At 38.8% G+C, this 115,343-nt stretch carries 111 protein-coding genes, 3 tRNA genes, 1 other RNA gene and 1 pseudogene (2 of these 116 only partly in view); 62 read left to right on the forward strand and 54 right to left on the reverse strand.

Annotation, left to right across the window (positions count from 1 at the left end):
* Both JXQ92_RS07535 and JXQ92_RS07540 read left to right on the forward strand, forming a co-directional pair.
* On the forward strand, positions 1-90 hold the 3' portion of the coding sequence (locus JXQ92_RS07535) for a VOC family protein (protein WP_421985992.1). It extends 348 nt beyond the left edge of the window; 90 of the gene's 438 nt are visible here — the last part of the coding sequence; the start codon falls outside the window, past its left edge; it ends in the stop codon at positions 88-90.
* On the forward strand, positions 87-560 hold the full coding sequence (locus JXQ92_RS07540; RefSeq protein ID WP_421985993.1) for a GNAT family N-acetyltransferase: 474 nt from the start codon (positions 87-89) through the stop codon (positions 558-560). The genes JXQ92_RS07535 and JXQ92_RS07540 overlap by 4 nt, the downstream gene beginning before the upstream one ends.
* Here JXQ92_RS07540 and JXQ92_RS07545 read toward each other — a convergent pair.
* On the reverse strand, positions 548-1,303 hold the full coding sequence (locus JXQ92_RS07545; RefSeq protein ID WP_421985994.1) for a hypothetical protein: 756 nt from the start codon (positions 1,301-1,303) through the stop codon (positions 548-550). The genes JXQ92_RS07540 and JXQ92_RS07545 overlap by 13 nt on opposite strands.
* A 15-nt stretch (positions 1,304-1,318) precedes the next feature.
* A complete protein-coding gene (locus JXQ92_RS07550) occupies positions 1,319-1,849 on the reverse strand; it encodes a hypothetical protein (RefSeq protein WP_421985995.1) in 531 nt (176 codons plus the stop codon).
* 174 nt (positions 1,850-2,023) lie between these two features.
* On the opposite strand from JXQ92_RS07550, the gene JXQ92_RS07555 reads away from it, so the two are divergent.
* On the forward strand, positions 2,024-2,368 hold the full coding sequence (locus JXQ92_RS07555; RefSeq protein WP_421985996.1) for a hypothetical protein: 345 nt from the start codon (positions 2,024-2,026) through the stop codon (positions 2,366-2,368).
* Here JXQ92_RS07555 and JXQ92_RS07560 read toward each other — a convergent pair.
* The 4 genes from JXQ92_RS07560 to JXQ92_RS07575 form a co-directional block, all read right to left on the reverse strand.
* Complete coding sequence (locus tag JXQ92_RS07560; RefSeq protein WP_421985997.1) at positions 2,365-3,684, reverse strand: ABC1 kinase family protein; 1,320 nt, start codon at positions 3,682-3,684, stop codon at positions 2,365-2,367. The genes JXQ92_RS07555 and JXQ92_RS07560 overlap by 4 nt on opposite strands.
* 41 nt (positions 3,685-3,725) lie before the next feature.
* A complete protein-coding gene (locus tag JXQ92_RS07565) occupies positions 3,726-4,394 on the reverse strand; it encodes a TetR/AcrR family transcriptional regulator (protein ID WP_421985998.1) in 669 nt (222 codons plus the stop codon).
* 183 nt (positions 4,395-4,577) lie between these two features.
* Positions 4,578-5,273 (reverse strand): LytR/AlgR family response regulator transcription factor, encoded by a 696-nt coding sequence (locus JXQ92_RS07570; RefSeq protein ID WP_421985999.1) that lies wholly within the window; start codon positions 5,271-5,273, stop codon positions 4,578-4,580.
* Positions 5,266-6,336: a sensor histidine kinase gene (locus JXQ92_RS07575; protein ID WP_421986000.1), complete on the reverse strand. Its 1,071-nt coding sequence runs from the start codon at positions 6,334-6,336 to the stop codon at positions 5,266-5,268. The genes JXQ92_RS07570 and JXQ92_RS07575 overlap by 8 nt, the downstream gene beginning before the upstream one ends.
* 184 nt (positions 6,337-6,520) lie before the next feature.
* On the opposite strand from JXQ92_RS07575, the gene JXQ92_RS07580 reads away from it, so the two are divergent.
* From JXQ92_RS07580 to JXQ92_RS07610, 7 genes are all read left to right on the forward strand, one after another.
* On the forward strand, positions 6,521-7,438 hold the full coding sequence (locus tag JXQ92_RS07580) for an ABC transporter ATP-binding protein (protein WP_421986001.1): 918 nt from the start codon (positions 6,521-6,523) through the stop codon (positions 7,436-7,438).
* On the forward strand, positions 7,435-8,214 hold the full coding sequence (locus tag JXQ92_RS07585) for an ABC transporter permease (RefSeq protein ID WP_421986002.1): 780 nt from the start codon (positions 7,435-7,437) through the stop codon (positions 8,212-8,214). Before JXQ92_RS07580 ends, JXQ92_RS07585 begins: the two co-directional genes overlap by 4 nt.
* A gap of 245 nt (positions 8,215-8,459) precedes the next feature.
* Complete coding sequence (locus JXQ92_RS07590) at positions 8,460-9,155, forward strand: nitroreductase family protein (protein WP_421986003.1); 696 nt, start codon at positions 8,460-8,462, stop codon at positions 9,153-9,155.
* A 159-nt stretch (positions 9,156-9,314) separates the two neighbouring features.
* Positions 9,315-10,694: an NADP-specific glutamate dehydrogenase gene (gene gdhA / locus JXQ92_RS07595; protein WP_421986004.1), complete on the forward strand. Its 1,380-nt coding sequence runs from the start codon at positions 9,315-9,317 to the stop codon at positions 10,692-10,694.
* Positions 10,695-10,737: 43 nt separating this feature from the next.
* On the forward strand, positions 10,738-12,057 hold the full coding sequence (locus JXQ92_RS07600) for a D-alanyl-D-alanine carboxypeptidase (protein ID WP_421986005.1): 1,320 nt from the start codon (positions 10,738-10,740) through the stop codon (positions 12,055-12,057).
* 126 nt (positions 12,058-12,183) lie between these two features.
* Positions 12,184-15,291: a WD40/YVTN/BNR-like repeat-containing protein gene (locus tag JXQ92_RS07605; protein ID WP_421986006.1), complete on the forward strand. Its 3,108-nt coding sequence runs from the start codon at positions 12,184-12,186 to the stop codon at positions 15,289-15,291.
* An 18-nt stretch (positions 15,292-15,309) separates the two neighbouring features.
* Positions 15,310-16,791 (forward strand): S10 family peptidase, encoded by a 1,482-nt coding sequence (locus JXQ92_RS07610; protein ID WP_421986007.1) that lies wholly within the window; start codon positions 15,310-15,312, stop codon positions 16,789-16,791.
* A 58-nt stretch (positions 16,792-16,849) separates the two neighbouring features.
* Here the strand turns inward: JXQ92_RS07610 and JXQ92_RS07615 are convergent, their stop codons facing one another.
* The 11 genes and pseudogenes from JXQ92_RS07615 to JXQ92_RS07665 all read right to left on the reverse strand — a co-directional run bounded on the left by JXQ92_RS07615 (position 16,850) and on the right by JXQ92_RS07665 (position 28,091).
* Positions 16,850-17,218, reverse strand: a complete 369-nt coding sequence (locus tag JXQ92_RS07615) for a hypothetical protein (RefSeq protein WP_421986008.1) — start codon at positions 17,216-17,218, stop codon at positions 16,850-16,852.
* A 248-nt stretch (positions 17,219-17,466) separates the two neighbouring features.
* Positions 17,467-18,351 (reverse strand): citrulline utilization hydrolase CtlX, encoded by an 885-nt coding sequence (gene ctlX, locus JXQ92_RS07620; RefSeq protein ID WP_421986009.1) that lies wholly within the window; start codon positions 18,349-18,351, stop codon positions 17,467-17,469.
* A gap of 41 nt (positions 18,352-18,392) precedes the next feature.
* The gene (locus JXQ92_RS07625) at positions 18,393-19,223 is read right to left on the reverse strand and encodes a transporter (protein ID WP_421986010.1); all 831 of its coding nucleotides are present in this window, start codon (positions 19,221-19,223) and stop codon (positions 18,393-18,395) included.
* A 137-nt stretch (positions 19,224-19,360) separates the two neighbouring features.
* On the reverse strand, positions 19,361-19,975 hold the full coding sequence (gene hisIE / locus JXQ92_RS07630) for a bifunctional phosphoribosyl-AMP cyclohydrolase/phosphoribosyl-ATP diphosphatase HisIE (protein WP_421986011.1): 615 nt from the start codon (positions 19,973-19,975) through the stop codon (positions 19,361-19,363).
* Complete coding sequence (gene hisF / locus JXQ92_RS07635; RefSeq protein WP_421986012.1) at positions 19,972-20,733, reverse strand: imidazole glycerol phosphate synthase subunit HisF; 762 nt, start codon at positions 20,731-20,733, stop codon at positions 19,972-19,974. Before hisF ends, hisIE begins: the two co-directional genes overlap by 4 nt.
* Positions 20,734-20,753: 20 nt before the next feature.
* Positions 20,754-21,467: a 1-(5-phosphoribosyl)-5-[(5-phosphoribosylamino)methylideneamino]imidazole-4-carboxamide isomerase gene (gene hisA / locus JXQ92_RS07640; RefSeq protein ID WP_421986013.1), complete on the reverse strand. Its 714-nt coding sequence runs from the start codon at positions 21,465-21,467 to the stop codon at positions 20,754-20,756.
* 7 nt (positions 21,468-21,474) lie between these two features.
* A complete protein-coding gene (gene hisH / locus JXQ92_RS07645) occupies positions 21,475-22,056 on the reverse strand; it encodes an imidazole glycerol phosphate synthase subunit HisH (RefSeq protein ID WP_421986014.1) in 582 nt (193 codons plus the stop codon).
* Between the two features lie 11 nt (positions 22,057-22,067).
* Positions 22,068-22,811, reverse strand: a pseudogene (locus JXQ92_RS07650) (phenylalanine 4-monooxygenase); the annotation flags it as partial.
* 255 nt (positions 22,812-23,066) lie between these two features.
* Complete coding sequence (locus JXQ92_RS07655; protein ID WP_421986015.1) at positions 23,067-25,676, reverse strand: ABC transporter permease; 2,610 nt, start codon at positions 25,674-25,676, stop codon at positions 23,067-23,069.
* Complete coding sequence (locus tag JXQ92_RS07660) at positions 25,673-26,014, reverse strand: PadR family transcriptional regulator (RefSeq protein WP_421986016.1); 342 nt, start codon at positions 26,012-26,014, stop codon at positions 25,673-25,675. Before JXQ92_RS07660 ends, JXQ92_RS07655 begins: the two co-directional genes overlap by 4 nt.
* Before the next feature lie 193 nt (positions 26,015-26,207).
* A complete protein-coding gene (locus tag JXQ92_RS07665) occupies positions 26,208-28,091 on the reverse strand; it encodes a YfbK domain-containing protein (RefSeq protein WP_421986017.1) in 1,884 nt (627 codons plus the stop codon).
* Positions 28,092-28,171: 80 nt separating this feature from the next.
* On the opposite strand from JXQ92_RS07665, the gene JXQ92_RS07670 reads away from it, so the two are divergent.
* Together JXQ92_RS07670 and JXQ92_RS07675 are read left to right on the forward strand one after the other, a co-directional pair.
* The gene (locus JXQ92_RS07670; RefSeq protein ID WP_421986018.1) at positions 28,172-28,765 is read left to right on the forward strand and encodes an RNA polymerase sigma factor; all 594 of its coding nucleotides are present in this window, start codon (positions 28,172-28,174) and stop codon (positions 28,763-28,765) included.
* On the forward strand, positions 28,740-30,134 hold the full coding sequence (locus tag JXQ92_RS07675; RefSeq protein ID WP_421986019.1) for a TonB family protein: 1,395 nt from the start codon (positions 28,740-28,742) through the stop codon (positions 30,132-30,134). Before JXQ92_RS07670 ends, JXQ92_RS07675 begins: the two co-directional genes overlap by 26 nt.
* Before the next feature lie 67 nt (positions 30,135-30,201).
* Here the strand turns inward: JXQ92_RS07675 and aroF are convergent, their stop codons facing one another.
* The 10 genes from aroF to JXQ92_RS07725 form a co-directional block, all read right to left on the reverse strand.
* Positions 30,202-31,215: a 3-deoxy-7-phosphoheptulonate synthase gene (aroF, locus tag JXQ92_RS07680; RefSeq protein ID WP_421986020.1), complete on the reverse strand. Its 1,014-nt coding sequence runs from the start codon at positions 31,213-31,215 to the stop codon at positions 30,202-30,204.
* 44 nt (positions 31,216-31,259) lie between these two features.
* Positions 31,260-32,033 carry a tryptophan synthase subunit alpha gene (gene trpA / locus JXQ92_RS07685; protein ID WP_421986021.1) on the reverse strand — a complete coding sequence of 258 codons (774 nt, stop codon included), beginning with the start codon at positions 32,031-32,033 and terminating at the stop codon, positions 31,260-31,262.
* A 15-nt stretch (positions 32,034-32,048) separates the two neighbouring features.
* A complete protein-coding gene (trpB, locus tag JXQ92_RS07690) occupies positions 32,049-33,230 on the reverse strand; it encodes a tryptophan synthase subunit beta (protein WP_421986022.1) in 1,182 nt (393 codons plus the stop codon).
* A 741-nt stretch (positions 33,231-33,971) separates the two neighbouring features.
* The gene (locus JXQ92_RS07695; RefSeq protein WP_421986023.1) at positions 33,972-34,589 is read right to left on the reverse strand and encodes a phosphoribosylanthranilate isomerase; all 618 of its coding nucleotides are present in this window, start codon (positions 34,587-34,589) and stop codon (positions 33,972-33,974) included.
* 59 nt (positions 34,590-34,648) lie between these two features.
* The gene (gene trpC, locus JXQ92_RS07700) at positions 34,649-35,431 is read right to left on the reverse strand and encodes an indole-3-glycerol phosphate synthase TrpC (protein WP_421986024.1); all 783 of its coding nucleotides are present in this window, start codon (positions 35,429-35,431) and stop codon (positions 34,649-34,651) included.
* A 38-nt stretch (positions 35,432-35,469) separates the two neighbouring features.
* A complete protein-coding gene (gene trpD / locus JXQ92_RS07705; protein ID WP_421986025.1) occupies positions 35,470-36,459 on the reverse strand; it encodes an anthranilate phosphoribosyltransferase in 990 nt (329 codons plus the stop codon).
* Between the two features lie 41 nt (positions 36,460-36,500).
* A complete protein-coding gene (locus JXQ92_RS07710) occupies positions 36,501-37,073 on the reverse strand; it encodes an anthranilate synthase component II (RefSeq protein ID WP_421986026.1) in 573 nt (190 codons plus the stop codon).
* A 23-nt stretch (positions 37,074-37,096) separates the two neighbouring features.
* Positions 37,097-38,503, reverse strand: coding sequence for an anthranilate synthase component I family protein (locus tag JXQ92_RS07715; protein WP_421986027.1), 1,407 nt, complete (start codon positions 38,501-38,503; stop codon positions 37,097-37,099).
* Between the two features lie 261 nt (positions 38,504-38,764).
* Positions 38,765-39,487: a hypothetical protein gene (locus JXQ92_RS07720; RefSeq protein ID WP_421986028.1), complete on the reverse strand. Its 723-nt coding sequence runs from the start codon at positions 39,485-39,487 to the stop codon at positions 38,765-38,767.
* Between the two features lie 181 nt (positions 39,488-39,668).
* A complete protein-coding gene (locus JXQ92_RS07725) occupies positions 39,669-40,940 on the reverse strand; it encodes an NRAMP family divalent metal transporter (protein WP_421986029.1) in 1,272 nt (423 codons plus the stop codon).
* Between the two features lie 142 nt (positions 40,941-41,082).
* Here JXQ92_RS07725 and JXQ92_RS07730 point away from each other — a divergent pair, with 142 nt between their 5' ends.
* The 7 genes from JXQ92_RS07730 (at position 41,083) to JXQ92_RS07760 (ending at position 46,553) form a co-directional block, all read left to right on the forward strand.
* A complete protein-coding gene (locus tag JXQ92_RS07730) occupies positions 41,083-42,144 on the forward strand; it encodes a D-alanine--D-alanine ligase family protein (protein ID WP_421986030.1) in 1,062 nt (353 codons plus the stop codon).
* Positions 42,145-42,224: 80 nt separating this feature from the next.
* Positions 42,225-43,217, forward strand: a complete 993-nt coding sequence (locus JXQ92_RS07735) for an NAD-dependent epimerase/dehydratase family protein (RefSeq protein WP_421986031.1) — start codon at positions 42,225-42,227, stop codon at positions 43,215-43,217.
* Positions 43,218-43,282: 65 nt separating this feature from the next.
* Positions 43,283-43,699 (forward strand): hypothetical protein, encoded by a 417-nt coding sequence (locus JXQ92_RS07740; protein WP_421986032.1) that lies wholly within the window; start codon positions 43,283-43,285, stop codon positions 43,697-43,699.
* Positions 43,700-43,795: 96 nt separating this feature from the next.
* Positions 43,796-44,206: a nuclear transport factor 2 family protein gene (locus tag JXQ92_RS07745; protein WP_421986033.1), complete on the forward strand. Its 411-nt coding sequence runs from the start codon at positions 43,796-43,798 to the stop codon at positions 44,204-44,206.
* Between the two features lie 4 nt (positions 44,207-44,210).
* Complete coding sequence (locus tag JXQ92_RS07750; protein WP_421986034.1) at positions 44,211-44,966, forward strand: 5-oxoprolinase subunit PxpA; 756 nt, start codon at positions 44,211-44,213, stop codon at positions 44,964-44,966.
* The gene (pxpB, locus tag JXQ92_RS07755) at positions 44,966-45,679 is read left to right on the forward strand and encodes a 5-oxoprolinase subunit PxpB (RefSeq protein WP_421986035.1); all 714 of its coding nucleotides are present in this window, start codon (positions 44,966-44,968) and stop codon (positions 45,677-45,679) included. The genes JXQ92_RS07750 and pxpB overlap by 1 nt, the downstream gene beginning before the upstream one ends.
* Positions 45,672-46,553 (forward strand): biotin-dependent carboxyltransferase family protein, encoded by an 882-nt coding sequence (locus JXQ92_RS07760; RefSeq protein ID WP_421986036.1) that lies wholly within the window; start codon positions 45,672-45,674, stop codon positions 46,551-46,553. The genes pxpB and JXQ92_RS07760 overlap by 8 nt, the downstream gene beginning before the upstream one ends.
* Positions 46,554-46,625: 72 nt before the next feature.
* Here the strand turns inward: JXQ92_RS07760 and JXQ92_RS07765 are convergent, their stop codons facing one another.
* The gene (locus tag JXQ92_RS07765; RefSeq protein ID WP_421986037.1) at positions 46,626-46,973 is read right to left on the reverse strand and encodes a hypothetical protein; all 348 of its coding nucleotides are present in this window, start codon (positions 46,971-46,973) and stop codon (positions 46,626-46,628) included.
* Between the two features lie 358 nt (positions 46,974-47,331).
* On the opposite strand from JXQ92_RS07765, the gene JXQ92_RS07770 reads away from it, so the two are divergent.
* The 4 genes from JXQ92_RS07770 to JXQ92_RS07785 all read left to right on the forward strand — a co-directional run bounded on the left by JXQ92_RS07770 (position 47,332) and on the right by JXQ92_RS07785 (position 52,597).
* Positions 47,332-48,549 (forward strand): S-adenosylmethionine:tRNA ribosyltransferase-isomerase, encoded by a 1,218-nt coding sequence (locus JXQ92_RS07770; protein WP_421986038.1) that lies wholly within the window; start codon positions 47,332-47,334, stop codon positions 48,547-48,549.
* A 12-nt stretch (positions 48,550-48,561) separates the two neighbouring features.
* Positions 48,562-49,713 (forward strand): mechanosensitive ion channel family protein, encoded by a 1,152-nt coding sequence (locus JXQ92_RS07775; RefSeq protein WP_421986039.1) that lies wholly within the window; start codon positions 48,562-48,564, stop codon positions 49,711-49,713.
* Between the two features lie 82 nt (positions 49,714-49,795).
* A complete protein-coding gene (trkA, locus tag JXQ92_RS07780; protein WP_421986040.1) occupies positions 49,796-51,136 on the forward strand; it encodes a Trk system potassium transporter TrkA in 1,341 nt (446 codons plus the stop codon).
* Positions 51,137-51,142: 6 nt separating this feature from the next.
* Positions 51,143-52,597 carry a TrkH family potassium uptake protein gene (locus JXQ92_RS07785; protein WP_421986041.1) on the forward strand — a complete coding sequence of 485 codons (1,455 nt, stop codon included), beginning with the start codon at positions 51,143-51,145 and terminating at the stop codon, positions 52,595-52,597.
* Here the strand turns inward: JXQ92_RS07785 and JXQ92_RS07790 are convergent, their stop codons facing one another.
* Positions 52,598-52,825 carry a heavy-metal-associated domain-containing protein gene (locus JXQ92_RS07790; RefSeq protein ID WP_421986042.1) on the reverse strand — a complete coding sequence of 76 codons (228 nt, stop codon included), beginning with the start codon at positions 52,823-52,825 and terminating at the stop codon, positions 52,598-52,600. It lies immediately after the preceding gene.
* 97 nt (positions 52,826-52,922) lie between these two features.
* Here JXQ92_RS07790 and JXQ92_RS07795 point away from each other — a divergent pair, with 97 nt between their 5' ends.
* Positions 52,923-54,140 (forward strand): DEAD/DEAH box helicase, encoded by a 1,218-nt coding sequence (locus JXQ92_RS07795; RefSeq protein ID WP_421986043.1) that lies wholly within the window; start codon positions 52,923-52,925, stop codon positions 54,138-54,140.
* A 68-nt stretch (positions 54,141-54,208) separates the two neighbouring features.
* On the opposite strand, the gene JXQ92_RS07800 is transcribed toward JXQ92_RS07795, so the two are convergent.
* Both JXQ92_RS07800 and JXQ92_RS07805 read right to left on the reverse strand, forming a co-directional pair.
* Entirely contained in the window at positions 54,209-56,941 is a 2,733-nt protein-coding gene (locus JXQ92_RS07800; RefSeq protein WP_421986044.1) for an ABC transporter permease, read from the reverse strand.
* Positions 56,925-57,254: a PadR family transcriptional regulator gene (locus tag JXQ92_RS07805; protein WP_421986045.1), complete on the reverse strand. Its 330-nt coding sequence runs from the start codon at positions 57,252-57,254 to the stop codon at positions 56,925-56,927. Before JXQ92_RS07805 ends, JXQ92_RS07800 begins: the two co-directional genes overlap by 17 nt.
* A gap of 290 nt (positions 57,255-57,544) precedes the next feature.
* Between JXQ92_RS07805 and JXQ92_RS07810 the strand changes: the two genes are divergently transcribed.
* Entirely contained in the window at positions 57,545-60,013 is a 2,469-nt protein-coding gene (locus JXQ92_RS07810) for an ABC transporter permease (protein ID WP_421986046.1), read from the forward strand.
* Between the two features lie 225 nt (positions 60,014-60,238).
* Positions 60,239-62,710, forward strand: coding sequence for an ABC transporter permease (locus JXQ92_RS07815; RefSeq protein WP_421986047.1), 2,472 nt, complete (start codon positions 60,239-60,241; stop codon positions 62,708-62,710).
* A gap of 130 nt (positions 62,711-62,840) precedes the next feature.
* Here the strand turns inward: JXQ92_RS07815 and JXQ92_RS07820 are convergent.
* From JXQ92_RS07820 to JXQ92_RS07850, 7 genes are all read right to left on the reverse strand, one after another.
* Positions 62,841-62,927 (reverse strand) — tRNA-Ser (locus tag JXQ92_RS07820).
* 114 nt (positions 62,928-63,041) lie between these two features.
* A tRNA-Pro gene (locus JXQ92_RS07825) sits at positions 63,042-63,116 on the reverse strand.
* A 151-nt stretch (positions 63,117-63,267) separates the two neighbouring features.
* Positions 63,268-63,921 carry a DUF2461 domain-containing protein gene (locus tag JXQ92_RS07830; RefSeq protein ID WP_421986048.1) on the reverse strand — a complete coding sequence of 218 codons (654 nt, stop codon included), beginning with the start codon at positions 63,919-63,921 and terminating at the stop codon, positions 63,268-63,270.
* A gap of 39 nt (positions 63,922-63,960) precedes the next feature.
* Positions 63,961-64,647, reverse strand: coding sequence for a DUF2461 domain-containing protein (locus JXQ92_RS07835; RefSeq protein ID WP_421986049.1), 687 nt, complete (start codon positions 64,645-64,647; stop codon positions 63,961-63,963).
* Between the two features lie 16 nt (positions 64,648-64,663).
* Entirely contained in the window at positions 64,664-65,332 is a 669-nt protein-coding gene (locus JXQ92_RS07840) for a DUF547 domain-containing protein (protein WP_421986050.1), read from the reverse strand.
* Entirely contained in the window at positions 65,329-66,225 is an 897-nt protein-coding gene (locus tag JXQ92_RS07845; RefSeq protein ID WP_421986051.1) for an aldo/keto reductase, read from the reverse strand. Before JXQ92_RS07845 ends, JXQ92_RS07840 begins: the two co-directional genes overlap by 4 nt.
* 3 nt (positions 66,226-66,228) lie before the next feature.
* Positions 66,229-67,311: an AI-2E family transporter gene (locus tag JXQ92_RS07850; RefSeq protein WP_421986052.1), complete on the reverse strand. Its 1,083-nt coding sequence runs from the start codon at positions 67,309-67,311 to the stop codon at positions 66,229-66,231.
* Between the two features lie 246 nt (positions 67,312-67,557).
* On the opposite strand from JXQ92_RS07850, the gene JXQ92_RS07855 reads away from it, so the two are divergent.
* The 9 genes from JXQ92_RS07855 (at position 67,558) to JXQ92_RS07895 (ending at position 75,583) form a co-directional block, all read left to right on the forward strand.
* A tRNA-Arg gene (locus JXQ92_RS07855) sits at positions 67,558-67,636 on the forward strand.
* A gap of 193 nt (positions 67,637-67,829) precedes the next feature.
* Positions 67,830-68,798: a vWA domain-containing protein gene (locus JXQ92_RS07860; protein WP_421986053.1), complete on the forward strand. Its 969-nt coding sequence runs from the start codon at positions 67,830-67,832 to the stop codon at positions 68,796-68,798.
* A complete protein-coding gene (locus JXQ92_RS07865; protein WP_421986054.1) occupies positions 68,795-69,751 on the forward strand; it encodes a hypothetical protein in 957 nt (318 codons plus the stop codon). Before JXQ92_RS07860 ends, JXQ92_RS07865 begins: the two co-directional genes overlap by 4 nt.
* Positions 69,752-69,960: 209 nt before the next feature.
* Complete coding sequence (locus tag JXQ92_RS07870; protein ID WP_421986055.1) at positions 69,961-71,139, forward strand: acetyl-CoA C-acyltransferase; 1,179 nt, start codon at positions 69,961-69,963, stop codon at positions 71,137-71,139.
* 53 nt (positions 71,140-71,192) lie between these two features.
* A complete protein-coding gene (locus JXQ92_RS07875) occupies positions 71,193-72,506 on the forward strand; it encodes a toxin-antitoxin system YwqK family antitoxin (RefSeq protein WP_421986056.1) in 1,314 nt (437 codons plus the stop codon).
* Positions 72,507-72,551: 45 nt separating this feature from the next.
* Positions 72,552-73,493 (forward strand): phosphoribosylaminoimidazolesuccinocarboxamide synthase, encoded by a 942-nt coding sequence (locus JXQ92_RS07880; RefSeq protein WP_421986416.1) that lies wholly within the window; start codon positions 72,552-72,554, stop codon positions 73,491-73,493.
* A gap of 8 nt (positions 73,494-73,501) precedes the next feature.
* Entirely contained in the window at positions 73,502-73,867 is a 366-nt protein-coding gene (locus tag JXQ92_RS07885; protein ID WP_421986057.1) for an STAS domain-containing protein, read from the forward strand.
* A gap of 8 nt (positions 73,868-73,875) precedes the next feature.
* Complete coding sequence (locus JXQ92_RS07890) at positions 73,876-74,793, forward strand: ribonuclease Z (protein ID WP_421986058.1); 918 nt, start codon at positions 73,876-73,878, stop codon at positions 74,791-74,793.
* Positions 74,794-74,797: 4 nt separating this feature from the next.
* Positions 74,798-75,583 carry a queuosine precursor transporter gene (locus JXQ92_RS07895; RefSeq protein WP_421986059.1) on the forward strand — a complete coding sequence of 262 codons (786 nt, stop codon included), beginning with the start codon at positions 74,798-74,800 and terminating at the stop codon, positions 75,581-75,583.
* A 3-nt stretch (positions 75,584-75,586) separates the two neighbouring features.
* On the opposite strand, the gene JXQ92_RS07900 is transcribed toward JXQ92_RS07895, so the two are convergent.
* Positions 75,587-76,327 (reverse strand): TrmH family RNA methyltransferase, encoded by a 741-nt coding sequence (locus tag JXQ92_RS07900; protein ID WP_421986060.1) that lies wholly within the window; start codon positions 76,325-76,327, stop codon positions 75,587-75,589.
* 14 nt (positions 76,328-76,341) lie between these two features.
* Between JXQ92_RS07900 and JXQ92_RS07905 the strand changes: the two genes are divergently transcribed.
* A complete protein-coding gene (locus JXQ92_RS07905) occupies positions 76,342-78,801 on the forward strand; it encodes a BamA/TamA family outer membrane protein (RefSeq protein ID WP_421986417.1) in 2,460 nt (819 codons plus the stop codon).
* Here JXQ92_RS07905 and JXQ92_RS07910 read toward each other — a convergent pair.
* A complete protein-coding gene (locus JXQ92_RS07910) occupies positions 78,798-80,903 on the reverse strand; it encodes an alpha-ketoacid dehydrogenase subunit alpha/beta (protein ID WP_421986061.1) in 2,106 nt (701 codons plus the stop codon). The genes JXQ92_RS07905 and JXQ92_RS07910 overlap by 4 nt on opposite strands.
* Positions 80,904-81,083: 180 nt before the next feature.
* Between JXQ92_RS07910 and hemF the strand changes: the two genes are divergently transcribed.
* From hemF to JXQ92_RS07925, 3 genes are read left to right on the forward strand one after another with little or no spacing between them, the layout of a single operon-like run.
* Complete coding sequence (gene hemF / locus JXQ92_RS07915; RefSeq protein ID WP_421986062.1) at positions 81,084-81,986, forward strand: oxygen-dependent coproporphyrinogen oxidase; 903 nt, start codon at positions 81,084-81,086, stop codon at positions 81,984-81,986.
* On the forward strand, positions 81,983-82,543 hold the full coding sequence (locus JXQ92_RS07920; protein WP_421986063.1) for a phosphatase PAP2 family protein: 561 nt from the start codon (positions 81,983-81,985) through the stop codon (positions 82,541-82,543). Before hemF ends, JXQ92_RS07920 begins: the two co-directional genes overlap by 4 nt.
* A gap of 5 nt (positions 82,544-82,548) precedes the next feature.
* Positions 82,549-82,803, forward strand: coding sequence for a hypothetical protein (locus tag JXQ92_RS07925; RefSeq protein WP_421986064.1), 255 nt, complete (start codon positions 82,549-82,551; stop codon positions 82,801-82,803).
* Here JXQ92_RS07925 and JXQ92_RS07930 read toward each other — a convergent pair.
* Genes JXQ92_RS07930 through JXQ92_RS07940 form a run of 3 tightly spaced genes read right to left on the reverse strand, consistent with a single transcriptional unit; the run spans position 82,800 to position 85,331 of the window.
* The gene (locus tag JXQ92_RS07930) at positions 82,800-83,429 is read right to left on the reverse strand and encodes a response regulator (RefSeq protein ID WP_421986418.1); all 630 of its coding nucleotides are present in this window, start codon (positions 83,427-83,429) and stop codon (positions 82,800-82,802) included. The genes JXQ92_RS07925 and JXQ92_RS07930 overlap by 4 nt on opposite strands.
* Positions 83,422-85,137: a sensor histidine kinase gene (locus JXQ92_RS07935; protein WP_421986065.1), complete on the reverse strand. Its 1,716-nt coding sequence runs from the start codon at positions 85,135-85,137 to the stop codon at positions 83,422-83,424. The genes JXQ92_RS07930 and JXQ92_RS07935 overlap by 8 nt, the downstream gene beginning before the upstream one ends.
* Positions 85,131-85,331 carry a hypothetical protein gene (locus JXQ92_RS07940; protein ID WP_421986066.1) on the reverse strand — a complete coding sequence of 67 codons (201 nt, stop codon included), beginning with the start codon at positions 85,329-85,331 and terminating at the stop codon, positions 85,131-85,133. The genes JXQ92_RS07935 and JXQ92_RS07940 overlap by 7 nt, the downstream gene beginning before the upstream one ends.
* Before the next feature lie 193 nt (positions 85,332-85,524).
* On the opposite strand from JXQ92_RS07940, the gene ffs reads away from it, so the two are divergent.
* Positions 85,525-85,621, forward strand: an RNA gene (ffs, locus tag JXQ92_RS07945) — signal recognition particle sRNA small type.
* A gap of 47 nt (positions 85,622-85,668) precedes the next feature.
* Entirely contained in the window at positions 85,669-86,460 is a 792-nt protein-coding gene (locus JXQ92_RS07950; RefSeq protein WP_421986067.1) for an MIP/aquaporin family protein, read from the forward strand.
* A gap of 303 nt (positions 86,461-86,763) precedes the next feature.
* Here the strand turns inward: JXQ92_RS07950 and JXQ92_RS07955 are convergent, their stop codons facing one another.
* Entirely contained in the window at positions 86,764-87,105 is a 342-nt protein-coding gene (locus JXQ92_RS07955) for a single-stranded DNA-binding protein (RefSeq protein WP_421986068.1), read from the reverse strand.
* 195 nt (positions 87,106-87,300) lie between these two features.
* On the opposite strand from JXQ92_RS07955, the gene JXQ92_RS07960 reads away from it, so the two are divergent.
* From JXQ92_RS07960 to JXQ92_RS07980, 5 genes are all read left to right on the forward strand, one after another.
* Entirely contained in the window at positions 87,301-87,663 is a 363-nt protein-coding gene (locus tag JXQ92_RS07960; protein ID WP_421986069.1) for a hypothetical protein, read from the forward strand.
* Between the two features lie 70 nt (positions 87,664-87,733).
* Positions 87,734-88,540: a hypothetical protein gene (locus tag JXQ92_RS07965; protein WP_421986070.1), complete on the forward strand. Its 807-nt coding sequence runs from the start codon at positions 87,734-87,736 to the stop codon at positions 88,538-88,540.
* Between the two features lie 97 nt (positions 88,541-88,637).
* Positions 88,638-89,294: a fructose-6-phosphate aldolase gene (gene fsa / locus JXQ92_RS07970; protein ID WP_421986071.1), complete on the forward strand. Its 657-nt coding sequence runs from the start codon at positions 88,638-88,640 to the stop codon at positions 89,292-89,294.
* Between the two features lie 52 nt (positions 89,295-89,346).
* Positions 89,347-89,550 (forward strand): fructose-6-phosphate aldolase, encoded by a 204-nt coding sequence (locus JXQ92_RS07975; RefSeq protein ID WP_069837145.1) that lies wholly within the window; start codon positions 89,347-89,349, stop codon positions 89,548-89,550.
* A 1-nt stretch (position 89,551) separates the two neighbouring features.
* Entirely contained in the window at positions 89,552-90,244 is a 693-nt protein-coding gene (locus JXQ92_RS07980) for a cell division ATP-binding protein FtsE (protein WP_421986072.1), read from the forward strand.
* Positions 90,245-90,246: 2 nt separating this feature from the next.
* On the opposite strand, the gene JXQ92_RS07985 is transcribed toward JXQ92_RS07980, so the two are convergent.
* The 4 genes from JXQ92_RS07985 to JXQ92_RS08000 all read right to left on the reverse strand — a co-directional run bounded on the left by JXQ92_RS07985 (position 90,247) and on the right by JXQ92_RS08000 (position 93,612).
* A complete protein-coding gene (locus JXQ92_RS07985; RefSeq protein ID WP_421986073.1) occupies positions 90,247-90,807 on the reverse strand; it encodes a hypothetical protein in 561 nt (186 codons plus the stop codon).
* Positions 90,797-91,357 carry an RNA polymerase sigma factor gene (locus tag JXQ92_RS07990; RefSeq protein ID WP_421986074.1) on the reverse strand — a complete coding sequence of 187 codons (561 nt, stop codon included), beginning with the start codon at positions 91,355-91,357 and terminating at the stop codon, positions 90,797-90,799. Before JXQ92_RS07990 ends, JXQ92_RS07985 begins: the two co-directional genes overlap by 11 nt.
* A 117-nt stretch (positions 91,358-91,474) precedes the next feature.
* Positions 91,475-92,167 (reverse strand): tetratricopeptide repeat protein, encoded by a 693-nt coding sequence (locus JXQ92_RS07995; protein ID WP_421986075.1) that lies wholly within the window; start codon positions 92,165-92,167, stop codon positions 91,475-91,477.
* A gap of 20 nt (positions 92,168-92,187) precedes the next feature.
* Positions 92,188-93,612: a CCA tRNA nucleotidyltransferase gene (locus JXQ92_RS08000; protein WP_421986076.1), complete on the reverse strand. Its 1,425-nt coding sequence runs from the start codon at positions 93,610-93,612 to the stop codon at positions 92,188-92,190.
* 157 nt (positions 93,613-93,769) lie between these two features.
* Between JXQ92_RS08000 and JXQ92_RS08005 the strand changes: the two genes are divergently transcribed.
* The 7 genes from JXQ92_RS08005 (at position 93,770) to dapB (ending at position 101,030) form a co-directional block, all read left to right on the forward strand.
* Complete coding sequence (locus JXQ92_RS08005) at positions 93,770-95,383, forward strand: CTP synthase (protein WP_421986077.1); 1,614 nt, start codon at positions 93,770-93,772, stop codon at positions 95,381-95,383.
* A 12-nt stretch (positions 95,384-95,395) separates the two neighbouring features.
* Positions 95,396-97,234, forward strand: a complete 1,839-nt coding sequence (gene yidC, locus JXQ92_RS08010) for a membrane protein insertase YidC (protein ID WP_421986078.1) — start codon at positions 95,396-95,398, stop codon at positions 97,232-97,234.
* Between the two features lie 133 nt (positions 97,235-97,367).
* On the forward strand, positions 97,368-98,048 hold the full coding sequence (locus JXQ92_RS08015) for a metal-dependent hydrolase (protein ID WP_421986079.1): 681 nt from the start codon (positions 97,368-97,370) through the stop codon (positions 98,046-98,048).
* 7 nt (positions 98,049-98,055) lie between these two features.
* Positions 98,056-98,823: a ParA family protein gene (locus tag JXQ92_RS08020; RefSeq protein WP_421986080.1), complete on the forward strand. Its 768-nt coding sequence runs from the start codon at positions 98,056-98,058 to the stop codon at positions 98,821-98,823.
* Positions 98,824-98,834: 11 nt separating this feature from the next.
* Entirely contained in the window at positions 98,835-99,743 is a 909-nt protein-coding gene (locus JXQ92_RS08025) for a ParB/RepB/Spo0J family partition protein (RefSeq protein ID WP_421986081.1), read from the forward strand.
* Between the two features lie 4 nt (positions 99,744-99,747).
* Positions 99,748-100,314: a DUF5683 domain-containing protein gene (locus JXQ92_RS08030; protein WP_421986082.1), complete on the forward strand. Its 567-nt coding sequence runs from the start codon at positions 99,748-99,750 to the stop codon at positions 100,312-100,314.
* A complete protein-coding gene (dapB, locus tag JXQ92_RS08035; protein WP_421986083.1) occupies positions 100,311-101,030 on the forward strand; it encodes a 4-hydroxy-tetrahydrodipicolinate reductase in 720 nt (239 codons plus the stop codon). The genes JXQ92_RS08030 and dapB overlap by 4 nt, the downstream gene beginning before the upstream one ends.
* Before the next feature lie 6 nt (positions 101,031-101,036).
* Here the strand turns inward: dapB and ung are convergent, their stop codons facing one another.
* Complete coding sequence (gene ung / locus JXQ92_RS08040) at positions 101,037-101,699, reverse strand: uracil-DNA glycosylase (protein ID WP_421986084.1); 663 nt, start codon at positions 101,697-101,699, stop codon at positions 101,037-101,039.
* Between the two features lie 141 nt (positions 101,700-101,840).
* A complete protein-coding gene (locus JXQ92_RS08045; RefSeq protein WP_421986085.1) occupies positions 101,841-102,443 on the reverse strand; it encodes a hypothetical protein in 603 nt (200 codons plus the stop codon).
* Between the two features lie 1,008 nt (positions 102,444-103,451).
* Between JXQ92_RS08045 and JXQ92_RS08050 the strand changes: the two genes are divergently transcribed.
* The 3 genes from JXQ92_RS08050 to JXQ92_RS08060 all read left to right on the forward strand — a co-directional run bounded on the left by JXQ92_RS08050 (position 103,452) and on the right by JXQ92_RS08060 (position 106,363).
* Positions 103,452-105,050 (forward strand): phage integrase SAM-like domain-containing protein, encoded by a 1,599-nt coding sequence (locus JXQ92_RS08050; protein WP_421986086.1) that lies wholly within the window; start codon positions 103,452-103,454, stop codon positions 105,048-105,050.
* Between the two features lie 152 nt (positions 105,051-105,202).
* On the forward strand, positions 105,203-105,592 hold the full coding sequence (gene apaG, locus JXQ92_RS08055; protein ID WP_421986087.1) for a Co2+/Mg2+ efflux protein ApaG: 390 nt from the start codon (positions 105,203-105,205) through the stop codon (positions 105,590-105,592).
* A 138-nt stretch (positions 105,593-105,730) separates the two neighbouring features.
* Complete coding sequence (locus tag JXQ92_RS08060) at positions 105,731-106,363, forward strand: O-methyltransferase (RefSeq protein ID WP_421986088.1); 633 nt, start codon at positions 105,731-105,733, stop codon at positions 106,361-106,363.
* Between the two features lies 1 nt (position 106,364).
* Here the strand turns inward: JXQ92_RS08060 and JXQ92_RS08065 are convergent, their stop codons facing one another.
* On the reverse strand, positions 106,365-106,967 hold the full coding sequence (locus JXQ92_RS08065) for a methyltransferase domain-containing protein (RefSeq protein WP_421986089.1): 603 nt from the start codon (positions 106,965-106,967) through the stop codon (positions 106,365-106,367).
* 90 nt (positions 106,968-107,057) lie between these two features.
* Between JXQ92_RS08065 and JXQ92_RS08070 the strand changes: the two genes are divergently transcribed.
* The 3 genes from JXQ92_RS08070 to pulA all read left to right on the forward strand — a co-directional run bounded on the left by JXQ92_RS08070 (position 107,058) and on the right by pulA (position 111,374).
* A complete protein-coding gene (locus tag JXQ92_RS08070) occupies positions 107,058-107,969 on the forward strand; it encodes a chromosome segregation protein SMC (RefSeq protein ID WP_421986090.1) in 912 nt (303 codons plus the stop codon).
* A gap of 107 nt (positions 107,970-108,076) precedes the next feature.
* A complete protein-coding gene (locus JXQ92_RS08075; RefSeq protein WP_421986091.1) occupies positions 108,077-109,369 on the forward strand; it encodes an MFS transporter in 1,293 nt (430 codons plus the stop codon).
* A 10-nt stretch (positions 109,370-109,379) separates the two neighbouring features.
* Positions 109,380-111,374 (forward strand): type I pullulanase, encoded by a 1,995-nt coding sequence (gene pulA, locus JXQ92_RS08080; protein WP_421986092.1) that lies wholly within the window; start codon positions 109,380-109,382, stop codon positions 111,372-111,374.
* Here pulA and JXQ92_RS08085 read toward each other — a convergent pair.
* Both JXQ92_RS08085 and JXQ92_RS08090 read right to left on the reverse strand, forming a co-directional pair.
* Positions 111,371-112,162, reverse strand: coding sequence for a PhzF family phenazine biosynthesis protein (locus JXQ92_RS08085; protein ID WP_421986093.1), 792 nt, complete (start codon positions 112,160-112,162; stop codon positions 111,371-111,373). The genes pulA and JXQ92_RS08085 overlap by 4 nt on opposite strands.
* On the reverse strand, positions 112,143-112,997 hold the full coding sequence (locus JXQ92_RS08090) for a DMT family transporter (protein ID WP_421986094.1): 855 nt from the start codon (positions 112,995-112,997) through the stop codon (positions 112,143-112,145). The genes JXQ92_RS08085 and JXQ92_RS08090 overlap by 20 nt, the downstream gene beginning before the upstream one ends.
* Positions 112,998-113,051: 54 nt before the next feature.
* Here JXQ92_RS08090 and JXQ92_RS08095 point away from each other — a divergent pair, with 54 nt between their 5' ends.
* Positions 113,052-113,495 carry a peroxiredoxin gene (locus tag JXQ92_RS08095; protein ID WP_421986095.1) on the forward strand — a complete coding sequence of 148 codons (444 nt, stop codon included), beginning with the start codon at positions 113,052-113,054 and terminating at the stop codon, positions 113,493-113,495.
* Positions 113,496-113,536: 41 nt separating this feature from the next.
* Positions 113,537-114,424, forward strand: a complete 888-nt coding sequence (locus JXQ92_RS08100) for a hypothetical protein (RefSeq protein WP_421986096.1) — start codon at positions 113,537-113,539, stop codon at positions 114,422-114,424.
* Here JXQ92_RS08100 and JXQ92_RS08105 read toward each other — a convergent pair.
* On the reverse strand, positions 114,405-115,076 hold the full coding sequence (locus tag JXQ92_RS08105) for an ABC transporter ATP-binding protein (protein WP_421986097.1): 672 nt from the start codon (positions 115,074-115,076) through the stop codon (positions 114,405-114,407). The genes JXQ92_RS08100 and JXQ92_RS08105 overlap by 20 nt on opposite strands.
* Before the next feature lie 121 nt (positions 115,077-115,197).
* Between JXQ92_RS08105 and sucC the strand changes: the two genes are divergently transcribed.
* Positions 115,198-115,343: the 5' end (the start) of an ADP-forming succinate--CoA ligase subunit beta gene (gene sucC / locus JXQ92_RS08110; protein WP_421986098.1), read on the forward strand. The gene runs 1,066 nt beyond the window's last position; the window shows 146 of its 1,212 coding nt (coding positions 1-146); the start codon lies at positions 115,198-115,200; the stop codon falls past the right edge of the window.

Consider the following 115,343-nt stretch of genomic DNA (forward strand, 5'->3'; position numbering starts at 1 on the left):
GGCGTTACGATTAGACAAGATGGGGTTCGTCAGATTTATCTTCAAGACCCTAATGGATATTGGATTGAGATAAACGATCGGCAAAAATGACTGAAATAAAGGTTAGTCGTAATACTTCGCTAAACGAAACTGAGCTAACCGTGATCATGGGCTTATGGAATCAAGAATATCCAAAACAACTCTCCTTTAAGGAAATCGATCATTTCAAGCAATACCTCAAAGACCTTTCTAATCCAATTCATTATCTCGTTAGGAATAAAGCCAAAACCATCTGCGCTTGGGCATTCACCTTTGATCGAGATAGAGAGCGCTGGTTTGCCATCATCGTCAACCATCAGGTTCAAGGTCATGGTATTGGAAGTCATTTATTAACAACCATCAAAAAGGACGCTGAAAGATTAGTAGGTTGGGTGATAGATGGCGATAACTATATTAAAAATGGCGGCATGACTTATAAGTCACCTCTGGCTTTTTATTTAAAGAATGGTTTTGAGGTTTTACCGAATGAAAGATTGACCAACGAAAAAATATCTGCGGTAAAGATTTCTTACTCTTCCTGAAGTTCAATTTTTAGTGCCAGTTCAGCTTCAATACTTTCCAATGAAATATCAGTATCCATCAACTGATCATAACCCCACTTCTTTTCTTCCAAGCAGTATTTCACTGCAATGGCATATTGCAGATGTCTTTTAATTGTTGACTTTCCTTGGTTCAAGCCTACCCAATCAAATTCGCCTCCAGCGTTATTATACTTTTTTAAAAGTGTCTGATAAGTCTTGTTCTTACTGATAAGTTCATATTCTACGTATCCCTCCCATTTCCAGTTCGGATGGCCTCCTAAAGGATTTGCTCCGAATAACCCATGATGATCGAATTGATAATTATGTAAAAGTCCGTGGCTTAAAAACTGAGTATAGGACAGTGTTTGCCCCCAGTGCGAAAGTTTACCCTCCCCAATATCGGTTGCAATGAGTACCACATTGTTAGCAAAAGCTGTAAAAACATCATCTCCTAGGATCGTTTTCACTATTGAAGGGTACTTGGAACCATCATTTAAACAAACATTTATACGTAAGTCAGACTGATAAAGTGGAGACACTTTTACGGTTGAAATAGCTTCCTCAATGGACGTAGCAAAATGAGACGGAATCTCTTTTTGATGATAAACAGTTATACTACCAAAGGATGTATGATTGGCATATAAAATTGAAGGTACGGTGAGTAAAATTATAAGTGTTAAAACCAGAAATAGTAAACTCCCAATAAACCAAGCCAAAAGCCTTTTAATCTTTAATTTACGCATAACCACTTTGCTTGTTTACTTATCGTATAACGGTGCAACTTGTTCTTGCGTTTCACTAACCTGATAAACAAACCAGCTGGCACCTCTCCAATTATCCTTTGATGGGCTTACAATGCTATCATTTAAATAATCTGTCATTAAACCAGTTGAATAACCGTTAGTGCCAGCAATTTTCACCCATTGATTAGCATCCCTAAATCTTAATATTATACCATCCTTAAACCGTATCGGCTGTTGGCCTATTATCGGATCAATTTGAGCGAATACTTCTTTACCATCTAGGATTGTTAGAAACTTTGCCTCGGTGATATGTTCAACAGACCTTGTAGAATCTGCACTGCTCCTACCTCCAAAACCAACTCTTATGGGCAGTCCTTTTCTTACGGCATCAATTAGCCTTTCTTTATCTCCAAAAATCGCTTTCTCTTCACTATCATGCCGATAAACTAACACCCAATCCTCCTTTGAAGAATTATTCAATGAGTCACATCCAGCGATAATCAATATTAGTAAGACAATAAAAATTTTAGGAATCGTATACTTCATATCCTCAATATTGTTATATTTATATCATAATTAAGTTTAGCACATACCTCTCCGTGCTCCAAACTTATTCGACCAACGGCATTATTCGCACTACCGATAGCATATAAGTTGTTCCTCTTTTTCTTTTCGGAAAAAAGTAGGGTATTCAAAGTTTATCACGTATCAATTAAAATGATGAAAAGAGTTTTCACATATTTATTTGCTCTACTCTTGTTTGCTGCTTGCGCTATGAATGCAGAAATAGCTCCAAACAACATGTCTGAGAATATTTTCGGTTTTGTAAAGCGAAATATTCAAAAGAATAGAGTAGAATTATTCAATGACATGAAAGAGGTCACTAAGCAAGGTCTTATTCAGTTTGAAGTGTATGACGAGGCCGGAAGTTTAATCAAAGTATTAAAGAATCCTACTGATTTTGACGGTTCGATAGAAACAATCTTCAACAATTCAAAAATGGTCATTAAGTCTGTAAGCGTAGCTCAAATGACGCTTCCCTACGAATTATCCATGAGTTATTAAACAGCTACTTTCGCTGCCCACTCAGGTTTAGTGGTTACCACTTTAGCCTTCAACTCATTAAGAATACTATACAAACCAAAGTACGTGCGGTTGATGTATAACCCATCTCTAGCGCCGCGCGCTTTTTCTGATTCTCTAAATTTCTTCGATTCAGAAATTACTTCCCCCATTTGAAATATTTTTTGGAAGTAAGCATCTTCTCCAAAATCAAATTCGTGTTGGTGGAAAGGCTGACCAAGTAGCCCCATCATATCTTTAATTACAGAAGAAAAATAAGCTTTATCCTCTCTAGTATCTGTTTCATAAATAAACTGAAGTTGCATGAATACTTCTTCTAGATCAGAATCCGCTTCAAGCATATCTCGTCTAATTAATCTAAAATATGGTTCGTAAAAAGTATCGGGAATCACCTTTACACATCCAAAGTCAATAACACCCAAAACACCATCAGGACTAACGATAAAATTACCTGGGTGAGGATCAGCGTGTACTTGTCTTAAGGAATGAATCTGATAATCGTAAAAATCCCAAAGTGCCTGCCCAACCCTATTTCTAGTTTCTTGATCTGGATTAGACTGAATAAATTCTTTCATCACCTTCCCATCCATCCAGTCCATCGTAATGATACGATCGGCTGATAATTCTGGATAGTATTCTGGGAATGCTAAATTTTCTATATGACTGCAGGCCTTTGAAATCTCAATCGACCTTTCCACTTCCAGGTGGTAATCAGTTTCTTCAATAAGTTTTGTCTCTACTTCTTCCATGTAATGATCTAAATCCTTTTCATTCAGATTCATTAACCTTACTGCAAATGGCCTTACCAATTTCAGATCGGATTTAACGCTATCAGCAACCCCAGGATACTGTATTTTAACAGCATAAGACTTTCCATCTTTTGTCGCCTTATGTACTTGGCCTATTGAAGCGGCATTTACAGCGTTTTTAGTAAACGTTTCGAAAATAGCACTCGGTGACTTCTTCAAGTATTGTTGAAAAGTTTTAATCACCAGCGGAAACGAAAGCGGTGGTGCGCTGTACTGCGCCATTGAAAACTTATCCTGATACGCCGTAGGTAGCATGTTCTTATCCATGCTCATCATTTGCGCTACTTTTAAAGCACTACCTTTCAACTCACTTAGCGAGTTATAGATATCTCGAGCATTATCCTCATGTAATCCCTCTTTTGTCAAAGAAGGATTTACCATTTTTTTGGCATAATGCTTCACATAATTCCCTCCTACTTTTGCACCAGTCGATACGAACTTTGCTGCTCTCTGAACTTTGGAAGTTGGTATTTTGCTCTGCTCCTTCATTTCCTCACGCTTTGAATTATTGACAAGATTTGTTGGTACTATTATCTATTCTGAAAAAGGAATTTTCCGAAATCAACCATGGCATCTAATGGGCCTCTACCCATAAGGTCGAATGCCAGGTTTACAGACTTTTCGATAGCTGCATCGGTTTTTTCAAACCCCTTACTATCGTCTTTCACCCAAAAACCAAGAATAAAAAGAAACTGCAACCATATAGCATCATCATATCGATCGCTAATTATTGGCCTGACCGTTACTTCTTCGGTTTCCTTAGCCTCCAATAAAACTTCTGCTATCCACGACTTAAAACCATCTTTCACTCCTGATAAAAAATAAGGGGTGAATTCAGGTTTCATTTTTTGCGGAACTGATTGTAAAATGAAACTCCTATTTGTTTTTAAAACCTCAATCCATGTGTAGAAGAATGCTAAAAGCTTTTCTCTTGAAGAATATTCATCGTAGACACTTTCGGCTTTAATGGTAGCCGCAGTTTCGTTAAAAAGATCTTCCCAAATTGCTCTTTCAATATTTTCGAAGGAATTAAATTCATCGTAAAAAGATGACTCCTTGATCTTTAACTCCTTTACAAACTTGAAAATAGAAGCCGGTTTTGAGCCATGTTCTAATACATAGTTAATGTATCCTGCCTTAATTTTTTTAGCTGGATCTACCTTCGATTTTGACTTTTTTGTAGCCGTTGCTTGTTCCATGCCACCTTAACATCTATGTACGGTAAAAAGTTATCCTTTTCTGATATAATTCGTCATTATCCAGAATTTCTAGTCTCCCTCAATAAACGTTCCTCAGCAACTATAGTTGAAGAATAGAATGAAAAAAAATGATTATCGTTTTACACTTTCTTGTGTGGCCTCAAACCTAGACAAACTGGCTTTTTAAACCGTTTTCTTCTTTAAAATTGCACTGAAATCGTCTTTATAAGTATCGCTAATGGGTATTAACTGATCTTTAATCCTGATCTTACCCTTCTCTACACTTTCAATAGCCTCTAAAGAAATTAGAAAAGATTTATGAACTCGTATAAACCGATCTTTTGGTAAGACTGGTATTAATTTAGAGAAGCTTTGAAGTGTCATTACTTTTTCGTCGTTCATTACAATTCTTAAGTAGTCTTTCATACCCTCGATGTATAGAATATCCGACAAACGAATCTTTTTTACACGGTACTCTACTTTTACAAAAATATAGTCTTGCTGAACATTTGGTTTTTCTTCCACACTAACCTGTAATCGTTGTACTGATTTGAGGAATCGTTCAAAGGAAATAGGTTTAAGTAAATAGTCCTTCGCCGCAAGTTCAAATCCCTCTACAGCATATTCGTTATAGGCAGTCGTGAAAATGATATCACATTTATCCTTAGTCAATTCTGCTACCTGAATTCCCGAAAGATCCGGCATTTGAATATCTAAGAACATTAGGTCTACAGGCTCTCTATTCAAATAATCAATAGCCTCAAGCCCTGAATCAAAAGAAGCCTTAAGCTCTAACCAAGACACTTTTTTAACGTATTCTTCTAGTATTTCTATGGCCAACGGCTCATCGTCAACGATTATACAAGAGATTTTATTCATGAGTTTTAAGCGTTAGTCGGACAGTAAAACTATTAGACGATTCATTTACCAAAAAGGTGTGACTTTTGGGATAGATCAACTCCAGTCTTCTCCTGACATTCTCCAAACCAATACCGCCTACCACGTCTTTCTGAAGCAAAGTATCGGTACTTGGAATTAGATTTTCCACTTCATATGCTATCTCATCTCCAATATGAAGTGTAGCCTTAATGGCACCTTCCTTATTCAGATCATACCCATGTTTAAAGGCGTTTTCAATAAATGGCAACAAGAGTAATGGCGCTATTTCACGCTGCTTTACATCTCCTGTCACTTCCAAATTGACAATTCCTTTTTGTTTAAAACGTAATTCTTGAAGGTCGATAAAGCTTTTCAGGTGCTGTATTTCTTTAGATAATGGGACAAAAGACATATCAGATTCATAAATCATATACCGCATAAGTTCTGATAGTTTCATAATAGCCTCTGGAGCACCCTCGGCTTTTTTATAAGCTAGCGTATGAATATTATTCAGTGTGTTGAACAAGAAATGCGGATTGATTTGAGACTTGAGGAATGCTAGTTCAGATAATAGGTTCTGATTTTCAAGTTCTCTCCTAATACGTGCATTTTCAAACCAATCAAACGTAAATTTTCCAATGCCAGCCATGGCGATTACAAATAAAGCCGCGAGCGCCCTGACACCAAAAACAGTAGTAAACTGTGAAGTAGAAATAATTGTGAGAGGGGCTAATTCTCCATCATAATATTTTATAAAAAGTAAATCTATACCATACCGTGACAGCGGATAAAGTATCAGAATAGCAAGCGTAATCAATAGAAATTTCCACACTTTTTGACCTACTAACAGCTTAGGGATAGTGCTTAAATAAGAATAGTAGAAAACTGGAACATCCGTAAGAATAACAGATAAAACAAAGATGATTCTATAATCTAGATTATCACCTCTTTGAATGAATGCCGTTGCATAAAAACCTAAATAAAGCACCCAAGCCAGCACGTGTATAAAGCTGATCACTACTATTCGGTAGTTCTTTTCCAACCAATTTTTAGCGGTTTGCATTAAATAAAAGTAGTGGTTTAGAAATGTAAATTCCAACAAGGCAATTTTCAGCGCTTTTAGATCATCAAAGTGGTAGACTTAGATCACTGACTTGTCTATAAAAAGTATGATTTGGTATAGTCAAAAAAACATTCGGTTATCAAAGTCTGATATTCAATCGTCATCCAACCAAATACCAGAAAATATGTCAGAATCAATTATTCAAACCAAAGGCCTTGACTTCTATTTTAAGGAGTTCAAAGCCTTGGATCAAATCAACCTAGATGTTCCTAAAGGAAGTATTTATGGGTTTTTAGGCCCAAATGGAGCAGGTAAAACCACCACCATTAGAATATTATTAGACTTATTTCATTCAAAGCCCGGTCAGGTTAAAGTATTTGGACAGGATTTGTTAGAGAATAAGGTTGAAATTTTGGGTAAAGTTGGTGCCCTCATCGAAAATCCATCCATTTATAAACATTTATCAGGAAGGCAAAACTTGGAAGTCATCCGCAAGATGGTTGACGTTCCTAAAAGCCGAATCGATGAAGTACTGAAAATTGTTAGACTAGTAGATAATGCCGATAAAAAGGCCAAAAACTATTCACTCGGAATGTGCCAAAGGCTTGGTTTAGCATCAGCCTTATTAACCGATCCAGATTTACTTATTCTTGATGAACCCACGAACGGACTTGATCCGAGTGGAATCATTGAAATGAGAGAACTGATTATAGAGCTCAATAGAGAACACGGGAAAACTATTTTTCTCTCCAGTCATATCCTTTCAGAAATTGAAAAATTGGCCACAGATGTAGCCATAATCGATGAAGGTAAGATCTTATACCAAGGAAAACTTGAAGGCCTTCAACAACAAGGAACTGGAATAGAATTGGTTATTGAAGTGGATAAGGTAAAAGAAGGTGCCAAAATCTTGAAAGACATGAATTTCACGATATCTGAAGAAAACGGACGCACTATTCATATACCGATTGAATCTAAAAAGGAAGTCGCCAAAATCAACAAATCACTAGTTGACGCTGATATAGCGGTATTCCAACTCAAAACTTCAGAACAAAACCTTGAATCAATTTTCTTGAACATCACTAAAAAACTAGACCAATGAATTCAGCAATAGCACTAAAAAGAGGCATATCTGCCGAGTTGTATAAGTTCCGAAGAACTTTTATTCTATGGTTCTTGGTTTTGGCACCCGCATTTATCCCTGTAATTAACCTTATTATATTCCTTTCGCGAGGAGATGTAATCATGAAAGACGGTGGTAACCCGTGGGAAAACTTATTGAAATTCTCAATAGACCCTGCGACTTTCCTTTTCCCATTCTTTGTAATGATTGTAGCACTATTTGTAAACAGTATCGAGTATAACTCTAACACTTGGAAACTTATTTATACCCAGCCGTTGTCGCGTACAGTCGTGTACTTATCTAAAGTGAAAGTATTTGCGTTCATGATTTTTTCTAGCCTTATGCTTTTTGGAGTCTTTTCGCTTTTAGTTGGATATATATTACAGTTTGCAACGCCTGATTTAGGTTTTGATCAAGCTTTTGATGTTAGTATCTTCTTTAAGTTGAGTTTCAAAATATTCCTAACCACCATGGGTTACGCATCTATCCAATTCTGGCTCAGTCAGCATTTTAAGAATCTAATCGTTTCCCTTGGTATTGGTATTGCCGGACTCATATCATTTATGATAGTAGTAAATGGCTGGGAATATGCAGGTTACCATCCGTATGGCTATCATATACTCGGCTTAGGTCAAGTTGCCGATCCTAATTTTAGCCTCTGGAATAATATGGAGTATGTATACCGTAGTTTAGGTCTTGCAGCAGTGATATACATCCTAGGCGGTATCGAAAACCTAAAGAAAAGAATTATCTAAAATGATTTTTCGAAATTATCGGGCCACTTGAGAAACATTGTTCATTTCAAGTCGTCTTAAAAATATCCCACTTGTGGGATTATATACATCCAAATCGTGCCCTGGCTGTTACGCGGCCGGGGTTCTTTTTGTCCAGACTTGAAAACGATCAATCTTGTCATCTGAACTACCTCATGACAGCATAGCCCAAACCACCTTGGCCCTTCTTAAACAAGATTTCCTAAATTCACCAGTGAATAACACCTATGAAGAATAAGGAAGATATAAAAGTAATTAAGGGCTTTGAACATGTGAAATACAGTCATGTACACTATTCACATGAAGAAATGATAGCACGTAGCAAGAATTTTTACCACTGGTTGGAAACTAGAAGATCAGTGAGAGAATTCTCTGACAAACCTGTTCCTAAAGAAGTAATAGATAATGTGCTACTTTCTGGTTCTACAGCCCCTTCAGGAGCACATAAACAGCCTTGGACATTTTGTGTAGTCAGTAATCCTGAAATTAAAAGTAAAATCAGAGAAGCCGCAGAAAAGGAGGAGTACGAAAGCTATAACAAGCGTATGAGTGAAGAGTGGCTCGACGACTTAAAGCCAATGGCTACCGATTGGAAAAAACCTTTCCTAGAAATAGCCCCTTACCTAATAATTGTATTTAAAAGACCTTTCGAATACGATGCAGAAGGCAAAAAGCATCAGAACTATTATGTCAATGAATCAGTGGGGCTAGCGGCAGGAATGCTAATCACTGCCATTCACGATGCAGGCTTAGTTACACTTACCCATACACCAAGCCCAATGAACTTTCTACAAAAAATACTGGACAGACCGGATAACGAAAGGGCCTTTTTACTACTGCCAATAGGATATGAAGCGGAAGAAGTTTATGTACCAAATAACAGAAGAAAGTCTTTAGAAGAAATGGCCGTTTTCTACGACTAAAAGATGATTTTGGATGGTACTAAAACTACTGAAAAAATAAAATTTACCTGAGCAGATTGTTCAGGTTTTTATATGCAAAAAATTCATACATTCATCTTAGTTATGGAGTGAAGAAAGACGTTTTCACTTCAATTCTAATCATAACAAACTTTAATGGAAATGGATAATGGACTGGTTCAAGGAGTAGTGGAGGACTCTTTTATGAACCAACTAAAACAGAACAATCAGGGAGAAACTGAGTTTCACCAGGCTGTTTATGAAGTATACGAAAGTGTGCTTCCTGTCATTGAAAGACATGAAGAATATCGAGTAAATCGCGTATTCGATAGAATGGTAGAACCGGAAAGAGTCATCAGCTTTAGAGTGACTTGGGTCGATGACAATGGTGTACCACAAGTAAATCGAGGTTATCGTGTGCAAATGAATAGTGCCATTGGGCCATTCAAAGGTGGGCTTCGTTTCCACCCGTCTGTAAACCAAAGTATTCTTAAATTTTTAGGCTTCGAACAAATATTCAAAAATGCACTTACTAGTCTCCCTTTAGGTGGCGGTAAAGGAGGTTCAAACTTCGATCCCAAAGGCAAGTCTGATGGTGAAGTGATGCGTTTCTGTCAAAACTTTATGCTAGAACTGTCTAAGCATATCGGACACAGAATTGACATTCCTGCCGGCGATATAGGTGTTGGAGGAAGAGAAATTGGATACATGTATGGAATGTACCGTAAAATTGAGAATCAATTCTCAGGCGTGCTTACTGGTAAAGGCGTAAAATGGGGCGGTAGTTTAATAAGACCGGAAGCAACAGGCTATGGCTTAATCTACTTCTCACAATACATGCTACAAAACATTAATGATTCACTAGAAGGCAAAACTTGTGTTGTTTCGGGATCTGGAAACGTGGCCCAATATGCCATAGAGAAAATCACCGAACTGGGTGGCAAAGTTGTTACCGCTTCTGATTCATCGGGATATATCTATGATGAAGAAGGTATAAGTGCCGAAAAGCTTGAGTTCATTAAAGAATTAAAGAACGAAAGACGCGGAAGAATTGCAGAATATGTAGATGAGTACCCTTCTGCTACGTATTTTAAATCTGACAGATCATTAAACCACAATCCAATTTGGATGCACGCGGCTGATTGCGCATTTCCATGTGCCACTCAAAATGAGTTAAACGAGAAAGACGCAGATAACCTAGTAAAAGGAAATGTTAAGCTTGTGGCAGAAGGTGCGAATATGCCTTGTACGCCAGAAGCCATTAATCTACTAAGAGGTAATGGGGTAATGTATGCACCAGGAAAAGCTTCTAATGCAGGTGGAGTAGCAACATCAGGTTTAGAAATGGTTCAGAATTACTCTGGATCGCACTGGACAAGCGACGAAGTAGACCGTAGGCTTCAGGTAATCATGAAAAATATTCATGATAGCTGTTTGCATGCGGCTCAAACATACAAAGCGAACAACGACTACATGAGTGGAGCCAATATTGCCGGTTTCATCAAAGTAGCCGATTCAATGATAGCCCAGGGATTGCTTTAGCAATCCCTTTTTTAGCTTTCAGTTCTCTGATTAACTTTACTGAATGAAGCGAAGCATCTGCTGTTTACTGGTTCTATTCTTAATAATCTCTGTTCCTTCTTTTGGTCAGAAATATCCTAAAAGAAAGATTTTTAAGGACCTTAAATCGCTTCCCGGATTTGAAAACGCATTCATCGGATTCAAACTGGTCGATCCTGTCAAAGACAAAGTCATTGCTGAGCAATATGCACATAAGCATATGACCCCAGCTTCTACTACTAAACTATTTACCTACCAAGCTGGTGTACAGTTTTTACCAGAAAAACTACCTGCATTAGAATATTACATTACAGGAGACTCACTCATATTCTGGAGTACAGGCTACCCACTCACGCTGCACCCCGATCACCCAGATTCTACGGTAATTAAATTCCTATCTCAATCTGATAAGGATCTCTACTATTGGTCAAGACCAATTGAAGATGATCGCTTTGGACCTGGATGGGGTTGGGACGATTATTCGGCCTACTATGGCGCAGAAAAATCATCATTTCCAATCTATGGAAATAGTGTTCAATTCATTCTAAACAGTGAAAAAAAGGAGTTTTATACTGAGCCTAGTAGTCAAGAGTGGGAGTATCATTTTGATACAGTGAACTCTGATAGATCAAGAGTAAAAAGAGACGAAATTAAGAACGATTTTAAAATCAATTACCGAAAAATAAGTCAACAAGACACCTTAAAAATTGATACGCTCGTTCGTCCATTCATTTACTCCGACAAACTGTTCATTGATCTACTGAGCAACGCTACCAAAAAATCAATCAAAACGGTTCAGAAAACTAGTCGGCCTTTAGCATTTGAGACTTTGCAAGGAGTAAAAGCTGATAGCCTTTATAAATGGATGCTACAACCAAGTGATAATTTGTTCGCAGAACAGATTCTATTAATGATTAGTGGAGTCACTAATGATACGCTAAGTTCGGAAAATGCACTTAAACAACTAAAGGCACGGGGAAGCATATTGGTGAATGATCAGCTAGAGCGGGACCAACTCACATGGCGAGATGGCTCAGGACTATCTAGATATAATATGTTTTCACCAAACGAACTGACCCAACTCCTCTCCTCTTTAGATATCGAAACTATTCTACCGCTCCTACCTCAAGGCAGTGTTTCTGGCTCTCTCGAAGATTGGTATACGCCAAATGTATATGCCAAAACGGGTACGCTCAGCAATAACCATAGTTTGGCAGGATACATTAAAACAGACAAGGGTAAAACGCTAATTTTTACCATTATGGCCAACCACTATACAGCTCCCACAGCCGTTATAAGACACTCTATCGGTATAATACTCAATAAGATAAAAAGAGCATATTAAAATGCCTTAGCCATATTCTTGGCAACGAATAATCAATTAAACCTATTCAACTACCACTCCTAAAAAAGTACCTCATCCTCTCGGTGTTGATTATTAAATTGACATCTATAAAGAATTCAACCAACAATGTTTAGAAAAACCCTATCACTTCTCATTGTAATAGCCATTTTTAGTCCAATTGCTATTGCCCAAAATTTTACTTCAAAAACACTGGAAGGCCTTAGATTAAGAAACATAGGCCCTGCCGCCATGAGCGGACGTGTTGTTGACCTAGCAGTGGTCAACAAAGACCCTTATACCTTTTATGTAGCAACAGCCACAGGAGGTATTTGGAAGACGACTAATAACGGTGTAACCATGACGCCAGTTTTTGAAAATGAGAGCACGCATTCCATGGGTGCTATTGCGGTTCATCAAGTACATACCGACATTGTTTGGGCAGGTTCCGGATCGAGAGCTAACCGACAAAGTTCTTCTTGGGGTGATGGCATCTATAAATCATCAAACGGAGGAAAAACATGGAAAAATATGGGATTGAAAGACTCCCACCATATTGGAAGAGTCGCATTACACCCAACAGATTCTAGTATAGTATATGTAGCTGCTATGGGTCATTTATGGGGGCCTAACAATGAAAGAGGGCTTTATAAATCAACTGATGGTGGTGAAACTTGGGAAAGACAAATTTTCGTGAACGACGATACAGGCGTTGTTGACGTAGCCATTGATCCTGAAAATCCAGAAATAGTTTACGCAGCTACTTACCAAAGAAGACGAAAACCATTTGGCTTCCACGGTGGCGGACCAGGCAGCGGGCTTCACAAATCTACCGACGGTGGTAAATCTTGGAAAGAGCTTAGAACAGGGCTACCTGAGGGCGAATATGGAAGAATTGGAATCTCTATATTTCAAAGCGACCCAAATATTGTTTACATATCAGTGGAGCAAGGATTTCAATACAACGCATCTACTGCGTATAACGAAAGAAGAGCAGGACTTTATCGCTCTAAAGACAAAGGAGAGACTTGGGAATTCATGAGTAACTGGAACCCTAGGCCAATGTATGCCAGTCAGCCTTTAGTTGATCCCAGCGACGCATCTCGCATTTACATGATGAATCAGTACAGCTACTCTAGTGATAGTGGTAGAACATTCAGGCCTGCAAGACAATCACTTCATGGAGATGATAGAATATTTTGGGTTAACCCTAAAGACTCACGTCATGTAATGAAAGGTGACGATGGCGGCATTGGTATTTCTTACGACAGAGGTCAGAAATGGCTTTTTTACACCAATTTACCCGTTAGTCAGTTTTACCGCGTAGCAGTAGATATGGAGAAGCCTTACAACGTTTACGGTGGTTTGCAAGACAACGGAAGTTGGTACGGACCTAGCCAAACATATCGTGGTGCTGGCATTTTAAATGAAGATTGGAAAAAGATTGGTGGTGGTGACGGTTTCCTAAACTTAGTTCATCATACAAATCCAGATATTGTATATACTGAATCTCAATACTTAGGCCTTGCAAGGCTCAACAAGAAAACTGGTCAGCGACAATCGATCAGACCTGGTGATCCGCAAGGTAGAATTGGTGCTAGAAGAAACTGGACAGCCTGGGGGCCTGGAAATCCAGAACCTGAATTAGGAAATGCAATGGCACCGGGCAACTGGGATGGTCCATTTTTCTTATCCTACCATGATGCCAACACGATTTACGCAGGTACCGAACAATTATGGAAAAGCACTGATGGCGGTGCTACTTGGAAAAGCCTTGGAGATTTAACTACAAGAGTAAATCGTAGAGAGTTGACCATAATGGGGCAAAGAGCCGATACAAGTACTCACTCTCTAGACGATGGCATTCCTTACTACCCTACTTTAACGGCAGTAGCAGAATCGAAGAAAAAGCAGGGCATGCTATACGTAGGTACTGATGATGGCCTTATACAAATTTCATGGAATGATGGTAAAGATTGGACCAACGTAAGCGATCGTTTACCCGGGTTGCCAAAAGAAACTTGGGTCAATACAATCGAAACATCCTCTCACAATGCAGGTACGGCTTATATTGCCATCAATAATTACCGAAATAACGATTTCACAAATTATGTTTATAAGACCACTGATTTCGGTGAAAGTTGGACATCCGTAGTTGGTGATTTACCTGCCAATAGAGTGGCCAGAACTTTAAGAGAAGACCCTAAGAACCCTGAAGTTCTTTATTTAGGTACTGAAATAGGTTTATTCGTTTCTGTAAATGGCGGTAGAAATTGGGTGGAGTTGAAGAACAATATGCCTACCCTTCCTTTCAATGATCTTGTGATTCATCCGCGTGATAATGACTTAGTTCTGGGTACACACGGTCGAGGAGTTTGGATTCTCGATAACCTAAATGCCATTCAGGAATTAAGTAGTGTGGTTAATCAACCTGCTGCCTTGTTTAGCATTCCTGACGCTGAAATCATCAATTATAACATTGGCGGCGCACATACAGGCGACATGTATTACAGAGGAGAAAATCCTAGAAGAGGCGCCATGATAGATCTTTATTTGAAAGATACAGTTGCCAAATCTGACATAAGTCTTACTATTCATGATACAGATGGTAACTTGATCCAAAAGGTAAATACTGGTCGTAAAGCAGGAATTCAACGTGTTTATTGGGGTTTCACGCATGAGAGTTTCAAATCTGGTAATGTAGACCCTAATAGCGGTCGTAGAGGTCGTAGAGGTTTTGGTCTAAACGGACCTCAAGTTGTTCCTGGCGTTTATGTTGCCAAATTAGTGGTGAATGGACAGACTTATGAGCAGCAGTTCAAAGTGATAGATGATAGTCGTATGAATGTGGATTTTAATGTTCGCAAGGCTTGGACCGCTTCCTTATTTAAGATTGGAAGACTCTACGAAGAAGTTATCGATGGCATGCTGGGTGCTCAAAAAATGCAATGGCACTTAAATAAACTGAATCGAGACAAGGTTGAATACAATGAGGATGCCGGTGCACCGATTGTTGAGCTTAACAGAAAATACAATGAGCTTTTAAGCCGCACCAGATCAGTCTATTTTGGCGTAAGCGGCTGGATTGGCCCTTGGAGTGGCGATCAGCAGGCACAATTCGATTATTATAAAATCATGATTGAAAAGCTCGAAAAAGAGACGCAATCAGTCCTAAAATCAGCAATACCTAAACTCAATAAGGGTATGAAAAAAGCCAATCGATACAGCAACAAATAGGATTAAACAATTGATACTATGAAAATCAGAAAAACCTTATTTACCCTTACTTTATGCACCTATTCTTTGGTAGCATTCAGCCAAATCAGAGAAATACCCATAGAAACGGCTGTCGTTACTAATCACGAAGTGAGTATTAAAGGAAAAAAAGTACCATATGCTGCTACTGTTGGGACACAACCAGTATGGGCTGAAGACGGACACCCAATTGCAACGCTCTTTTACACCTATTATGAAAGAACAGATGTGAAAGACAAAGACACCCGCCCTTTGGTTATTTCATTTAATGGTGGACCCGGTTCAGCCTCTGTGTGGATGCATTTAGCATACACTGGGCCGAAAATTCTAAAAATTGACGATGAGGGCTACCCTATTCAGCCTTATGGTGTAAAGGACAACCCTCATTCTATACTCGATGTAGCCGATATCGTATTTGTAAATCCTGTGAATACTGGTTACTCTAGAATAGTAGATCCGAAGGCTAGGCGTTCTCAATTCTTTGGGGTAAACCAAGATATAGCTTACCTATCAGAGTGGATAAATACCTTCGTAACACGTCAAAATAGATGGAATTCACCAAAATTCTTAATCGGTGAAAGCTATGGTACAACTCGTGTTTCTGGACTGGCTTACAGACTACAAAACAGTAATTGGATGTATTTGAATGGTGTAATCCTTGTATCGCCCACAGATCTGGGTATCGACAGAGATGGCCCAGTGAATATGGCTAATCGACTGCCTTACTATACTGCTGCTGCATGGTATCACAAAGCCTTGCCGTCAGATTTGCAGAGCAAAGACCTACTTGATGTTTTGGAAGAAGCGGAAGCCTATACTATGGATAAATTATTACCAGTAATGGCAAAAGGAGCTTGGGCAACAGATGCGGAAAAAAACGAGGCGATTAGGAATTTCTCAAGATATTCTGGACTCAATGAGAAAGTCATAAGACAACATAATTTGGATGTTCCTACAGGGTTTTTCTGGAAGGAACTTCTTAGAGAAGAGGGCCATACTATAGGTCGTTTAGATTCCCGATATAAAGGATTAGATCGAATGGATGCAGGAATGAGTCCCGATTTCAACTCAGAATTAACCTCTTGGCTGCATTCATTTACGCCAGCCATCAATGGCTATTTCCAAAACTTCTTGAACTTTAAAACCGACGTGAAATACAACATGTTCGGACCTGTAAACCCATGGGATAGAAGCGGTGATAATACGGGGGAGAACTTAAGACAAGCTATGGCTATGAACCCATACCTACATGTAATGACACAAAGTGGATATTACGATGGTGCCACCACTTATTTTAATGCCAAATACAATATGTGGCACATGGATCCTAGCGGAAAACTTAAGGACAGAATGAGCTTTAAAGGCTACCGCAGTGGACATATGATGTACTTAAGGGCCGAAGATTTGAAAAACGCGAATGATGACATTCGTGAGTTTATAAAAAACTCAATTCCGCCTCCAGGTACTCCAGCTAAGTATTAAGATTAATGCTCTTAAAACTGGAAAGCCCCATTTCGATGACTCGAAATGGGGCTTTTTTTTAATGTTCAGATAACCACTCTTTAGCTACTTCACAGTCTACAAAAAGTCGCAGGTTCTTATGCCCTGCAGAAAAACAGTGGTTCCCCCACTCTTTATAGACGCTTACATCATCTTTCAACACAATGGCTCTCCTATAAGAAGAACTCAACCCTATCTGAACAAGCTCTTTCGAGAGAACACGCATATCATGATCAGTCACATTAATATCCGCATCTCTTACATCTGTTAAGACTCTTTCGCAGCCATTTTCGGCCGCTATTTCACCAACTTCTGTGAAATAATGCTTTGCAATCTCCTTCGTCAACTCTCCGGAAATCCTTCCCGAAACAATATTTGACCTTTCTAAAAAATCTACTTCAATATTCATCAACACCTTCTTCTAAAGCGGGCGCAAAGGTAAGAACAAAACAGTTAAAACAAAAGCTTAGTGCTTATATATCAGGTAGTTATACAATATTCGGCCTACCACGTTTGCAATCAGAATTATAAAAGGCAGTCCCCGAACAGTGGCAATATAAAATTCTGAGAAGGCAGGGTTTGCTCAGAATAAACAACTTTAACAGATGCTATGTCAAGCAGTTACAAAAATGCTTTTCACATATTTAATATCCGAAATCAGAGTAGCCTGCACATCATACATCGCACACTACCTCCTCCATACTTTTCTATTGTGGGAATATCTACTGACAATAATTTAGCGTGCTGAGATAGTTTCTTCTTTTGTGACGAACTCAGACAAGAAAATGCGCTGGAAGACATAACCAATATGCGCTCGCCTTGGTCATTTACAACTTCAAGCATATTGCCGGCAAAGGAATACATCTGATCCATCGTCAATGAAATAACTTCGTGGTTAGACACTTCTAATTTTTGTTTAACCAATTCACGCTCACTTGACGGAATTGCTTCTAGGCAAATTACAGCGTAAGTAGTACCGATACACATTAATACATTTGTATGGTACACGGGAACTTGGCCCTTATCGAAAGCATTGAAAACAACCAGTTCAAAACCTGTGTGCTTTATAAACTCATCTAATACCTCCTGATTTGTTCTTGTAGATAAGCACGCGTAGGAGACTTTGTGTTCATAGTCAAGCACCATGCTTCCGGTACTTTCTAGAAATTTATTTTCTAGTTCGAAATGTGAGATATCAACTACCTGCGAAACGTTTAATCCCTGTGCACCCAATTGCTCTAGAATATCCGTTCTTCTCTCCCACCTCCTATTTTCAGCCTGCATGGGGTAGAGCATAACTTTATCGTCGTGAAACGAGACCCAGTTATTAGGAAACACGGCGTTAGGCTTTTTAGGAGTCTCTGTATCCTCTATTACTGTAACACTTACGCCATGCTTCTTTAAAGCTGCTACGGCACCATCAAATTCTTGAATAGCTCGTTGGACAATCTCATCTATCGCATTTGCACCAGACTCAACTTGAAAGGAATTAGATGAAGCAGTAGAATAGTCGAAACCAAAGTTTTTTGGCCTAACCATCATAATCTTGCGTGAAGCTTGTATTGGCATAGCCAAATATAAAATCAGTTTTTCGGAATTCTAGCGCTAAAGCCAAAACCAAAAATAGTTTCTGGAGAAATTTCAGAGAACCCCGTGCCACCGAAGATATCCAATTGAAAATTTGCGTCAATCAGATAGCTCAAGCCGAAATCTATTTGATGATCATTTTGTGTAGATCCGGATGGTAAGAAACCATAGAATTCAGCAAAGGCACCTAACTTTGACGTGATGCTATACCCTACAACTGCGGTATAAAGGCCTACAAAATTATTGTCGTTTCCATTAGTATTTACCGTACCACCAAGGTTATATCCTAGGCTTAATTCCTCTGTTAATTGATGCTGAAAGTTGAAGCGAAATTCGACATCAGTTCCTAGTTCAAATTCGGAAAAAAGTGGCCCTGAAATTTGGCCTAAAAATGAGATTGCAGGACGTGCTCCAACTGGGTCGACTAAGCTTATTTTTGCACCGAAAGATGTCGGCACGAAATGTATGTCAGAGCTACTCAAAACTTCACCGTTTGCTACTATTTTTCCACGGCCTAAATTCTGACCTAAACGAAGTTCAATTCTATCTGAAATTCCATACCGAAATAGACTTGTATTGTAGGTAATTGATCGAAGGTTTGCCTCGATAATCATAGAACTCAATGGGTCAAAACTAGGTATAAAAAGAGTGTTTTCTTGAAACATAAAACCCGTCTCCAATTGAAAAACTCCTTTGCCAACTGTAAAAGCAGAGACAGATTGCGTAGGCCTATCGGTAACAATATTACCTTGTTCTTGAGCTTCTTCCTGACTTAAAAGGGGCAAAGACACCAATAAAAAAATGAGTAATGAGAGCGATTTTTTCATAAGTTCAAATTTACGTCTATTAAGTAACCTAGCAATTTCAGAACTAGAGCAAAAGTTGAATAAATTGATAATTACAATATTTAGACTCGTCTAAATATTTTTCATAAAATTTTTAAAATCAATGATTTAGTCAATTTTTATTTATGTCTTTCTTTAAGTATTTCGATAATGTCGTTTAAAGAGAAATCTTTTATCTCTAAAAGCATTAAGTAATGAAATAACAGATCGGCAGCTTCATTTTTAAACAAGTCAGCGTCATTATCTTTGGCTTCGATGACAAGTTCAACAGCCTCCTCACCTACTTTTTGTGCCACCTTATTTATACCCTTAGCAAAAAGGCTCGCCGTGTAAGATTCATCTGGAGAATCGGACTTCCTCTTCTTAATCACGGCGCTCAAATAATCGAGAAAGGCAGTGTCACTTGTATTCGTTTCTGCCCAGCAGGTGTCGTCACCTTTATGGCAAGTTGGCCCTTCAGGATTAACCTTTACTAGTAAGGTGTCGTCGTCACAATCCAAATGCAAACTCACTAAGTTCAAGTAGTTTTTAGAACTCTCTCCCTTCATCCATAACCGCTGTTTTGAGCGACTAAAAAAGGTAACCTTTTTAGTGTCTAAAGTTTGCTGTAAAGCCGCCTCATTCATGTACCCAAGCATTAGTACATTTCTTGTTTGTACGTCCTGAATTACTGCTGGCACGAGACCATCATTTTTGTCAAAATTTACCTGACTAATTGAGTCCAAATTTCTCATTGTGTTTTCCTTATCGGAATGTCTTTTGATGATAGATATGATTTGAGTTCTGGCACCCCAATTTCTTTGAAGTGAAAGATGCTTGCCGCTAATGCGGCATCTGCTTTTCCTTTTGTAAAGGTTTCTACAAAGTGCTCCATTTTACCAGCTCCGCCAGAAGCAATTATTGGAACGGGCAGTGCTTCTGAAATTTCGGCGATCAGCTCATCTGCAAAACCCGCTTTAGTGCCGTCGTGATCCATTGAAGTAAGTAGTATTTCTCCTGCTCCCCTCTCAACGACCTCCTTAGCCCATTCAAGGGTTCTTAATTCAGTTGCCGTTCTCCCTCCTCTTACATGAACAATGTGTTCATTTTCCACAAAACGTGTGTCAATAGCTACAACCACACACTGACTACCAAATTCTTGGGCTAACTCATTGATCAATTCTGGTCTTTTTACCGCTGAGGAGTTTATCGAGATTTTATCGGCACCCGCATTCAAAAGAGCAGAAACGTCATCTTTAGAACTAATTCCACCCCCAACGGTAAAAGGAATATTAATTTGAGAGGCAACTCTTCTAACAAGGTCTACTAATGTCTTTCTCTTTTCTACGGTAGCGGTTATATCAAGAAAAACAAGCTCGTCAGCCCCTTCCTCTGCATAAGTAGCCGCAAGCTCTACAGGGTCACCTGCATCTCTTAAGCCTACAAAATTGACACCCTTAACGGTTCTTCCGTCCTTAATATCTAAGCAGGGAATAATTCTCTTGGTTAACACGCTCTTCGTTTGTTATTGATTTAAATGCTTGCCAGTTCATGCAGCGAAATTCTTCCTTCGTAATATGCTTTACCCACAATTGTTCCGTAAATATCCATTTGCTTCAATGCTTCGAGATCGGCTAAAGAAGAAACTCCTCCACTGGCGATAAGTTTAAGGTTTGGAAATGCATTCTGAATCTTCTGGTACATTTCAAAAGATGGTCCCTGCAATAAACCATCTTTGCTTACATCGGTACAGATGGTATAGGTTATTCCTAGGGAAACATATTCTTCCAAAAACTCAAATAAATTTACGCCAGAATCCTCTTGCCAGCCATTAATAGCTATTTTTTCATTTTGAACATCAGCGCCAAGTATTATTTTTTCAGCACCATAATGTTCAATCCATGATTTGACCAATTGTTTATTTTTCACAGCAATACTACCTGCCGTTACTTGATGAGCACCCGCTGCAAACACTTTTTGAATAGATTCATCAGACTTCACGCCACCGCCAAAATCCACGTGCATGCTTGTTTGGCTAGTAATACCCTCAAGTGTGTCCAGGTTCGTTGGCTGACTAGCTTTTGCACCTTCTAAGTCTACGACATGAAGATTTGTAATGCCTGCAGCTTCAAATTTCTTGGCCACCTCAACGGGATTATCGGCATACTCAGTTTTCCGATCATAGTCGCCTTGTGTTAGCCGAACGGCCTTACCTTCTATAATATCTATTGCTGGAATAATGATCATTATTAATTTATAATTCAATGAAATTCTCAAGAATCCTTTCACCTACTTTTCCACTCTTCTCAGGGTGTGCTTGCAAGGCATAAAAGTTATCCTTTTGCAAGGCAGCACTAAATGGCTTGATATAGTCTGTTTGTGCCACGGTATAATCACTTAATTCAGCAAAATAACTATGCACGTAATAAACATATGGATCAGTGGGTAAACCTTTAAACAAATCAGAATTCATATCAAATAATGAATTCCAACCCATTTGAGGCACTTTCAACTTCGGCTCAAACTTCTTCACCTCCACGTCAAATATCCCTAAACAGTCCGTGTCATTCTCTTCAGAATGTTTACACATGAGCTGCAAACCCAAACAAACGCCAAATACCGGTTGCTTTAACTCTTTAATCACACCGTCGAGACCACGCGCCTTTAAAAAACTCATAGCTGTGCTGGCCTCCCCAACGCCTGGGAAAATCACTTTATCAGCACCCATGATGGTATCCAGATCTGACGATAAAACTGGTGTTACCCCGAGTCGGTTTAGGGCATAAGTAACAGACTGTACATTGCCTGCATTATAATCTATAATGACTACACTCATAGGTCTTGGGACTAAATTGTTGCTGCTTTAGTCTTTAAGCGCTCTTCTATTTTAGATTTGATCTCAGGTAGAGACTCGTATAATTGCTCGTAAGAATCGATAATAAAGTAGTTTTCCTGCATATTATCCTTTCTGTAAGGCGTATCCAGAATTTTATCTACGTCATATTCAAAATGATTAGGCTCATCTGATAGCGAGTATTTGGTTTCTCCAGAAGAAGATAGAATACCTGCTCCATAAATTTTTACTTCACCTCCCTCTCTGATCAGACCAAACTCAATGGTAAACCAGTATATTCTTGATAATAAATGAATCGCCCACTCATCGTCAATCCATTCTTGACCAAATTTACTGATGGCTTGTAAAAAGTCTACGAAGGCCTGATTTGCAAGAAGTGGAATGTGCGCAAAAACGTCGTGAAACATATCTGGTTCCTCTAAGTAATCCAGTTCACTCATTTTCCTTACCCAAGTAGTAGCCGGAAACTTCTTATTAGCCATTAAATCAAAGAAAAGTCCATCTTCAACTATTCCCGGCACTGCGTATATTTCCCAACCTGTAAGGCCGCGCAATACCTTGTTTGTCTTTTCAAAATTTGGAATAGCGTTTCCGTTGAAGCTTACGCGATCCAATCCTAGCAAGAACTCTTTTGTTGCTGATTTTGGTAGCGAAGGAAACTGTCTATCAAAGAGTATTTTCCATACTTTCTGATCTTCTGCGGTGTAATTATCGTAATTCTGTTTCATTGTCTCGGGATGTAATGTTTTGTTTCTCGATTTGGTTCAAATCAATTGCCCGGCCATAAAAAAACCCGGCTCATTTTCGGAACCGGGTTTTATATTTTCAGTTAAATTTCTTGCTGATCACATAGTACTACCGTTCCGAACTGTCGGATAATAATAGTGGTAGTGATATGCTTTATTCTTGATCATTGGGTCAAAGGTAAGAGGCATTTCAAATTATTCAAATGAGAAAGGCTAATTTTTAAACCAATGGTCATTTTCCTATCCTTATTCACTTCTGAGTACTTTAGACGGATTTACTCTGGCTGCTCTTAGTGCTTGGTACGCAATTGTTAATCCCGTAATTGTCAATGCAAATACAATGGCAATCAAGGCCACATCTACACCAATGCTTACTTGATATGCATATTTATTGAGCCATGCTCCCATAAAGTAATAGGCCAATGGCAAGGAAATAAGCAATGCAACACCGACAAGTTTCATAAAATCTGAAGATAGCAATATGATAATCCGACTTACGGAAGCACCAAGCACTTTTCTGACACCCATTTCTTTTGCACGGTTAATCGCCATAAACGAGATTAGACCGAACATCCCTAAACATGCTATGGCAATGGCAATGGTTGAAAAAACTAGGAAAACAGATCCAAGTCTACTTTCAAACCTGTACATGCGTTCAAACTGATCGTCTAAAAAGGTGTATTCAAACGGAAGTTTTGGCGCCATTTCTTCCATTGTAGATTCAATAAAAGCCATAGTTTCAGCTGTATCGTTTGTGGAAATCTTTACAAAACCTAAGTTATTTCTTCTTGAATCTACAAGTATAACGAAGGGTTCTATGTTCTGTGACACCGATTTGAAATGAAAGTCTTTAACCACACCTTGAATTGGCGCCTCCAACCCACTAATGGTTATCGACTTCCCTATAGCTTCCTCAGCGCCCCAATTAAACAGCTTAGCCGTGGTCTCGTTCACAATAAATGATGGCTTTCTATCGGTTGAATCCAGTTCTTGAAATGGCACTGACCGCTCTCTTAAACTCAATCCTGCTAAGAGATCTAATCCCACGAGGTCCATATATTCCTCATCCACCGTCATAAAATAGATCAATTCCCAATCGTTTGGTTCTTCACCAGTTACTATACCGTGGGCTGAACCCACATTAGACGGCACATTGGAAGCCTTGCTTACCATTTCTATATTTGGGTTTGTCAGTAGCTTGTTCTTGATTGCTTCAAAACCCAACTTGGCATCTTTATCTAAACCGAAATAAACAACTTGCTCTCTGTCAAAGCCAATATCTTTTGACTGAATGTAATTGAGCTGCTTTTTCACAACAAGCGTAGCTACAACAAGGAAAATTGAAATGCCAAATTGTATCACAACCAAAATTCTACGCAGCCTACCGCCTTTTCCAGAATTTGAAAAACGACCTTTTAAAACAACAACTGGCTTAAAAGTGGATAGCATAATAGCCGGATAAAACCCTGCCAACAATGCGATTACAACGGAAAGCCCAAGAAGACCGAAAACAAAGGTTCCTGTAAACATTTCAAACTTTGAAATTGACTCACCTGAAAGAAGATTAAATGATGGAATGAGCAAATTCGCTAACCAATAGGAAACTGTACTGGCTAAAAGCACGAATAAAAAAGACTCGCTTAAAAACTGAATGATCAGCTGTTTTTTTCTGGCACCAATTACTTTCCTTATACCTACTTCTTTTGCTCTTTCAAGCGATCGGGAAGTGGCTAAGTTCACATAGTTGATACAGGCAATTAGCAGTATAAGTAGTGCTACACCAGAGAATATGTAAACGTATTTGATATCCCCAACTTTTTCTAATTCATAGTCTAATCGAAATCGTTTTTGTAAGTATATATCGTTTAAGGCCTGAAGGGTGTAAGGGTCTGAATCTCTATCGTTTCCTGATTCAGAAATACTTTCATCCAGCACATCTGACATCTTCTTTTCAAAAGTCATGGGATCAGTATTTTCAGCTAGTGCTATAAATGTCTGATAGTTCCAATTACCCCATTTTTCGCTAACAGCCCATTTAAGATCCGTAAACGGCACTATATAATCGAACTGTAAATATGAATTGGCAGGGACATCCATCAATACACCAGATATTTGATAAGGCTTTCCTTCTCTTTCTAGTGATTCACCCACCACATCTGTTCTTCCGAAGAGTTTACGCGCCGCACTTTGGCTAATTACCATGGAGTTGGGCTGGCTTAACACATCGGCAGGATTGCCTAGAATTAACGGAAAAGTGAAAAGCTTAAAGAAGTCTTTGTCAGCGAAATAAATAGACTCGGAGTAGGATTGATTGTTCACCCTAAGAATTTCACCCCCCATAGAGAACACACGTACACTATGCTCTATTTCATCTTCGAAAGTTCTTTTCAGTAACGGCGCTATTATATTAGGCGTAATCGCATCTACGCCTTCGGTAACCCTGTATATTCTATCTTTCTTTTCATGAAAATCATCAAAGCTCAATTGATGCTTTACATATAAGGAAATCAGAATAAAACTCGTCAGCCCTATAACTAATCCTGTAAGGTTGACAAAGGTATAAATGCTGTGTTTTTTTGCGCTTCTATACGCGGCTTTAAAGTTGTTATTGACCATAGCTAAATTGTTTTGAGTATATCTTTTTGACTTTGTTGATTTTAGGGTGTGCCAGCGAATAAACTTGAAGGTGTTGAGCCAGAACTTTATTCTAGCCTTCCTGAGTCCATGCAGATCATAATGATCCCAAAAACGCTCTTCTATATCGCCGGCAATCTCTTCTTGCAATTCATCCTTACAATACCAATCAAGAAGTTGCTGGGCAATTTTTGGAGGACCGCTGGGCTTTTTCAAACTCATAATTCACCTCCTTTGACAGCAAAACCAGGAATCTTTGACCATAAGTATTCCCTATGCTGTTTGGCTTCGAGTAAGGCGGACTTGCCGAGATCGGAAATACTAAAGATTCGTTTTCTACGACCTCCCCTTCTTTCTGAAGCGCCTCCTAGATCGGAATTCACGTAGCCTTTCTCTTCCAGCCGATAAAGTGCCGTATGAACGGAACTCATATTTACGGATCGACCTAATTCTTCTTCTATCACTTTTGTGATAGACAAACCATACGCTTTTCCATCTTGCGAGGCGGTAACCAAAAGCACCGTTTCTTCAAATTCTCCTAAATAAAATCTTCTTTCCATTGCTTGGTTAATTACTTACCCATTAGTAAAACTAATAAAAATGAATTTAATATCCGCTGGAAATACATTGAATCAGTCTAGCATTGTATTGAACCGGTAGTATTTGGCGATGAGCTCGACAAATACAAAAAATTAAAGGAGGCCTTAGGCCTCCTTTAATTTTAAATACAACAATCATTTAGCGACTAATATTCTACTGACTATCTCTGAGTAATTCAGCCATTTCTACAAGCCTGATAAACTCAGCTCTATATCCGTTTAAGTCTTTCCCTTTCGAAGATTTAGCCATGTCAATGATTGTCTGAAAATCGATGTCATTTTTATAGTCAGAATCTCTTAAAATCATCCCAAAACTGGCTACTGCTGCCGACCACTTGAAGTTTTCAGAAGTCCTATTCAGCTCAACCGATTCATTTTTAATTATAGTCTCTAAATAGATCGACTTAGCCTTATTAGGTTTTTTATAACGAAGCTTAACCGTCATAAGGTCAGTAGAATTACTACTCAATTCCTTTTTCTTTTCTTTTCTATATTTTAAATCATCGATCGGCTTGAAACTACTTTCAACACCTACCGGAATCACTTCGTATAAGGCTGTAACGGTATGCCCTGCTCCTAGTTCACCGGCATCTTTCTTATCATTATTAAAGTCCTCGTCGTTTAATAACCTGTTTTCATATCCTATTAAACGATAAGCCTGAACTGTCGCGGGATTGAACTCCACTTGAATCTTTACGTCTTTTGCAATCGTAAAAAGTGTACCTCCAAATTCGTTTACTAACACTTTTTTCGCTTCCAAAATATTATCGATATAAGCGTGATTCCCATTTCCTTTATCGGCTAGAATTTCCATTTTAGAATCCTGATAGTTCCCCATCCCAAAACCAAGCACAGTCAAAAAGACACCTGACTTTCGTTTATCTTCGATTAGATCTTCCATTTGCTGATCGCTCGACGCACCTACATTAAAATCACCATCTGTGGCCAATACGATACGGTTATTACCTCCTGCAATGAAGTTCTCTTGTGCGATTTTATAGGCCAGTTTAATTCCGGCACCACCAGCGGTTGAACCACCCGCATTTAGTTTGTCTAGAGCTTTGAGTATTTTACCTTTTTCGCTACCCGACGTAGAAGACAACACCTCTCCCGCTGCACCGGCATATACCACAATCGCTACGCGATCTTCAGCTCTTAATTCGTTGACTAAAAGCTTCAAAGACTTTTTTAATAAAGGTAGCTTATTAGCATTCGACATAGAACCTGACACGTCTAACAAAAACACGATATTCGAAGCTGGAAGATCTTCCATGTCGATTTTCTCGCCTTGGATTCCCACATGAACCAATTGATGATCTTTATTCCATGGAGCAACAGAAACCTCATGTTCTACCCCAAATGGATGTTTTCCTGAAGGTGATTGATAATCATAATCAAAGTAGTTAATCATCTCCTCGATTTTGACGGCATCAGCAGGCGGTAATTGACCATTGTTTATAAATCGACGGACGTTGCTATAGGATGCAGCGTCTACATCGATGGAAAATGTACTATAAGGATCCTTCCATGGAGATTTGAATCCATTCTCATCAATATTAGCGTAAGACTCTCCTGAGTTGCGTTTATCGTCATGGTAAAACCCTTTGCCTCCAATTTGATCATACATGAATTGACTAGTAGGTGCACTACGCTTCTGCTCTTCGGTAAAGGATAGTCTCTTTCTAGGTGTTGCAGTCGCCACACCAGTCACGATTACTTCAGCTAGTTCTGTTATATAGTCAGGAGAGAGCTTCACTTCAAAAACTTTCTTACTCCCTATCTTCACTTCTTGCGCTATAAATCCTAAGTAGCTAAAAACCAGAATCCCGCCTTTACGAGGTACTGTCAACATGAATTCACCTTTGGAATTCGTAGTTGTGATAATTGTCGTCCCTTTTAGCCTTACAGTCACGTTTACCAATGGAAGGCCATCTTCTGCGTCTAAAACCTTGCCCTCTATTTCTCTTTGAAAATTTTCTTCAATCGGATTATGGAATCCGATCAAAAGTGTCATCATTACGAATAATACCTGCTTCATACATTTATGATTTAGCGTTAGAAATCTTTAAGAGTAGGATGCGGCATGGAACTTGATTCCATAAATACTTTGAAAAATATTTGAAAAACGAGCACAACCATATCATACAAGTCACTGATATAGAACTAATTGAACTCTATAAAAAAAATGAGGACAAAAAGTTAGTGGGTGTGCTTTTTAAGCGCTATATGACGCTTGTCTATGGTATTAGTCTTAAATATCTAAAAGAACGATCGACAGCTCAGGATTTGACCATGCAGGTCTTCGAAAAGTTATTGTCGAGTTTAAAAACTCAGGAAATAGGCAATTTTAAGAGCTGGCTATATGTATTGACCAAGAATGAATGCTTAATGCATTTAAGAAAACAGAAAAGACTCAACGGGCAGGTTGAAAGTTTAAATGATGTTGATTTTATGGAATTAACCATTGCTACGCATCATGAAGAAGAGGGACTAGAAGAAGAGGTTGGGAAACTCGATCGTTGTATAGAAAAACTAAAAAATGAGCAGCAGCGCTGCATAAAATTATTCTATATAAAGAAGAAGTGTTACCAAGAGGTCTGTGATATAACAGGCTACGAATTGAAGAAAGTGAAAAGCTACCTTCAAAATGGAAGAAGGAATTTGAAATTATGTATTGAAAAACTTCGTGAGCAAGAAGAACAAACATATTGAACACCTGACCCCTGAAATTATTCAGGCCTATAAAGCAGGAGAACTAACATCAAGCCAGATGTATCAGGTAGAATTGCTGATGCTTGAAAACCCACTTTATGGTGAGGCTATGGAAGGTATTGAACAAATTTCTGCCGAAAATCTAACTGCTGACTTAGAAGATCTCAGCTCACGAATTGACGATTCCATTGAAGAGAAAAAGGTTGTTTTTTGGATAACTTGGAAAAAAGCTGCCGCCGTAATCCTGATAATCATTTCGGCCTCTGGCCTTTTCTACCTGAACCGACCTGATGTGTTACCTACTCGGGAGTTATCGGCGTTGAAAAAATCAACTGATAAAACTCCTGCAGATAGCACTTCCACCAAAGTAGATGACGAAAGCTTAAAGGACACTTTGACAAACACGAAAAGCAATCTTTTACCAGAATCTGCCGAGATTGTAAAACAACCGACCGATGGTACGCGGGTAGATTCTGACGAACCTCCAAAAGCCGTTAAGCCTATCCCAAAACCTAATTTATCTTCCAGTTCGATTGCAAAAACAGAAACTGTAGCGCCCGATGACTTAATAGAAGAGAAAATTGAAGGTGTAAAAACGTTAAATGCTGAAAGAAAACAGGAAGCCCTGGATGTTGAAGCATTGAACTTAAATGCCACACAAAGAAGCAGGGCATTCAGCAGAACAAACGACAATGCCTTAGTACAATTCACAGTTCAAGGAAAAGTACTAGAATCTGAGGACGGCATGCCATTGATTAACGTTCCTATTAGCATAAAAGGCACAATTAATGGCACCTCTACAAATGCAGAGGGTAAGTTTACGCTTGATAGCGTGAAAGTCAATAGTACACTCGTGATTGATTACTTAGGGTATGTTAGCCAAGAGTATAAAGTCAATTCCGCCGAGGAAATCTTGATCAGACTTGATCCAGATAATGTGAGTTTGGGCGAAGTCGTTGTAACTGGCGTGGCCGCGGCAACGCCGAAGCAGAAGCTCCCATTTTCAACCACAACCATTGAAGGGCAAACTATTGATGGCACTCGCCAAAATCCTGACAAAACACTTTCTCAAAGTTCCACAAAGGCCAAACCGACCATCGGCTTTTCGAAATTTAGAAAGTACTTGCGAAAAAACGTCCAATACCCTGAATCAGGTGGCAAGATTAGAGGTACGGTGACTGTGGAGTTTACTATCGATTCAACTGGGGAATTGAGAGATTTCAACGTTTTAAAAAGTCTCGGCGCTGCTTTTGATCAAGAAGCAATACGCCTAGTAAAAGAAGGCCCTAAATGGAACCCAAAAACGGTTGGTACAGAAAAATCACCTAGGCAATCAGTAGCAAAGGTGAAAGTAAAATTTAAACCTTGATTACAAACAAAAAACCATTCCTGCTTCGAGCGCAGGAATGGTTTTTATTGATCAATTTTTTAAGCGATTAAAAGCTCTTTCTCAACTCGAAGGTTTTTCTCATCCTATCGATCAAGCGATTCGATTCAGAGAAATTCAGGGTCTGTTGACCGTCTGAATATGCCTCTTCCGGAATTTCGTGAGATTCGAAAATGACGCCGTCTGCTCCTGCCATAATACTGGCTAAGGCGATCGGCTCGACATGGTTTCTTAGACCTATTCCGTGAGATGGATCGGCAATCACTGGCAGGTGCGTTTTTTCCTTCAAAACAGCCACTGCATTTAAATCCATGGTGTTACGCGTCGCTTTTTCATAGGTTCTGATTCCTCTTTCGCATAGCAAAAGGCGCTCATTTCCACCGCTAAAAACATATTCTGCAGATGACAAGAGCTCGTCAATTGTGCCTGAAATACCTCGCTTAATCATCACCGGCTTATCGGTGCCTTTACCTAGTTCGTCTAACAGGTTGAAGTTTTGTGTATTTCTTGCCCCTACCTGATAAATATCCACATAAGGGTCCATTTCCGCGATTTGAGAAACTTGCATTACCTCAGTAATGATTTTCATACCTGCTTCTTTGGCCAATTCATACCAAAGTTTCAGTCCATCAATCCCTAAACCTCTAAACGCATAAGGAGAACTTCTTGGCTTGTAAACGCCCCCCCTCATGATTGTTATTCCTTGAGATTTAAGGTGATTGATGGTCTTTCTAATCTGATCTTCGCCCTCTATAGAACATGGGCCAGCCATAATTTGGAAACCGTCTTCTTCTATCACAACACCATCTCCCAAATCAATAACTGTAGGATTGACTTTCCACTTTTTCGAAACGAGTTTATAATCGTCAGAAACGATGTGGATGTCTTTTATGCCATCCATATAGCCGATAGATCGGATGTCGAAGTCTTTCTTTCCGGTGCCCACCAAGTAATCTCCCTTTTGCGTCTTTACCTCTGTTGGTTTGTATTTAAGGCCTTTCACTCTATTTATAATAGCGTCTTTCTGTACCTCTTCTATGCCTTGCTCGAATTGTATAATCATGTTCTTGTATTTGTAGATTTATCTCTTTGTATAAATCCAGCTTTTTAACCCTTTATGGATTGAATAAATTCCTTTATGTTTTCACTAAGTTCTCCTTCTCGAGAAATTGCTTTGATAAACGCACTACCGATAATGGCGCCGTTGGCATTTTTACATGCTTTATCAAATGTTTCTTTATTTGAAATCCCAAAACCGATCAGCGTAGGGTTTTTAAGGCCCATAGCTTTAACTCGTTTAAAATAGGCCTCTTGCTCGTTGCTGATCCCTGTTTTTGCACCTGTAGTACTCGCCGATGACACCATATAAATGAAGCCCTTAGAGTTATTATCTATCTCCCTGATTCTGTTTTCTGAAGTTTGCGGTGTAATTAAAAATACGTTTAGCAAACCATACTTTTCAAAGACTGGTTTGTGTACTTCTTGATACTCAAACATTGGTAAATCTGGTAAAATCAGGCCATCTACTCCCACTTCTTGGCATTTTTGACAAAAAGCCTCCACTCCGTATTGTACGATTGGGTTGATATAACCCATTAGAATAATAGGGATATTCACCTTGCTGCGTACATCTGCCAATTGATCAAATAATAGCTTCAAAGTCATGCCATTGTCTAATGCAACCCCATTACTTTCTTGAATCGTGGGTCCATCTGCGATAGGATCAGAAAAAGGGATTCCAATTTCGATCAGATCAGCACCAGACTGTTCCAAAGACTGCATAATGGCAGTGGTATCATCCAATTTCGGATAGCCAGCCGTGAAATAAACGTTTAGAACGCGTTCTGATTTTCTACTAAAAAGTTCTTCAATTCTATTCATTATACCTTACCCCTATTAGTATTTACCCCACTTGATATACGTCTCCAAATCTTTATCACCACGACCTGATAAGTTGATGACGACAACGTCTTCCGATTTAAAAGTCATTTGATTCAATGCTGCAAATGCATGGGCAGTTTCAATGGCCGGGATTATGCCTTCTAACCGACTTAATGCAATGCCTGATTTCATAGCTTCTTCGTCCGTTACGCTGTAGAAGGTAGCTCTTCCTGTTTCAAACAAATGGGCATGAACTGGACCAATGCCAGGATAATCTAAGCCTGCGGATATTGAATAAGGTTCCACAACTTGGCCATCTTCAGTTTGCATCAATAAGGTCTTGCTCCCATGAAGCACACCTGGCTTACCAAGTACTGTCGTAGCGGCCGACTCTCCCGTATGATTTCCCAAACCTGCTGCTTCTACGGCTACCAAGTTTACATCTGTCTCATCATAATAGTGATAAAATGCACCCGCAGCATTACTTCCTCCGCCTACACATGCGATAACATAGTCTGGGTTTTCTCTACCTTCATGCGTTTGCAATTGTTTCTTGATTTCCTCGCTGATCACTGATTGAAAACGTGCCACCATTTCTGGGTAGGGATGTGGACCAACAACCGACCCGATGATATAGTGGGTGTCTTTTGGATTATTGATCCAATGACGCATGGCCTCATTTGTGGCGTCTTTTAGCGTTTTACTACCACTTTCTGCGGCACGTACTTCAGCCCCAAGAATTCTCATGCGTTCCACATTCGGCTTTTGTCGTTCCATATCGATCGCCCCCATGTAAACGATACATTCAACACCCATTAGCGCACAAACTGTGGCGGTTGCTACACCGTGTTGCCCTGCACCTGTTTCGGCAATAATCTTCTTTTTACCTAAACGTTGTGCCATTAGAATTTGGCCGATGGTATTATTGACTTTATGCGCCCCAGTATGGCATAGGTCTTCCCTTTTCAAGTAGATTTTAGCACCGTATTTCTCGGAAAGTCTTTCTGCATAATAAAGCGGTGTAGGTCGTCCGACAAAATCCTTGAGTAAGGATTGAAACTGCTCTTGGAAATCAGGAGCCTGCATAATTTGCTCGTAATTCTCTTTCAACTCTTCAATATTCGGATAAAGCATTTCAGGGATATAGGCTCCCCCAAAATTTCCGTAATACCCTCTCTCGTCAACTTTTACTTTCATCTCAAATTGCTCATTAATATTTCACAAACCATTGTTAAAGAAGGACAATTCTATAAATCAATCTGATGACAGGCTAATAAATATTTCAAACAACATCACCAAAAACATAACTATAAAAGAAATCCATATATCCTTATTCCTTACTTTATAAATTCTGATCACCTGCTTACTTAAAAAATAAGCAAGTATGAAAATCGAGACCAGAACAAAGCTTACAGTCGTTAATAGTTCATTATTAAAATTTGAACTCAAACTGATTTGAGGGTTACTGATTACAACCCTATAGCTCTCTATTTGCCAAAACAAATCCATCAAGAGTAGTAATACCCTTGACATAACAAACGTCATCAAAAACACCCAGCCCAATCTCCTCAGAAATAGCATCAATATTGAACCAATTATGCCTAGGGCAGATATAACACTAAACATTAGAGATGACATAGAAAACAGTATTGTTTCTGAAACCTCGATAGTAAAAAGAACGAAGCTGAAATCATATATAAACTGATTGACTGCAGAAAAACTGACCAGAGCCAAGCAAAAAAACATTAGCATCTTTTGTTTATAAGAAAACTGATTTAATACCAAGTTTTTCAACCTCAACCACGAGGTTGTAATTCTTTCTTGATACTTATCTAGCTGCTGATCCATTTTATCTTTTTCGTCATTTTGAGCGTAGCGAAAAATCTCGTTTTCCTTTGATGAGAATCTTCATTACGTCCAGCTTCATTCAGATTGACGTTACATTTTTTGTTTCAATGTTTTAATTGCTTCTATGTTCTTTAGCCCAGGTTTTTCCTCAAATTTAGAATTCACGTCAATCGCGTGAAAATTCAAATCAGTCATTTCATCCAGCTTTTTGATATTCTCTAAATCAACCCCTCCACTAAGAAAGAAGGGTACTTCTTGATTATACTCTTTTAAAATATCCCAGTTGAACGCGACACCATTTCCTCCTCTTTCTTTTCCTTTTGTATCGAATAAAAAGAAATCTACGAAAGGATTGTAAGCACCTAGCTTATGAAAATCAAAGGACGCTCCTATTGAGAACACTTTGATGACTCGAATACCAATGGCGAACAAACCTGCAACATACTCTACTGACTCATCACCATGCAACTGCACATAATCTAGTTTGTATTGAGCGACTTTTGATGTCACTTGTTCCAAAGTGGCATTTACAAATACTCCAATCTTCTTTGTGTCCGAAGGAAATGATTTCAGCAGGGTCTCATCCAGTTTCCCTTCCGCATTTCTAGACGACTTCTCGTAGAAAATGAAACCCATATAGTCTGGCTTTAGAGCAAGTAATTGCTCTATATTATTGCTTTCTCGCATGCCACAGACTTTCAGTTTCATTAGTTGGTTAATGGTTAATAGTGATTAGTTTTTTGGTGATTTAGCTTAAGACTGTTAACCTACAACCCTTTTATAAACTCCCTTGCTGTCACTTCAGGTCTTGCCGTTTTCATAAAGGTTTCACCAATCAAGAAGCCTTTATAACCGTAAGTTCTTAAGTCAAGAATAGTTTCCGGATTACTAATGCCACTTTCTGAAATTTTAACAAAGTCATCAGGAATATGGGCTGAAAGTTCTTTAGAAATATCAATGCTTACATCGAAAGTTTTTAAGTTCCTGTTATTCACACCTACTATATCCAAGTGTTCATTCAAGTTGTTGTCCAATTCTTCTTTATTATGAACTTCCATCAAAACCTCAAGCCCTAAGCCTTTAGCAAAAGCGGCCAATGACTTTAGTTTTTGTGGTTCCAGCGCAGCAGCAATCAACAAGATGGCATCCGCACCAATAGATTTGGCTTCTACAAGTTGATATTCATCTATAATAAAATCTTTCCGAAGTACTGGACAGAAATTGAACTTTCGTGCAGTGCTCAAATCTTCACTGGTTCCACCAAAAAACTCTTTGTCTGTCAAAACAGATAAAGCCGAAGCTCCTGCTTGCATATAACCGATTGTGGTCTTCTCAACTTTTGCATGCGAATTTATGACCCCTTTTGAGGGTGACTTCCGTTTAAATTCAGCTATAATGCCTGACATGTCTTCGCGCAAAAGGTATTTCTTCAGCGAAACCGATTGGCCTTCGAAATAAAGACTCTGCTCAAGGAGTTTTTCAGGAAAAAGAGACTTTCGATCTTCTACTTCCTTTAATTTATGCGCTATAATTTTATCTAGTATATCCATTTTAATCGATTGGGCTATGTTATGTTGCCAACCCCAGTTTAATTCAGTTCTAATATTTTCTTAAATGTTTTTAGTGCTTTACCACTCATGAGTGATTCTTGTGCCATACTCAAGGCCTCATTTATAGAAACTCCCTTACCACACTCTATGGCCATGGCAGCATTGGCGATAACGACATTATTCTGTGCTTCGGTTCCTTTTCCTTTCAATATTGTTTCGAAAATTTTCGCCGATTCAGCTACGCTTTCTCCTCCATGAATTTGCTCCTGCTTAATTGTCGATAAGCCAAGGTCTTGAGGATTAACAATTGCCTCTTTTCCATTAGTAATTTTCTTAAAAGCGCCTGTAAGGGATATCTCATCGTAGCCATCTAGCGCATGTAGAATCACAAAATTCTTATCGGTCTTCTGATAGAGGTATCCATAGAGTCTCGCTAATTCAAGGCTAAATACGCCGACTAATTGCTTTTTGGGAAATGATGGATTCACCATAGGCCCTAACATATTGAAAAAGGTTTTCACGCCTAAGTCTCTCCGAATTGGAGCCACATTTTTCATGGCAGGGTGAAAGAGCGGCGCATGTAAAAAACAAAGCCCACATTCGTCAAGACTCTTCTTTAGCTTACCTACATCATTGGTAAACTCATATCCGAAATGAGCCATCAGGTTAGAAGAACCGGAAACGGAAGAAACACCGTTATTACCGTGTTTCGCCACATTTTGTCCTGCGCCTGCTACTATAAATGAGGATAAAGTCGAAATATTAAACGTGTTTTTACCATCACCTCCTGTACCGCAGAGGTCTATTGCGTCGTACTCCGGTATGTCCACAGGAACACACAATTCGAGCATGGCATCGCGAAAGCCTTCAAGTTCTTCTACCGTGATGCTTCTCATTAAGTATACGGTTAGAAAAGCAGCCACTTGACTTTGATTGTATGCGCCTTGTGCCAAATTCTTAAGAATCTCCTTTGCAGAGGCTTTATCCAGCGATTTATATTCAAAAAGTTGATTTAATACTTCTTTCATTTCTTTTGTTGATAATGATCGTTATGCTGTGTAAACTTTGACTAGGCGTCCAACCAATTACTTAATAGTTTGTGACCATGCTCGGTCATAATTGACTCTGGGTGAAATTGAACCCCTTTTACATCATACGTTTTATGGCTAATGGCCATAATTTCTCCTTGTTCGTCAACTGCTGTAATTTCAAGTTCTTCACCCAAGTACTCCTTGTCAACATTCCAACTATGATAGTGACATATTTCATAGGTCTCAGGTATATTCTTAAAAAGCCGATCATTAGGTTTTGACACATGAACTTTGCTAGAAACACCGTGTAAAACTTCTCCCATATTATACAGCTTGGCACCGTAAGCTTCAGCTATACCTTGATGACCTAAACAGACACCCAATATGCTTTTTGTTGATCCATATTTAAGGATCAAATCGTTCATAATACCTGCCTCTTTTGGAATTCCTGGGCCTGGAGAGAGCAAAACCTTATCGTAAGCCTCCACTTCATCTAAAGAAATCTGATCATTGCGGAAAATTTCCATCTGATCTCCATAGCCCAACGCTCTTAAATAATGAACTAGATTGTAGGTGAATGAATCGTAATTATCGAGTACTAATATTTTCATTACTGTTTCTTAATAATTACCTGTTATCTAATCTGTTTCGCCAGTTCGATGGCTTTTCGCAAAGCGGCTAACTTATTGTTCACTTCTTGAAGCTCAGATTCACGGTTTGACTTGGCCACTACACCTGCGCCTGCTTGAAAGTAAAGGCTGTTGTCTTTACTTAAGAATGACCTGATCATAATGGCATGGTTGAAATCTCCATTGAAACCCATAAAACCAATTGCGCCTCCGTAAAACCCTCTACGCGTTTCTTCATATTCATTAATCAGCTGCATAGCTCTTACTTTTGGCGCACCACTCAATGTTCCGGCTGGAAAAGTGCCTGATATCATTTTCGTTTCTTCCACATTTTCGCTCAAAGCACCTGTTACTTTTGAAACCAAGTGAATGACGTGAGAGAAATATTGCACTTCCTTATAAGTATCTACCTCCACGTTCGACCCTGCTCTGCTCAAATCGTTTCGAGCAAGGTCTACCAGCATTACATGCTCAGAATTTTCTTTGGGGTCTTCCAGTAGCTTTTTAGCTAAGTCAGCATCGGCCTCATCGTTTCCAGTTCTTCTAAATGTGCCAGCTATCGGATGAATCGTTGCTTTTCTATCTTTTATTATCAATTGTGCTTCTGGTGAAGAACCAAATATCTTATAGCTACCATAATCGAAATAGAATAAATAGGGTGATGGATTGATGGAACGAAGGGCTCGATAAACGTTAAACTCGTCACCAGAAAAGCTATCTTGAAACCTTCTAGAAAGCACTATTTGGAATACATCGCCTCTTAAACAATGAGAAATCCCCTTGTCGATCATGGTTAAAAACTGATCGTCGCTGTAGTTTGATTTTTCTTCTTGCGCCGGTGTGAATTCGTAAGAAGGATAGTTCTTGTTATAAACTAAATTTTCAATGGCTTCAAGCCCTTTAGCTTCCGTACCTTCTGGAGAATGTTCGAAAATGTAGAGCTCATTTTTAAAATGATCTATGGCAATTACATATCGGTAAACATGATAAAGTACATCCGGAATATGGTATTCATCAGCTTTCCCCTCTGGAACTGGTATATTCTCGAAGTACTGAACGGCATCGAACCCGATATAGCCAAAAAGACCATTATTGATGAATTTGAATGGGTTTTCACTCGCCTCGAAAGATTTTACGAACTGATCAAGCTTAACCATTACTTCTTCCCCAGCCGCTTCACCTTCCAAGAGTTCAGTTGGTAATTGTTGCTTAAAACGACCATCTTTTACTTCGAAACTGGCTAGCGGATCGCAACAGATGTAAGAAAAACTATCATCTGCTCCATGATAGTCAGAGCTTTCAAGCAAAATTGGGTTCTCAAACTTATCTCTAAGTTTTAAGTAAATGCTGACCGGTGTCACTGTATCAGCCAGTAACTTTTTGTACTTGGTTTGTAATTTGACCTTAGTCATCTTTAATTTTTTATCGCGTTAAAACGAAAAAAGCCTGCATGAACTGCAGGCTTTAAATTTTATATTATTTGAATAGCACCTAGCTCACGTTATCGGATTTCCGTTACGTGCCACCACCAAGCGTTATTTCTGATTGTCATTTTCATTATGGTTCCAAATGTAGAAAAGGAAAATTTGAATGCAAATCTAAATCTGAATAATTGGTAAAAAAGATGACAAATGGAAGAATCTTCTAAGCACTAGTCTTAAAAAGGGTGCCCATTAATTCTGCGCAGCGATTGACTTCTCCTTCATTACATTGTAAGTCTGGATATACTGGGCGAAGTCTTTGAACTTAGGCTTCCTTTTTACTGTCTTGAATACATCTGGCTGATCGGCGAAAATATCTACGAAGGCCTTTTTAAAAGATGCTTTTCTAACGATTCTAGGTTTAGCGTTTCCATACACGACAAGAAGCGTTCGCTCTTCTCCCCCAACTACCCGAACACCGCCCAGACTGATCGGCATGGACTTAGAGCCGTTTCTATGATCATACACTTGAATATGCTGATCGAAACCTGGGTTTAGAAGTTGAAGCAACGCCACCTTATTTTTTCTTCTTGGCATTTGCTGTGCATCATAATAGATCCAATCTCTTTCTAAGATATTATTATGATCTGTGGTAATGGCATGCCTTATTGAAGTGGCCTTCTCAGCCACTGTGATACTTTTGGCAAAGGCATCTGGCCTAATGGCAAACCTTAGTACATCTTCTGCTTTAAATTTGTGAATCTGACCTGATTCATCCCTAATCCTTAGCCGGGTTATAAAGCCTCCAGTTTCTGTAGCGGCCCTGAGCGTACCGAAGACTTCTGCTCCTTCGACAGTGATCACATAACACTCCCTGTCGCTGATAAAAGTGGTAAATGGTTCGGCAAATTGCTGGGCTATGACCGAGCCCAAACTTAAAAATAATAGTGTGATTGATAATTTGAGTTTTTGCATAAAATATTGGTTTACCCTCTCTAGACAATCTTTATGCCAAAATAAAAAGCTAACATTGAAAAAAATGGCTATCGTTTTTTATAAATAAAAACATGAGCAGCTGGCGCTTATTTACTACTGAATGAGAAACAGAATAGTTGAAAATCGATTTTTCTACTCTGCCCCTTTCTCTTTTCGAATTTTATTTCTCTTTTCGAATTTTAAATATTCCAAAAACTAAAGTGATCGCCGCTAAGGCAAGAATTAAGATTTGAGTAGTTCCTTGGAAAGTAAATTGTTCGCCTAATGCTGAAAAAATGGCTTTGAATACATTGATAAATCCAAGCATGGCCGTTACAAAAACAGTAACTCCCATAAATACATTCAACAACAACCCATTGATATTATCCTTCATGGTTCCCCGGTCGTTAACCATTTGCCAAAGCAGAAAAGCGAGTAAAGGCAATATAAATCCATTTGCAGCCTGTGCTAGTATAATTACAGGAATAGGCTTTATACCACTAACTCCGAAGGTTAAACCTGTTATCAATACGAGAATCCAAATGCGTTGAAATTTCCAATTATTCGTCTCTGAAGGATGCTTTTGGGCACTATTAATTGTAATAGCACCAGCCAAAGCAGCGGTTATACTTGAAGTAAAACCCGCAGCAAAAAGACCTATGGCAAAAACAACACCCATAAACCTTCCGTGATCGGCTGTAAGTTGATCAAAGAGGTTAACAAAGCCAAACTCTCCAACTATAGCCGTGCCAACTACCAAAACTGCCATGGAGATAACACCCCCTAAAATTATAGATGGAATCATACCGGATCGCATTTGTTTGATCGACTGCCCTTTGGCTAATCCAGAACCTAGAAAGATATTATAAGGCACGATGGTAGTACCTACTAAACCTAGCGTGAGAATGGCGTTACGCTCATTGATTTTTGGTATTAAAAGCCCTTGAAAAAATGCACTAGCATCAAATTTTACATTGAATGCGGCATACAAGAATGCGAGTCCCATTATAGCCACAACAATACCCATTGCATTGGCTACTGAACTAATCTTACCCGTGTACAAAACGCCACCTGCCACAGCAACAATAATAAGTGTAAACACCCATTTCGGAATACCTGTTACAGTCAAAGCTAAACCAGATATAGCGCCTAATATATTACCTGCTTCATAGGCTGCACAACCTAAGAAAACCGCAATAGCAATAAACCAGACTAGTCCATTGGATTTATATTTTTGCTGAATTGCGGCGCCTAAGCCATTCCCAGAAACTATAGCTACTCTTGCAGCGGCTTCCTGCAAAACGGCACATGCCAAAGTAGAAAATAGAAGTGCCCAGAGTAATTGATATTGATAAGTAGCTCCTGCGGAAGCAGCAGCAGTAACCGTACCCGGTCCTATAAAAGCAGCAGCAATGACTAACCAGAAAATAAAATTCCAGAATTTTGATTTCATGTCGGAAGATACAAATTCTCAGTAAGTGACTCTTATCCGATTTATTCAATAGCACTCTCTCACTTTTTGAAAATAATTGTGAGTACCATTTATGAATATTCACACCAGTTTACGTTCTTCATTTATAGAATGAATTCCGAATATGTCTAAGCTGAATCTTGCAATTATTTTTGGTGGTAAATCTACCGAGCACGAAATATCTCTTTTATCCGCTAAGAGTATTCTAAAGCACATTAATGCAGATAAGTACAATCTTTCTTTGATCTTGATTGACATTCAAGGGCATTGGCACCTTAAAGATGACATTGATGCTAATAAAGGTATTTCGGTTACTTTGGCTCCTACGAGTAATGGAACGTCTTTAGTAAACCTCAATACAGGAGAGGTAATCACAAAATTGGATGTAGTCTTCCCTGTATTACATGGTTTATTCGGAGAAGACGGAACAATTCAAGGCTTCTTTAAGATGGTTGATATTCCATTCGTGGGTTGTGGAGTTATGGCCTCCTCGGCTTGTATGGATAAAGACATGACGAAGCGGTTATTAAGAGATAGTGATATCGGCATTGCCCCTTATGCTATTGCTTCTCCAAACCGTAAACCTTCTTTTGAGGACATTGAAAAACAACTTGGAATGCCTGTTTTTATCAAGCCGGCTAACCTAGGATCTTCCGTTGGAGTTTTTAAAGTATCGTCTAAAGATGAGTATAATGACAAAGTTGAGGAAGCCCTTGGCTATGACCCTAAAGTGCTCATCGAAAAAACCATTATTGGGAAAGAAGTTGAGTGTGCCGTTCTGGGCAATAGCAAACCTAAAGCCTCTTTGCCTGGCGAAGTGATAACGGAAGTTGGTTTTTATGATTTTGAGTCGAAATATGTCGATAAAGACGCTTCTTCTATTCTCATTCCGGCTGACCTTACCCAATCACAAATTGAAACCATTCGTGAAATTGCCATTAAGGCATATCTGGTGATGGCTTGTGAAGGCCTAGCCAGAGTAGACTTTTTCGTGACGAATGAGGGCGATATTTTAATCAACGAGATTAACACTATTCCCGGATTTACCAATATTAGCATGTACCCAAAAATGTGGGAAGCGACTGGTATTCCATACCCAGAATTAATAGACATTTTGATTGAATTGGGAATAGAGCGGTACGATCAAGAACAGGCTTTGCGAATAGTAGCCAGAGAAGTTAAGTAAGCTTAAGTCAAGACGAGTAAAGTGTTCAAATTTAGATCAAGAATTCACTTTTCTTATAGCATTATTACTTACCTTCTGCCATGAAAATTGGCATTTTAGGAGGCACAGGCATGCTAGGTCATCACATAGCAATAGCGGCTCACTTCAAGCAATATGAGCTTGTCATAATCCATCGCAAGAATTCAAACCTCTCCAAAATCTCCGATTTAAAATACGAATCTAGAATTGCCGATCTCGATGATAGAGGCAGTCTAATCCAAGCGTTTCAAGGCTTAGATTATTTAGTCAACGCAGCGGCTTATTATCCTACCCTTCCAAAACCTCTTTCAGCCGAAATAAAAACGGCCAGACTTCAAATGCAATTCTTCATTGATGCTGTTAAAGCCTCCAAAGTAAAAAAAGCATTATATGTTGGTGGTGCCATCGTCTTAACAAAGGCTATAAATGGCATAGCGGATGAATCAATGGTCAGTGAAAAAACACCGGAAAATTCGGCGCCTTATGTACAAGTAAAGTGGCTTATGGATAATATGGCGCAACAAGCAGCAAATGCAGAAGTGCCCATTGTTATTGGCATACCCTCTATGACGTTTGGCGAATATGACTATGGACCTACAACAGGTCGGCTTATCGTAGAATTGGCCAACAAAACGTTGCCAGCTTATGTCAATGGAGCCAGAAATGTAGTTTATGCTGGAGATGCTGGGCGTGGTTTGCTTTTGGCACTTGAGCAAGGAAAGATTGGCGAACGCTATTTAATTGGTGGCGCAAATACAGATACCAAAACCTTGGTCGCTACTATTTGCGAAAAGGCTGGAGTGAAGGTTTTAGAGAAAACGCTTTCTATCAGTTTAGCTAAATTCATTTCTAAATTTCAAGAAACGAAGTATGCCATTTTTAGAGGAACGCCGCCGACCCTTTCCTCAACCGCTATAGCAGTACTTTCAGGGGGGCAACATTTAGACTTATCGAAGGCGAAAGAGGAACTAGGCTATGAAGCTCACTTTTCCACTCAAGAAGCCATCGATAGAGCGTTTAAATGGTTTAAAAAGGAGGAATACATTAAATCCTAAGAGAGACAGACCTATAATTCCAACCTTTTAGCACTAGGTAAGGTCTAGTAATGAAAATGGGCATGATGAAAAAGCGGTACTTTCTATTTCTGACAATTGCACTTCTGTTTAGTGCTTGTGATCAATCCGATGATTCGCTAATCAGTAATTTCTTAGGTTGCTCATCGACAATGGGCTGCACCGAAATCTTCATCTCCTTATCCTACACACCAATTGACGATAATAATCAGCCTATTGTTTTAGATAATTTCTATACCCAGAATTTAGACAATGGCAATACTTATAGCATTCAAGACCATAACTTAGATCTACAAAACAGTTACATCGTTATTGACGATGATCAGCTTGCTGAGATTAATAAAACGGGAACAAACATTCGGTTTTTCGGTATTGTTGATGATCAGATAGTACTTCAACAAGACTTTGTAGTTGGTCATGACTGTTGCCACGTCATTCCCGTTAGTGGCCCTTTCGATGACTAAACCTTGAAGTTCTTGGGTTTTAATACCTTTGAATTGGCGCTGACCTAAATAGTCTGTCATTTTTCTTAGATTCAACCTTGAAACATTAGGTTAAAAATGAAAAGGCTATCCCTCCTATTAATTTTCGCATTTTTCTGCATCGGACTGCATGGTCAAGATATCAGACTTCCAGAAAAACTTGTCAAAAATCAACTGACAGCTTATAACAATAAGGACATTGAAAAATTCTTGGTTAATTACAGCGACTCGGTGAAGATTTATAATCATCCAAATCAACTAGTTATGTCAGGCAAAGCACAAATGAGAGCTGCCTATACCCCAATGTTTGCCAATAGTCCAGAGCTGCATTGTACTATAAAAAATCGTGTCGTTTTAGGAAATACAGTAATAGACCAAGAACATGTCGTTTTTAATAAAAACAGACCAGCAATGGAGGTTTTTGCCATGTATAAGATTAGACATGGCAAGATTCAAGAAGTCTTTTTCATAGAACCAGACAAAGAATAAACTCATGCGTTCAGTCGATATTAATTGTGACATGGGAGAAAGCTTTGGCAATTTCAAAATTGGCAATGATGAGGCAATCTTCCCTCAAATCACTTCTTGTAATATTGCCTGCGGCATGCACGCGGGTGACCCATACCATATTGAAAAAACCATCAATTTGGCTATTGAGCATAACGTACAAATTGGTGCGCATCCTGGCTATCCAGATTTACAGGGGTTCGGCAGAAGAGTTTTACCGATTGCTCAAGAAGAACTTTCCTCGTACATAAAATACCAGGTAGCCGCGCTGGAAGGCATGGTAAAAAGTGCTGGTGGAACGCTTAAATATGTTAAACCACATGGTGCGCTTTACAATGAAATAGCCAAGAATGAACTTGTAGCTAGAACAGTATATTCTGCCATAAAAAGTATTAATCCAAGCCTTAAAATAATGGGACTGGCAGGAAGTCACGTCGAGGAGATTCTATTAGAAATTGGCATGGAATATATTCCTGAAGCGTTTGCCGATAGATACTATGAAGCCGATGGAAAATTGAGATCTAGAAGTCTTCCAAATGCGGTTATCCAAGATCCTGATGTTGCTGCCGAGCAGATACTTTCAATTACTGTCGATCACAAAACTATTAGTTATGATGGCCAGCCTGTACCGCTAAAAGCAAAGAGTTTCTGTATTCATGGTGATAATCCGGCTGCTGTCAAGATTCTCTCTGCTATAGATCAAAAGTTAAGCGCGGCTAATATTCAGAAAAAAGCTTTCTAATGCGAATTGACCCTTACGGAGATAGCGCCTTGATTGTAACATTCGATCGAGAAATTTCAAAAGAAGTCAATCAGCAAGTTGTAAACCTCTATAGAAACCTAAAAAAGGACGCATCTTTCAATTCGCTTATTCCTGCATATAACTCACTCACGCTAAGCTATAATAGAAGCTCTATAAACTTTGAAAAGGCATCACAAATTGTGAAGCAGGCTTATCAAGATTTAGTATCGAATAATTATAGTCATGTCGAATCCAAGACATACACCATCCCCGTATGTTATGATCCCTGTTTTGGACTTGACCTTATTGAAGTATCTCGGCAAACTAACTTGACTATAGAAGAAATGATTGCGGCACATACAAATCAGGTTTACCATGTTTATTTGCTCGGGTTTGTGGCAGGTTTTGCCTACATGGGCAGTCTCCCTGAAGCCTTAAAATGTGCACGGAAAACGACACCTAGATTGAGCGTTCCGAAAGGTGCAGTGGGTTTAGCAGGGTTACAGACTGGAATTTATCCGACTGAGGCTCCTGGCGGATGGCAAATTATAGGCAGTACACCACTTGAAATGTTCAATCCGAATAATAAGCCTTCAAGTTTCCTTCAACCAGGAGATGCCGTTAGGTTTCGAGCTATTGGAAAAGAAGAATACCGGATAATTCAATTAGAAATTGAAACAGAGGTTTTTGAAATGGAAGGCTTATATGAGTGATTCAATAATTGCTCATATCAGAAAACCAGGACTTCACACCTCTATCCAAGATGATGGCCGATGGGGCGTTCAAGATCAAGGTATTCCAGTAAGTGGGGCGATGGATAAGCAGGCTATGCAAATGGCAAATGATCTCGTTGGCAATCCGCCTTCTCAACCAGTATTGGAAATGACGATGATCGGACCGACTATTTTATTTGAAAATGCTTGTCAAATTGCTATAACGGGTGCTAAAATGTCCCCCAGCATTAATGGGAATTCGGTTGATAGTTATTGTACTATTGATATCGAAGCAGGAGATCTGTTGGAATTCGATCATGCTTCAGAAGGTTGTAGAACATATTTAAGTATTGGAGGTAAATGGAATACACCAAAATGGTTGGGCAGTTTTAGTGCCGTGCCGAATACATTGATTCATGATCAGCTCCCCGCTCAACTACAATCAGGACACACACTAGAGATAGAAAGCCAAGGAAGATCTACTCTAAAAATAACTCCTGATTCAAAAAAGCCTGTCTTTTCTTCTGTTTATGTGGTTAGGGTTTTAACTGGGCCTGAATTCGGTTTATTCAATATGCAGGTGATAGAAGCCTTTTTTGAAACGATTTTCACAATAGATCTTGATGCTAATAGAATGGGCTATCGATTAATGGAAAATTTGGTCGATTATAAACCGGTAAGGGAGGAATTATCGTCTGGAGTAGTTAATGGCACAATACAGGTCACCAATGCTGGTAAACCTATCATCTTAATGGCGGATGCTCAAACTACAGGGGGCTATCCAAGAATCGCCAATGTACTTACCGAAGACTTAGATGTATTGGCGCAAATGAAGCCCGGCGATCAGTTAAAGTTTATGTTAGTGAGTTTTTAGGGTATAAAATGCGAAAAGGCGACTTCCGTTCGAAATCGCCTTATTCAACCTTAAACTAAAACTACTAACTAATTAATTATTCAATTGGTAATATTTAGTACCCGAAAGCTCAGTAAGTAAGTCTGCCTGTCTCAAAACTTGAAGCTGTTCTTCTTCAAGCTCTGATCTCAACCCATCTACAACAAGTTCATCACGCTCATTATAAACTTTAACATATTCCTGAGATTCGAATACTTCTTCTTCAATTTCTTCAAAATACTCCTCTATATACTCATCCACATATTCAGTGTAATGATCATCAGCAAGAGTATCTGATTCTGGTAAGTTTGCAATTGTATTTGACTTGGCAGAGGTAAGAATTGTTCCCGCCAAGAGAAGCGCAAAGAGCGCTGAGATATTTTTTTTACTAACGTTTTTCATGTTGTTGTGATATTTTGAGTTCTGCCCATCAGACAGAAATATTTGACCTAAAAATTGACCGTTGTTTTTGACCTGCCAACTGTTTTCCAATCCCTGTGCCAAAAATTATATATAATTGATTTTCAACTACTTATATAGAATCATAAATTCTATGAAATTATGACCATGTTCATTTTCGTTCATAAAAGCGGACACATTTTGCGAATTCGAAGGTTGAAAAAAGTTGCATGGAATCTTAAAAAAATGCCGAACGGTCGCAGAAAGGGATGAAAATTCAGTTCTACCGCTATAAAAAGGAAATGAAATATCCATTCTGAGCATCAATCTTTTCAAGATTCGAACTTAATTTGCATCCAATATGAATTTGCCAGAATCACCTGATCTAGAAATCATCAATTATCAACTCCCCGATGAGCGGATTGCTAAGCACCCTTTAGCCAATCGAGCAGATTCTAAATTATTAACCTATCAAGCTGGCACCATTTCAGACAATCATTTTCGGTCGATAGGCAAATTCTTAAATCAGAAAACCACCCTTTGCTTTAATAACACCAAAGTAATTCCTGCTCGACTTTATTTCACAAAAGATACAGGGGCACAAATAGAAATATTCCTTTTAAAGCCATTGGCTCCAAGTACTGTGATGAGCACCGTAATGGAAGAACGTGAAAGCGTAATATGGGAATGTATGGTTGGAAATTTCAAACGCTGGAAAGACGGGCAAATATTAAGTACTAGACTTACTGCGCAAGATACCGAATTAACATTAAAGGCAACGGTCTTAGATAGAGAGGAAAAACAGATCCGTTTTGAATGGGATAACCCGAGTTATTCTTTTGCCGAAATAGTTGAGATGGCTGGGGAAGTACCGCTTCCACCTTATTTAAATAGAAACCCAGAACCTGAGGATAAGCCACGATATCAAACCGTTTATTCTGAAGAGGAAGGCGCGGTTGCAGCGCCCACGGCTGGCCTCCACTTTACTGAAGAGATTTTAGACGCTCTAAAAAGCAAAGGGATTACAGAATCCTTTCTGACACTGCATGTAAGTGCTGGCACATTTCAACCAATAAAAGTGACAGACGCGCGCGAGCACCCAATGCATTCTGAACAAATTGAGGTGACTAAGGAAACTATAGAGCAGATAATAGCCGCGGAAGAGGTAATAGCCGTAGGTACTACATCTATGCGTTCGTTAGAAAGTCTTTACTGGTTTGGCGTTAGGTTAAACAATGGAAATGAAAACTTCAATATTGAAAAATTAGAGATATATAATAAAAGTGATAGACTACCTGATCGGAAAACGGCTTTCACAAAAATTGCGGCTTGGATGACTCAGAATAGACTAGACCGCATAAATGGTACTACCGAAATTTTTATTATGCCCGGTTACGAATTCAAAGTATGCGATGGATTAATAACTAATTTTCATCAACCAGGAAGTACACTTTTATTGTTAATCGCAGCTTTTATTGGTAAGGATTGGAAGCAAGTCTATCAACATGCTTTAGATAATAACTATCGTTTTTTAAGCTATGGCGACTCATCTATTTTATTACCAACACGTAAAAGATAACTATATTGGGCTATGGAGATTTATGATCTACTGATCAACTTTATCAATAGTAAGGTTCCTATCCTTGGCGAACCTATCCATATAGGCGACAATTTAAAGTTTACAGTTACTGAACTCATCATTCCGGTGGTGTTCCTTATCCTAACCAATGTATTCGGTAACATCGTCCGAGCGACATTAATCAATCGGATACTCCCGCGCTATGTACACGATAGAAAAACCGTTCTTTCCATAGGAAACACCACAAAATATATCATTCTAGCCATCGGACTAGTATTGGTCCTTACGGCCATCGGATTAGGGGCTGGATCAGACCTTAATATCCCTCTAAGCAAAGATAAAGAAGGTGCTCCTACCCTAAGAGTATTCGATGTTATCAGGCTTATTCTATTCTTGAGCCTTCTGGTATTCTTTTCAGGAAAACTCAAGTCAATTTTTGTTAAACAAATTCTTTCAAAGTATTCGGAAGATATCGGTGTAAGTCAATCGATAGGAACCATTATACAGTACTTTTTCATTGTTCTTGGAGCATTCATTATTATACAAGGTTCTGGAATCAACTTAGGTTCTCTTAATGTATTAGCGGGTGCTCTAGGTGTTGGTATTGGTTTTGGCTTGCAAAACATTGCAAATAACTTCATATCAGGCTTAATCATCCTTTTTGAAAGGCCCGTTAAAGTTGGAGATAGAATTGAAGTAGGTAACGTGGCGGGTGATATTGTGAAAATTTCATCTCGAGCTACCATGGTGAACACCAACGACAATATTTCAATTATCATTCCTAATGCTGACTTGATTAACAAACAAGTCATTAACTGGAGTCATAATGATAGAAGAGTAAGAGTACACGTTCCCTTGGGCGTTTCCTATAAGGAGGATCCGGCGAAAGTAAGGGAAATATTGGTTGAAATAGCGGCTAATCATCCTGAAATCTTAAAAAGACCAAAGCCAGAAGTTCTGTTTATCGGGTATGGCGATAGTTCAATAGATTTTGATTTAATGATATGGACAAGCTCATACATCAACCGACCCATCATTCTTAAAAGTCAGTTATACTACCTGATTTTCGAGAAGTTTAAAGAGCACAATATTGAGATACCATTTCCACAACGCGACCTTCATATTAAATCAGGATGGGGAAAGCAGGATGATAATGGAGAGTAATCGTTTGCCGAGGAAACCATCCGCAAAAACGTTATTAAATTATATTTCTTCCTAAATTGCCGCACTTTACAAGAGACATTACATGAGAGTAATTATAGCAGGGGTCGGAAATGTGGGGTTTCATTTGGCCAAACTTCTCTGTCAAGAAGGACAAGATATTGTCTTAATTGATCGAGCAGCCGACAAGCTAAAGCAAGCTGGGAACTCGATTGACGCGGCTACTATTAAAGGAACATCTACTTCTTATAATGTTTTGGAAGAAGCAGGCGTTGCCAATGCCGACCTTCTGATAGCAGTTACCTCATCTGAGGAAACTAATATAGCTACAGCCATTATAGCCAAGCATCTTGGCGCAAAAAGAACAATCGCTCGAATTTCTAATACTGAATTTATCTACCAAAAAGACAAGCTTAACCTTAAGCATTTGGGTATAGATGATGTTATTTCTCCTGAATCACTTGCAGCAAAAGAGATTAAGAGGCTTTTAAAGGAAGTAGCGGTTACGGATAGCTTCGAGTTTGAAAAAGGATTGCTGCAACTCATAGGCGTAAATATCGACGAGAATAGCCCACTTAAAGGCAAGTCAATGTTAGAGGTCGCTAAGATCAACCCAGATCAGACTTTCATGACGGTGGCGATTCTTCGAAACAATGAAACGATTATCCCTTATGGCGATACGTGTTTTGAACAGAATGACCACGCCTACTTCATTGCCCAACCTGAAGGTGTTGAGAAGCTACTTTTCTTAAGTGGTAAGAAAAAAGAAGGCGTACGTAGTATTATGATTCTAGGAGGTTCACGCGTTGGATTTCATGCAGCAAAAATATTAAGTACAAGGTATAACGTGAAGTTAATCGAGCGAAATGCACAAAAGTGTTTCGAGCTTGCTGATCAACTGCCGGATGCCATGGTAATTAATGGCGACGGTCGTAACGTAGAGTTGTTAGAAGAAGAAAGCATTAATGAAATGGATGCTTTTATTGCCGTTACTGGCGATTCGGAGACGAACATCATCTCTTGCTTAGTCGCTAAGAAAATGGGGGTTAAGAAAACCATTTCCATGGTAGAAAACATGGATTACATCCACCTTTCTCAAAGCATTGGTGTTGATACCATGATTAACAAGAAACTCATAGCGGCAAACTTTATTTTTAGGCATATTCGCCAAGGAGAGATTGTTTCTATTGCCAGTATTCATGGTGTTGATGCAGAAATTCTTGAATTTGAAGTGCAGGAAACTTCAAAAATCACACAGCAAGAACTCAGAAACCTCCAGTTCCCTAAGTCAGCTATTATCGGTGGTGTGATTCGAGATGGCAAAGGACTCACCACACCAGGAAACTTCACTTTTCAGCCAAAAGATAGAGTCGTTGTTTTAGCCAAACACGAGTGTATCAAGAAGGTAGAAGACTACTTCATATAAAACATCATGAGGTTCAACATTAAAGTCATTGCCGATTTACTAGGAATCATCCTGCTGATCAATGGTGGCTTTATGGCGCTTTGTATACCCGTGTCAGTCTATTATAAAGAGTCTGATTGGATTTCGATACTCATTGCCAGTTTAATCACAATAGCTTCTGGGTTCCTCTTAAGACTCGTCAAACGAAAGAATCAGAATAAAGAACTCAAGAAAAAAGACGGTTACATAATCGTTTCAGCCGGTTGGGTAGTGCTTTCTTTGTTCGGTGCTTTGCCCTACATTATCAGTGGTGCCATTCCTAGTTTTGGAAATGCTTTCTTTGAAACCATGTCTGGCTATACTACTACCGGAGCCTCAATTTTAACCGATATAGAGGTTGTACCAAAAGGCATTTTATTCTGGCGAAGTCTTACCCAATGGATTGGTGGCATGGGTATGATTGTGCTCGCACTAGCCATATTACCATTCTTAGGCATTGGTGGCATGCAACTTTTTGCGGCAGAAGCCCCTGGAATTACACCTGATAAACTTCAGCCTAGAATTCAAGAAACTGCCAAAAGACTCTGGTTCCTTTATGTAGGCCTTACCCTAGCCGAAGCGATAGCCCTATTTGTAGCAGGCATGGGACCTTTCGATGCTATCAATCACTCCTTAACTACCATGGCAACAGGTGGTTTTTCCACTACGAATGACAGCATGCAACTGGACTCCCCTGTAATTCAATACATCGTTATTTTCTTTATGTTCTTGGCCGGCACCAGTTTTACGCTAACCTATTTTGCGCTGAAAAGAAACTTTAAAAAGGTCGTTAAAAACGAAGAGTTTATTGTCTATACTTCGTTCATCGTGGTAATTACCGTAGTCGTTACCATCGCTTTACTTTTTGTACAAGATCAGCCATTAGAAAAGTCATTCAGAGAAGCACTTTTCCAAGTGGTTTCTCTAGTAACCACAACAGGTTTTGTCTCAGCTGATTACACAGCTTGGGCGCCATTCTTATCTGTGCTTTTCTTTATCCTACTATTCGTAGGTGGTTCGGCAGGATCTACAGCTGGAGGTGTAAAAATCATACGCCATGTGGTGTTATTCAAAAACTCATTCTTAGAGCTAAAGCGTCAGTTACATCCTTCTGCAGTAATGCCAGTAAGAATTAGCGGAAAGGCCATGGATCAAGGCATAGTTTATAATGTGCTGGCCTTTATCATGATTTACATCCTCGTCTTCTTAGTTGGGGTGGTATTGCTTTCTGCTATGAATGTTGAATTCGATACGGCTTTCGGAGCCGTAGCCACGTCGCTAGGAAATGTCGGGCCGGGTATCGGAGAGGTTGGGCCAGTAGATAATTTCTCAGCCATGCCAATGGCAGGAAAATGGTTACTTTCTACTTTGATGCTTTTAGGTAGACTAGAATTGTTTACCGTGCTCATGCTGTTGTCTCCTCACTTTTGGAAGAAGAGGTAACTAAAAAGATAACAGGCGTTTTTTCTCTTTGATTTCAAACCCAGCCGACTGTACAGCTTTTATCACTTCATCTTTTTCAATTTCATTCCCTTCAACTGTCAGCAGTTTAGATTTAGAATTTGTATCGACAGACCAACTCTTGAGAGTGCTCACTTTATCTAAAAAAGGAGTAACAGTAGCAATACATCCACCGCAATTGATATTGGTTTTAAAAGTTGCCTTCTTCATTTTTCTTCACTTATGTTGTTGCCACGCTTGTTCTTAGTATATTTCCATATGCGTTCTTAACGCAGACTACAATTCAGATGACAATATAGTTCAAGCTTTGACCTTTTCAGAACTCAATTTACACGAAGATGTGCTTTCAGGGTTGGATGCCATGGGATTCGAAAATCCTACACCAATTCAACAAGCCGCTATCCCTCTTATTATCGAAAACAAAGACATTATCGGTTGTGCCCAGACAGGCACGGGTAAAACCGCTGCGTTTTTGCTCCCACTAATGCATAAAATTGCAGAAAGTGGTGTGTCCGATGAAAATATAAATACCATGATCATATGCCCTACGCGAGAGCTGGCAGTGCAGATTGATCAGCAACTTGAGGGCTTAAGTTATTTCAGTGGCATTACTTCCCTCCCTGTTTATGGTGGTGGTGATGGCGCAGGGTTTACGAGAGAAAAGAATGCGTTGGCTAAGGGTACTCATATTGTAATTGGCACGCCCGGAAAACTCATTTCACATTTGAATCTGGGTTATGTAAAGGTTGATCAGTTAAAGCACTTGGTGCTCGACGAGGCAGATAGAATGCTGGATATGGGTTTTCATGAAGATATCATGAAAATCATAACCCACTTGCCGAAAGAAAGACAGAACCTGCTTTTCTCCGCTACTATGGCGCCTAAAATCAGGAAGATGGCCAAGGAGATTTTGACCGAACCTGAAGAAATCAATATTTCCATTTCTAAGCCTTCTGAAAAAATAACTCAGGTGGCATTTTTGGCTTATGATGCTCAGAAAATTGACTTAGTAAAACACCTCCTCCGCTATGGAGATATTCCAAGCCTCATCGTTTTTACCTCTAGAAAATCAAAAGTAAGGGACATAACCCGCGCTTTACAGAAAGAAGGATTTAAAGCGAAGGGTATTTCAAGTGATTTGGAACAAGTAGAAAGAGAAACAATTCTAAGAGAGTTCAAAAACAAGTTACTCCCTATTATAGTCGCTACTGACGTAATTTCAAGAGGTATTGATGTTGATAATATAGATATGATTATCAACTATGATGTACCTAATGATGCGGCTGACTATGTACATAGAATTGGTCGAACGGCTAGAGCATCTTCTGAAGGAGAAGCAGTCACATTCATTAATGAAGAGGATCAAGAGAACTTTAAGAAAATTGAAGATTTGATTGAAGCAGAAGTGCGAAAAGTGGCAATGCCGGCCTCATTAGGTGATGGACCAGAATACAACCCAAAGAAATTTGCTGGTAGAGGCAAAAGACCTTACGGCGGAAAAAGAAGAAACTTTAAGAAAAGATAGCTCAAAAAAAAATCGGCTTCCAGTACGTTTTAAATACCAAAAGCCGATTGTTCATCCTTATCTTAATATTATTCGTATCTCAACGAATCCACTGGGTTCAATCTGGCGGACTTTATAGTTTGGTAGCTTATGGTAAGCACTGCCACTCCTAATACCACAAACAATGCAATAGCGAATAAGAATGGATCGACGCTTGTTCTATATTCGAAACCTTGCAGCCAACTATCCATTGTGAAATAAATAATTGGCCAAGAAATTACATTTGCAATTAAGATCAGTACGATAAACTCTTTCGAAAGCATGTAAAAGACACTTTTAACAGACGCTCCCAATACTTTTCTCACCCCAATTTCCTTTGTCTTTTGCATGGCCATAAATGCCGACAGACCGAATAAACCAAGACAACCGATAATAATGGCCAAAACGGAGAATACAGAGAACATCGATTGAAACTGCTGCTCGGATTTGTACTGATTATTGAAAAACTCATCCAAAAAGAAGTAATCGAAAGGATTCGCAGCATAAACTTGATTCCATTCTGCTTCAATAGCCGTTAATGCCTGTGGGATTGAGTTTGCTTCTACTTTAATCAAGAAATATTCAGTCCACTGAGGATCTAATAAGAGAATAGAGGGTGCTGCTTTCACGCGTAAAGATTCATGGTTGTAATCTTCTACTACACCAACGACAATTCCTGCTTCACCAAAATTCTCTAATACTACGGTTTGGTTAATAATATCTTCAGGGTTTTCATATCCCAATAAGCTGACTGCCGCTCTGGTAATAATCACGGCAGTATCTGCATCGCTAGGAAAGTCACGAGAAAAATTTCGACCCGCTACCATTTCCATTCCTAGTGTTTCAATTACGCCATAATCTCCACCCATTAAATCCATAGGGTGAGCTTCATTTGACGTCTGATTATACGCCCTTACATCTCCTTTAAATCTGATCTTTTTACCTGGAACCATTCCACTAGTAGAGACAGATTTTATATTGGAATTAGCACGTAAACCCTCTTGGAATGTATTGACTTGTCGCATCACACCACCAGGTGTAGTATCGGCAATAGCTGCTCTTTCTACAACGATAGTTTGTTCTAGATCGAACCCAAGATCAGCCGATTGCATGTAATTCATCTGTTTATATACTGTCAGCGTGCCAATAATTAAGGCAGCCGATGTAGCAAATTGAAAAACAACAAGGCCTTTTCTTAAGAATACGCCTGAACCTGAATTTCTGAACTTACCCTTTAAAGTACTTACAGGTTTAAAAGAAGATAAAACTAGTGCTGGGTAGAAACCTGAAACGATTGAGCCTATTAGGAATACTGATCCTAAAGCCGCCCAAAGCATTTGATTTTCCCAGATAACAACACCTTCTGGAATACCACTGATTTGGTAAAAGGCTGGTAATACTAATACTACTATTCCTAAAGCTAGTGCCACGGCCAAGAAATTGACTACAACAGATTCAAATAAGAATTGTCTAATCAGTTGGCCTCTTAATGAACCTAAAACCTTACGTATTCCCACCTCTCTAGCTCTGTCGAGTGAGCGAGAAGTGGCCAAGTTTACGTAGTTAACCCAAGCGATAACGATAATGAAAATGGCAATTATAGAAAGGAAGGTTATAGGCTCAGCATCGCCATTTTGTTCTGCTTCATCAGAAAGTTTAGAATCTAAATGAATTCGATTAAGCGGTTGCATATGCAACACATGCTTGGCATTTCTTTCTGCCATTTCTGGCATGTACTTGTCCATCATTGCAGGTAGCTTAGCCGATAAAGCAGTTACATCTGTATTTGGTCGTACTTTGACATAGGAGTAAAAATCTTTACGAACCCATCCGGTCTTATACCTTGTTAGGGCTCCATCCCATCTACCATAAATAGTTGGAGTAGAAATGAGCACGTCATATTTTAAATGGGTACTTGAAGGTAAGTCCTTAAAAACCCCTGTAATTACACAATTCTCATTGTTACGATCATCGTCTCTAAGACGAAGTCTTTTTCCTATTGCAGGCTCGTTTCCAAAATACTTCTTAGCAGTACTTTCAGATATAACCATGGTATAAGGATCCGTAAGTGCTGTTTGAGCATCTCCTGCCACCATGTCTACATCAAACATGGAAAGAAATGTTGGACTGGCATAGAGAAACTTCTTATGCTTTAGCTTAATGGGCTGGGATTGACCTTCCTCATAAGTAATAACAATGTTGTTTTTAGCGCCCATATTATAGGCATGTGCCCATTCCACTACTTCAGGAAAATCATTGACCATGCTTTCCGCAACGGGCGGGTAATTTTCGGCACTATGGTAAACGAATTCTCCATTCATGAAGAGTTCCAAGCTTACGCGATACATATCATCTGAATCTTTTATGTGCTTCTCATAGCTGGTTTCAAAACTCACATAATGGAATATGAGCAAGGCACCTGCTATACCGATGGCTAAGCCAGATATATTAATAAAGGAATAGACCTTGTTTTTGAGCAAGGCCCTAAGGGTGATTTTTAAATAGTTTGAGAACATAACGTTGTTGTTTATACCGCCCTCATATGTATGAGCTTGGTTTTGACCTGATTTTAATTTTTCTATCAATAAGTAACCTCTGAACGACCTTATTACTGTCCATAAGTAAATACGCTTGGCTTTAGACAGGCCCTTACTCTTAATATTGAGTAAAAACTCCTCATCTAGATCACCTACGATCTCCTCTTTCCACCGATTAGGACAGAAAAGGTTGAGAATCCACTTTGCCAGCTTTGGTGGCGATGTCATTTCATTGTTGTAAGACATAATTTGGTATAGCGTTCCAGATACCTTCTCTTAGAGATTTGGCTTCTTTTAAGTTCTTAACACCATAGGGCGTTACTGAAAAAATTCTCTTTCGCTTCCCTCCTCTAACCTTGGTTGCTTCTCCAAGCTTAGAATTCAGAAACCCTTTTTTCTCTAATCGATATAGTGTGGCATGAATTGCACTAAGGTTTATCGTCCTATCCGTTCTCTTTTCTACTTCTTGCTTCACCGATATTCCATAGCCTTCGTCTTCTAGCATGGCCACTGTCAGCAATACTACTTCTTCAAACTCGCCTAGATACGTACCTTTCATTTTTATATTTTATTATTATGCAAATAATATAAACGCAAACTAGATAGTTTTTTAGAATTCTCCATATCCGACAGCAGTAAATTTGCTACTGACCTTATAAACCCCATATAGACAAAGACTCTGAAAACTGAAAAACGTTACCCGATGTGACATTCTTTTACAAGAAATACGACTCCACTTAACGGAAAGAACTTCCGCAGAGCCAAAGTTTTATCACGCTCTTCATTTTCTAAACAGCCTAGAAACATATAATAGAGACATTTATACTGCAACAACTCAAACAACGACTTATGAAAAACTTTACCCTTGCAGTTAGAGTCCTTTTAAAAAACAAATTCTACTCACTGCTAAATATCCTAGGCCTAGCGGTCGGTTTGGCAGTAGCCGTTATCATTTTTCTCTTTGTTCAAAGCGATATGAGCTTTGACAAACAGCACGACAATTACGCTCAAATCTATAGAGTTGAGTCAAATTTTATGGTCGGTGAGAAAGATGACAAATATGCCTTTGTCTCTCAATTTCTACCTAAAGGGCTAAAAGCGGACTACCCAGAAATAGAGAATTATGTCCGATTTAGAAGTGCGGGTAAAGTCATGGTAGATTTAGATGGTCGGAAATTTTACGAGAGCAACTTGTTCTATGCCGACTCTTCAGCTTTTACCATGTTCGATTATGAACTCGTTTCTGGAGACCCGGAAACTGTTCTGGATGAACCGAATACTGTCGTATTATCTGAAAACCTATCCCAAAAGTATTTTAACACTACGGATGCTATAGGCAAGACTTTAAAAACACCAATCGGTCAATATAAGGTAACTGGTATTATGGCCGACCTACCTGAAAATGTACATATGACATTCGATGGTTTAATGTCTTACGAGTCATTACAAACCAACAAGGAATTACTAAAACAGCAAGAACAACAAGGTGGACTTTGGTCTCCGACAGACTTTGCTTATCTCCTATTACCAAAGAATTATGATCCTCAAACCTTAAAGGCAAAGTTTCCTGAGTTCTACGAGAAACACATGGCGCCAATTGCCAAATTGATTAATTATGATGGAGTATTTGAAATTGAACTAACCAATATTGCTGATACCCATTTCAATGCACAACCACCTCAATTCGACTACCCAACTGGCAACAAAACATACACTTATGCCTTTACAGCCATAGGTTTATTCATACTATTACTCGCATCAATCAATTACATGAACCTAGCTTCCGCACGTTCAACAAGTCGATCTAAGGAAGTAGGGATTAGAAAAGTAATGGGATCTACCAAGAATGCTTTGGTTACTCAGTTCTTGAGCGAATCAATCATTATTGCGCTTGTTTCCTTAATCTTAGCTTTTGGAATTGTCGCCCTATTAATCAATGGCGTGGGCATTGGTAATCTCATGGGTAAAACACTGGTATTTGATCCTATTAGTAATTTAACCATGACATTTGGCGCCCTGATTATTACAGTTTTCATTGGCGTTGTTTCTGGTCTTTACCCTGCATTCTATCTGTCTTCAATTGCACCTGTAAAAGCGCTTAAGGGCATTAATAAAAGTGGTCCGTCAAGCATGAACATGAGAAAAGCGCTTGTAGCCTTCCAGTTCTTCATCTCGATTGCTGTGATTATTTCTACGCTGTTAATGAAAGATCAAATTCAGTTTCTAAACGAGAAAGATTTGGGCTTTAATAAAGACAATGTGGTGATTGTAAACATGCAAGACACGGCCATGAGCAACCGTGTCGATTTTGTAAAAGCCGAACTAGCCCAAAGTCCTGGTATTGTCAATGTGTCTGATGCTATCATTGTAGGAGGCGACACAAATCTTGGCAACAATCTACTTGGTGCTTCTAAATCGCTCATAAGAGCACAAGCTGGAGACTCTAGTACTATGGATGCCACTTTCCCGGTATTGTTCATTGGAGATGACTATGCTAAAACCATGCAGCTCAAAATTGTCGAAGGAAGAGATTTCGACAAAAACCAACCTTCAGACCGTACTAGAGGAGTACTAGTAAATGAGGCATTGGTAAAGAATATGGGCTGGGAACAAGCTATTGGTAAAGAATTAGGACTACCGATACCTGGAATTCAACCGAGTAAAGTAATCGGCGTTGTGAAAGACTTCAATGCTTTTTCATTACATACCAAAGTGGAACCGATGGTGATTTTCCATTATGACTTTAATCCGTTCTTAAAGGCTCAAGGTGCTTTACCTTCTTTTCTGATACATGTTAGCGGTAACTCATTGAAAGAAACCATGGGATTTATTGAGCAAAAGTTCATCGAATTAGATCCTGGTCACCCTTTCGAATATAGATTCCTTGATGCAAGAGCTGAAGAACTTTACAGGGAAGATGCAAGACAAAGCAAGCTTACTGGGCTACTTTCCTATATCTGTATTTTCATTTCATGCCTTGGTTTACTTGGCTTAGCTTCTTACAGTACTTCCCAGCGGATCAAAGAAATTGGCGTTCGCAAAGTGCTAGGGGCATCGATTTTTCAATTGGTTTATATGATTTTCAGAGATGTACTGGTGCTCATTATAGTTGGCCTAGTCATTTCAATACCTGTCTCTTATTATGTAATTGACCAATGGCTTCAAGAATTTGCTTATCAAATGCCGCTTGTACAAACACTCGTACTGTCCGGTTTAATATCTGGTATTCTATCCGTTTTGGTTGCTTTTCTAACAGTCAGTTACCACTCTCTAAAAGCGGCAAGTCAGAATCCGATTAAAGCATTGAGATATGAATAAAATCTAATATTTCTAGCAAGAGGTCTTCATTAAAAAAGGGGACCTCTTTTTTATGGATACACCTGTACGATACCGTTCAGAACTGAGTGCGATACCGCACAAATTAATAACACCACTTCATATTATACAATTACTATCAGCTGAAAAAGAGGTAGTTAGCTTTTTTTGGTGTTTTTGGTATGCTTCATGTTTAAGTTTGCCTGACTTAGTACGTACCACCTATCTATGAAGAACATAACTTATGCCTTAAGGGTATTACTTAGAAATAAGTTTTATGCGTTTTTAAATATTTTTGGGCTAGCCATTGGACTAGCAGTAAGCATTATCATTATGCTTTACGTCCAAAGCGACTACAGTTTTGATAAATCTCATGAACAATGGGATCAGCTCTATAGAATTGAGTCGAAATACTTTATCCCTCCAAAAAACGACGAGTTTGCGTTAACTCCTACTACCCTAGCGGAGTTGATGCAGGAAGAATTTCCAGAGATTTTATCGTTCACAAGATTTCAGAATACAGGGCAGATTCTGTTTAGAATTGAAGACAAAAATTTCTACGTAGACGATGTCTATCTGTCAGATTCCTCTACATTTAGCATGTTCACCCATAAATTTCTACAGGGAGATCCGAAAACGGCCCTTACCGAACCCAACAGTCTTGTATTGACTGAAAGCACAGCAAAAAGGCTTTTTGGTAATCAAGATGCACTGAGTCAAATCGTAAAAACAGATGGAAATACTTTTAATGTAACAGGGGTTATTGAGGATGTTCCGACCAACGTTCATTTGAGGTTTAATGCCTTAATTTCCATGACCACAGCTACATCAGGCCAACCAGTGCTCACCTCGCAGCAAAAAGCAAATCAACTGTGGAATATTGCCCTTTACTCGTACATCAAACTGCCTAAAGGGTATGATATCAACAATATTTACAAGAAATTTCCTGACTTCTACGAAAAATACATGAGCCCAATTACAGCTCAGGTTCCATCTCTAAGAGAAGCCTCGTTTTCGCCCAGGTTAGTACCTTTGAACGAAGTGCACTTCAACTCTCGGGTGCAATTTGATTTACCAACTGGAAATAAAGCCTATACCAATGCTTTTATGGCCATAGGCTTATTTGTACTAATTCTTGCGAGCATCAATTATATGAATTTGGCCACAGCAAGGGCAACAAAGAGGTCAAAAGAAGTGGGTATTAAAAAGGTTTTAGGGTCTACCAGAAAAAAATTAGTTTCCCAATTCCTTAGCGAATCCATTCTTATCACGATCATTTCACTCTTGGTGGCTATTCTTTTCGTGAATTTATTGATTTACGGTACCGATCTGAATGGACTTTTAGACAAAGAACTTACGTTAGACTTTATGAATAACAATTTGTTGTTATTCGGATCACTTGGAACTGCAATCTTACTAGGTATACTTTCAGGGCTTTACCCTGCTTTTTATTTATCGACTATATCTGTACTTGTTGCTATGAAGGGGTCCGTTAAATCTGGCCCTGGCAGCTTATTTTTAAGAAAAGTATTAGTGGCTTTTCAATTCTTTGTTTCCATAGGCGTAGTTATTTCAACGCTTTTAATGAGTAACCAAATCTCATTTATGAGGCAAAAGGATATCGGTTTCAATAAAGACAACGTGATTATTGTCCCTACTCGAGATACCCTTGTTAGCAGCCGACTTAAAGTTATTCAGAATGAATTGCGCCAGAATCCTAACATTGTAGATGTGACAACCGCCACTGGGATGAACATCACCACATCAAACTCGGTGGGGAATCGACTAATTGGCGGCGGAAGGCAACTCATGATGGTTGAAACTGTTGATACATTGATGAAAACTGATACTTACAATGTCATGTTTACTGGTGAAAACTATGTGAATGCCATGCAAATGGAGATTAAGGAGGGAAGAGATTTCGATGAAAATATTCCTACAGACTTAACCAACGGAGCCCTTGTAAACGAGGCCCTTGTAGAAGCTATGGGCTGGGATGATGCCATCGGTAAGAAAATACAAAACGCAGGTCCTAATTCACCAGTACTAAGAGTTTTAGGTGTTCTAAGAGACTTCCATGCTTATTCGCTGCATGTAAAAGTTGAACCAACTATCCTATTTAGATATGAGCGCTTTGGTCCTGTTGCTCAAACTAGACCTTCAGTAGTGGTTCATGCCAAAGCAGGGAAACTACAGCAGACACTTGATTTCTTAGAAAATAAATATGCTGAAGTAGACCCAAGTCATCCATTTGAGTTTGGCTTACTAGATAATCAGGCTGAGATGCTTTATCGATCTGATAAAAAGCAAAGTACGTTGACTGCGGTACTATCCTATATATGCATCCTGATTTCTTGCCTAGGTTTGCTGGGACTTTCATCCTATACCACAGCGACAAGGATCAAGGAGATTGGTGTTAGAAAAGTATTAGGTGCCACAGTGCCACAACTAGTATTTATGGTCTTTAGAGACATTATGATACTTGTTCTAGTCGGCTTCGCAATAGCCGCGCCTGTAGCCTATCTACTGATAGAAGACTGGCTCCAAGTATTCCAATACACTATGAATCTTCCGACGGTAATTATAGGTGCTGCTGGAGTAGCCGGAATACTTGCCCTTGTAATTGCTTTCTTAACGGTAAGTTTCCACTCACTAAAAGCAGCAAATCAGAACCCAGTAAAAGCACTGCGGTACGAATGAGACAACAACTGGTCAAACTCAATTCAAAAAAGGCTTCTCTCGGGAAGTCTTTTTTATTGCCTTGAATCAAAATGAAGATTGAAATAGGGGCATAAAAAAAGAGACATCAAGATTGATGCCTCTTTTTTTGCGGAGAGAGGGGGATTCGAACCCCCGGTACGGTTTCCCGTACGCATGTTTAGCAAACATGTGGTTTCAGCCACTCACCCACCTCTCCTGGGTTATTCTGAATAATCGCTTGAGCGATTTGCTCTCCCGAACTTAAGTAATTCTAAATTTAAACTCGGGTCATTTTACAAAGAAAAAGCCAGTCATAAACTAGCTTTTTCTGTCGGGGTGGCAGGATTCGAACCTGCGACCTCCTCGTCCCAAACGAGGCGCGATGACCGGGCTACGCTACACCCCGAGCCTAAAATTTGAGATATAACTCTCAAATCGGAGTGCAAATATAGATGCTTTTTTCTTTTTGCCATACCGGCCAATGGATAAAATTTGATTTTTTTTCAACCAGTTGTTTTACCCATACAAATCGATTCAATTTGACTCAGATGATGTCATTAATTATCCGTGATCGCAGTATTCAAAAAATCGAGCATTGGTACCAAGGTTAAGTATGATTCAGTAACCATTTCACCAAACCCTGAAGAATAGACGTCCTTTCGGGTAATTTGCCTAAAGGCTGCAAAACTCTTTAACCTAAGTAGCTCGATATACTCATGATCTTTTGAATAGCCTTTGGGCGATGTTTTTAAAGCATCAGTTCTATAAACTTCAAAATCCTTCTTGAATCCATCAGATTCAAAGACTTTCTTAAGCTTTACTCCTTCATAGTCAATCTCTTGGCGTACTTTCTTAAGTTTCTCGCTATCCGGATGCCAAAGCCCTCCAGCAATTTCAATTTCACGAAGGCCCAAGCCCACATAAAAATCTGCTAAGCCTTTACCATAACCGAAAACAACCCCAAAATGATCTTTATATGTAGGCCTTTCCGGATGAAACATCAAATTATTATTAATCCTGCTGATGGCTCTTCGGGCAGATGGCTGGATAACTCTTGGATCAACCTCCTTTATATTTTCCAGAATCGGTTCAAACAAATGAATAACTTCTTGTTTTGCCTCTTCATACCAAGAACGGTTCCTGTCCATCCATTCCTTAGAATTATTTTCAGCAAGCGCCTCCAAAAATCTGAAAATATCTTGTTTTGCCATAGGATCGAAACCAAGTGAATATTAGAATGTTTTAATCTGCTAATCGATTAATGACAATCCATTCAAATCAGTTGTTAAATAGTCTGTCATAACATTAAAAAATGGTCTCAGGGCTAAAAATGTAGCAATTGCCTCGTCATAAAACGTCGAAGACAAGACTTCCTCGTCTGAGAAATTTCTGAATACGTACATAGATTTATAGCGTAACAGATCAATCGATGGATGTTCTTTATCAAACCCTTTTGGCGCAGTCTTCACCTGATCTCCCTGTAACCCTCCAAAAACGTTTTTAAAATCATCTTGTGCCAAAACGTCCCTTAAAGGCTGATCATCTTGTGCAATCTGATTTCGAAGTAATTTCAAATCTTCTGGTGCAGGACCATAAAAACCACCACCAATTACAGTTGCACCTGGTTTAATGTGAAAATAGTAACCACCTCTTAAGTGAGGCTTGGCACGAGAGAAGCTACCAGCCCAGCGTGGGTTATAGGGAGATTTGTCTTTAGAGAAACGAACATCACGATAAACCCGCATTAAACTCTTTTTACCACTTACAGTAGTAATCTGATCATGTTCCTTCAAGGCGTTCAATAAGGAATCTGCAAATGTATAAGCTTGCTCATGTTCTGTTTGATACCAAGGTTTATTTTCAGTAAACCATTCGCGGTTGTTGTTCTTGTCAAGTTCAGATAAAAATTCTAGTGTAGATTTATTTAGTTGTGTCATCTTTAAAAAATTTAGTTTATCGAAGCTTCCATTTATATGGACGTTCGGCAATTTGATAACAGGACAGTTTCGGATCATTAAGATAGAGATTACCGAAATCATTTCTATACCAAACAAAAATAGGTGAGCAATTAATAGTCTTTTTAGCGTGGTCAATATAAAACTCAGACTTCACAAAATTCTCCGTTGCCATCACCAATAAATTATCAATATTTTCGGCGCTATAATAGGCGGTTAGTGGGCAAGAAATACTCCCACAATTCAGGGCAAAATGTATTCTGAAATCTAGTTTTTTCAGCATCAATTTATGACGGGTATCTCTCGCTAAAAACTGTAAAGGCTTACTGTTTTTTCGCTGGCCATTTCGTCTTAAAATTCCATGCTCAATATCATCTAAAGAAAGCGTGAATTCGTCAACGACTAAAGCCCTATTGGTAAAGAAATCTGGTTTATCAAAAACTGATGTTTGCAATCCATTTTTTACAATCTGATAGTTTGTAAAGCCATTATAAATATTAATCCAAAAGGCCAGCTTTTTCGAGTCATTACTCAGCTCACTAAATTGAAATATTTTAAGGCTTGTGAGGAAATCTTCTAATCGACTCAGATCACTTTCTTGACCATCCAAGTAGTTGTTCAACACCTCTTTCGACATTCTGGAAAACCGTTCGTGATCTAAACTCATCGGTGATTGGTATAACGATTTGGCTTCAACACATTGCTCAAGGCTGTAAGCTCTTCCGTAGATAATTTTGGTGCTGCTATCGTATTCAACACTTGCAGTAGCTGGGTCATGTTTCGAACTCCTGCAACAACAGTAGTGACTTCTGGCTGAGACAAAACCCACTGAAGTGAGACATGGCACACATCTCTTTTCTCAATTGAGAATGACCTAATCTTATCTATCAGTAATTCAATATCTTCTGACTTATAATTTAAATATTTTCTTAAATCTTTTTCGGCCAAAATACCCTTTGCTAAAGCACCTCTTACCATAACACCCACCTGCTGTTTTGCCAAAATATTCAATACAGTTTCTTCAGGTCTTCGATCTAGTAAACTGTATTGAATCATGTTACTAACAAGACCATTTTCTTCTACCACACGGCGGATTACATTCGGTCGAATAGAAGAGATTCCATAATGAAGAATCTTACCCTGCCCTTTCAAAAACTCAAAAGCTTCGAAAGTTTCTTCCCAATTATCATCTAGCACTCCGCCATGCAATTGGTAAATATCAACATAATCTGTACCGAGTCTTTTTAGACTTTTCTCTACAGCCTGAATTATATATTTCTTAGAAGTATTCCACTCCCAGTTTCGTTCTTCATCGTTGGGAACATTACCCACCTTAGTGGCTAAAATAACGTCTTTCCGAAACGGCTTAATAGCCTTCCCTACGGTCTCTTCATTACAGCCGTTTTTGTATATATCAGCGGTATCGAAATAGTTAATCCCAGCACTAAATGCATGCTGAATAATTCGAGCATTTTCGGCATGATCAACCCCTAAAGACATCCCCCCTAAACTTATTTCAGAAACTTTAAGATTGGCCTTTTTTAGGATCCTATAATTCATAGGTTACTGCCGCTTTAGAACATCTTCGATATTACCATTCTCAGTCATCATAATGGCCAAGCCTCGAGTGGATGGAAATTGGGCACAAATGATAATGGCAACAGAGATAATTGGCACCGACAATATCATACCCATAATACCCCATATAGATGCCCAAAATGAAAGCGCCATGATTACAACCAATGGACTTAAATTCAATGTTCTTCCCATGAGTTTAGGCTCGACATAGTTGCCCACGAATATCTGCACTACCTCTACCGTTAAGAAAACATACAAGAAAGGTGGGAATGCTGCGAACTGGAAAATTGCAAATATCGCCGGCAGCAAACTTGAAACTAGAGAGCCTATATAAGGTATATAATTTAGAATAAAGATCAGAAAAGCCCATAAGACAGGAAAGTCTACGCCCCAAGCCAGCAATATCAGATAACTAGCCACCCCTGTAATTAAGCTCACTTCAGTCTTGACGGTAAAATATTTGTTTACAGCTGTACTAATCTGACCTACTATATCCATTATGTTTTCCTTGTTGCCCTCCTTTTTAAAGAGCTTATCAAGTTTTTTGGAGAAATAATTCTCCTCAATCAAGAAGAAGATAACATACACGATGACCAAGGCAAAATTACCCAAGAGCACACTTACCGAATTGAACACACCAGACAAAATGGATTGATAATCGACCTTCTCTATGGTTTCCTGAACATCAAATTCAGGTATATAATCCCTATTGGCCTCTGTGAAATCTTTTAACTGATCTATAAAAATCTGGAGGTTACCATCATAACTCTCTGCATTTTCCGAAATGAGCCTAACATTAACCGAAACGATTTGATAAACGCCATAAAGCAATGAAAGCGTCACAATAAAGGCCATTACCCGTTGTATGATGTTTGGCAATGACTTACCTTTTACCGTGATTTTAGAAATGATCTTTCGAACAGTTCTAATCAAATACCACACGATTAATGCCAATACAATTGGTTCTAAAAACGCCCTAAAGTAGATGAGCGAAATAAAAATTCCCGACAGGATTATTATCCAGTAGGCGACGTTGCGGAGATTATCTTTGGTAAGATCTGTTTTCATAAGCGATAATACTCCTTAAAATAACGAATCCGCTTTGAAAGTAGCCCTATAAAAACCTCAAATATTTTCACATACTGTTTGATTAAGAAAAAGCTATTTTACTATATTTGCACTCGCTTTAAAAAAGCCCGTTGGTCTGCTAGCTCTCCCGAAGTTTCGGGATGGATAGCGTAACTGACAAAAGCCCGTTGGTCTGCTAGCTCTCCCGAAGTTTCGGGATGGATAGCGTAACTGACAAAAGCCCGTTGGTCTGCTAGCTCAACTGGATAGAGCAACTGCCTTCTAAGCAGTAGGTTTCAGGTTCGAGTCCTGAGCGGATCACCCAGTAGCCTCTCCATTCTTTGGAGGGGCTTTTTTTATGCTAAATCATTAATCAAGCCTGGCCCAGGGCGTTTCTTGAGTCCCTATCACGCTCAATTAACATTCTTTAACAGGGATTATTTATAAGGTATTGACAAACGGTGTTTATAAAGTAACGTGCTTGATTATATTTGCTCGTTGTTCGGAGATGCACTGTTATGACTTGGTTTAAAAGTATTGGTACGGTTGAATGGATTTTTATAGGCTTGTTTATACTTGCCTACCTTATCTACATTCTAAGGTTGGTTAGAGTAGCTAAACGAATGAATACTACTTTCAGACCTCTCCTATTCAAAATCTTACTTCGTTCTTTAGCCCTAGCATTACTTATAGTAGCATTACTCGGACCTTCTTTTGGCGAAACCACTAAAGAAGTGAAATCAGAGGGAAAAGACATTTACCTGGCCGTTGACCTCTCTCAGTCAATGAATGCATTTGACGTACAACCTACCCGTTTGGAAAAAGTAAAATATGAGCTGAAGAAAATTATTGAATCATTTAGTTCAGATCGCATTGGCTTGATCATATTTTCCTCAGAAGCTTTTGTACAGTGTCCACTCACCTATGATCAGAGTGCCCTAAACTTATTTGTAAATACCCTAAATACTGGTTTAGTACCTAATGCGGGAACGGATTTCGGTTCTCCTTTAGACATTGCGCTTGAAAAACTAGAAAGCGAATCTGGTCCTGTTACGCAGCAAAAAGCAAAAATAATTTTAATGATTAGCGATGGCGAAGATTTTGGGGATGATACGGATGAGTCCGTTAAATCGGTTGTAAAATCAGGTATTCAGCTCTTCGCATTGGGGGTTGGCACCGAAGTAGGGTCGAAAATCCGTCAAGGAAACGGCTTCAAAAGAGATAGACAAGGAACTGATGTAGTAACCAAACTAAACTCTAAGTCGTTGAGAAAGCTAGCGGTTGATACTGGTGGCAAGTATTTTGAAATAAACGAAAATCAAAACGACGTTAACCGACTGATCAGAGCAATTAACGAGGTAGAGGGTGAAGTTAGGGATGCTCGCATGATTGATGCATCTGCAAATAAGTTTTATTACTTTTTAATAGGTGCTATTGCGCTTTTAGCTTTAGACGCCATGATTAGAAGAAAGACATTAAGGATATGAAATATTTACTAGGCATACTGCTCCTATTTACGAGTGTAACAGACCCTGTTACTAAGATTGCGAAATCTAACAAACTCAAAAAGCAAGCTAGTGAAGCCTATAATGAAGGTAATTTCGAGCTGGCCATATCCTCTTACCAGCAACTATTAGATTCTTTAGAAGTTGACGACGACAAGGCGAGACTGAACTTAGCCAATGCCGCATACATCATGTCTTACGGTGGAGATAACATGGGCCTTTTAAGCGGAATTAGTTCGGGAGAAACCATGGTGGAAGATACTGCCGCACTGAATGCGATAAGCGGTGAACTAAAGTTCTTTGACATTGCCGATGCCAATTATAAACGTGTAAAGGACAGCAATAATAAACTTCTTGCCTCTATGGCACACAATCAGCTTGGCGTAATTTCTTACAAAATGGGAGAACAATCGCCTGATGAAAAAGAGTCTTTCACACAATCAGCTTTAGGCAACTTCAAAAAAGCTTTGTTGAGTAACCCTCAAAACGATCAAGCGCGATATAACTACGAATTATTGAAGAAACTGATCCGCGAACAGGAAGAGCAAGAACAAGATCAAAAGGATCAAAACAAAGATCAGGAGAAGAAGGACGATAAAGATCAAAAGGATCAGGAAAAGAAAGATCAAGATAAAAAAGATCAAGAAAAGAAAGACCAAGAGAAGCAAGATCAGGAGAAAAAAGACCAGCAAGAGCAAGAGAATCAGGAGCAGAAAAAGGACGATGAAGAGGGGAAAGAAAATGAGGAGCAAAAAGAGGGAGAACAAAAAGAAGACCCTTTAGAAAAGCTCAAAGAGAAACTAAAGGAAATGAATATCCCTTTAGAAAAGGCTCAAATGATTCTTGAGGCCATGAAAAACAACGAGACACAGTACGTTCAACAGAAAAAGCGTAAGGCCAAACAACGCAAGGATAACAGCAAACCTGACTGGTAATTCGGTTTCACTCTATTCAAAAAATTAGTACCATTCAATGCCTGGCATTCGCTTAGTGGCAGATGGCGACACCCTTTCTAAATGTAAATCCCACGTTGATCAGCTGACTGACGACTAATGTGAGGTATTAAAAACATCTGGTTCGCTATAGCGTTATATCAATCGATTGTTTAACTTTGCTAACAGTCGTTAGGTAAACTATATTTTTGATGAACGAAGTCTATATTATATCAGCAACCAGAACTCCGATCGGTAGTTTTGGTGGGAAATTAGCAGGTTTTACTGCTACTCAATTAGGTTCATTCGCCATTAAAGGCGCAATAGAAAGAGCCAACATTCAACCTGACCAAGTACAGGAAGTACTTATGGGTAATGTTGTTTCTGCGGGCTTAGGCCAAGCACCTGCTCGTCAAGCAGCGCTTGGAGCAGGTCTTGGAGAAAATGTTCCATGTACTACCATAAACAAGGTATGTGCGTCAGGCATGAAGTCGATCATGCTTGCGGCACAATCAATTATGGTTGGTACTCAAGACGTTATAGTAGCAGGTGGTATGGAAAGCATGAGTAATATACCATATTACATACCTAAGGCACGATATGGCTACAAATATGGAAATGGGGAATTAGTCGATGGTCTTGTAAAAGATGGCCTTTGGGAAGTATACAATGAGTTTCCTATGGGTAATTGTGCTGATAATACAGCAAAAGAAAAGAACATATCAAGAGAAGCGCAAGACGAGTACGCTATAGGTTCTTACAAGAAAGTAGCCGCTGCTACGGAAGCAGGTCTTTTCAAAAATGAAATCGTCCCTGTAGCAATCCCTCAGCGTAAAGGTGATCCGATTATGATGACCGAAGACGAAGAATTTAAAAATGTTTTCTTCGATAAAATACCCAAACTCAGGCCGGTATTTAATAAAGAAGGCTCTGTCACTGCAGCCAATGCCTCGACAATTAATGACGGTGCTTCTGCAATGGTATTAATGAGTAAAAAGAAAGCTGACGAATTAGGATTGAAGCCAATTGCAAAAATTAGAGGCTTTGCTGATGCTGCGCAAGACCCATTGTGGTTTACCACTGCTCCTGCCTTAGCCATTCCTAAAGCTATGGAAATGGCTAACGTTCAAAAGGATGATGTTGATTACTATGAAATCAATGAAGCATTTTCAGTTGTGGCAATTGCTAATAATCAAGAACTTGGAATAGACGCCGAGAAAGTAAACGTAAATGGTGGTGCGGTAGCCTTAGGCCACCCACTTGGTGCTTCTGGAAACAGAATAGTCACAACACTCTGCAATGTGCTAGATCAGAAAGAAGGTACTATCGGTGTGGCTGGAATATGCAATGGCGGCGGCGGTGCTTCTGCTATAGTAATTGAGAAAATGTAAGAACTATATAATATTTCTAGAAGCCTTGCGTAGTTTTACGTAAGGCTTTTTTTATGCGCACCACATTATTCATCATATTCCTCTACTTCACACTTCACATAGGAGTTGCTCAACAGATTACAACTTATTACCCTCCTGAGTTTAAGCTTAAAAAGGAAGTATATACCGTTTTAAAAGGGGATTCAACCCTAATCGATGGCGCCTATACTAAATTCTTTGAATCTGGATCAGTTTCCGTAAAAGGCGAATTCGAAAGCGGAAAGCCTAGCGGTGTGTTCACAGAGTACTACGAAAATGGTAAGATGCTTTCTGAAACCACCTATAAGGATGGTTTAAAGTCGGGCAAATTCGAGGTTTTATCGAAAGATGGTTTTCCTATTCAAAAAGGAGAATATTTAGAAGGTAAACTACATTCGAAAATAGAGTCATACTATTTAGACGGAACACTTAAAACAGCGACCACTTTCGAAAAAGGAATACCGAACGGTTTAGCAGAAGAATTCTTTCCTAACGGGAAAATTAAGCAGGAATTCACCTACGTAAATGGTAAGCATCAGGGTGTTGCCAAAACCTATTATGAAAACGGTCAAGAATCGTCTATCTACACCTATTCGAAAGGTTTAATTGATGGGCCATACAAAACTTTCTACTCAAACGGCAAGAAAGAATGGATTTACACATACATCTCTGGGTTTAAAAACGGAGCTTACGAACACTATAATTCCGCTGGTCAATTAATCGACGAGGGTACTTACATAGATGGCATTCACGATGGTAATCGTAAAACTTACTATGCTAATGGCGTGCTAAAAGAGGATTTTCAATATCAAAAAGGTGCTAAGATTGGCAAGAACATGGTCTACTATCAAAGTGGCAAAATCATGTGGGTCGAAAACTATACGCGCGTAACTAAAGATGCTGAAATCACTGAATACTATGAAAATGGTCAGGAAAAAACAGAGCAGTTTTTCATTAATGGTTATAAAGTAAAAAACTGGAAAACATATCATGAAAACGGCAAACTAAAGTCAGAAACCCCTTACGACCAAAATGCTATTAACGGAAATGTAAAAGAATTCAATGAACAAGGCATTTTGGAGCGCACCATCCCCTACCAATATGGTCGGAACACCGGAACTGAAGTGGCCTTTTTCTTGAACGGCAAAAAACATACTGAAACCAAGTTTTTAAATGGGCAGAAATCGGGCAGATATTATGAATACGATCAGAATGGCCAAGTAAAGGTCATGGGAAACCATCTATACAATGTGCGCCAAGGCACTTGGAAATATTACGATTCGAACGAAAAAGTTACCAAGACAGAAACCTACTCAAGAGGTAATCTAGTAAGTAGTTCAGAAAATTAGAATCCGCCCTTCCTAAATTCTTTTTTTGACTATTTTTACCCGATGATTGAAGGCATTAAGGAAACCCAATTCAAATTCCCTAATCAAAAGGATTTTTACCGTGGAAAAGTAAGAGATATCTACTTCTTTGAAGACCTATTAGTAATGGTAGCTTCAGATAGAATATCCGCATTCGATGTTATTTTACCCGTTGCGATTCCATTTAAAGGACAAGTACTAAACCAAATTGCTTCTAAGTTTCTTAAGGCTACTGAAGACATTGTTCCGAATTGGATTACAGAGAGCCCTGACCCCAATGTTAGTGTCGGTTTAAATTGTGATCCTTACGCCGTAGAAATGGTTATCAGGGGATATTTAGCTGGGCATGCTTGGCGAGAGTATCGCGAAGGTAAAAGGATGCTTTGTGGTGTTGCCCTACCAGATGGCTTAAAAGAGAACGACAAACTCCCTGAACCGATCATAACACCAACTACAAAAGCAAAAGAAGGGCACGACGAAGACATTTCAAGAGAAGAGATATTGTCTCAGGGAATTGTCGCTGAGGCCGAATACATTCAATTAGAGGACTATACAAGAAAGCTTTTTCAGCGTGGTACAGAAATGGCCGCAGAACAAGGCTTAATCTTAGTAGACACCAAATATGAATTTGGCAAAATGGATGATCGAATCATTCTAATTGATGAAATACATACACCAGATTCTTCAAGATACTTTTATGCTGAAGGCTATCAGCAACGACAAGATCAAGGAGAAACACAGAAACAACTTTCGAAAGAGTTTGTTCGTCAGTGGCTTATCGAAAATGGATTTCAAGGAAAGGATGGTCAGCAAATTCCAGAAATGACGCCCGAAGTTGTAAATTCCATCTCAGAACGATACATTGAGCTTTACGAACAGGTAACCGGTGAATCTTTCCAAAAAGATGGGAACCAAAACATCCTAAATAGGATTGAAACGAATATTAGTAATTACCTTATCAATAGATAACAGACAACATGAAGTTTAGCATAGACAAACAAGATTTATATACTGTTTTTAAGCTTGAAGAAGAAAAATTAGATTCTCCATTATCTCCAGATTTGAAATCGGAATTAGTGTCTCTACAAGCACAAGGAACACAAAACTTAATACTGAATTTATCGGCAACTAAATACGCTGATTCTTCTGGACTAAGTGCCTTATTAACTGGAAATAGAGCTTACACGGAAAATGGAGGTGCTTTTATTCTATCTGAGATTACTCCTTTTGTAGATAAGTTACTTACAATCTCTCAACTGAATAACGTATTGACAATTCTAGCTACTGATGAAGCTGCCAAAGATTTAATCTTAGCGAACAGCCCTGAAGAGGATGGCGAATAGTCTCCATTTTGGGAATCAGAGTTAAAATATTAGGATCCAACTCCGCAGCACCTGCACATCGCAGACATCATACTGCTCAACTGCTCAATATTGAGGGTAAGTACTATTTGATGGACTGCGGGGAAGGAACTCAATTGCAACTCAAGCGCTTTCACATTAAGGCGCAACGCATCAATCACATTTTCATATCGCATCTGCATGGCGACCATTATTTAGGCCTAATGGGCCTTCTTTCTACCATGCACCTTATGGGTCGGACCAAAAAGCTCGATTTATATGGACCAAAAGGCCTTTCGGAAATTATTACCATGCAGTTGAAGTATTCGGAAACGGTATTCAACTATCCTATCAACTTTGTGGAAGTAGATACCAAAGTATCTAAAGTGATTCACGAGGATGATTTTGTTAAAGTAATTTCCATTCCTTTAAATCATCGAATTCCTTGTAGCGGGTACCTTTTTCAGGAAAAAAAGAAGAATCGGAGACTGATCAAAGACTTACTCCCCCCAAACCTTTCCATCAGAAACATCACTAAGCTGAAACATGGCGAAGACATCGTAAATGAAGAAGGGAAAGTCGTTTTCAAAAATGAGGAAATGACAATGCCCCCTAAAAAATCTTTCTCGTACGCCTTTTGTTCCGATACCAAATACGACGAAACTATAGTACCGATCATAAAGAAGGTAGATATGCTTTATCATGAAGCTACTTTCTTGGAAGAGCATGCCGATCGGGCAGCCAGAACTTTCCATAGTACAGCAAAAGAAGCAGCTACTATTGCCCTAAAAGCAGAAGTTGGTAAATTACTACTTGGTCACTTTTCAATCCGGTATAAAGAGTTGAAACCTATTGAAGATGAGGCTAAGACAGTTTTCGAAGAATCTTACCTTGCCATAGAAGGAGAAGAATTCGTACTTGATTTCTAAAACAGTGAGTAAATCAATTTTAAAAAGTAAAAAGACTAACCTCTTTATAATCCTCAGCGGTATTTTTATTACAAATGCGCTGATAGCCGAACTCATTGGCGGTAAAATATTCTCAGTAGAAAAAACCTTCGGTTACGATCCACTTGATGTAACCCTATTCAATGATTTTCTTCTACAGTTTAACCTTACTGCCGGGGTAGTACTCTGGCCAGTAGTTTTTATCACAACCGATATTATCAATGAATACTACGGTAAAAAAGGTGTTAGAAGAATAACGTTCATCACTGTCGGCCTTATTTCCTATGCTTTTCTCACTATTTATATGGCTATGAAATTAGCACCTGCAGATTTTTGGTTGAGCGTATTTGAAACTGATGCTAATGGGAATCCTTTTGACATAGATTATGCCTTTGAAATGGTGCTAAGCCAAGGTCTGAATATCATTTTTGCCTCGCTCGTTGCCTTTGTAATCGGGCAATTCGTAGATGTTTATGTTTTCCATAAACTCAGAAAAGTGACTGGAAAAAATAAAATATGGCTCAGGGCTACCGGTTCCACCTTAGTATCTCAGTTGATCGACAGCTTCGTAGTACTTGTGGTAGCATTCTATTTCTTAGGAGGTTGGTCGCTTAGTCAAGTATTAGCAGTTGGTACAACTAACTACATCTATAAATTCTTAATAGCCGTAGCCTTGACTCCATTGCTTTATGTGGCTCATTATCTGATAGACGGCTACCTTGGAAAAGAACTTTCAGAGGAATTAATGGCTGAAGCGAGCAACGATAACTGAGGTTTAGCTTCGATAGAAATTATCTAGAATTACGGCCGTAGCGATGGCTACATTCAATGATTCTGCCCCACCCCTTGCTGGTATTTGAAGTGCGTGGGAAATGTAAGGAATCAGGTCTTCACTTATGCCATTAGATTCATTCCCCATGACAACCAAGCCTGATTGCTTAAGATCAGACTTATAAATTGAATCACCTGATAAAAGGGCACCATAGATCGGCAAACTAATACTGGACAATAAAGCTTGTATATCTACATAATGAATAGCCACCCGTGTAAATGACCCCATTGTGGCATTAATCACTTTAGGATTATATACATCGGCAGTTTCCTTGCTACAATAGATGTTTTCAATGCCATACCAATCCGCAATTCTAATTATCGTACCAAGGTTACCAGGGTCACGAACATCATCTAAAACAATGCTCAAGCGATCTTCAGGCACTACCAAAGTTTGTGAGTCTGGTATTTTCACTACAGCAATAGCAGCGTTGTTCGTCTTAAAAGTTCCTACTTGAGCTAAATCCGTAGGCTTACATTCCAGTATTTCTTCAGCTTTATCTTCCAGTTCAGAGGTAATTGATGATAAATAAGAAGAAGTTGTTAATAAATGTGTCACCTGAAAACCCGATTTTAGCACCTCAGAAACACCTTTTGCACCTTCGACCAAAAACTTTCGCTCTTGAAGCCTATATTTCTTTAATTGCAGAGATTTAAAATACTTAATCAGTCGTTTAGAAAGCATATTCTTATTTGTCTGTGAAGTTAAGGACTCAACTCATTTTATTTATCCTTTTATCGATTCTATTCGCTTCGTGTGCTGGTGTAAAGCATTTGGAAGATGGAGAGAAGTGGTTATTCAAACAAAGCATTGAAGGAATTGAAAAAACAAATGAGGAAGATATCTTAGAACTTATCACCTTAAAGCCCAATCTTAGAATTCCTTTCCTTGGCCCTGTCGGTGCTGCGCTTTATGAAAATGGAGAAGACAATTTTGATACCGTAAAACTAAATCTTAAGCGAAAAAAACAACTCAAGAGCATTGACGATCGGATGACCAAACGAGATTCTTCAGGTAAAGACTTGGACAAACTACAGGCTAAAAGACAACGTGTAGTCGATCGGTATGATGCTAAGCTGACCAACGGAAACTTCCGGATGAAAACAGGCTCCCCTTTATCTGTTTATGACAGCATAGAAGTAGAAAATATTAGACAAAAAATAAACGCCTACCTCATCAATATTCAAGGCCTTAAAAGCTCTGAAGTATCAGTTGAAAAGACTGAAAAGAATCGAAAAATCTTCCTGAAATATATCATAGAAGAAGGCCCTAGAGACTTTATTGACAGTTTAATTGTACGAACTGGTGATCAGAAGATTACCGATCTTTTAAAACAGAATCAATCGAGATCATTCTTAGATAAAGGGTCATATTATGATCGGCTGAATATTGAAAAAGAACGTGATCGGATTGACTTGCTTCTGAAAAACAACGGCTATTTCGGTTTCAATAAACGATACATAGAATTTCAGGTACTCGAAGATCCTCCAAAAACGGATTTATGGATGACTACAGTAATCAATAAACCAATTGATAAAAATACCCATCAGTCATACACTTTGGATTCTATCATTATCAATACTAATGGTAATTCACCTATCCAGAGCAATAATGAATACTTTGGTGTGAAGTACAATTTCGGCACATTCGATTATTCTGCCAAGGCATTAGATGCTAGGCTTAGGTTTAAACCGGGTGATTTATACAACCAAACGAACATTGAAAATACACAGAGGCAACTGTTCAATATGGACATGTTCCGTTTTGTAAATATCAACTTAGATACGATGCAAGTACCCGGAAAACTGCTCGCAACGCTCTATACCGCTCCATTGCAAAAATATCAGCTCACGCAAGAAGCAGGGGTTAATGTAACTGAAGGTCCTCCAGGGCCGTTCTATAACCTCACTTTCAAGAATCGTAACATCTTTCATGGGGCTGAGATATTTACCTTAACAGGCTTTGTTGGCGTTGATGGTTTGAGTTCTGCTACAGACCAAAGCAATGCCTTTCAAACAACACGCTATGGTGGTAACATGTCCTTGATATTCCCTCGTTTTCTAACACCTTTCAATTCCAGAAACCTTAATAAATCGACTTTTAATCCTAGAACAAGGGCATCTCTTGGTTATTCTTTCGTAGATAGGAAATCAGAGTATGTCAGAAGAAATTTAAATGGCGTTTTTAGCTACTCTTGGCAGAACCTAGAAAACACAAAAAACTATACCTTCAACCTATCAGATATCAGTTTGATTGACACGGATATTGTTACCGGTTCAGATTTTGACAATCAACTTCAAGACTTACTGCTTCAAGGAAATACACTCGCCTTCTCCTTTAATCGTTCGTTTGTTTCCAGTTCATCATTTAATGCATCCTATAATTTTGATTATGGGAACTCAGATCGACCATCAACTTTTATTCGTTTCTTCCTAGAATCTGGTGGAACAATTTATGACCTAGTGGGGAGGGCATTACTAGAAAACAACGAACTAGAGAATTATCAGTTTTATAAAGTACAATTCGATTATCGTAGGCACATTCCGTTAGAAGGAAAAAAAGCACTCGCCCTTAGACTAAATACAGGTATAGCTGATCCGTATAGTGGAAATAATGCCCTTCCTTATGAGAAATACTTCTTCACTGGAGGAAGTAGTAGCAATAGAGCATGGAATCCTCGCCGATTAGGGCCGGGCTCGTCTTTTCCTTACCTGTTAGATAATGATGGGCAGAATGTTCTTGAAAACGGCGAGTTAGTTCCCAACCGTACAGGCTCTGATAGTTACCTTTTTGAGCAACCGGGCGAAGTATTGTTAGAATTAAATGCGGAATACAGGGCTAAGATTTCTGGTTTATTTGATTGGGCATTCTTTATCGATGCAGGCAATATTTGGAGACTGAGAGAAAACGAAACTCCTGCAGCAGGCGAAGTAGTGAGGGTTTCTTCTGGAGCACAATTCAAAGTGGATGAATTTTACAATGAAATAGCAATAGGTGCTGGAATTGGTCTAAGGCTAGACTTAAGTTTTCTGGTTTTCAGGCTGGATGTAGGACATAAGATAAAAGACCCACGGTTCCCAAAAGGCGAACGCTGGCAACGCCTTTTTACAAGGCCAAACCAAACCATTTATAACATTGGCGTTGGTTATGCCTTCTAGTAATTCACTAATTCTGACAATACTGCCTCAACCTTCTCGGCAGTTGGCATCATAGCCTTTTCTAAATCCACGTTTAAAGGGATTGCGGGCAAATTCTCCGATCCATAAGTCATTACAGGAGCGTCCAAAGATTGGAAGCATTGCTGAGAAATTCTTCCTGCCAAAGATTCCGCAAAAGAGTTCATTAGAGGCTCTTCCGTTAATACCAATGCCTTACCGTGGTTTTCAACGGATTTTACGACAGCCTCCCAGTCTAAAGGATTTAGAGTTCTTAAATCTAGGATCTCAACTTGTCCCTCAAACTTCTTACTGGCTGCTTTGGCCCAGTGCACACCCATGCCGTAAGTAATAACGGTACAAGACTCGCCATTTTCAATAGCTTCTTCGCTTGCTTCTTGCGCTATTCTAGCTTTCCCAAGGGGCACTATGTATTCGCTGTCTGGCTCAAAAGTCTTGGCATCGTCAGTACCAGGAACCTTAGACCAATAAAGTCCCTTATGCTCCAACATAACCACAGGATTAGGATCATGAAAAGCGGCTTTCATTAAGCCTTTAATATCTGCAGCATTTGAAGGATAAACGACTTTTATACCTCTGATATTCAATAGAGTAGACTCTATACTACCTGAGTGGTATGGTCCACCTCCACCATAAGCACCAATCGGAATACGGATTAAAGATTGAATTGGAAACTGACCCTTAGATAGATAACAACTTTTAGAAAGCTCCTCTACCAGTTGGTTTATTCCTGGCCAAACATAATCAGCGAACTGAATCTCTACAATGGGCTTAGCCCCCACTGCGCTCATACCAGCTGTTGATCCAACAATGTAGGCTTCTTGAATTGGTGTATTGAATATTCGGCTATCACCGTACTTTTGAGCCAATGTGGCGGCTTCTCTAAATACACCACCTAAAGTACCTCCAACATCTTGTCCGTAGAAGAGTGACTCTGGAATATTTCTTAGTATATCGTCAACTGCATGCAAAGCAGCATCTACCATCACCACTTTCTCAGCTCCACGTGGTTTTCTTTGTCCTTTTTCTTCCGTAATCGGCGTTGGTGCAAACTCATGTTCTAAAACCGTTGAAGGGTCAGGATCATCTCCGTTTAAAGCTCTAGCATATTCTGACTGAACAAATGCCTTCGTTTCATCTTCCAGTTTAACAAGGTCAGCTTCTTTATAGCCTGCCTTTTTCAATGCTTTTCTAAGCGTTGGTATAGGGTCAGACTTTTGATGATCTTCTAAATCGAAATCACTTCGGTACCATTCTTTACGCACGCCAGATGTATGGTGACCTAATAAAGGTGTTTTGGCGTGTACAAGAATTGGTTTTCTTTCTTTTCGCACATAATCGAACGCTTTCGACATACCTTCATATGAGGCAACAAAATCGGCTCCATCTACGCGCATCCGTTCCATGCCTTTAAAGCCAGCCGCAAACTCGTAGGCATCCATGGCTCGCATTTCTTTACCAGTGGCAGATATACCCCAGTCATTATCTTGAATTAGGTATACTATTGGCAAATTATGCAATACAGCCATCTGCATAGCTTCAGAAACTTCTCCTTCTGTAACCGACCCATCCCCTAAAGAACACAGTACAACTGGTTTGTTATTGGTTGCCAATAGGCCTTGTGATGCTAAGTAATGAAGACCGTGTGCCATTCCAGTGGCAGGAATGGCTTGCATGCCCGTAGCTGAACTTTGGTGAGGTATGATTGGAAAACCTTCTCGTTTTAAAGATGGATGACCGTAGTACGTTCGCCCACCTGAAAAAGGATCGTCTTTTTTACCCATCAATTGAAGCATGAGCTCATGTGGTTCCATCCCTATTCCTAAAAGGATAGATTCATCCCTATAATAAGGTGCGGCAAAATCGTATGGCTGAAGCTGAAATGCACTAGCCAACTGAATTGCCTCATGACCTCTCGATGTACTGTGAACATACTTACTACAAACTGCTCTATTTTCATCGTAAAGCACCGCCATATTGTAAGCCGTTTGCATCAAACGATAAGCTTTTTCGAGCATTTTCTTAGATGTGTTCGACTTTTTAGTCATTTCCACTTTAGAGATTTCTTCTTTGGTCAATTCCATTGATAGGTTTTGATTTGAAGGTTAAAAATAACCAATAATTCAGATGATTTATGATAAAAACCTAACGAGCGGTAGGCAATCTATGTAAGTAACTCTATTTCAGCGGCAAGAGTTTAGCTGTTTCTAGTTTTAATTACCAAAGTCCATTTTTACTTTACCGCTTTCTGATATTTTTGCAATATGAGTCAACTCGACAAGGAACACATTGCCGGTGTTTTCAAAAACATACAAGATCATATTTGTACTGCGTTAGAAAAAGCCGATGGCTTAGCAAAATTTGAACAAGACCGGTGGGAAAGACCCGGAGGAGGCGGTGGCCGTACGCGTGTGATCAGGCATGGTCATATTATTGAAAAAGGTGGCGTAAATTTTTCGGAGGTTCATGGTAAAACACCTGAGAAAATTCTCGAATCTTTTGGATTGAAGGACGGTGACTTTTTCGCTACAGGTGTATCTATCGTCTTACATCCAGAAAACCCTTGGGTACCTATTATTCACATGAATATCCGGTATTTTGAAATGTCGACAGGAACCTACTGGTTTGGAGGTGGTATCGATTTATCACCACATTATATTGACAAAACGGACGCCACATTTTTCCACGATAAGCTCAAAGCGGTTTGCGACAAACATGACGAAAACTATTATCCTGAGTTTAAAGATTGGGCAGACAATTATTTCTACATCAAGCACAGAAAAGAAACTCGCGGTATTGGCGGCATATTCTTCGATCACCTTTCTGAAGGAAAAGATCATACGAAAGAAGATATTTTCAGTTTCGTAAAGGACGTAGGGCTTTCCTTTGCTCCTATATACACGCATTTAATGAGTAAGAATGCCGTAAAGCCTTTCGGTCAAAGAGAAAAGCAGTGGCAACGTTTAAGGCGAGGTCGTTATGCGGAGTTCAACTTGGTTTTGGACAGGGGCACTAAATTTGGTTTAGAAACGGATGGAAGAACAGAATCTATCTTAATGAGTTTGCCACCAGAGGCTGGATGGGAATATGACTATACTCCTTCTAGTAATTCTACGGAAGCAGAAACACTAAGACTTTTGAAAAAGGGAATCAGCTGGAATTCATGATAGAACAATTAGAACAATGGGACAAGTCGCTTTTCAAGCTCCTAAATGGGGCGAATAACGATTTGCTCGACTTTCTAATGCCGCTTATTAGTAACAAGTGGGTTTGGATTCCTCTTTACGCGGTTTTGCTCTACCTACTCTATAAAAACGACAAACAACATATCATCATCACAGTATTAAGCATCACAGCGTTGATTTTTATAAGCGATCAAATTGCATCTGGAATTTTAAAACCTTGGGTTGGTAGACTACGGCCATGTTATGATCCAAGTTTAGAAGGTGCTGTCAACCTTTTGAAAGGTTGTGGTGGCCAATATGGCTTCGCATCCTCACACGCTTCAAATTCTTTCGCCGTGGCATTTTTCTGTTGGGTACTTTTAAGAGATCATGTGAAATTTATCTGGTTACTGATTCCTTGGGCCATATTAGTTGCTTACAGCAGGGTGTATCTTGGGGTTCATTTCCCAGGAGATATTATTGTTGGAGGTTTAATAGGAATTGGTGCAGCATACTTTGTGATTTTCTTAAAACGAAAAGCCGAAAGTTTTAAACGTTAGAATAGATGGGAAAGAAAGACGCAATTGTATACAAATATTTCAAAAGAGTTTTTGACGATTATCAGGTTCTTGTTGCAATCAACCCGATAGATTTTTCTGGGACTGAACTTATTATTCACCCTGATGGAAAGGTGGAAAAAACGGATATTAATACGGACGAGGATATCTATGAAGATTTAAAGGTGGACGAGTTTGAAGAAAGTAGCGCCTTAGAGTTTCAGCTTTATATGAAGAAAGAGTTCTTTGAGCGCAAGGACTAGACTATCCCCTTTTCTATTGCAAATTTCACCAAGCCTGCAGTATTCTTTATACCAAGCTTACTCACGATATTCTTCCTATGTGTATCAACAGTATGGGTACTGATTGCTAATTCCGTTGCGATTTCATTCGTAGTATATTCTGAGGCTATTAATTTGATGATTTGAACTTCGCGTTTGGTCAACTGAACTTTTGCCACCGCATCTTGTGTCTTTTTTACGCTTTCAAATAAAGAATCGCTAACATCTTTGCCATAGTAACGTTCGCCTTTATTAACCTCATTTATAGCTAAAATCAATTCTTTTTGTCCGGCGTTTTTCAGGATACAGCCTTCGACACCCATCTGAATGAGTTCTTTAGTGAATTGAGGGTTATTGTGCATGGTAAGTACCAGAATACGCACCTCATCCCCGCGTTTGCGAAGTTCCTTAACGACTTGTATGCCATCCATCTCAGGCATATTAATATCCAACAACACAACATCAGGGCACTCGGTTTCCAGTTGTTGAATCGCATCTTTACCATTTAAAGCACTCCCGCAAAACTTGATGTTATCATCATCAGAAAGAATGGACGAAAGCCCGTCAATTACCACTTGATGATCATCAACTATAAAAACTCTAATCATTTTCAATTGGGATATCTATTGAAACTGTTGTTCCAGCACCTTTTCCTGAATCAACATGAAAGGTTCCTTCTAATTTAGCGACTCTCGCTTTCAAATTACTCAAACCGATTCCATTGGCATTTTCAAGCTGCTTAGTTTCAAAGCCCACCCCGTCATCTTCTACAATAAGATTTACGCTGCCTTCATTCTCATTGAGCTGAATATTGGTCTCCGTTGCCTGAGAATGCTTTAAAATGTTACTGATAAGTTCTTGCACAATCCTGTACAACTGTAGTTCTTGTTCACCAGATAATGTGCTGTTTTTCAAGTTTACAATAAGGTTGAAATCAAGCTGACCTGTTTCTGAGATTCTCGTTTTCAAATCTTTAAGGGCTGGCACTAGTCCAAACTTGGCTAGTACGCCCGACATCATATCATGGGAGATATTTCTCACTTCTCCTGCCGCTAGATCGAGCAGTTCCGATGCCGTTAAAAACTTCTTTTTGTTCGGATTCTCTTCATCAATCTTTTCTTCTACTGCACTAAAATGAAGTTTCACCATCGATAAAATTCCTCCAAGTCGATCATGAAGATCAATAGCCACACGTTTCCTTTCAGTTTCCTGACCTTCTAGTACACCTTGGAGTGAAGCAATTTCCTGTTCCTGCAACAGATCATCGATCTTCTGTTTATTTATTTGGTCATTCTTTTCTGCCAGTGCCTTGATACCTTTTCGTCTTTGATCGACAACATATAACCAGATGGAGATAATGATAATTAATGACGCTGAAACAATAAGTGTTAATAATTGCGCTCTACTTTTAGCCAAAAGTTGATTTTCCTGAAGATCATTCCTTAATTCCAGTTCCGCTGTCTTGTACTTTGTTGCAAATTCTATGATCTTATCATCATAATTCCTTGAATAAAGATCTTCAGTTATATCGCTTGCTTTGTGCATTAAGTCATAAGCTTCAATGATATCCCCCCTTTTATAAGAAACTTGTGCTAAAGATTTGAGCGCCCAACTCTTAGGCTCTGGATAAGAAAGAGAATCACTAATAGCCAACGATTTATTAAGGTAAACAAAAGAACTATCTAAGAAATCTGCTCTTTTATTTAAACTATCTTGATTGCTTAGAACCAAGTAATCTTTACCGATATAGAAAAAGCGATTACATAATTCTCTAGACCTATTTGAGAGCTCATAATATTTTACTGCCTCTTTATCTTTTATCAGAGATTTTTCTCTCATGCCCCTTAACCTAAAATTCGCGGCAATATTCGCGGCAATTCCTCCAACGATTACATAATCTTCAGTCTTTTCGAAAAACTTTTCAGCACGTTGAAAATAGAACAATGAGGAATCATATTCCTCACTTAGGTTGAAAGTAATACCCTTACCATACGTGGCAATGTTTTCGTAATATTCATTTCCCCATATCTTCGATAAGGCTATAGCTTTATCATAAGCTTCAATTGCAAAAATATTCTTCTCAGTTTGTATATAAACAGCGGCCATACCTACTTGAGCGCGAGCTTGAAACTCATAATTGGATAATACCCTTGCAGTATCAGCAAGTTGATTATAGACAATTAGAGCAGAGTCATATTTTGACTCTGCTCTATAAGCATCTCCTTTATTTGCTAAATCCATGAAACTCTCATCTTGACCAAAAACGGAAAAGCAGAGCAGAGTCAGCCATGAATAGAGTGTAATTTTTCTTAACATAATTTTCGGCCGGGTCCACCCCCAGTGCCTCCTCCGGCTGGCGGCGGTTCATTTCCACCTTCTCCATTTCCATTATCTGGATCTGGGTCAGTCGGTGGGTCAGGATCGGGATCAGTAAATTTAGTCATTTGGCTGTTTAAAACAGCGCTCTTAAAAAGCACATCAACGGACGCACTAAATGTCTGCATTAACATAACGTTATTGTTTTAGTTGAAATAATTGTCTCTAGTCAGTCTGCCCTCCTCAGGTGTGAGGATGATTGTATGTGCTTAAGCGTAAATAAGCCTTAAAATAGTGAGAATAAAAATACCCATAAATGGGTATTTTCTTAGTTTGAAAAAATCAATTTATAGCTTTCCAGTTTACATTTTCTTAATACCTTTGTGCCCGGCAAAGGGATGCGACTAGCTCCTGCTGAACTCCCCCAGGCTGGGAACAGAGCAAGGGTAAGCGGTAGAGCAGTGCGACATCCTGATGCCTTTTTTTATTCCCTCCTAAATCGTATTATTACAACAACGATTTTCTCCAGTCATGTCAGTTTATTTAGCAGAATTTATAGGCACAGCCATACTTTTATATTTTGGTAACAGCATTAATGCGGCCACATCACTAAAATTCTCCTATGCCAAAGATTCTGGTTGGATAATTACTACAATTGGATGGGGTTTGGCTGTAACCTTTGGAATTTACGCCGTAGGCGAAATCAGCGGAGCACACTTAAACCCTGCCGTAACCGCTTCATTGGCCATTGCAGGTGAATTAGAATGGAATTTAGTACCTGGCTATATTATCGCCCAAGTATTTGGTGCCATGTTTGGCGCTTTTTTAACATGGATTCAATATTTACCACATTGGGGTAAAACCGAAGATCAAGCAACTAAACTGGGTGTGTTTTGTACTAGTGGTGCTATCGACCAAAAAGGATCTAACCTTGTAAGCGAAATGCTCGGTACAATGGTATTGATTTTCGGACTCCTTATGATTGGTGCTAATGAGTTTACTGAAGGGTTAAATCCTCTTGTTGTTGGTGGTTTGATTGCCATAATTGGTATGGCGCAAGGTGGTAGCACAGGGTATGCCATTAATCCCGCCAGAGACTTTGGGCCAAGGCTAATGCATTTCTTACTCCCTATTAAAGGAAAAGGAGATTCAAACTGGAGTTACAGTTGGATACCAATTGCAGGTCCAATAATAGGTGGTGGTACAGGTGCAGGACTTTATTACTTAGCTTTCAAAGACGGAACCCACCTTTTAGGATGGATAAGCATTTTCTTATGTGCGGCGGCGATTGTTTACGCATTGATTGAAGAATACAAGAAATAAGCCTCCAATTTTTAGAGTAATTCTCATTTTGGGAAACTCAAACCACCAAAAACAATCATTAAAGTGCGTTAAGGGCACTGGCAAGTTATTTGAGTAGTTCTGACCGACTACACGTATGACTATGATTGCAAATGACTCCCTTCTTCACCAAAAGAAAAGAAGAACTACTAAAAGAGGTGGGCAAAGACACTGGTTGATCTCAGCGTTTTTTATTTTAATCACCAGTACTATTTTAATCAACGTTATAAGAGAAATAGAGCGCGTACTAATTAAATAGTGCGCGCTCTACTTTCTTTTTATTACCTATTGGTTTTTGCTTCCAAGCATCAACATTTCATTCATATTGATCTCCGTAATGTAGCGCTTGTCTCCTTCCTTCGTCTCATAAGACCTATGGATCAGTTTCCCCTCTAATACGATCTCCTGACCCTTAGTTAAATATTCCGCGGCAATCTCTCCTACTTTTCCCCAGGCCACAATATTGTGCCATTGCGTTTCTTCTATTTTTTCGCCTTCACTATTCCTATAGCTCTCAGACGTGGCTATTGAAAACGTAGTCAATGTTTTACCTGAATTGATTGTTCTTGTTTCTGGGTTCTGACCAAGTCTTCCGATAAGCTGTACGCGGTTTCTTAAATTTTGCATGATTATTATTTTATGACTTAAATTTTATTTCATGTCAGTTCGGTGTTTCGAATTGACGGTGGCAAAGTAAGATCAGACTTCAACCTCATGTCGGTTACTAAGTGTTTGTAGTCGAATAGATTCACTTGTAAACGTTTGTAATTGGATATAACATTGTTTATCAGTAATTTACATATTCAATTTACTTGAAATTAAATGACAAATAGAGCGTGTTTAGAATGTGGCAAACCAGTTTATGGTCGTCGTGATAAAAAGTTTTGTGATGATCAGTGCAGGAATGCCTACAACAATAAGCAGAATGCAGACACCAATAACTATGTGAGAAACGTTCATAATATTCTCCGTAAAAACCGGCGAATCTTAGAGGAGTTGAACCCTAAAGGGAAATCAAAAACAACCAGAACAAAATTAAATGAAAAGGGGTTCGACTTCAATTACCATACGAGCACCTATACTACAAAAGCTGGGGCTACATACTATTTCTGTTATGAGTATGGGTACTTACCTATTGAGGGCGACTATTTTGCGCTAGTCAAAAAACAGGAATATGTGAACTGACGGAATTAATTTCACTCCCATTACAACCTTTATAACTAGGGTGGTGTCAAGTTAACAAAGCCACATTACCATGAAGAAAAGTATTTATCTCCTGCTTGTGATAATTATTGTTTTGTCCTGTGAAAATGACATAACCCCCATTTCTTTGGAGCATTTCAATGTGAAAGAAATCGTGAATTCGAGTAACGAAACCTATACGGAAACGGAGGAATTCACATATGACACTGAAAATAGAATCAAATCTGTTTTAAGAACGATAAGTTCAGATCCTGATTTAGTATGGGATGGTGAGCTCATCGAATTCCAATACGCTGGTGACCTACTCATGAGCCGGACGCACATGTATTTACCCAGTGATACAATTTACCAGCAAATAGACTATACTTATTATTCTGATGGCAAATTACACGAGCAACGTTTTTCTTATCCGTACACTGGTGAATTATCCGTACAATGGATTAAGGAATATCAGTACAATAGTAATGGCCTTGTAGAAAGCACACGTTCTTATAACCCAAATACTACTGACCCGCAGAGTTCGAACAGATATTTTTGGCAAAATGGTAATATTTCAAAAATCGAAACATACTACCATGAAACATTACGCTACGAAGCGGATTTCACTTATGACAATGCTAGAAACTATAAATTAGGCAATCCATATTTCAATGATTACGAGGCATCAATAACCAATAATAACAATATTACACAAGTCAGGTATACGGATTATTCTGGGCTACTTGACCTGGCCTGTAACCCCTGCAACTACTCTTATGAGTATAACGAAAATGCTTTACCGGTAAAGGTAAATGGACCCACTAGCTACTCTTTTACGCTATCCATTTCTTATGATATTCCTGGAAATGGCATAAACTAAGTTTATGCAAAATCATTGCTGAAACTCAACTCTTCTGAGTGGTTTTAATTGATTAAAACCCTAGCTTTGTTGTGTTCAAACCTAGAAAAATTTAGCAATGAAATTCTTTATCGACACAGCAAATCTCAATGACATTCAAGAAGCCTATGATTTAGGCGTTCTAGATGGTGTAACTACTAATCCATCACTAATGGCGAAAGAGGGAATCTCTGGTCAGGAAAACGTTATGGCGCACTATAAAGCCATCTGCGACATTGTAGATGATAATGTTAGTGCTGAAGTAATTGCGACAGATTTTGATGGAATGATCAAAGAAGGCACTGCTCTTGCCAAAATTGATGACAAGATTGTGGTGAAGGTACCTATGATTAAAGACGGCGTAAAAGCGATCAAGTATTTTACTAACCAAGGCATTAGAACAAATTGTACGCTTGTTTTCTCGGCTGGCCAAGCACTTTTAGCTGCCAAAGCTGGAGCTTCCTATGTTTCTCCATTCATTGGCCGATTAGACGACATTAGCTACGATGGATTACAGCTTATCGATCAGATTGTGACCATTTACCAAAACTATGGTTTCACTACTGAAGTATTGGCAGCCTCTATACGCCATACAATGCACCTCATTCAATGTTCTGAAATAGGAGCAGATGTAGTAACGTGTCCGCTAAACGTAATAACAAGTCTTTTGAACCACCCTTTAACTGACTCCGGTCTTGCTAAATTTTTAGCAGATCATGCAAAGTCAAATGGATAAAACATTTTCGCAAACTTCGGGTTATCCCACTGATTCGAATTTTAGTGAAGAAATGTACATCATCAAGGTAAAGGGGAAAGCAAAAATTCCGGACTATATACAGTTACGGGACGAGAACTTTGTGCTGATAGCTTATTTCAGAGCAGACCGTCCCTTAAAAAAATTGGAGAAGTATGGACTTGAAGGCAAGGAAGTTGCGTTAGAAGAAGTAATTAATAACTTGCCTTTCGGTAAACTTCAAAAATTAGAGATCTAACATGTCCTTTTCAGGTGAACCCATTGTTCAAATAACTAACGCTAGCATTTTTCAAGAAGATAAGACTGTACTTAATGATGTCAGCCTAAATGTTGATAAAGGTGAGTTTGTTTATTTGATTGGCAGAACCGGAAGTGGAAAAAGTTCTTTACTGAAAACCCTGTATTGTGACATTCCATTGCACATGGGTAGTATTCGTGTTGCAGGTTTTGACATTGATAAAATCAAAAGGAAAGAGATACCTCAGTTAAGAAGAAAACTAGGCATTGTATTTCAAGACTTCCAGTTGCTTCAAGACCGTAGCGTAGCCGAAAACATATACTTTGTTATGAAAGCCACGGGCTGGAAAGACAAATCGAAGATGAAAAGTAGGTTGGCAGAAGTTTTAATGCGAGTTGGTTTAGGCGCTGTGGCGTCTAAAATGCCCCACCAACTTTCAGGAGGAGAACAACAAAGGGTGGTAATTGCTCGGGCACTTGTAAATGAACCTTCTATTCTAATCGCCGATGAACCTACTGGAAATTTAGACCCAGAGGTGTCGGATGGCATTTTCAAGACTTTTCAAGAAATAAACAAAAGTGGAACGGCTGTTCTTATGGCCACTCATGATTTTAAAATCATAGAGAATTATCCTAAAAGAACTTTTCGGTGTGAGGATGGAAAAGTTTTTGATTCCGCAGCTACAACAGCTTAGGTTTACATAGTTATACCTAATTCCTTTTTCATATTATCTGGCAATCTATCTTGCTCTAGAATATCTATTTGACTGTTAATCAAGTGAATTTTCTGCCTTAAAATATGCATTAGACGGTCCAGAACCTGTTCTGACTGTTGGCTCTCTAAAAACACATCTTTCAGATCGTCATAAATAACGTCAAGATTCTTTATTTCGGTTTCTAGATACCCAAACTGAACCTGACCTTCTACCTCATCTGACATTTTAGAGGTCTTATTAGAAATAATAGAAGCATAAAAAGTCTCTAATTCTTCGAATTTCTCAAGGTTTGAGGTTTCGACAAATGCTTGTTGTTCATCTAATGTGGTAGTCGGAATGCCCTGACTAGATCTATCCACTAATAAATATGTAACAGCGCCTACCAGTAAAAATACAGCGGCTTTCCAATACCAAAGGTTATTGCTTGACTTTGGCTCTAATTCTTGCTCTATCGAATTCCAAATAGACTCAGGCGGATTCTTTTGATCGAATGCTCCCCTGTTCTTTTGAAAAAACTCCTCCATGTTATCCTTAGCCTGCATACTTCAAATCTTCTTTTAATATTTCTCTCAACTTCTTCTTCGACCTATTGTATTGAGATTTAGAAGTAGATTCAGTAATTCCTAAAATCTCCCCAATTTCTTTATGGTCGTATCCCTCTATTAAGTATAGCGTTAATACCAACCGGTAACCATCTGGCAATCTCGAAATCCCTTCATTTACTAAAGCAATTTCATAGGCCATATCTTGGTTATCCTGATTTTCGATTTCTAAGTCAAATTCTCCGATATCCTCAACGGAATCTAAATCCAACCTTCTTCTCTTTACCAAGTTGATAGCATTATTTACTACTATACGTTTTAACCAACTTCCGAATGCAGCTGTTCCTTTATAGTTCTTTAGGTTTTTAAATGCGCTCAAAAAAGACTCTTGTAGCACATCTTCAGCATCCATCTCACTATTCGTTATTCTATAGCATGTATTATACATAGCCTTTGAATAAAGCTTGTATAATTCATATTGAGCCATGCGCTCGCCAGCGAGACATCGGTCAATAATCGGTTGATGAATATTTTGGTATCCGGTTTCCAATGGTTAAAATCAGTCTAAAGACATCTCCTTTTTCCAAGGGTTGCATAAAGAAAGATACGCATAAAAAAAGCTCCATCAAGTGGAGCTTTTAAGGTTTATCTTTTGAAGAACTTCTTATTACTTGTTCAACCCTGCAAGACTGTTTTTGGCAGCATCAAAATCAGGACTTATAGAAATGGCTTTGGTAAATTGTGCTTTTGCTTCTTCATTATTACCCTGCTCAACAGCCATTAAGCCTCTTAGGTTAGCAATAGCGGCGGCAAAAGGAATTTCCTGTATAGTGCCATCACTCTTGTTAAGTGAAATCTTATCCTCTGCTGTCACCTTCGATTCAATCATACCTAAGTTGGTTTCCGACTCGGTAAACCTCCTTAAAGAATATTGGAGATATGCTATCTGATATTGCACATTGGTATTTTCAGTTTTGAGCCAAAGCTTTTCATAATATTCAACTGCCCTATCGTAAAGCCTTAAGTTTTCGTAACTCAACGCCACAATTTCCAAGGCAATCTCATTGTTAGGATAGCGCTCTAGCATGTCTAAAGAAACCAATGCACTTGAAGTGTACTGCTGACTGTTGTAGTACAACTCTGAAAGACTTCTCATGGCTGAGGAATCATTAGGGTTTAGAACTAATATTTCGAACAATGCTTGTTTTGTAAGGAGTGCATCGTTGTACTTCTGCGACTTGTCAAACAAAGCCAAAGCTTTGGCATATTCATTTGATAAGTATGTACTATCCTGTGCCATAACGCTGACACTTCCTAACATTAGCCCTAAAGCCAATACAAAAAACTTAATCTTCTTCATTCTATCTTATGTCAATAAATTTATCTCAGTGGTTTAACAACATTCAGGCCATTTTCCCTACCAAGCTTAAGCATATATTCATGTGCTTGGTCAAACTCGTTCCTGATTTTTCCTTCCAAAACCGCCTCTTTCAACGCCTCTTTTATGTCGCCAATTGTTCTTCCTGGCTTTAGACCAAAAGTGGTCATAATCATTTCGCCAGTAATAACGGGCTGAAAGTTACGAACTTTATCCTTTTCTTCGACAGCTAGCATTCTACTTTCCACCTTATCGAAGTTTTGCAGGTAACGCTTAACCTTGTTGTTGTTTTTTGAAGTAATATCTGCCCTGCACAAAGTCATTAAATCATCCACATCGTCACCTGCCTCAAAAAGAAGCCGTCGGACTGCCGAATCAGTAATTTCATCTTTTACCAAGGCAATTGGCCTTAAGTGTAGTCTTACTAGTTTTTGAACATATCGCATAGACTCTCCCATTGGCAATTTCAGTCTCCTAAAAATACCCGGAGTCATACGGGCACCCTTGTCTTCATGACCGTGAAATGTCCACCCAACTTTCTTATTAAAACGCTTAGTAGCCGGCTTGGCAATATCGTGCATTATAGCCGCCCAACGCAACCATAAGTTGTCAGTGTGTATACTGATGTTATCTAATACTTGCAGGGTGTGATAAAAATTATCTTTATGCGATTTATCTTCTATACTATCTACCCCTTGAAGGGCAACAAGTTCCGGAAAAATCTCTTTCAACAATCCGCAGTAAAACAGTAGTTTAAATCCGTAGGAAGGCTCCTCTGAAAGAATGATTTTATTGAGTTCTACAATGATTCTTTCTTTGGAAATAATTTTAATTCGATCCTTCATATCAATGACACCTTGAAAAGTATCAGCATCGATATCAAACTTCAACTGGGACGCAAACCGTATGGCGCGCATCATCCGAAGTGGATCATCAGAAAATGTAGTTTTAGGATCCAATGGAGTCTTTATCAACTTTTCTTTTAAATCATCGACGCCATTGAAAGGGTCAACCAGCTCGCCAAAACTGTCTTTGTTCAAGCTTATAGCCATCGCATTTATCGCAAAGTCTCTTCTGTTCTGATCGTCTTCCAGGCTTCCATCTTCCACAATCGGTTTGCGAGAGTCTCTTTGGTAAGACTCCTTTCTAGCTCCTACAAATTCAAGTTCTAAATCATCTGTCTTGATCATGGCGGTGCCAAAATTTTTAAAGACAGACAAAGGAAAATTTCCGCCCAAAGCCGCTTGAACAGCTTCTGCTAGTTGAATTCCACTTCCTACACAAACAAAGTCTATGTCTTTTGAAGGTCTTTTCAATAAGATATCTCTGACATATCCGCCTACAACATAAGTTTCTAAGCCCTCATTATGAGCAACTTGACTTATGGTTTTGAAGATTGGATCGTTTAGCTTTTTGGCTAGGTTCATTTTAGAGTTTTCTTAAAAGCTGGCAAAGTTAGCAGTTTCTAATAGCTAGTTCAAAAGGAATGCAAGTACATATCAGGAAAGATTGCAGATTCAGGTCAAAGATTCAATTGAAATTCTTACCTTTGTATCCCATAAGTTAATTTCTCTTATCACACTTATGGCTTCTGCAAAATACATTTTTGTTACTGGTGGTGTTACTTCCTCTTTGGGAAAAGGAATCGTTGCTGCTTCACTAGGAAACTTACTCATGGCACGTGGTTACCGCGTAACCATCCAAAAATTTGACCCCTATATTAACATCGATCCGGGAACACTAAACCCATATGAACATGGCGAATGTTATGTAACTGATGACGGTGCAGAAACCGACCTCGATTTAGGTCATTATGAGCGTTTTTTAAACATTAAAACGTCTCAAGCTAATAACGTGACTACAGGGCGTATTTATCACAATGTAATTACTAAGGAGCGTCGAGGTGATTATTTGGGTAAAACCGTTCAAGTCATCCCGCACATTACTGATGAGATAAAGAACAACTTTTTCCGTCTTGGAGAAACAGGTGATTACGATATAGTAATAACTGAAATTGGTGGCTGTGTAGGTGATATAGAATCCCTTCCATTCATTGAAGCCGTAAGACAAGCTCGATGGGATGTTGGTGAAAACAACTGTTTAGTAGTTCACCTAACCCTAATTCCTTACTTAAAAGCTGCAAAAGAATTAAAAACTAAACCAACCCAACATTCTGTAAAGCAATTGTTGGAAGCGGGTATTCAACCCGATCTTTTGGTGTGTAGATCTGAAAAGCCTCTACCTAATGACATCCGAAAGAAATTGGCATTGTTCTGCAATGTTCAATTAAACTCAGTAATAGAAGCACTTGACGCAGATACGATTTATGATGTGCCGCTTCTCATGAGAAAAGAGAAATTAGACGAACGCGTTCTTACAAAACTGAAGTTGCCGTCGAAAGATCAACCTCAGATTGATGATTGGAGAAAATTCTTGGGCAAACTTAAAAATCCTACAAACGAAGTTAATATCGGTTTAGTGGGTAAATATGTTGAGCTCCCAGATGCCTATAAGTCCATCGCCGAAGCGTTCATCCATGCAGGAGCTCACTTAGAATGCAAAGTGAACGTTCACTGGATTTCTTCGGAGACGATTACAGAAAAATCCGTTCATAGAACCCTAAGAGATTTAGATGGAGTTTTAGTGGCTCCAGGTTTTGGAGAAAGAGGTGTGGAAGGAAAAATAGCAGCCATTAAGTACGTTCGAGAAGAAAAAATACCATTCTTTGGTATTTGCCTAGGAATGCAGTGTGCAGTAGTTGAGTTTGCCCGAAATGTCTTAGGGCTCGAAGGTGCTGCATCTACGGAGCTATACCCCGACACTGCTCATCCGGTAATTGGTTTGATGGAGGATCAGAAAAACATTGAAGACTATGGCGGAACAATGAGGCTTGGTGCTTACGATTGTAAAGTCAAAAAACCTTCAAAAGTGTACAATGCATACGGAAGCACTAAGGTAGACGAAAGGCATCGACACAGATACGAATTCAATAACAAGTACTTAACTGACTTCGAAGCAGGCGGAATGAAAGCTACTGGAACTAACCCAGTATCTAACTTAGTAGAGATCATGGAAATTCCTGATCACCCTTACTTCGTTGGCACTCAATTTCACCCAGAACTAAAAAGTACTGTAATGAGCCCACACCCATTATTTGTAAGCTTTATTGGTGCGGTAGTCAAAAACAAAAAGAATTAATTTTTAGAGAAGATGGATAAGAATTCGGTCATTGGCCTAGTCTTAATTGCGGTAATACTGATAGTGTACTCTTTGGTTTTTGTAGAACCAGACACGCCAGAAGTAGTAGATTTAGAAACTCCTGCAATAGAACAAGTAGACCCAAACAATACACTTAACGCAGTTCAAGCGGAAGAATCACCTACCACACTTGATACAAGTGCACTAGCAAATCAGTTCGGCATCTATGCAAGCGCAATGCAAGGCGCTGAAAGAACTTTCGATATAACTACTGATAAAGCGAAGTACACTTTTTCAAATAAAGGTGGACGGATCCAAAAAGTTGTGTTAAATGAGGATGATTATGTCACCTTCGATGGACAACCTTTAGTGCTACTGGATAATAACACCAGTCAGCAAGCCATCAATATTCCAACCACGAACGGGAACATAAACCTCGGTGACTTGTATTTTACCACAAGTAGCACTAGCCGAACAATGCTCGGTACGGATAGCGTTACCGTAAAATTTGTTGCAGACCTAGGAAACGGAAACTCTCTTGAGCAGACTTATAATATTAAGTCCGACAAGTATGATGTTGATTATCAGGTTAAAGCAAACGGCCTTAAAAACAGCATTATAGGCAATGAAATGACAATGGCTTGGTCCATTGCTATGCAGCGTTATGAGAAAAACCTGGATGACTCCAGAAACAAGACTACTTTAAGATACTATACCTTGGCCGAAGATTCTGATAATCTTTCAGCCACGAGTCAAGATCCTCAAACAGAAGTAATCCCTGAAGGTGTGAAATGGTTAAGCTTTTCACAAAAATTCTTCAATTCTGGTATTATCTCAGAAAAGGGCTTTACACAAGCCACCATTGGTACTACTCCGGGGCTTGACTCTACCGTTGTAAAGTCTGGCTTAATGGAATTAACTATTCCTATGGCTGAAGTTATGGAAGGTGCCAATTTCACTTACTACTATGGCCCTAATAGCTACAAGGGACTTAAGAAGGTAACCGACGGATATGAAGACAATGTTTACATGGGTTATAAACTCGTAAGCTGGGTAAACAAATACATAATTGTAGAGCTCTTTGGGTTTTTAGAACGCTATATCGGCAACTACGGAATCATTATTATGATTATCGTGCTGATCGTAAAACTAGCGCTCTTCCCGCTTTCTAGAAAGTCTTATCTGTCTATGGCAAAAATGAAGGCCCTAAAGCCTGAACTTGATGCGCTTAAAGAAAAGATTGGAGGCGATGCTCAGAAAATGCAGCAAGAGCAAATGAAGCTATATCGACAGGTTGGAGTTAATCCAATTAGTGGATGTATTCCTTTAGTACTTCAAATGCCAATTCTTTTTGCCATGTTCTTCTTCTTCCCTAACTCAATCGAGTTAAGACAAGAATCATTCTTATGGGCAACTGACCTTTCTACTTACGATGTACTAATCAACCTACCATTTACCATTCCTTTTTATGGATCACATGTAAGTGGATTTACGCTGTTGATGACCCTTTCTACACTTCTCTATACATGGTCTAACAACCAGGTTAGTTCAGTTCAAGGCCCAATGAAGAGTATCGGATACTTTATGCCAATCATTTTTATGTTTGTGCTAAACAGCTATTCATCAGGATTGAGTTTTTACTATTTCGTCTCTAACATCATTACATTCAGTCAGCAAACGCTTATTAGAAGATTTGTTGATGAAGATAAGATTAGAGCCACCTTAGAAGAGAACAAAAAGAAAAACGTTAATAAGAAGAAATCGAAATTCGCAGTAAGACTTGAAGAAGCCATGAAGGCGAGTCAAGAAGCGCAGAAGCAAAAACAAGTTCAAAACAAAAAGAAAAAGTAACAAACTAAAGGAGGCTAATCGCCTCCTTTTTTTATGCCATTCACTTTTGTGCAGGCTAAGAAAGCACTCAGAACTTTCATCTAAATTTCTATCTTTGTAGACGATTCCAAAACCACAAACGAACTGTCTCAGGATGAAATTCACCTTCTACGGTCATGCTTCATTTTTAATCGAAACGCAAGGCAAAAAACTCCTTTTCGATCCGTTCATTTCTCCCAATGAATTGGCAAAAGAGATTGACGTTGATCAAATTCAACCCGACTATATCATTTTAAGTCATGGTCATGCCGATCATGTGGCAGACGTAGAAAGAATTTATAATAACTCTAATGCAACCATTATATCTAATTATGAAGTAGTAGGGTGGTTTGGCGCAAAAGGGCTAGAAAGAGCTCACCCAATGAATCATGGCGGTTCTTGGACCTTCGATTTCGGTACCATTAAGCTGGTCAATGCAGTACACTCTAGTTCAATGCCAGATGGTAGCTACGGCGGCCATCCTGCCGGAATAGTAATTAAGAATGACGAAGGCTCCTTTTATTATGCAGGAGATACTGCGTTAACGAAAGACATGGAATTAATAGGCGAAGAATTTGATTTAGACTTCTCGATTATGCCAGTTGGCGATAATTTCACCATGGGAGTTGCAGACGCCATGAAAGCCTGTAAAATGGTAAAGTGCAACGAATTAATTGGCGTTCATTTCGACACCTTCCCCTATGTAGCCATAAATCATAATGATGCACTTGCAATAGCTCAAGAAAACAAGGTTAACTTAGTGCTACCAGAAATAGGTAAAACACTTTCACTCTAAAATACACATGGGCAAAATAATAGCGATAGCAAACCAAAAAGGAGGAGTTGGTAAAACCACAACTGCTATGAATTTGGCAGCGAGTTTGGCAGTTCTAGAATACAGAACATTAGTGGTAGATGCCGACCCACAAGCCAACACTACATCAGGCTTAGGAATTAACCCAAGAGAAGTTGAAATGAGTGTCTACGAATGCATGGTAGGCAAAGCAAAAATCACTGATTCGATTGTTGAGACAGATATTCCCTATTTAAACCTTCTTCCCTCCCACATCAACCTCGTGGGTGCCGAAATTGAAATGGTAAACATCTCTAATCGTGAGGAAAAAATGAGGGACGTACTCAACAGTGTATCTAGTGAATATGACTTCATCCTGATTGACTGTGCACCTTCACTTGGTCTTATTACCGTAAATTCACTAACGGCAGCCAATTCAGTCCTTATACCCGTTCAATGCGAATATTTTGCATTAGAGGGCTTAGGAAAACTTCTAAACACCATTAAAATCATTCAGAAAAGACTAAACGCTAATCTGGAAATTGAAGGTATTCTTTTAACAATGTATGATACCCGACTGCGTTTATCAAATCAGGTGGTAGAAGAAGTACAAGTACACTTTAAAAACATGGTTTGTAAAACCATTATTCCAAGAAATGTAAAGCTCAGCGAGTCACCAAGTTTTGGCGTACCAGCAATTGTGCACGACGCTGAAAGTAAGGGCGCATTAGCCTATTTAAATTTGGCAAAAGAAGTTGCCGACAATAATAAAGCATAAGATTTTTTAATATGGCAGCTAAAACTCCAAAAAGGAAGAACGCATTAGGAAGAGGACTTGGAGCACTGTTGGAGGATTCTTCAACAAGCACAGGCCCATCTTCGTTAGACAATAACTCTGTTGGTTCGATGAATGAGATCAGATTAGATCAAATTCAGGTAAACCCTTACCAACCAAGAACTCACTTTGATAGAGAAGCCTTGGAAGAATTAGCTGAATCGATTAAGGTTCAAGGTATTATTCAACCAATTACAGTAAGAAAGCTTAGCCAAGACGAATTCCAGCTTATATCTGGTGAAAGAAGGTTCCAAGCTTCTAAAATTGCCAAGCTAGAAACCATACCAGCCTACATTCGCACTGCTGATGATCAGCAAATGCTCGAAATGGCATTAATTGAGAATATCCAGAGAGAGAACCTCAATGCCATGGAGATAGCACTTAGTTACCAACGTTTGCTCGAAGAGTGCGACCTGAAACAAGAGCAATTAGGTGAGCGCGTAGGCAAAAACAGAACCACCGTAAACAACTACCTCCGCTTATTGAGGCTCCCTCCAGACATTCAAGCAGGCATTAGAGATAAGAAGATATCAATGGGACATGCCAGGGCCATTGTAAACGTAGAAGGTATAGACAAGCAACTGCATATCTATAAGAAAACTATCGATGAAGAACTTTCCGTAAGAAAAGTAGAACAGTTGGTACGAGATTTGATGACCAGTAATAGTCCTAAACCGGCTAGTGACAAGAAGGGATCAAGTCAGCATAGAAACTACGAAGTACAGCAAGTACAACAAAGACTATCCTCCCACTTCGGAACACGAGTTGGTTTAAAAGCAGATGGACAGTTCAGAGGAGAAATAAAGATTCCGTTTGTATCTACCGAAGATCTGAACCGCATTTTAGAAATAATCAACATGTAAAAACATGCGTTTAGTTGCTCCTATAGTATTCCTTTTAGTATTCTCAAACTTTTCCTTTGCTCAAGAAAAAGCAGCGGATTTGAAAAATGGACAAATTATAGGTGAAACGATTACGGTGTTAAAAGGCGAAAAATATTACAACCCAAGAGTAGCTTCAACCCGATCTGCCATCTTACCAGGTTGGGGTCAAATTTATAATAGAAGCTGGTGGAAGTTACCTATACTTTATGGTGGACTTGGAGGCTTAATTCACTTTGTGGGTGTAAATGAGGGCCTTAGAAACGATAATTTAGCGAAAATTGAGGCAGAGCGGGCGTTAGACGACCCTAACCTAGACCTCATAAGAGTATACCAAAGAAGAGCCGATAACTGGAGAAAGAACCGAGACCTAGTCTTTTTAGGAATGGCAGGCGTATACGCTTTACAAATTATAGATGCGGCTGTAGACGCCCACCTGAAAGGCTTTAATGTAGATGAAGAATTAGCATTAAACATAAAGCCAAAGTTTGGCGTTATCTCGAACGGAGCGCCTTTTCTTGGCTTCCGCGTTACACTACCCATTGGACAATGAAAATACTTTTAATCGGCTACGGTAAAATGGGGCAACTCATTGACAAACTGGCCACTGAAGCTGGCCATCAAATCGTTGGTCGAATTACAATGGACAATACAGAAGAACTTCATACCATAGATACGTCTGGTATAGATGTGGCCATTGAATTCAGTCAACCTGAAGCGGCTATCGAAAACATCAAGTGGTGTATAGATCACAAAATACCTGTGGCGGTAGGAACGACAGGTTGGTTAGACCAAAAGCCGGTAATTGATAAGTATTCTAATGAAAAGAAGGGCACATATCTAGTGGCTTCAAATTTCAGTATAGGTGTTAATCTATTCTTCAAGCTAAACCAGCAATTAGCTAAACTGATGAATGCCCAGCACCAGTATAACGTGACTACCAAAGAGATTCATCACACGCAAAAGCTCGATTCGCCAAGCGGTACTTCAATTACACTAGCAGAAGGTATTATTAACAACTTGGATAGAAAATCAAAGTGGATCAATTCCGAAAGCGAAAACGATAATGAATTACCAATTATTTCTGAACGCGTTGACCCTGCGCCCGGCACCCATGAAATTTCTTATAGCTCTAGTGTAGATACTATTGACATCAGACATACGGCACATTCAAGAGAAGGCTTTGCCAAAGGTGCAATTGCCGTCGCCCAGTGGCTCAAAGATCAGCAAGGCGTAAAATCAATGGAAGACTTCTTAAATCAGGGTTAAAGCAATTTACCATTGAATAGATGGTAGACCTTTTTGCTCAAGATAGGTATTTGTTTGGCTGAAATGACTACATCCAAAGAAACCTCTATGTGCTGATAATGGCGAAGGGTGCGGTGATTTTAAAACGCAATTTTCGTTTTCATTTACAATTGCCCCTTTCTTTTGCGCATAACTACCCCATAAAATATATACGATGTCTTTCTTCTTTTTCGCCAACTGAGCAATTACAGCATCCGTAAACTCCTCCCATCCTTTTTTCTGATGAGAACCAGCTTGATGAGCACGCACCGTTAAAGTTGAATTCAACAACAAAACACCCTGACTTGCCCATCTTTCTAAGGAGCCATTCGGCGGAATGTCTTTATTTAAATCATTCTTCAACTCTTTGAATATATTGACAAGAGATGGAGGAAAAGGTATTCCTTCATGAACTGAAAAGCACAGACCATTGGCCTGACCTGGACCATGATAAGGATCCTGACCAAGTATAACTACTTTGACCTCATCGAAAGGACAAGCATCGAATGCACGGAAAATATCAGTTCCCTTGGGGTAGATCGTCTCCTTACCATATTCTTCCTTAACAAAGGATATCAGTGATTTGAAGTAGGATTTTTCAAACTCCTCTCCCAATACTTTATTCCAACTCTCCTCTATTTTAACGGCCATTGAATTTTCCTTTACTCGGTTAGTTATTTTAGAACTAATCTATAACAATCAAATAGCCTAATTCTATAAAAACAGCCATCTAATCAACAAAAATAATCTGGTTTCGCAACCATTTAGGGGTGTTTTTAAGGGTGTGAAACACTACTCTAAAACCTCAAGTGTTTGACTATTCATTTTTTCAACACTCAATTTAACAGCATTTTTAAACACCCGATGCACGTGATCAACACTTGTGGCATAATCGTTACTTAACACCTCATCATTGAACCTTTTTCCACTATTGTTAGGTGTAGATAATCTTACATCATAACTTATCTTCATACTGAATGATGCCAATGTAAAATCATAAGCAGCGTTTTTATCCCTTTGATTATTTCCTTGGACGAAAGCAGGTTCAAATCTATCGACTTCTAGCACGTAACCTGAATTTAAATCCTTATTATCATCATAGAACAACACACCAGCAAATTGTTTAGTATAAGCTGATTTTATATTATCGAACAATGAACGCCTAAATTGAAGCACATTAAATGGCTTGGCACCTCCTTGCGTAACCGTCATCTCAGATAATATTGACTCATCAATTTTAACCACTAAAGTGTTAGGGATTCTTTGATCTAAAGACGAACCGTAAGGTTGAGAATTAAAATGATAAAGGGCAGGTACAGCACAACTCTGAATATTCATTAATCCTATAAGGAGTAAACAAACAAACGAGCATTGAGAATAGGAGGGCTTGATCATAACTATAGTCTTAATTCAATCGCTAAAATAATCCCTTAAATAGTTCTATCCAATACCAAACTATAGGTATGACAACCTAAATTTTCATATTTTACAAACAAACTTATCAACTATACTTAGAGGGAGAATTAGATTCCAAAAGAACATAGTAGTCCCTATGCTAACAGTGCAATGTTCGAAAAACACCACCTGCAAGCGGAAGAGACTTGATCTTTCAGAACCTAGAACCAACTATACTTGTCGGTCGAATTGAGTTCCTTTAGAACACTCTAATCACCAGCACCAACGATTAGAGTTTGGGATCAATACAGCTTCAACGGTGGTTTGCCGCCCTAACCTTTGCAGTTTTCCCTTGAGTATCTGCTTTGCCGCTTCGGTCAACTTCTTACGGCTCTCGGTGAGTATAGAACAGTGCTTACAGACAGTTAGATTCCTCACCCAATCAACAACGCGTATTTAGTGCGTTTGATAAATCAAAAATAAGAAGACTTTCACTAAGGATTGTTTGCACTTGTTCTAGTGCTTTCACTCTTTCAAAATTCCTCCTATCCATTATGCGTATTCCAGATTAGGGAGAAAGGGATTTGTCTCTAAAGCCCCCTACCCCCTCCACCAAATATTATTCTGACAAGCTGATAAAGCTTCCAAGTAATTCAAACTACTAATGTTGTTATCAATATATAATCATTTCACTGATTAACAGATAGATAAATAAGACAAACACCTCAACCCACACCCCTAAACCATACCAAATGGCTATCATAGACGCTAAAATACCCCTAGCAAGAAAAGCCAACAGAGGAAATACACCTTAACTTAAATTTGGTCATATATACATATAACAAAATAAAAAATATCACTTTAACTAATACACCAAACATCCTCCTTTTTTATAGATTGCAATTTGGATCAAATCGCCTGAAATCGACTTTTTATAACTTTTAAACACACTATAAAACTTATTTTTGATGATTTTATTAACTATTTTAGGGGTGTAAACAATCAGCTATGGCAAATAACATACGCGGGTTAAACATAAATCCAAAAGTTGAACCTCGCCCAAATAAGAACAAGGAATTTCGCTGGTCAATCAGAGTGAAATACAAAGCTGATTCCAAAGATTTTGCAACAGGTTCGAAGAGTAATGACAGGGGAGAAATACCGCCAAAGGTCATTGCTAGTATTGATAACGTTGAGAATTGTTTAGTAAGCGCATACAGACAAAGCGGTCTACTTCAAGAAGAGTTCGATTTTAAGTCAGAGTTTGATAATATCAAACGAATAATTAACGGAGACAAGCCCAAAGATAAAACTGCTTCCCCCCTAGTGATAGACTTAATCAATGATAAGTTAGAAAGTATTGAAAAGGACAGCAGTTCTGGTAAGCTAATTACCCTTAAGAACCATCTTGAGGCATTTAGACCATCCATTAGAGCCGAAGAGATTACTCCAAAATTTAAGATTGACTTTCTTAGGTATTTGGAGCAATATAGGCTTCAATCGACCTCCCTCAGACAATTGTTTGCTCAACTCTCAGGAACTTTGTCATTCGCATTTAATAATGGTAAACTACCACACAACAAGTACCCTTTTTTAAGAATCAAAGCGGATAAAGGAAACGAAGAAAAGCAGTATTTTACTAGAGGTGAATATTTCCTTTTCAATTACATAATGAGGTATTGTTGCGAAAGCCTTACGAAGAAGAACTCTTTACCTTTTGGTTTATCCACATCGAATTTTGAAGCCCTGAGCCATCTTTATTTAGCTTGCTTAACTGGTTTAAGACACTCTGACCTAAAAGCACTTGGTGGAAGGCCATTGATCATTCAAAGTGAATCAAATAAAAACTTCTTAGTCGTTGGCACATCAAAAACCAGCAAGACTCTTAAAATTCCATTATCAAAAAACGCTGTCTGGTTCATTAGATTCAAAAAGGTTATCGAACCTTTATCAAGCGAATATTACGCCCTTAGATCAGGACTTGAAAAAATTAACAAAGCTTCCACTATACGCCATTTTAAGCCGACTGACAAGACTTTAGGCAATGACACTATATTCTCATTTAAGCTAAACCCAAACGCTTCTATAAGCCCTCAAAACAGCCCAGAATGGTTTGATTTAGAAGTCATCGGTAATGAGATTGACAGACATCAAAAACTTAAAGAAAGGATAGAGAAAATAAAGAGTAAACCACTAACAGATTGGCAAAGGTTTTTAGAATACTTTAATTCTAAGATTGCAGGAGGCAAAGGAAATAAAAGTGGTACTCGGAAAGAATATGAAAACTGGATAGAATCAGAGGAGGGTAAAAACTGGGCATTAGCCTATGAGGAGTCTCTCAACTATCAAGGTTTTCTAAGTAGGCAGGTCTATCAAACTAAGGTCTATACCAATACAGACAATAATGAGACTTTAGCATTCCCTTACTGGCAAAAATGCAGCTACCACGATGGAAGAAGGTTCTTCGGCTCAATTTATTATCATAAGACCAAAGACATCAACCTAGTGCAGAAACTCCTCGGTCATACTACCCCCGCTGAAACTTCTGGGTACATTGTCAGGTGGGAGGAAGAAAAAGAAGAGGTAAATCCCCTTGATATTGTATAGGGGGTTTAATAGATTGACAGTGTTTAGAGTTAAAAAATATGCGTAAATAGGTGTTTTTAGGGGTGTATTTTTTTATAAACAACTCTTAATCAATAAAATAAGACCTCTTTCAAAACTAATCTATAACTTTAAACGTCATAAGTAAACAGATAATGATTGTTACTGCAATTACAGATGGGATTAAAGTTTGTGTTGAAACAAACTACCAACCAGAGTACTCAAGCCCTGGACAATCCCACTATGTATTTACTTATAGAATCACCATAGAAAACAATGGTGACTATACCATAAAGCTCCATAGAAGACATTGGTATATACACGATGCGAATAATACCATGCGAGAAGTGGAAGGTGATGGTGTTGTAGGCCAACAACCAGTACTGGAACCAGGGCAAAAACACCAATATGTTTCTGGCTGTAACTTAAGATCGGGCTTTGGTAAAATGTATGGCACTTACATGATGGAAAAAGTCGTAGATGGCAAAGAATTCGAAGTGAATATTCCCGAGTTCAATATGATAGTACCATACCTTCAGAACTAAGTTTTGTTTCAGGTTCTATCCTATCTTACCTACTGGCTTAAAAATGTAGACGAACACTCGTTGCATTCTCCGTTTCTATTCAATTTATATACTGAGGTAATTAGCAAAAAGCACGCTTCAAATGTTGAAATAGAAGCATTGCGAAACCGGCTTTTTAATGATAATTCATTTATTGAATTAAAGGATTTTGGCGCTGGATCAAGAGTTTCTTCCATTAACAAAAGAAGCGTAAAATCGATCGCGAAGTACGCCTGTACACCCAAGAAATTTTCTGCATTCTTAAACGCGCTGATCAATTACTTTAAAGTTGAAAACATACTGGAATTAGGAACCTCATTAGGCATTAACACCCTCTACTTAAGTCAAAATGAGGGAACAAAAGTTATTACGCTTGAAGGAGACCCTAGTATTGCGAAAATGGCCTTTGAACATTTCAAGTTACAAAACAGAGCAAACATAGAGGTCGTTGTCGGTAATATTGATGAAACACTTCAAGGGGCATTATCTAAAGTGTATAAACTGGATTTAGTTTACCTCGATGCTAACCATCGGTATGAACCTACTTTGAGATATTTCGATCAAATTCTTCCTAAATGCACCGAGGATACTATAATTATTGTGGATGACATTCATTGGTCCAGAGAAATGGCACAAGCATGGACTCAATTAAAGCTACACCCCTCAACTACGCTTTCGGTAGATTTATTTGAAGCTGGAATCTTATGGTTAAACCCAAACCTTGAAACAGAAGCTTATACCCTACGTTTCTGAACTATTTCTTCATCAATTTAAGAAAGAACTCATTTCCACTTCTTGGCTGAATGGAATTGTAGGCTCTATCCATAATATCTATTTGAAACTTAGTTTGGAATAACGCTCTATATTCCTCTTCCCCACCACCAAAAGGCGGACCATCCGTTTTTAAAGGAAGGTCAAATAACAAACCAACCAATTTTCCATTTAACCTCAGAATAGAATGCATTTTCAAAACATACCTAGGCCTAAGTTTTGGGGCCAGTGCACAGAAAAAGGTTTGTTCTAAAACAAGGTCAAAAGCACCTTCTATTTGAAAGAAATCAGCATGAATTAACTGATCATCTGGAATTTCTGTCAACCTACTTTTAAGATTATTTAGCGGCTCTTTTGAAATATCTACAACAAATACATTCTTGAATCCTTTATTCCATAAATATTCAGCTTCATAAGAATTCCCCCCTCCCGGTATCAAGATTCTTAAAGATTTGTCAGTCAATTGATCGATGTAGTCTTTCAGAGGCGTCGAAACATAACCAATATCCCAACCAACTTGATTGTTTTTATAGCGCTGCGTCCAGTAATCGCTATCTAGACTAACTATTTTGGTATCTCTTTTCAATGGGATTGAATTATTAAGAAAAGTTTAAGTACTTCGCCAAATATATAACTAGCTAGACGTTATTTAGTTAGTTTATTAATTACCGTAAGTATGAGTGAAGACAAAACTAAGCGCAACAGAGACATTATTAGAATAATTCTAATAGCTGTGTTGGCAATCGTTGTGGCAGGTGCCATTTTAAAGATTAATGAAGGAGTAGCAGAAAGAGAGGCAATTCAGGCAGAATATGATGCGACGAAGGCCAACCTAACCTCTAAACTTGACAGTATTTCCACTGAACTAAATGGTAAAATCTTAGAAATTTCAGATTTGGGTGGCAATATAGATTCTCTCATTATTTTGAAAGACTCAATTACTTCAGAACGAGATCAGTTACAAAGAACTAGAAAGGCAAATAAAGCATTAATCCAGCGATTGGATAGAAAAGTAAATGGCTATGAAGAGCTTTTATTAGCCAAAGACGTAGAAATCGCTGATTTGAAAAAAATTAATAATGAGTTACTCGAAGAAAACAACGAATTGAAAGTTGATAAAAACGAGTTAAACGAAACTATAAATGCTGCTGCTGAAAGAGAAAGACAGTATCAGCAAAAGATATCTTTAGCAGCGAAACACCGCGCCGAAAACATCAAAATATTCAATATCAATAGTCGAGGAAGAGAAAAAGAAGGAGATTTTAGAAAAAGACAGTCGCAAAAGATAAAAGTCACTTTTAATATCGCTGAAAACGACGTTGCACCAGTTTCTGGTCATAAAATAATGATTCAGTTAGTCGATCCTTCCGGCAATGTGGTTTTTGATGTAGCGAGAGGTTCTGGATCTTTTAAGGTGGATGGAAAAGAGCAATTCTTTACCGCCATGCAAGAGATTGTTTTCGATAACTCTAAACAAGAATTAAGCTTTGTGTACGATAAAGGCTCACAGTTTGACACAGGTGATTACAAAGTAGTTATCCTTGCAGACACCTATGAAATGGGCATTGGCACTTTCAATGTGAGATAACCATAAAGTTTACAAACAATTGAATTAAGGGAAGTGCAAACGTTAGCATTTCCCTTTCGTTGTTAAAAGCCTATCTTTCTTTTTTGGTTTAATCCACGAAGACTGATATGCTCCCCATCCAAAAGAATTTCAAAAAGTCATTTTTTGTACTACTCAGCTTGCCCGCTACGGCCATGGGCTTTGCGCTGTCAGTTCAAATAGCCGCATTGAGCTGGATTCTTAATACAAAGTTTGGTTTCGACTTACACGAAATCGGTATTGTATGGGCAGCAGGTCCCCTAGCCGGTATTATTGGCCAAGTTATTATCGGTATTGTAAGTGATAAAGTGTGGTTCTGGGGAGGTAGAAGACGTCCTTTCATTCTTATAGGAGGTCTGATTGCCGCTTTAATGCTATTGGCATTACCCAACATTGATAAAATAGGTAATGCACTAGGTGTAGATGAAATATTAGGAGTAGCCATTGCTGTAGCACTTTCCTTAGACCTTGCCATCAATATTAGCTTCAACCCTACCCGGTCCATTATAGCAGATGTAACTTCTGAAGGAGATGTAAGAACAAGTGGCTATACTTGGATGCAGACAATTTCTGGCTTCTTTGGTGTAGTGGCTTATTTGATTGGCGCATTTGTAAGCAACTACACGCTCATCTATATGGGTGCAGCACTAGTTTTTCTGTTCTCAATCATCCCCACCCTATTTATTACCGAACCAAAAACACTGGATTCAACCGAAGACGATTCCTCAGAATCTGAAGGTGGTACTACCAATATGCCGGAGTTCATTAAGATATGTGTTGCCCACGCATTTACTTGGTTAGGTGTCCAAACTATGTTCGTTTATACATTTGCTTACATCAAAGAGAATATAATGGGTTTCAGTACTTCTGAAACTCTGGCCGATGCTCAAAATGACGAAATTGGATTTATCACAGGCATATCTTTTGCGGTTTTAAATACCGTAGGCTTCCTACTACCTGCACTAGTACTTGAACCTATTACTAAAAAGATCGGTCGCGTGAAAACACACATGCTGTGCATAGCAACTATGGCCATTGGTTATGTCTTAATCATTTTTTTCGGTCAAACTTCCAATATGCTTTTCATCTTAATGATTGTGGTGGGCGTAGGTTGGGCAGCAGTAGTTAGTTTGCCTTTTGCTATTATGTCTGAAAAAGTAGATCAGCGTAAAATGGGGCTCTACATGGGGCTCTTCAATTTGTCCGTAGTGATACCACAACTCGCCGCATCCGGCCTAGGAAAATACATTAATGGCCAAGCCGATAAATCTGTAATATTCATTATCAGTGCAATTGCATTAGGTATATCTGCTGTGCTATGGCTACTTGTGAAAGAAAACAACTCCACGTCATCAAAACTTAGTCCTTCCAGCGGACACTAAATGCATCTACATGAAATATTTATCAAGTTCAGCTATACTTCTATTCCTTTTACTAATGGCCTGTGATAACACAAAGAAATATGAAAGTTTCGACGATTTCCCTGTTTATGAAGGTAATGACCTAGGAGCAAACTATTCAAAAGAAAGCACCACATTCAAAATGTGGTCGCCAGAAGCACAAGAAGTAAAACTAAGGCTATACGTGAAAGGTGATGGAGACAATCTTGTGCAAGAATTCGATATGGATAGAGAAAAACATGGAGTCTGGTCGTTTAAGATCAAAGGTGATATAGAGTCTAGTTACTATACCTATCAAGTGAGGCAAAAAGGGCAATGGCTTCAGGAAAAACCTGATTTATATGCCGTGGCTGTTGGCGTTAATGGGCAACGCTCTATGGTTGTTGACTTGACTACTACAAATCCGGAAGGTTGGGCACAAGACGAGCGGCCGGTTTTAAAGCACTATACTGACATTATTTTATATGAACTCCACATAAGAGATATGTCAATTCATGAAAGTTCTGGTGCTGAGAACAAAGGAAAGTATCTCGCTTTTACGGAAAACGGTACAAAGAGCCCTCAGAATTTATCTACGGGGATGGATCATATGAAAGAGCTGGGTATTACTCATGCTCATCTGCTCCCAACGTTCGATCATAAATCAATAGATGAAACAAGACTAGATGAAGCACAGTATAATTGGGGCTACGATCCTTTAAATTATAATGTACCTGAAGGAAGTTTCTCAACCGACCCTTATAATGGCAAAGTCAGAATTCGCGAGTTTAAAGAAATGGTTAAAGCATTTCACGACAATGGAATTAGAGTAATCCTTGATGTAGTTTACAACCATACTGGTCAAACTGAAGATTCTAACTTCAACCAACTAGTACCGAATTACTTCTATCGCCAAAATGTAGATGGAGGCTTTTCTGATGCTTCTGCATGCGGAAATGAAACAGCTTCAGAGCGTTACATGATGCGAAAATACATGGTAGAATCAGTAAAGCATTGGGTAAATGAATACCACTTAGATGGCTTCCGATTTGATTTAATGGGCATTCACGACATTGAAACAATGAATGAAGTTAGTGCAGCCGTAAGAGCAATTGACCCTAGCATCTTCGTGTATGGAGAAGGCTGGACGGCCGGATCCTCCCCTTTGCCATCGGAAAAACAAGCCTTAAAAGCGAATACATTCAAAATGGAAAAGGTATCTGCTTTTAGCGATGATTTAAGAGATGGATTAAAAGGAAGTGTTTTTGAGCATGAACAACGTGGCTTTGTAAGTCAAGGAAATGGTACAAAGGAAAGTATTAAATTTGGCATTGTTGCCTCTACACAACATCCCCAATTGGATTATGAAGCAGTTAATTACTCAAATGCCCCTTGGGCAGCTGATCCATCGCAAACTATAAGTTACGTTTCTTGCCACGATAACCACACCTTATACGACCGACTGAAAATATCTAACCCTGATGCTTCAGCGTCGGAACTCGTACAAATGCACAAATTGGCTGAAACAATTGTTTTGACTTCTCAAGGCGTTCCTTTTATCCATGCAGGTATGGAAATGCTAAGAACAAAAAATGGGGTTGAAAATTCATATGAATCTCCAGATGCTATCAATCAGATCGATTGGGCTAGAAAGTCAGAGCACTTAGACCTTTTCAATTATTACAAATTACTGATCGCGTTGCGTAAAAACCATCCAGCCTTTAGAATGACAAGCACTGAAATGATTCAGCAGCATTTAAAGTTCTTGGATTATGACGGAGAGAATTTTCTTGGCTATCAAATCTCAGAAAATGCCAATGGAGATACTTGGGAAGACATTATTGTTCTTCTTAATGGGTCTGATTTAAACAAAACCGTTGCACTCCCTGAAGGCAATTGGAGTTTGGTTAATGATGGTACAACCATTAACGAATCTGGAATTGGACGTAAACGATCAGGCGGCATAACTGTAAAAGCGCGCACTCCAATGATTCTTATGAAGAATTAGAAAGAAAATTCTGTTTCGAACACTTTTATCGCATTCCCTGTCAATTCTACTCTTTCACCTTTTAAGCTTAGGTGTAAATGCCCAGACCTTTTTGATGCTTGAAGTGCTCTGAAATTCTCCTTACCGGTCTTTTGAGACCAATACGGTGTAAGAATAGTATGCATAAAACCGGTAACTGGATCTTCCTTAATACCTAAGTTTGGTGCAAAATACCGAGAAGCAAAATCGTAATTATCTTCACCACACCAAGTTGAAACAATTACTCCGTTATCTGCCAATTTAGCAATAGTACCAGAATCTGGATCAGCATCATATAAAGTTTCAGGGTTCTTTAAGATAACAATCAATTCACCTGGTACTCTTAACACATCTGCGACTTCCCCATCGAATAGTTCTTCTAAGCTCGCTTTACCTTCTTTCACTGCTTGTGGAACAGTTGACGGAAAATTCATTGAAAGTGATCCATCAGAATTTTTACTCACAATCAAATCACCACTCAACGTATTAAATATTATCGGTCTACTGGAATCCCAGTACCCTTCTTCGAAAAGAACAAACGCCGTAGCTAAAGTAGCATGCCCGCAGAGTGGAACTTCTTTAGCCGGAGTAAACCATCTAAGCTCACAGCTATCGGATTTTATTGTTACAAAGGCAGTTTCAGAAAGATTCATCTCCACAGCCAAAAGCTGCATCTGGCTATCCGTAAGTACTTGATCCACAATACATACGCCAGCTGGGTTTCCTTTGAAAATCTCTTTAGTAAATGAATCAATTTGATACAGTTTCATTTTTTTTCTTATTCTTGAATGCAACATTTAATACAACCCCAATCATAACAGCCGTCATGCCCAAATATGTTTGGAGATTAAAACTTTCATTGAAGAAGACATAACCAAAACCTAAAGCATAAATTATACCTATAAAGTTAATATTAGCCACTTTGGCCAACTCCTCAGATTGATAAGATTTAGTCATAAAATATTGCGCAAACTGAGTCAATACACCCACAGCAATTAAATAGAACCACTCTTCTCCTTGAGGCATAACCCAATTAAATGCTGAGTATATCCCAACAATAGGCAATGTGACAAGTGGAAAATAGAAAATGATCACAAGAGGATGTTCCGAAGTCTTTAACTTCCTAATCATATTATAGGCGACACCAGAAAAGAATGCTGCTCCTACTCCAAGAATTGCCATTAGTGTTGATATTCTAGTATCAAAACCTTTAATCATAACGATACCAGCAAATGAAACTGCAAAAAACAGCCATTGAAGCTTATTGACTTTTTCTTTCACTATCCAGATTCCGAGGATAGCCGTAAAGATGGGGCTTAAAAACATCAGCGTTACAGCACTTGCCAAAGGGATTTCTTGCAGAGTAGTGAAGAACATCATTAAAGCAATGGCTCCAGAAAGGCCACGGAAGAACAAAATTTTTCGATTTGTTCCAAGTAATGGTATTCGTTTGATTTTTAATGTTATTCCAGACATCAAAAATGAAACAATTGACCTAAACAGAATGATTTCTATGGCAGGTATATTCGGAAGAAACTTGATGAACACATTCATTACGGCGAAAATGAGTGTGGCCAAAAGCATGTAAATTACTCCTTTCGACATTATCTGCGAATATCAGGTTTTATTGTAGATTTATAAGAATTAACATCCATTAGTATGGCACTAAATAAAGGATCAAAAGCTCCTAATTTTACATTACCAAGTACAGATGGGAACAACTTTAAATTAGAGCATAACGTTCCTTGCATTATCTATTTTTACCCAAAAGATTTTACTCCAGGGTGCACTGAAGAGGCATGCAGTTTTAGAGATGGGTTTTCCGAACTTAGAAACCTAGACATTAACGTATTTGGCATTAGCAGGGACTCTTTAGAGCAGCATTTAAAGTTTAAGAGTACGCATAACTTGCCGTTCGAACTTCTTAGCGATAAATCGGGAAATGTTTGTAAAGCGTATGATGCCCTATTGCCAATAGTGAAAATCCCAAAAAGAGTGACTTATTTGATTGACTCGGACATGACAATCAAAGCTGTTTATTCTGATCTTTTTGGTGCAAAAAAACACCTTGAACAGATGATATCTGAATTAAAAGTTGAATAAAACGCGAAAATGTTCGTTCGAATTATAAATTTGCAGTTCGCATGAAAAATATCCGTTCGAGTAAAAGCATTTTACTCCTCTTTTTATTTTTAATAAGTCCTTTGGCCATTGCACAGCAATATGTAACGACCGGTGACTTTGATAGAATCTCAAAATTATCTTTTGGCCTGGGTATGAATACATACTTTGGTGAGTTAAGAAGAGCAACTGATTCTAATTTACAGGCAGGTTTAAGCGCTTCTATTGGATATGAACATTTGTTTACAGACAAACTGGCTATTAGAACATCGTTAAGCCTTTATAAAATTCAGGCGGATGACCAGCTATCTCCTTTGACGGACAATAATACAAGAAATCTAAATTTCAAATCAGTAAATACTGAGTTCGTAATTCAAGGGGTTTATTATATGTTCAGACACCCCAGTTCTGGCTACAAAGATCGAGCATTTCTGAATCCATATATACATTTGGGTGTTGGAATTACAACCAATAACCCCAAAGCTTCTTTAAATCTCACTGATTATGATCTCAGACCTTTATCGCTTGAAGGTGTACAATATGGAGGCATTGCACCTGTAATTCCGTTTGGTGCTGGCTTGAGTATTTTTATCTCAAGGTACGTAGATCTTCAAGTAGAATTTCAATATACTCAGGCCTTAACAGGCTACTTAGATGATGTAAGCGGTGTATATCGAGATCCTTCGTCATTCTCTGATACCAATGGTGTTCAAGCAGTAACTTTAGGACTTTTATCCGATCCTAGAACAGCTCTTAATCCTCCATTTCAAGCCGTTTCGGCGGGTACAGCGCGAGGCGATGGTAGTAACGATTCTTACTTGAGATTCGGGTTTCGTTTAGGAGTCTACCTACCAAAATCACTTTACGGCAAGTCCTCAATTAGATGTAAAGTCACGAAGAGGACAAGATAACACCATCCGCAATTTCGACTTTCCTATCAGACATTTGAGCCAACTCTGGATTATGAGTTACTATTACAAATGTTTTGTCAAAATCATCTCTAAGCTTAAAAAACAACTTGTGCAGCTCTTCTGCATTCTTTGAATCTAAATTCCCACTTGGTTCATCAGCAAATATAATTGCCGGATCATTTATCAATGATCGAGCGACAGCCACCCTCTGCTGTTCACCACCGGAAAGTTCTGAAGGTTTGTGCAAAGCTCTTTTTCCCAGTCCTAAGATTTTGAGTAATTCCAATGCACGAGCTCTGACTTGCTTTTCAGGCTTCCCCCCTATAAATCCAGGTAAACAAACATTCTCTACAGCAGAAAATTCGGTTAGTAAATTATGAAACTGAAAAACAAAACCAAGACGTTCATTCCGAAAACTGGCCAATTTCTGGCTTGATAAATCAGTTATTATAGTGTCATCAATCGAAAGGTTGCCACCCTCAGGAACATCCAAAGTTCCTAAAATATGTAAAAGTGTACTCTTACCCGCTCCAGAGGCTCCCACTATGGAAAGAATCTCTTTTCTATTAACCTCTAAATCTACACCTTTAAGCACTTTAAGTGCCGAGTAAGACTTTGTCAAATTATTTGCAGAAAGAATAGGTTTGGACATAACTGATCAAACATAAGGATTAAAGTAATACAACCATCACCAAGATATAGGTAATAGTCCGATTTCACTTGTAATTATAAGCCCAAAGGCATAGCTTCGCACAAAATTTGAGATCAAGGATATGAACATTCATGAGTACCAAGCCAAAGAGCTTTTAAAAGGATACGGAGTTAAAATTCAAGAAGGTATTGTAGCAGACAGTCCAGCTGAAGCTACTAATGCAGCGAAGAAACTCAATGAAATGACTGGCACTAGCTGGTATGTACT

Origin of the sequence: Roseivirga sp. (genome assembly GCF_049099775.1) — a bacterium.
Lineage (GTDB): Bacteria > Bacteroidota > Bacteroidia > Cytophagales > Cyclobacteriaceae > Roseivirga.

Bases quoted from the DNA above. Each gene is read 5' to 3' on its own strand.
- JXQ92_RS07540 (WP_421985993.1), top strand. From the start codon at position 87: ATGACTGAAATAAAGGTTAGTCGTAATACTTCGCTAAACGAAACTGAG.
- JXQ92_RS07545 (WP_421985994.1), bottom strand. From the start codon at position 1,303: ATGCGTAAATTAAAGATTAAAAGGCTTTTGGCTTGGTTTATTGGGAGT.
- JXQ92_RS07550 (WP_421985995.1), bottom strand. From the start codon at position 1,849: ATGAAGTATACGATTCCTAAAATTTTTATTGTCTTACTAATATTGATT.
- JXQ92_RS07555 (WP_421985996.1), top strand. From the start codon at position 2,024: ATGAAAAGAGTTTTCACATATTTATTTGCTCTACTCTTGTTTGCTGCT.
- JXQ92_RS07560 (WP_421985997.1), bottom strand. From the start codon at position 3,684: ATGAAGGAGCAGAGCAAAATACCAACTTCCAAAGTTCAGAGAGCAGCA.
- JXQ92_RS07565 (WP_421985998.1), bottom strand. From the start codon at position 4,394: ATGGAACAAGCAACGGCTACAAAAAAGTCAAAATCGAAGGTAGATCCA.
- JXQ92_RS07570 (WP_421985999.1), bottom strand. From the start codon at position 5,273: ATGAATAAAATCTCTTGTATAATCGTTGACGATGAGCCGTTGGCCATA.
- JXQ92_RS07575 (WP_421986000.1), bottom strand. From the start codon at position 6,336: ATGCAAACCGCTAAAAATTGGTTGGAAAAGAACTACCGAATAGTAGTG.
- JXQ92_RS07580 (WP_421986001.1), top strand. From the start codon at position 6,521: ATGTCAGAATCAATTATTCAAACCAAAGGCCTTGACTTCTATTTTAAG.
- JXQ92_RS07585 (WP_421986002.1), top strand. From the start codon at position 7,435: ATGAATTCAGCAATAGCACTAAAAAGAGGCATATCTGCCGAGTTGTAT.
- JXQ92_RS07590 (WP_421986003.1), top strand. From the start codon at position 8,460: ATGAAGAATAAGGAAGATATAAAAGTAATTAAGGGCTTTGAACATGTG.
- gdhA (WP_421986004.1), top strand. From the start codon at position 9,315: ATGGATAATGGACTGGTTCAAGGAGTAGTGGAGGACTCTTTTATGAAC.
- JXQ92_RS07600 (WP_421986005.1), top strand. From the start codon at position 10,738: ATGAAGCGAAGCATCTGCTGTTTACTGGTTCTATTCTTAATAATCTCT.
- JXQ92_RS07605 (WP_421986006.1), top strand. From the start codon at position 12,184: ATGTTTAGAAAAACCCTATCACTTCTCATTGTAATAGCCATTTTTAGT.
- JXQ92_RS07610 (WP_421986007.1), top strand. From the start codon at position 15,310: ATGAAAATCAGAAAAACCTTATTTACCCTTACTTTATGCACCTATTCT.
- JXQ92_RS07615 (WP_421986008.1), bottom strand. From the start codon at position 17,218: ATGAATATTGAAGTAGATTTTTTAGAAAGGTCAAATATTGTTTCGGGA.
- ctlX (WP_421986009.1), bottom strand. From the start codon at position 18,351: ATGATGGTTAGGCCAAAAAACTTTGGTTTCGACTATTCTACTGCTTCA.
- JXQ92_RS07625 (WP_421986010.1), bottom strand. From the start codon at position 19,223: ATGAAAAAATCGCTCTCATTACTCATTTTTTTATTGGTGTCTTTGCCC.
- hisIE (WP_421986011.1), bottom strand. From the start codon at position 19,975: ATGAGAAATTTGGACTCAATTAGTCAGGTAAATTTTGACAAAAATGAT.
- hisA (WP_421986013.1), bottom strand. From the start codon at position 21,467: ATGATCATTATTCCAGCAATAGATATTATAGAAGGTAAGGCCGTTCGG.
- hisH (WP_421986014.1), bottom strand. From the start codon at position 22,056: ATGAGTGTAGTCATTATAGATTATAATGCAGGCAATGTACAGTCTGTT.
- JXQ92_RS07655 (WP_421986015.1), bottom strand. From the start codon at position 25,676: ATGAGTTTGAAAAAGCCCAGCGGTCCTCCAAAAATTGCCCAGCAACTT.
- JXQ92_RS07660 (WP_421986016.1), bottom strand. From the start codon at position 26,014: ATGGAAAGAAGATTTTATTTAGGAGAATTTGAAGAAACGGTGCTTTTG.
- JXQ92_RS07665 (WP_421986017.1), bottom strand. From the start codon at position 28,091: ATGAAGCAGGTATTATTCGTAATGATGACACTTTTGATCGGATTCCAT.
- aroF (WP_421986020.1), bottom strand. From the start codon at position 31,215: ATGATTATACAATTCGAGCAAGGCATAGAAGAGGTACAGAAAGACGCT.
- trpA (WP_421986021.1), bottom strand. From the start codon at position 32,033: ATGAATAGAATTGAAGAACTTTTTAGTAGAAAATCAGAACGCGTTCTA.
- trpB (WP_421986022.1), bottom strand. From the start codon at position 33,230: ATGAAAGTAAAAGTTGACGAGAGAGGGTATTACGGAAATTTTGGGGGA.
- JXQ92_RS07695 (WP_421986023.1), bottom strand. From the start codon at position 34,589: ATGAAACTGAAAGTCTGTGGCATGCGAGAAAGCAATAATATAGAGCAA.
- trpC (WP_421986024.1), bottom strand. From the start codon at position 35,431: ATGGATATACTAGATAAAATTATAGCGCATAAATTAAAGGAAGTAGAA.
- trpD (WP_421986025.1), bottom strand. From the start codon at position 36,459: ATGAAAGAAGTATTAAATCAACTTTTTGAATATAAATCGCTGGATAAA.
- JXQ92_RS07710 (WP_421986026.1), bottom strand. From the start codon at position 37,073: ATGAAAATATTAGTACTCGATAATTACGATTCATTCACCTACAATCTA.
- JXQ92_RS07715 (WP_421986027.1), bottom strand. From the start codon at position 38,503: ATGACTAAGGTCAAATTACAAACCAAGTACAAAAAGTTACTGGCTGAT.
- JXQ92_RS07720 (WP_421986028.1), bottom strand. From the start codon at position 39,487: ATGCAAAAACTCAAATTATCAATCACACTATTATTTTTAAGTTTGGGC.
- JXQ92_RS07725 (WP_421986029.1), bottom strand. From the start codon at position 40,940: ATGAAATCAAAATTCTGGAATTTTATTTTCTGGTTAGTCATTGCTGCT.
- JXQ92_RS07730 (WP_421986030.1), top strand. From the start codon at position 41,083: ATGTCTAAGCTGAATCTTGCAATTATTTTTGGTGGTAAATCTACCGAG.
- JXQ92_RS07735 (WP_421986031.1), top strand. From the start codon at position 42,225: ATGAAAATTGGCATTTTAGGAGGCACAGGCATGCTAGGTCATCACATA.
- JXQ92_RS07740 (WP_421986032.1), top strand. From the start codon at position 43,283: ATGAAAAAGCGGTACTTTCTATTTCTGACAATTGCACTTCTGTTTAGT.
- JXQ92_RS07745 (WP_421986033.1), top strand. From the start codon at position 43,796: ATGAAAAGGCTATCCCTCCTATTAATTTTCGCATTTTTCTGCATCGGA.
- JXQ92_RS07750 (WP_421986034.1), top strand. From the start codon at position 44,211: ATGCGTTCAGTCGATATTAATTGTGACATGGGAGAAAGCTTTGGCAAT.
- pxpB (WP_421986035.1), top strand. From the start codon at position 44,966: ATGCGAATTGACCCTTACGGAGATAGCGCCTTGATTGTAACATTCGAT.
- JXQ92_RS07760 (WP_421986036.1), top strand. From the start codon at position 45,672: ATGAGTGATTCAATAATTGCTCATATCAGAAAACCAGGACTTCACACC.
- JXQ92_RS07765 (WP_421986037.1), bottom strand. From the start codon at position 46,973: ATGAAAAACGTTAGTAAAAAAAATATCTCAGCGCTCTTTGCGCTTCTC.
- JXQ92_RS07770 (WP_421986038.1), top strand. From the start codon at position 47,332: ATGAATTTGCCAGAATCACCTGATCTAGAAATCATCAATTATCAACTC.
- JXQ92_RS07775 (WP_421986039.1), top strand. From the start codon at position 48,562: ATGGAGATTTATGATCTACTGATCAACTTTATCAATAGTAAGGTTCCT.
- trkA (WP_421986040.1), top strand. From the start codon at position 49,796: ATGAGAGTAATTATAGCAGGGGTCGGAAATGTGGGGTTTCATTTGGCC.
- JXQ92_RS07785 (WP_421986041.1), top strand. From the start codon at position 51,143: ATGAGGTTCAACATTAAAGTCATTGCCGATTTACTAGGAATCATCCTG.
- JXQ92_RS07790 (WP_421986042.1), bottom strand. From the start codon at position 52,825: ATGAAGAAGGCAACTTTTAAAACCAATATCAATTGCGGTGGATGTATT.
- JXQ92_RS07800 (WP_421986044.1), bottom strand. From the start codon at position 56,941: ATGTCTTACAACAATGAAATGACATCGCCACCAAAGCTGGCAAAGTGG.
- JXQ92_RS07805 (WP_421986045.1), bottom strand. From the start codon at position 57,254: ATGAAAGGTACGTATCTAGGCGAGTTTGAAGAAGTAGTATTGCTGACA.
- JXQ92_RS07810 (WP_421986046.1), top strand. From the start codon at position 57,545: ATGAAAAACTTTACCCTTGCAGTTAGAGTCCTTTTAAAAAACAAATTC.
- JXQ92_RS07815 (WP_421986047.1), top strand. From the start codon at position 60,239: ATGAAGAACATAACTTATGCCTTAAGGGTATTACTTAGAAATAAGTTT.
- JXQ92_RS07830 (WP_421986048.1), bottom strand. From the start codon at position 63,921: ATGGCAAAACAAGATATTTTCAGATTTTTGGAGGCGCTTGCTGAAAAT.
- JXQ92_RS07835 (WP_421986049.1), bottom strand. From the start codon at position 64,647: ATGACACAACTAAATAAATCTACACTAGAATTTTTATCTGAACTTGAC.
- JXQ92_RS07840 (WP_421986050.1), bottom strand. From the start codon at position 65,332: ATGAGTTTAGATCACGAACGGTTTTCCAGAATGTCGAAAGAGGTGTTG.
- JXQ92_RS07845 (WP_421986051.1), bottom strand. From the start codon at position 66,225: ATGAATTATAGGATCCTAAAAAAGGCCAATCTTAAAGTTTCTGAAATA.
- JXQ92_RS07850 (WP_421986052.1), bottom strand. From the start codon at position 67,311: ATGAAAACAGATCTTACCAAAGATAATCTCCGCAACGTCGCCTACTGG.
- JXQ92_RS07860 (WP_421986053.1), top strand. From the start codon at position 67,830: ATGACTTGGTTTAAAAGTATTGGTACGGTTGAATGGATTTTTATAGGC.
- JXQ92_RS07865 (WP_421986054.1), top strand. From the start codon at position 68,795: ATGAAATATTTACTAGGCATACTGCTCCTATTTACGAGTGTAACAGAC.
- JXQ92_RS07870 (WP_421986055.1), top strand. From the start codon at position 69,961: ATGAACGAAGTCTATATTATATCAGCAACCAGAACTCCGATCGGTAGT.
- JXQ92_RS07875 (WP_421986056.1), top strand. From the start codon at position 71,193: ATGCGCACCACATTATTCATCATATTCCTCTACTTCACACTTCACATA.
- JXQ92_RS07885 (WP_421986057.1), top strand. From the start codon at position 73,502: ATGAAGTTTAGCATAGACAAACAAGATTTATATACTGTTTTTAAGCTT.
- JXQ92_RS07900 (WP_421986060.1), bottom strand. From the start codon at position 76,327: ATGCTTTCTAAACGACTGATTAAGTATTTTAAATCTCTGCAATTAAAG.
- JXQ92_RS07910 (WP_421986061.1), bottom strand. From the start codon at position 80,903: ATGGAATTGACCAAAGAAGAAATCTCTAAAGTGGAAATGACTAAAAAG.
- hemF (WP_421986062.1), top strand. From the start codon at position 81,084: ATGAGTCAACTCGACAAGGAACACATTGCCGGTGTTTTCAAAAACATA.
- JXQ92_RS07920 (WP_421986063.1), top strand. From the start codon at position 81,983: ATGATAGAACAATTAGAACAATGGGACAAGTCGCTTTTCAAGCTCCTA.
- JXQ92_RS07925 (WP_421986064.1), top strand. From the start codon at position 82,549: ATGGGAAAGAAAGACGCAATTGTATACAAATATTTCAAAAGAGTTTTT.
- JXQ92_RS07930 (WP_421986418.1), bottom strand. From the start codon at position 83,429: ATGATTAGAGTTTTTATAGTTGATGATCATCAAGTGGTAATTGACGGG.
- JXQ92_RS07935 (WP_421986065.1), bottom strand. From the start codon at position 85,137: ATGTTAAGAAAAATTACACTCTATTCATGGCTGACTCTGCTCTGCTTT.
- JXQ92_RS07940 (WP_421986066.1), bottom strand. From the start codon at position 85,331: ATGTTAATGCAGACATTTAGTGCGTCCGTTGATGTGCTTTTTAAGAGC.
- JXQ92_RS07950 (WP_421986067.1), top strand. From the start codon at position 85,669: ATGTCAGTTTATTTAGCAGAATTTATAGGCACAGCCATACTTTTATAT.
- JXQ92_RS07955 (WP_421986068.1), bottom strand. From the start codon at position 87,105: ATGCAAAATTTAAGAAACCGCGTACAGCTTATCGGAAGACTTGGTCAG.
- JXQ92_RS07960 (WP_421986069.1), top strand. From the start codon at position 87,301: ATGACAAATAGAGCGTGTTTAGAATGTGGCAAACCAGTTTATGGTCGT.
- JXQ92_RS07965 (WP_421986070.1), top strand. From the start codon at position 87,734: ATGAAGAAAAGTATTTATCTCCTGCTTGTGATAATTATTGTTTTGTCC.
- fsa (WP_421986071.1), top strand. From the start codon at position 88,638: ATGAAATTCTTTATCGACACAGCAAATCTCAATGACATTCAAGAAGCC.
- JXQ92_RS07975 (WP_069837145.1), top strand. From the start codon at position 89,347: ATGTACATCATCAAGGTAAAGGGGAAAGCAAAAATTCCGGACTATATA.
- JXQ92_RS07980 (WP_421986072.1), top strand. From the start codon at position 89,552: ATGTCCTTTTCAGGTGAACCCATTGTTCAAATAACTAACGCTAGCATT.
- JXQ92_RS07985 (WP_421986073.1), bottom strand. From the start codon at position 90,807: ATGCAGGCTAAGGATAACATGGAGGAGTTTTTTCAAAAGAACAGGGGA.
- JXQ92_RS07995 (WP_421986075.1), bottom strand. From the start codon at position 92,167: ATGAAGAAGATTAAGTTTTTTGTATTGGCTTTAGGGCTAATGTTAGGA.
- JXQ92_RS08000 (WP_421986076.1), bottom strand. From the start codon at position 93,612: ATGAACCTAGCCAAAAAGCTAAACGATCCAATCTTCAAAACCATAAGT.
- JXQ92_RS08005 (WP_421986077.1), top strand. From the start codon at position 93,770: ATGGCTTCTGCAAAATACATTTTTGTTACTGGTGGTGTTACTTCCTCT.
- yidC (WP_421986078.1), top strand. From the start codon at position 95,396: ATGGATAAGAATTCGGTCATTGGCCTAGTCTTAATTGCGGTAATACTG.
- JXQ92_RS08015 (WP_421986079.1), top strand. From the start codon at position 97,368: ATGAAATTCACCTTCTACGGTCATGCTTCATTTTTAATCGAAACGCAA.
- JXQ92_RS08020 (WP_421986080.1), top strand. From the start codon at position 98,056: ATGGGCAAAATAATAGCGATAGCAAACCAAAAAGGAGGAGTTGGTAAA.
- JXQ92_RS08025 (WP_421986081.1), top strand. From the start codon at position 98,835: ATGGCAGCTAAAACTCCAAAAAGGAAGAACGCATTAGGAAGAGGACTT.
- JXQ92_RS08030 (WP_421986082.1), top strand. From the start codon at position 99,748: ATGCGTTTAGTTGCTCCTATAGTATTCCTTTTAGTATTCTCAAACTTT.
- dapB (WP_421986083.1), top strand. From the start codon at position 100,311: ATGAAAATACTTTTAATCGGCTACGGTAAAATGGGGCAACTCATTGAC.
- ung (WP_421986084.1), bottom strand. From the start codon at position 101,699: ATGGCCGTTAAAATAGAGGAGAGTTGGAATAAAGTATTGGGAGAGGAG.
- JXQ92_RS08045 (WP_421986085.1), bottom strand. From the start codon at position 102,443: ATGATCAAGCCCTCCTATTCTCAATGCTCGTTTGTTTGTTTACTCCTT.
- JXQ92_RS08050 (WP_421986086.1), top strand. From the start codon at position 103,452: ATGGCAAATAACATACGCGGGTTAAACATAAATCCAAAAGTTGAACCT.
- apaG (WP_421986087.1), top strand. From the start codon at position 105,203: ATGATTGTTACTGCAATTACAGATGGGATTAAAGTTTGTGTTGAAACA.
- JXQ92_RS08070 (WP_421986090.1), top strand. From the start codon at position 107,058: ATGAGTGAAGACAAAACTAAGCGCAACAGAGACATTATTAGAATAATT.
- JXQ92_RS08075 (WP_421986091.1), top strand. From the start codon at position 108,077: ATGCTCCCCATCCAAAAGAATTTCAAAAAGTCATTTTTTGTACTACTC.
- pulA (WP_421986092.1), top strand. From the start codon at position 109,380: ATGAAATATTTATCAAGTTCAGCTATACTTCTATTCCTTTTACTAATG.
- JXQ92_RS08085 (WP_421986093.1), bottom strand. From the start codon at position 112,162: ATGAAACTGTATCAAATTGATTCATTTACTAAAGAGATTTTCAAAGGA.
- JXQ92_RS08090 (WP_421986094.1), bottom strand. From the start codon at position 112,997: ATGTCGAAAGGAGTAATTTACATGCTTTTGGCCACACTCATTTTCGCC.
- JXQ92_RS08095 (WP_421986095.1), top strand. From the start codon at position 113,052: ATGGCACTAAATAAAGGATCAAAAGCTCCTAATTTTACATTACCAAGT.
- JXQ92_RS08100 (WP_421986096.1), top strand. From the start codon at position 113,537: ATGAAAAATATCCGTTCGAGTAAAAGCATTTTACTCCTCTTTTTATTT.
- JXQ92_RS08105 (WP_421986097.1), bottom strand. From the start codon at position 115,076: ATGTCCAAACCTATTCTTTCTGCAAATAATTTGACAAAGTCTTACTCG.